94 protein-coding genes, 1 other RNA gene and 7 pseudogenes (2 of these 102 only partly in view) are annotated in these 115,343 nt (G+C 42.4%); 43 read left to right on the forward strand and 59 right to left on the reverse strand.

All coding sequences use genetic code 11. The annotated features are described in order from the left end of the window. Nucleotides 1–649, reverse strand: the 5' end (the start) of a protein-coding gene (locus LRS05_RS08060; protein ID WP_257867848.1) for a T9SS type A sorting domain-containing protein. The gene continues 1,829 nt to the left of window position 1, outside the view; 649 of the gene's 2,478 nt are visible here — the first part of the coding sequence; the start codon lies at nt 647–649; its stop codon lies beyond the left edge, outside the window. 191 nt (nt 650–840) lie between these two features. Here LRS05_RS08060 and LRS05_RS08065 point away from each other — a divergent pair, with 191 nt between their 5' ends. Genes LRS05_RS08065 through LRS05_RS17270 form a run of 5 tightly spaced genes read left to right on the forward strand, consistent with a single transcriptional unit; the run spans nt 841 to nt 4,486 of the window. Next, complete coding sequence (locus LRS05_RS08065; protein ID WP_308224968.1) at nt 841–1,779, forward strand: alpha/beta hydrolase; 939 nt, start codon at nt 841–843, stop codon at nt 1,777–1,779. Beyond that, entirely contained in the window at nt 1,779–2,744 is a 966-nt protein-coding gene (locus tag LRS05_RS08070) for a DUF4861 domain-containing protein (RefSeq protein WP_257867850.1), read from the forward strand. The genes LRS05_RS08065 and LRS05_RS08070 overlap by 1 nt, the downstream gene beginning before the upstream one ends. Before the next feature lie 8 nt (nt 2,745–2,752). After that, nucleotides 2,753–3,754 carry a pectinesterase family protein gene (locus LRS05_RS08075; protein WP_257867851.1) on the forward strand — a complete coding sequence of 334 codons (1,002 nt, stop codon included), beginning with the start codon at nt 2,753–2,755 and terminating at the stop codon, nt 3,752–3,754. Next, nucleotides 3,751–4,104 (forward strand): GDSL-type esterase/lipase family protein, encoded by a 354-nt coding sequence (locus LRS05_RS17265; protein WP_308224859.1) that lies wholly within the window; start codon nt 3,751–3,753, stop codon nt 4,102–4,104. The genes LRS05_RS08075 and LRS05_RS17265 overlap by 4 nt, the downstream gene beginning before the upstream one ends. Then, nucleotides 4,043–4,486, forward strand: coding sequence for a hypothetical protein (locus LRS05_RS17270; RefSeq protein WP_308224861.1), 444 nt, complete (start codon nt 4,043–4,045; stop codon nt 4,484–4,486). Before LRS05_RS17265 ends, LRS05_RS17270 begins: the two co-directional genes overlap by 62 nt. A 142-nt stretch (nt 4,487–4,628) precedes the next feature. On the opposite strand, the gene LRS05_RS08085 is transcribed toward LRS05_RS17270, so the two are convergent. The 9 genes from LRS05_RS08085 to ssrA form a co-directional block, all read right to left on the reverse strand. After that, nucleotides 4,629–6,137, reverse strand: coding sequence for an alpha-glucosidase (locus LRS05_RS08085; RefSeq protein ID WP_257867852.1), 1,509 nt, complete (start codon nt 6,135–6,137; stop codon nt 4,629–4,631). 126 nt (nt 6,138–6,263) lie between these two features. Beyond that, a complete protein-coding gene (locus LRS05_RS08090) occupies nt 6,264–7,979 on the reverse strand; it encodes a hypothetical protein (protein WP_257867853.1) in 1,716 nt (571 codons plus the stop codon). Between the two features lie 16 nt (nt 7,980–7,995). After that, on the reverse strand, nt 7,996–9,288 hold the full coding sequence (locus tag LRS05_RS08095) for an MFS transporter (RefSeq protein ID WP_257867854.1): 1,293 nt from the start codon (nt 9,286–9,288) through the stop codon (nt 7,996–7,998). Further along, nucleotides 9,288–10,325, reverse strand: a complete 1,038-nt coding sequence (locus tag LRS05_RS08100; protein ID WP_257867855.1) for a glycoside hydrolase family 130 protein — start codon at nt 10,323–10,325, stop codon at nt 9,288–9,290. The genes LRS05_RS08095 and LRS05_RS08100 overlap by 1 nt, the downstream gene beginning before the upstream one ends. Nucleotides 10,326–10,428: 103 nt before the next feature. Next, nucleotides 10,429–11,901 carry a RagB/SusD family nutrient uptake outer membrane protein gene (locus tag LRS05_RS08105; RefSeq protein WP_257867856.1) on the reverse strand — a complete coding sequence of 491 codons (1,473 nt, stop codon included), beginning with the start codon at nt 11,899–11,901 and terminating at the stop codon, nt 10,429–10,431. Between the two features lie 11 nt (nt 11,902–11,912). After that, on the reverse strand, nt 11,913–14,996 hold the full coding sequence (locus tag LRS05_RS08110) for a TonB-dependent receptor (RefSeq protein WP_257867857.1): 3,084 nt from the start codon (nt 14,994–14,996) through the stop codon (nt 11,913–11,915). A 181-nt stretch (nt 14,997–15,177) separates the two neighbouring features. Next, nucleotides 15,178–18,885, reverse strand: a complete 3,708-nt coding sequence (locus LRS05_RS08115) for a response regulator (RefSeq protein ID WP_257867858.1) — start codon at nt 18,883–18,885, stop codon at nt 15,178–15,180. Nucleotides 18,886–18,986: 101 nt separating this feature from the next. Next, nucleotides 18,987–19,352: a two-component regulator propeller domain-containing protein gene (locus LRS05_RS08120; protein WP_257867859.1), complete on the reverse strand. Its 366-nt coding sequence runs from the start codon at nt 19,350–19,352 to the stop codon at nt 18,987–18,989. Nucleotides 19,353–19,570: 218 nt separating this feature from the next. Then, nucleotides 19,571–19,967, reverse strand: a transfer-messenger RNA (tmRNA) gene (ssrA, locus tag LRS05_RS08125). Nucleotides 19,968–20,167: 200 nt separating this feature from the next. Between ssrA and LRS05_RS08130 the strand changes: the two genes are divergently transcribed. From LRS05_RS08130 to LRS05_RS08200, 15 genes and pseudogenes are all read left to right on the forward strand, one after another. After that, entirely contained in the window at nt 20,168–21,379 is a 1,212-nt protein-coding gene (locus tag LRS05_RS08130) for an NAD(P)-dependent oxidoreductase (protein WP_257867860.1), read from the forward strand. 54 nt (nt 21,380–21,433) lie between these two features. Continuing rightward, nucleotides 21,434–21,904, forward strand: coding sequence for a hypothetical protein (locus tag LRS05_RS08135; protein ID WP_257867861.1), 471 nt, complete (start codon nt 21,434–21,436; stop codon nt 21,902–21,904). Beyond that, nucleotides 21,790–22,470 carry a two-component regulator propeller domain-containing protein gene (locus LRS05_RS08140; protein WP_257867862.1) on the forward strand — a complete coding sequence of 227 codons (681 nt, stop codon included), beginning with the start codon at nt 21,790–21,792 and terminating at the stop codon, nt 22,468–22,470. Before LRS05_RS08135 ends, LRS05_RS08140 begins: the two co-directional genes overlap by 115 nt. Nucleotides 22,471–22,498: 28 nt before the next feature. Continuing rightward, the gene (locus tag LRS05_RS08145; protein ID WP_257867863.1) at nt 22,499–24,175 is read left to right on the forward strand and encodes a hypothetical protein; all 1,677 of its coding nucleotides are present in this window, start codon (nt 22,499–22,501) and stop codon (nt 24,173–24,175) included. A 244-nt stretch (nt 24,176–24,419) separates the two neighbouring features. Further along, nucleotides 24,420–27,242 (forward strand): SusC/RagA family TonB-linked outer membrane protein, encoded by a 2,823-nt coding sequence (locus tag LRS05_RS08150; protein WP_257867864.1) that lies wholly within the window; start codon nt 24,420–24,422, stop codon nt 27,240–27,242. 22 nt (nt 27,243–27,264) lie between these two features. Beyond that, nucleotides 27,265–28,722: a RagB/SusD family nutrient uptake outer membrane protein gene (locus LRS05_RS08155; RefSeq protein ID WP_257867865.1), complete on the forward strand. Its 1,458-nt coding sequence runs from the start codon at nt 27,265–27,267 to the stop codon at nt 28,720–28,722. Between the two features lie 30 nt (nt 28,723–28,752). Next, a complete protein-coding gene (locus LRS05_RS08160) occupies nt 28,753–29,115 on the forward strand; it encodes a hypothetical protein (RefSeq protein WP_257867866.1) in 363 nt (120 codons plus the stop codon). A 25-nt stretch (nt 29,116–29,140) separates the two neighbouring features. After that, complete coding sequence (locus LRS05_RS08165) at nt 29,141–29,653, forward strand: LamG domain-containing protein (RefSeq protein ID WP_257867867.1); 513 nt, start codon at nt 29,141–29,143, stop codon at nt 29,651–29,653. A 155-nt stretch (nt 29,654–29,808) separates the two neighbouring features. Next, the gene (locus tag LRS05_RS08170) at nt 29,809–31,194 is read left to right on the forward strand and encodes a glucoamylase family protein (RefSeq protein ID WP_257867868.1); all 1,386 of its coding nucleotides are present in this window, start codon (nt 29,809–29,811) and stop codon (nt 31,192–31,194) included. After that, nucleotides 31,194–31,889 (forward strand): prolyl oligopeptidase family serine peptidase, encoded by a 696-nt coding sequence (locus LRS05_RS08175; protein WP_257867869.1) that lies wholly within the window; start codon nt 31,194–31,196, stop codon nt 31,887–31,889. Before LRS05_RS08170 ends, LRS05_RS08175 begins: the two co-directional genes overlap by 1 nt. 30 nt (nt 31,890–31,919) lie before the next feature. Continuing rightward, complete coding sequence (locus LRS05_RS08180; RefSeq protein ID WP_257867870.1) at nt 31,920–34,154, forward strand: glycoside hydrolase family 3 N-terminal domain-containing protein; 2,235 nt, start codon at nt 31,920–31,922, stop codon at nt 34,152–34,154. 293 nt (nt 34,155–34,447) lie between these two features. After that, the gene (locus LRS05_RS08185) at nt 34,448–36,538 is read left to right on the forward strand and encodes a glycoside hydrolase family 97 protein (protein WP_257867871.1); all 2,091 of its coding nucleotides are present in this window, start codon (nt 34,448–34,450) and stop codon (nt 36,536–36,538) included. Next, on the forward strand, nt 36,538–38,298 hold the full coding sequence (locus LRS05_RS08190) for a family 43 glycosylhydrolase (protein ID WP_257867872.1): 1,761 nt from the start codon (nt 36,538–36,540) through the stop codon (nt 38,296–38,298). Before LRS05_RS08185 ends, LRS05_RS08190 begins: the two co-directional genes overlap by 1 nt. A 21-nt stretch (nt 38,299–38,319) precedes the next feature. Next, a pseudogene (locus tag LRS05_RS08195) lies at nt 38,320–39,749 on the forward strand (MFS transporter). A gap of 84 nt (nt 39,750–39,833) precedes the next feature. Next, a complete protein-coding gene (locus LRS05_RS08200; RefSeq protein WP_257867873.1) occupies nt 39,834–40,271 on the forward strand; it encodes a hypothetical protein in 438 nt (145 codons plus the stop codon). A 43-nt stretch (nt 40,272–40,314) separates the two neighbouring features. On the opposite strand, the gene LRS05_RS08205 is transcribed toward LRS05_RS08200, so the two are convergent. From LRS05_RS08205 to LRS05_RS08245, 9 genes and pseudogenes are all read right to left on the reverse strand, one after another. Continuing rightward, nucleotides 40,315–41,025, reverse strand: a complete 711-nt coding sequence (locus tag LRS05_RS08205; protein ID WP_257867874.1) for a YebC/PmpR family DNA-binding transcriptional regulator — start codon at nt 41,023–41,025, stop codon at nt 40,315–40,317. A gap of 63 nt (nt 41,026–41,088) precedes the next feature. Further along, nucleotides 41,089–43,125: a S41 family peptidase gene (locus tag LRS05_RS08210; protein WP_257867875.1), complete on the reverse strand. Its 2,037-nt coding sequence runs from the start codon at nt 43,123–43,125 to the stop codon at nt 41,089–41,091. A gap of 5 nt (nt 43,126–43,130) precedes the next feature. Beyond that, nucleotides 43,131–44,214 (reverse strand): annotated as a pseudogene (gene gcvT, locus LRS05_RS08215) (glycine cleavage system aminomethyltransferase GcvT). A 363-nt stretch (nt 44,215–44,577) separates the two neighbouring features. Beyond that, nucleotides 44,578–45,240, reverse strand: coding sequence for a thiamine diphosphokinase (locus LRS05_RS08220; protein WP_257867876.1), 663 nt, complete (start codon nt 45,238–45,240; stop codon nt 44,578–44,580). A 1-nt stretch (nt 45,241) separates the two neighbouring features. Beyond that, nucleotides 45,242–46,474, reverse strand: coding sequence for a hypothetical protein (locus LRS05_RS08225; RefSeq protein ID WP_257867877.1), 1,233 nt, complete (start codon nt 46,472–46,474; stop codon nt 45,242–45,244). 126 nt (nt 46,475–46,600) lie between these two features. After that, nucleotides 46,601–47,425 carry a DUF4249 domain-containing protein gene (locus tag LRS05_RS08230; RefSeq protein ID WP_257867878.1) on the reverse strand — a complete coding sequence of 275 codons (825 nt, stop codon included), beginning with the start codon at nt 47,423–47,425 and terminating at the stop codon, nt 46,601–46,603. Nucleotides 47,426–47,429: 4 nt separating this feature from the next. After that, the gene (locus tag LRS05_RS08235; RefSeq protein ID WP_257867879.1) at nt 47,430–49,808 is read right to left on the reverse strand and encodes a TonB-dependent receptor; all 2,379 of its coding nucleotides are present in this window, start codon (nt 49,806–49,808) and stop codon (nt 47,430–47,432) included. An 81-nt stretch (nt 49,809–49,889) separates the two neighbouring features. Continuing rightward, entirely contained in the window at nt 49,890–50,444 is a 555-nt protein-coding gene (locus LRS05_RS08240; RefSeq protein WP_257867880.1) for a hypothetical protein, read from the reverse strand. A 43-nt stretch (nt 50,445–50,487) separates the two neighbouring features. Further along, nucleotides 50,488–52,714, reverse strand: a pseudogene (locus LRS05_RS08245) (NADP-dependent isocitrate dehydrogenase). 273 nt (nt 52,715–52,987) lie between these two features. Here LRS05_RS08245 and LRS05_RS08250 point away from each other — a divergent pair. Next, nucleotides 52,988–53,242: a hypothetical protein gene (locus LRS05_RS08250; RefSeq protein WP_257867881.1), complete on the forward strand. Its 255-nt coding sequence runs from the start codon at nt 52,988–52,990 to the stop codon at nt 53,240–53,242. A gap of 52 nt (nt 53,243–53,294) precedes the next feature. On the opposite strand, the gene rplS is transcribed toward LRS05_RS08250, so the two are convergent. From rplS to LRS05_RS08270, 4 genes and pseudogenes are all read right to left on the reverse strand, one after another. Further along, the gene (rplS, locus tag LRS05_RS08255; protein ID WP_257867882.1) at nt 53,295–53,648 is read right to left on the reverse strand and encodes a 50S ribosomal protein L19; all 354 of its coding nucleotides are present in this window, start codon (nt 53,646–53,648) and stop codon (nt 53,295–53,297) included. 148 nt (nt 53,649–53,796) lie between these two features. Beyond that, complete coding sequence (locus LRS05_RS08260; RefSeq protein ID WP_257867883.1) at nt 53,797–54,333, reverse strand: DUF4269 domain-containing protein; 537 nt, start codon at nt 54,331–54,333, stop codon at nt 53,797–53,799. Between the two features lie 2 nt (nt 54,334–54,335). After that, nucleotides 54,336–54,751 (reverse strand): annotated as a pseudogene (locus LRS05_RS08265) (DUF1456 family protein). 122 nt (nt 54,752–54,873) lie between these two features. Then, nucleotides 54,874–55,113 (reverse strand): hypothetical protein, encoded by a 240-nt coding sequence (locus LRS05_RS08270; RefSeq protein WP_257869292.1) that lies wholly within the window; start codon nt 55,111–55,113, stop codon nt 54,874–54,876. On the opposite strand from LRS05_RS08270, the gene LRS05_RS08275 reads away from it, so the two are divergent. Then, entirely contained in the window at nt 55,087–55,410 is a 324-nt protein-coding gene (locus LRS05_RS08275) for a transposase (protein ID WP_257867884.1), read from the forward strand. The two genes, LRS05_RS08270 and LRS05_RS08275, sit on opposite strands and share 27 nt — an antisense overlap. A gap of 103 nt (nt 55,411–55,513) precedes the next feature. Here LRS05_RS08275 and LRS05_RS08280 read toward each other — a convergent pair whose 3' ends face one another. Continuing rightward, the gene (locus LRS05_RS08280) at nt 55,514–56,311 is read right to left on the reverse strand and encodes an alpha/beta hydrolase (protein ID WP_257867885.1); all 798 of its coding nucleotides are present in this window, start codon (nt 56,309–56,311) and stop codon (nt 55,514–55,516) included. Nucleotides 56,312–56,355: 44 nt separating this feature from the next. Between LRS05_RS08280 and LRS05_RS08285 the strand changes: the two genes are divergently transcribed. Continuing rightward, on the forward strand, nt 56,356–56,757 hold the full coding sequence (locus LRS05_RS08285) for a TerB family tellurite resistance protein (RefSeq protein ID WP_257867886.1): 402 nt from the start codon (nt 56,356–56,358) through the stop codon (nt 56,755–56,757). On the opposite strand, the gene LRS05_RS08290 is transcribed toward LRS05_RS08285, so the two are convergent. The 13 genes and pseudogenes from LRS05_RS08290 to LRS05_RS08355 form a co-directional block, all read right to left on the reverse strand. Continuing rightward, nucleotides 56,754–57,515: an alpha/beta hydrolase gene (locus LRS05_RS08290; RefSeq protein WP_257869254.1), complete on the reverse strand. Its 762-nt coding sequence runs from the start codon at nt 57,513–57,515 to the stop codon at nt 56,754–56,756. The two genes, LRS05_RS08285 and LRS05_RS08290, sit on opposite strands and share 4 nt — an antisense overlap. A gap of 40 nt (nt 57,516–57,555) precedes the next feature. Then, nucleotides 57,556–58,899 carry a T9SS type A sorting domain-containing protein gene (locus LRS05_RS08295; protein ID WP_257867887.1) on the reverse strand — a complete coding sequence of 448 codons (1,344 nt, stop codon included), beginning with the start codon at nt 58,897–58,899 and terminating at the stop codon, nt 57,556–57,558. Nucleotides 58,900–59,075: 176 nt separating this feature from the next. After that, entirely contained in the window at nt 59,076–59,258 is a 183-nt protein-coding gene (locus LRS05_RS08300) for a CsbD family protein (protein ID WP_257867888.1), read from the reverse strand. Nucleotides 59,259–59,333: 75 nt separating this feature from the next. Continuing rightward, on the reverse strand, nt 59,334–60,368 hold the full coding sequence (locus LRS05_RS08305; protein ID WP_257867889.1) for a heme A synthase: 1,035 nt from the start codon (nt 60,366–60,368) through the stop codon (nt 59,334–59,336). Between the two features lie 85 nt (nt 60,369–60,453). Next, nucleotides 60,454–61,899, reverse strand: a complete 1,446-nt coding sequence (locus LRS05_RS08310; protein WP_257867890.1) for a CCA tRNA nucleotidyltransferase — start codon at nt 61,897–61,899, stop codon at nt 60,454–60,456. Further along, nucleotides 61,899–62,468 carry an L-threonylcarbamoyladenylate synthase gene (locus tag LRS05_RS08315; RefSeq protein WP_257867891.1) on the reverse strand — a complete coding sequence of 190 codons (570 nt, stop codon included), beginning with the start codon at nt 62,466–62,468 and terminating at the stop codon, nt 61,899–61,901. The genes LRS05_RS08310 and LRS05_RS08315 overlap by 1 nt, the downstream gene beginning before the upstream one ends. Nucleotides 62,469–62,471: 3 nt before the next feature. Beyond that, entirely contained in the window at nt 62,472–63,383 is a 912-nt protein-coding gene (locus LRS05_RS08320) for a glycosyltransferase family 2 protein (RefSeq protein ID WP_257867892.1), read from the reverse strand. A 1-nt stretch (nt 63,384) separates the two neighbouring features. After that, the gene (locus LRS05_RS08325) at nt 63,385–64,482 is read right to left on the reverse strand and encodes a DegT/DnrJ/EryC1/StrS aminotransferase family protein (protein ID WP_257867893.1); all 1,098 of its coding nucleotides are present in this window, start codon (nt 64,480–64,482) and stop codon (nt 63,385–63,387) included. A gap of 5 nt (nt 64,483–64,487) precedes the next feature. Continuing rightward, nucleotides 64,488–65,402, reverse strand: a complete 915-nt coding sequence (locus tag LRS05_RS08330) for a hypothetical protein (RefSeq protein WP_257867894.1) — start codon at nt 65,400–65,402, stop codon at nt 64,488–64,490. A gap of 2 nt (nt 65,403–65,404) precedes the next feature. Next, entirely contained in the window at nt 65,405–66,091 is a 687-nt protein-coding gene (locus tag LRS05_RS08335) for an acetyltransferase (RefSeq protein WP_257867895.1), read from the reverse strand. A gap of 5 nt (nt 66,092–66,096) precedes the next feature. Further along, nucleotides 66,097–67,062 carry a GNAT family N-acetyltransferase gene (locus LRS05_RS08340; RefSeq protein ID WP_257867896.1) on the reverse strand — a complete coding sequence of 322 codons (966 nt, stop codon included), beginning with the start codon at nt 67,060–67,062 and terminating at the stop codon, nt 66,097–66,099. 6 nt (nt 67,063–67,068) lie between these two features. Beyond that, nucleotides 67,069–67,460, reverse strand: a pseudogene (locus LRS05_RS08350) (FdtA/QdtA family cupin domain-containing protein). A gap of 87 nt (nt 67,461–67,547) precedes the next feature. After that, the gene (locus LRS05_RS08355) at nt 67,548–68,462 is read right to left on the reverse strand and encodes a glycosyltransferase family 2 protein (RefSeq protein ID WP_257867899.1); all 915 of its coding nucleotides are present in this window, start codon (nt 68,460–68,462) and stop codon (nt 67,548–67,550) included. 29 nt (nt 68,463–68,491) lie between these two features. On the opposite strand from LRS05_RS08355, the gene LRS05_RS08360 reads away from it, so the two are divergent. Further along, nucleotides 68,492–69,505, forward strand: coding sequence for a hypothetical protein (locus tag LRS05_RS08360; RefSeq protein WP_257867900.1), 1,014 nt, complete (start codon nt 68,492–68,494; stop codon nt 69,503–69,505). On the opposite strand, the gene LRS05_RS08365 is transcribed toward LRS05_RS08360, so the two are convergent. Further along, nucleotides 69,500–70,570 carry a glycosyltransferase family 1 protein gene (locus tag LRS05_RS08365; protein ID WP_257867901.1) on the reverse strand — a complete coding sequence of 357 codons (1,071 nt, stop codon included), beginning with the start codon at nt 70,568–70,570 and terminating at the stop codon, nt 69,500–69,502. The two genes, LRS05_RS08360 and LRS05_RS08365, sit on opposite strands and share 6 nt — an antisense overlap. A gap of 2 nt (nt 70,571–70,572) precedes the next feature. Then, a complete protein-coding gene (locus LRS05_RS08370; protein ID WP_257867902.1) occupies nt 70,573–71,340 on the reverse strand; it encodes a glycosyltransferase family 2 protein in 768 nt (255 codons plus the stop codon). Nucleotides 71,341–71,398: 58 nt separating this feature from the next. On the opposite strand from LRS05_RS08370, the gene LRS05_RS08375 reads away from it, so the two are divergent. Then, on the forward strand, nt 71,399–72,112 hold the full coding sequence (locus LRS05_RS08375; RefSeq protein ID WP_257867903.1) for a polysaccharide deacetylase family protein: 714 nt from the start codon (nt 71,399–71,401) through the stop codon (nt 72,110–72,112). Here the strand turns inward: LRS05_RS08375 and LRS05_RS08380 are convergent. Next, nucleotides 72,104–72,841 carry a glycosyltransferase family 2 protein gene (locus tag LRS05_RS08380; RefSeq protein ID WP_257867904.1) on the reverse strand — a complete coding sequence of 246 codons (738 nt, stop codon included), beginning with the start codon at nt 72,839–72,841 and terminating at the stop codon, nt 72,104–72,106. The two genes, LRS05_RS08375 and LRS05_RS08380, sit on opposite strands and share 9 nt — an antisense overlap. A gap of 56 nt (nt 72,842–72,897) precedes the next feature. Between LRS05_RS08380 and LRS05_RS08385 the strand changes: the two genes are divergently transcribed. Continuing rightward, a complete protein-coding gene (locus tag LRS05_RS08385) occupies nt 72,898–73,725 on the forward strand; it encodes a glycosyltransferase family 2 protein (protein WP_257867905.1) in 828 nt (275 codons plus the stop codon). A gap of 51 nt (nt 73,726–73,776) precedes the next feature. Here LRS05_RS08385 and LRS05_RS08390 read toward each other — a convergent pair whose 3' ends face one another. Both LRS05_RS08390 and LRS05_RS08395 read right to left on the reverse strand, forming a co-directional pair. After that, nucleotides 73,777–74,838 carry a glycosyltransferase family 9 protein gene (locus LRS05_RS08390; protein ID WP_257867906.1) on the reverse strand — a complete coding sequence of 354 codons (1,062 nt, stop codon included), beginning with the start codon at nt 74,836–74,838 and terminating at the stop codon, nt 73,777–73,779. Continuing rightward, nucleotides 74,839–75,447, reverse strand: coding sequence for a trans-aconitate 2-methyltransferase (locus tag LRS05_RS08395; protein WP_257867907.1), 609 nt, complete (start codon nt 75,445–75,447; stop codon nt 74,839–74,841). It lies immediately after the preceding gene. 73 nt (nt 75,448–75,520) lie between these two features. Between LRS05_RS08395 and LRS05_RS08400 the strand changes: the two genes are divergently transcribed. Beyond that, the gene (locus LRS05_RS08400; RefSeq protein ID WP_257867908.1) at nt 75,521–76,282 is read left to right on the forward strand and encodes a lipopolysaccharide kinase InaA family protein; all 762 of its coding nucleotides are present in this window, start codon (nt 75,521–75,523) and stop codon (nt 76,280–76,282) included. Between the two features lie 124 nt (nt 76,283–76,406). Here the strand turns inward: LRS05_RS08400 and LRS05_RS08405 are convergent, their stop codons facing one another. Then, entirely contained in the window at nt 76,407–77,222 is an 816-nt protein-coding gene (locus tag LRS05_RS08405) for a 2,3,4,5-tetrahydropyridine-2,6-dicarboxylate N-succinyltransferase (RefSeq protein WP_257867909.1), read from the reverse strand. A gap of 75 nt (nt 77,223–77,297) precedes the next feature. Here LRS05_RS08405 and LRS05_RS08410 point away from each other — a divergent pair, with 75 nt between their 5' ends. Further along, entirely contained in the window at nt 77,298–78,101 is an 804-nt protein-coding gene (locus tag LRS05_RS08410) for an SDR family oxidoreductase (protein ID WP_257867910.1), read from the forward strand. Nucleotides 78,102–78,142: 41 nt separating this feature from the next. Continuing rightward, nucleotides 78,143–78,799 (forward strand): fructose-6-phosphate aldolase, encoded by a 657-nt coding sequence (gene fsa, locus LRS05_RS08415; protein ID WP_257867911.1) that lies wholly within the window; start codon nt 78,143–78,145, stop codon nt 78,797–78,799. Nucleotides 78,800–78,844: 45 nt separating this feature from the next. Here the strand turns inward: fsa and LRS05_RS08420 are convergent, their stop codons facing one another. Together LRS05_RS08420 and LRS05_RS08425 are read right to left on the reverse strand one after the other, a co-directional pair. Further along, nucleotides 78,845–80,665: a chloride channel protein gene (locus LRS05_RS08420; protein ID WP_257867912.1), complete on the reverse strand. Its 1,821-nt coding sequence runs from the start codon at nt 80,663–80,665 to the stop codon at nt 78,845–78,847. Nucleotides 80,666–80,741: 76 nt separating this feature from the next. Then, nucleotides 80,742–81,325 (reverse strand): annotated as a pseudogene (locus LRS05_RS08425) (ACP phosphodiesterase). An 80-nt stretch (nt 81,326–81,405) separates the two neighbouring features. Between LRS05_RS08425 and glmM the strand changes: the two are divergent. Together glmM and rlmH are read left to right on the forward strand one after the other, a co-directional pair. Next, the gene (glmM, locus tag LRS05_RS08430) at nt 81,406–82,794 is read left to right on the forward strand and encodes a phosphoglucosamine mutase (RefSeq protein WP_257867913.1); all 1,389 of its coding nucleotides are present in this window, start codon (nt 81,406–81,408) and stop codon (nt 82,792–82,794) included. 370 nt (nt 82,795–83,164) lie between these two features. After that, nucleotides 83,165–83,637 (forward strand): annotated as a pseudogene (gene rlmH, locus LRS05_RS08435) (23S rRNA (pseudouridine(1915)-N(3))-methyltransferase RlmH). A gap of 77 nt (nt 83,638–83,714) precedes the next feature. On the opposite strand, the gene folP reads toward rlmH, so the two are convergent. Further along, the gene (folP, locus tag LRS05_RS08440) at nt 83,715–84,545 is read right to left on the reverse strand and encodes a dihydropteroate synthase (RefSeq protein ID WP_257867914.1); all 831 of its coding nucleotides are present in this window, start codon (nt 84,543–84,545) and stop codon (nt 83,715–83,717) included. Nucleotides 84,546–84,629: 84 nt separating this feature from the next. On the opposite strand from folP, the gene LRS05_RS08445 reads away from it, so the two are divergent. The 6 genes from LRS05_RS08445 to LRS05_RS08470 all read left to right on the forward strand — a co-directional run bounded on the left by LRS05_RS08445 (nt 84,630) and on the right by LRS05_RS08470 (nt 93,450). Next, nucleotides 84,630–85,184: a DUF1599 domain-containing protein gene (locus tag LRS05_RS08445; protein WP_257867915.1), complete on the forward strand. Its 555-nt coding sequence runs from the start codon at nt 84,630–84,632 to the stop codon at nt 85,182–85,184. A 3-nt stretch (nt 85,185–85,187) separates the two neighbouring features. Next, nucleotides 85,188–86,288: a BT_3928 family protein gene (locus tag LRS05_RS08450; protein ID WP_257867916.1), complete on the forward strand. Its 1,101-nt coding sequence runs from the start codon at nt 85,188–85,190 to the stop codon at nt 86,286–86,288. A 32-nt stretch (nt 86,289–86,320) separates the two neighbouring features. Continuing rightward, nucleotides 86,321–87,397 carry an ABC transporter permease gene (locus LRS05_RS08455; RefSeq protein WP_257867917.1) on the forward strand — a complete coding sequence of 359 codons (1,077 nt, stop codon included), beginning with the start codon at nt 86,321–86,323 and terminating at the stop codon, nt 87,395–87,397. A 95-nt stretch (nt 87,398–87,492) separates the two neighbouring features. Next, nucleotides 87,493–87,993 carry a TlpA disulfide reductase family protein gene (locus tag LRS05_RS08460; protein WP_257867918.1) on the forward strand — a complete coding sequence of 167 codons (501 nt, stop codon included), beginning with the start codon at nt 87,493–87,495 and terminating at the stop codon, nt 87,991–87,993. After that, nucleotides 87,993–88,745: a triose-phosphate isomerase gene (gene tpiA, locus LRS05_RS08465; RefSeq protein WP_257867919.1), complete on the forward strand. Its 753-nt coding sequence runs from the start codon at nt 87,993–87,995 to the stop codon at nt 88,743–88,745. Before LRS05_RS08460 ends, tpiA begins: the two co-directional genes overlap by 1 nt. 202 nt (nt 88,746–88,947) lie before the next feature. Next, nucleotides 88,948–93,450 (forward strand): choice-of-anchor I family protein, encoded by a 4,503-nt coding sequence (locus LRS05_RS08470; RefSeq protein ID WP_257867920.1) that lies wholly within the window; start codon nt 88,948–88,950, stop codon nt 93,448–93,450. A gap of 86 nt (nt 93,451–93,536) precedes the next feature. On the opposite strand, the gene meaB is transcribed toward LRS05_RS08470, so the two are convergent. Next, complete coding sequence (meaB, locus tag LRS05_RS08475; protein WP_257867921.1) at nt 93,537–94,634, reverse strand: methylmalonyl Co-A mutase-associated GTPase MeaB; 1,098 nt, start codon at nt 94,632–94,634, stop codon at nt 93,537–93,539. A 195-nt stretch (nt 94,635–94,829) separates the two neighbouring features. On the opposite strand from meaB, the gene LRS05_RS08480 reads away from it, so the two are divergent. The 6 genes from LRS05_RS08480 to LRS05_RS08505 all read left to right on the forward strand — a co-directional run bounded on the left by LRS05_RS08480 (nt 94,830) and on the right by LRS05_RS08505 (nt 98,307). Next, on the forward strand, nt 94,830–95,162 hold the full coding sequence (locus tag LRS05_RS08480; protein ID WP_257867922.1) for a helix-turn-helix transcriptional regulator: 333 nt from the start codon (nt 94,830–94,832) through the stop codon (nt 95,160–95,162). After that, nucleotides 95,152–95,451: an SRPBCC domain-containing protein gene (locus LRS05_RS08485; protein ID WP_257867923.1), complete on the forward strand. Its 300-nt coding sequence runs from the start codon at nt 95,152–95,154 to the stop codon at nt 95,449–95,451. The genes LRS05_RS08480 and LRS05_RS08485 overlap by 11 nt, the downstream gene beginning before the upstream one ends. After that, nucleotides 95,402–95,656, forward strand: a complete 255-nt coding sequence (locus LRS05_RS08490) for a hypothetical protein (RefSeq protein WP_257867924.1) — start codon at nt 95,402–95,404, stop codon at nt 95,654–95,656. Before LRS05_RS08485 ends, LRS05_RS08490 begins: the two co-directional genes overlap by 50 nt. Before the next feature lie 3 nt (nt 95,657–95,659). Further along, nucleotides 95,660–96,058: a DUF1801 domain-containing protein gene (locus tag LRS05_RS08495; protein ID WP_257867925.1), complete on the forward strand. Its 399-nt coding sequence runs from the start codon at nt 95,660–95,662 to the stop codon at nt 96,056–96,058. A gap of 120 nt (nt 96,059–96,178) precedes the next feature. Further along, nucleotides 96,179–97,090 (forward strand): AEC family transporter, encoded by a 912-nt coding sequence (locus LRS05_RS08500; protein ID WP_257867926.1) that lies wholly within the window; start codon nt 96,179–96,181, stop codon nt 97,088–97,090. A 5-nt stretch (nt 97,091–97,095) separates the two neighbouring features. Then, nucleotides 97,096–98,307 carry an MFS transporter gene (locus LRS05_RS08505; protein WP_257867927.1) on the forward strand — a complete coding sequence of 404 codons (1,212 nt, stop codon included), beginning with the start codon at nt 97,096–97,098 and terminating at the stop codon, nt 98,305–98,307. Here LRS05_RS08505 and LRS05_RS08510 read toward each other — a convergent pair. The 12 genes from LRS05_RS08510 to LRS05_RS08565 all read right to left on the reverse strand — a co-directional run. Further along, nucleotides 98,304–101,669 carry a T9SS type B sorting domain-containing protein gene (locus LRS05_RS08510; protein ID WP_257867928.1) on the reverse strand — a complete coding sequence of 1,122 codons (3,366 nt, stop codon included), beginning with the start codon at nt 101,667–101,669 and terminating at the stop codon, nt 98,304–98,306. The two genes, LRS05_RS08505 and LRS05_RS08510, sit on opposite strands and share 4 nt — an antisense overlap. A gap of 16 nt (nt 101,670–101,685) precedes the next feature. Further along, nucleotides 101,686–105,402 carry a T9SS type B sorting domain-containing protein gene (locus LRS05_RS08515; RefSeq protein WP_257867929.1) on the reverse strand — a complete coding sequence of 1,239 codons (3,717 nt, stop codon included), beginning with the start codon at nt 105,400–105,402 and terminating at the stop codon, nt 101,686–101,688. A 29-nt stretch (nt 105,403–105,431) separates the two neighbouring features. After that, nucleotides 105,432–107,702, reverse strand: a complete 2,271-nt coding sequence (locus LRS05_RS08520; protein WP_257867930.1) for a T9SS type B sorting domain-containing protein — start codon at nt 107,700–107,702, stop codon at nt 105,432–105,434. A gap of 52 nt (nt 107,703–107,754) precedes the next feature. Then, nucleotides 107,755–108,591 (reverse strand): ABC transporter permease, encoded by an 837-nt coding sequence (locus LRS05_RS08525; protein WP_257867931.1) that lies wholly within the window; start codon nt 108,589–108,591, stop codon nt 107,755–107,757. An 8-nt stretch (nt 108,592–108,599) separates the two neighbouring features. After that, the gene (locus LRS05_RS08530) at nt 108,600–109,505 is read right to left on the reverse strand and encodes an ABC transporter ATP-binding protein (RefSeq protein ID WP_257867932.1); all 906 of its coding nucleotides are present in this window, start codon (nt 109,503–109,505) and stop codon (nt 108,600–108,602) included. Between the two features lie 83 nt (nt 109,506–109,588). After that, complete coding sequence (locus LRS05_RS08535; protein WP_257867933.1) at nt 109,589–109,831, reverse strand: hypothetical protein; 243 nt, start codon at nt 109,829–109,831, stop codon at nt 109,589–109,591. Between the two features lie 8 nt (nt 109,832–109,839). Next, nucleotides 109,840–111,453 carry a hypothetical protein gene (locus tag LRS05_RS08540; protein ID WP_257867934.1) on the reverse strand — a complete coding sequence of 538 codons (1,614 nt, stop codon included), beginning with the start codon at nt 111,451–111,453 and terminating at the stop codon, nt 109,840–109,842. A gap of 151 nt (nt 111,454–111,604) precedes the next feature. Beyond that, nucleotides 111,605–112,663, reverse strand: coding sequence for a nucleoid-associated protein (locus LRS05_RS08545; protein WP_257867935.1), 1,059 nt, complete (start codon nt 112,661–112,663; stop codon nt 111,605–111,607). A 57-nt stretch (nt 112,664–112,720) separates the two neighbouring features. Further along, nucleotides 112,721–113,080, reverse strand: coding sequence for a four helix bundle protein (locus tag LRS05_RS08550; RefSeq protein ID WP_257867936.1), 360 nt, complete (start codon nt 113,078–113,080; stop codon nt 112,721–112,723). 59 nt (nt 113,081–113,139) lie between these two features. Beyond that, nucleotides 113,140–113,673 (reverse strand): plasmid pRiA4b ORF-3 family protein, encoded by a 534-nt coding sequence (locus tag LRS05_RS08555; RefSeq protein WP_257867937.1) that lies wholly within the window; start codon nt 113,671–113,673, stop codon nt 113,140–113,142. Between the two features lie 171 nt (nt 113,674–113,844). Beyond that, nucleotides 113,845–114,438: an HPP family protein gene (locus LRS05_RS08560; protein WP_257867938.1), complete on the reverse strand. Its 594-nt coding sequence runs from the start codon at nt 114,436–114,438 to the stop codon at nt 113,845–113,847. Beyond that, nucleotides 114,438–115,343: the 3' portion of a chloride channel protein gene (locus LRS05_RS08565; protein ID WP_257867939.1), read on the reverse strand. The gene runs 360 nt beyond the window's last position; 906 of the gene's 1,266 nt are visible here — the last part of the coding sequence; its start codon lies off the right edge, out of view; it ends in the stop codon at nt 114,438–114,440. Before LRS05_RS08565 ends, LRS05_RS08560 begins: the two co-directional genes overlap by 1 nt.

Here is a 115,343-nt window from a genome sequence, read left to right on the forward strand (position 1 = left end):
CTACACCTTCAAATGTTATAGACCCGGCAGGGTTATTATTATTTTCAATTACTATATCACCGTTCAGCATATAGGTCAAATCAGTAATGTTCCCTATAAGCCTTACAATAAGCGGCCTGTTATCGTTTCCTTTTTTAAAACCGTCGAGTATTCTTTGCAGGCCAATACACGGATTGGTAGTAGCGCCTGTAACATTTAATGAAACTGTATTTTTAGTGTTTTGCGTAATATAAATTATAACAGCATTTGCTTTAACCGTGCCATCAAGATTGTATCCTCCCGGTACGTTGCCGCCGTGGTGCGCAAAACCTGTACGGTCATGCGGCAGCACCGTTATACTGCCGGATGTTGCTGCAGGGCCTTCAACACCACCGCTTACCGGCACTACTTTTACTGTGTAGCTCCCTGCTTTTAATCCAAGGATGTCTGCACGATAATATGTACCGTAACTGCGGATAAGCTGGTTATCAATAAGCTTATCGGTAAGGCCCTCACCTGTATAATAAACGTTGTAACTGTCAGCGCCAGCAACGGGAGCCCACTTAACATAAAGCGACTCGAGCCAGCCGGTTTGCTGTGTAAAATTTACCTGCGCCTGTATCTGCATACTTACAAGCAAGAAAATCAAATAGAGTAAAAATCTTTTCATGATATATAGGTAATAATTATGTAATCGATTGCACAAATTTAAATTATATTTTTTATCATTCAATATTTTTTAGAAAAATAATTACATACAACATAATAAATATTGATATAATTTATGTTTATTATAATTTTTGAAAAGATTTAATACAGATTGGTAATGTTTAAGTAAGTTTGTGTAATCGATTGCGTATGATGATTTGCAAACTCTTTTTTATAACGATACTTCTTTTACTTTCCTGCATTTGCACTGGGCAAAGTGCTTTAGATACTTCTTACACGATACATAGTACTTATACAAAAGAAATCCGCAAATTTCCTTTCATCACGATAGCTAAGCGGGAAAAAGATAAGTCGATTACAGTCAATAAAAATGTAGTTTATAAACGAATAGGCAACCGCGCACTTCACTTTGATGCATTTTTTAGTAATGGAGGGCCGACTTACCCTGCAGTGATATTAATACACGGAGGTGGATGGAAATCAGGCAGCAAAGAACAAATGAATTTGCTTGCGCAGGAGATAGCGGCAAGGGGATATTCATGCTTTTGTGTGCAATACCGGCTTTCCGGTGAAGCTGTTTATCCGGCAGCCATCCAGGATGTACAGGCAGCAATAAGGTTTATCAAAACCAACGCAGCAATGTTTGGTGCCGACCCTGGCAAAGTAGCAGTTTTAGGCTGTTCATCCGGCGGGCAAATGGCAGCGCTTATCGGTACAGCTAATGCCGGGCACAAATCTGGCGACTATAATTATCCCAATCATAATGTTATAGATGCAATCATAAATATGGATGGCATACTCGCCTTTCACCATCCGGAATCGAAAGAGGGCAAAGTTGCGTCACAGTGGCTTGGCGGAACATATGAGGAAAAGCCTGAGGTGTGGGAGGAAGCATCTGCGCTTACCTATGCCGGTGATAAAACACCGCCGATATTGTTCATAAACACCGACATGCCGCGCTTTCATGCCGGGCGTGATGATATGATTGCTGTACTTAATAAATATAATATTTACAGCGATGTAAAAACCATAAAAAGTTCGCCACATTCGTTTTGGTTCTTTGACCCGTGGTTTGACCAGATAGTGGAGTGGTCGGTACAATTTTTAGATAAAGTATTAAAAGGTAAATAATGAAAACATTAAAGATTATTGCAGCACTCCTGCTGGTATCATACAATGGAGTTCACAGCCAGGAAACAAGTAAAAAGAAACAGGCTAAAACCTATGCTGAAATTTCAGTAAAAGAGGATGGTAAATGGGAAGGGCGCAAATATATAGGCGGCACTTTTAAAAATGTAAACAGCCTAAGGGTTGCTGATGAGCATACCGATCATTCTTTTGACATACGTTATGAAGGCCCGGGGTGGGAGTCAGACAAAGTGGGCTACAGGCTTTATCTGGACTGGCGAAATGCTATTGATATTTTCGGGAAAGTAACTGACACAATGGTGCTGCATAAAGTAGGCCTGGACGGTTTTGAGTCTTACCACCACATGAGCCCCTGGGGTATGGACATACTTAAAGCCGGAAAATCGCTTGGTATTGGCGCAATAGGAAGGTATAATGGCACTGAAGTATTACACTTTAACCAGGTTGATTCAACCTTTGCAAGGGTTGATAACAGCCCGAAATCTTCAGATGTGACAGTACGTTATAAAGGCTGGCAGACGGCAGGGGACAAGATTGATTTTGAATCGAAGCTATCTATAAGCCCTGGGCAGCGTTACACAAAACATACCATAAAGGCTTCTAAAAAAATTGAAGGTATTTGTACAGGCATTGTAAGCTTTAAAGATATTGCTTTGGTAAAGAAAGAAAGCACGAATAAGAAATGGGCCTATATTGCAACGTATGGTATGCAGACGCTTAATAATGATAAACTGGGGATGGCCATTTTTTATGAGACAAATACAGTATCACAGCAGGTAAAAGGCCCGCATGACCACCTGCTTATTTTTAAGCCTGCCACAAAGCCGGTAACATTCTATTTTCTAGGGGCATGGGAAAAAGAAAAAAATGGTATAACTACCGAAACCGAATTTTATAATTACCTTGACACAAAGCTGGCAGAACTAAACAAAGCCGGCAAAATATAAATTAACAAATGAAGTTGAAAGTGACATTGTTTACAATACGGGCTATCATAATGATTGCGTGTGTGTCATTTTCTGCTATTGCACAGGATAAGCCAAAAGCTGATGCGTTTTACAAAATTGTTGCACACGATGGCTCAGGAGACTATACAACCATACAGGCAGCTATTGATGATTCTAAATCATTCCCTCCGCAGCGTATAACCATTTTTATAAAAAACGGCACATACCATGAAAAGGTAAAAGTGCATGAATGGAACCCGGATATTACCCTGATAGGCGAAAGCCGGGAAGGCACAGTCATTACTTACAATGATTATTTTGCGAAAGTAAATACAGGCATTAATAGTACGTTTCATACCTACACAATGCTTGTGGAAGGTGATGGGTTTATTGCCAGAGACCTTACGATTGTAAACGCATCGGGCGATGCAGGGCAGGCGGTGGCATTGTCTGTCCATGCCAATAACGCAATCGTGGTAAACTGTTCCATTCTCGGCAATCAGGATACGCTCTATGTAAGCGGTAACGGTTTCAGGATCTATTTTGAAAATTGCCTCATAACAGGTACAACCGATTTTATATTTGGCAGTGCCACAGCCTATTTTAAGAGCTGTACACTCCATAGCCTCAAGAACTCTTACATCACGGCGGCATCAACCCCGCAGGGCGAAGCATACGGTTTTGTGTTTGATGATTGCCGGCTTACTGCTGAAAGAGGAATTGATGCCGTGTACCTGGGCCGCCCCTGGAGGCCTTACGCCAAAACGGTGTTTATAAATTGTATGATGGATGCGCATATCAAACCCGAAGGCTGGTATAACTGGAATAAACAAGAGGCTGAACGTACTGCTTTTTATGCAGAATATAATTGTTCAGGTACAGGATATAAACCGTCAGATCGGGTAAAATGGTCGTACCAACTCACCAAAAGGCAGGCAAAAGCGTATACTGTCGAAAATTGCCTGGGTGTTGCTATGGCTGCCAGAATCAAACAACTACAACTGAAATGAAAAACTACTTCTTAATATTCATAATGTTGGCGAGTGTGACTGCCATAGCGCAAAAAGTTACTATTTACGGGATAGGCGATTCTACCATGGCTGATAAAAAGAATCCGTCTCAAAACCCTGAGCATGGGTGGCTGCAGGTTTTCCCACAGTTTGTTACGGCAGACGTAAAGGTTGTTAACAAAGCAGTAAATGGGCGCAGCACCAGAAACTTTATTGAAGAGGGGAGGTGGGATTCCATCACCAGAGTTCTGAAAAAGGGTGATTATGTGTTTATACAATTCGGGCATAATGACGCGAAGGCTGATGACCCTAAGCGTTATACCAACCCCCCACACGGCCTATCGCTATAACCTTATGCGGTTTGTAAATGAAACCCGGCAAAGAGGAGCGGTACCTGTGCTATTTTCATCTATTGCACGGCGAAAGTTTAATGAACAGGGCGCATTGGTTAGCTCACATGGCGATTATTCCCTTGAGGTGCGGCTTGTGGCAGCTGAACTTAAAGTTCTTTTTATCGACCTGGAATATTATACTGAGCTTCTTGAGCAGTCATACGGCCCTGAAAAATCGAAAGAGCTGCACCTGCATTTTGCACCCAAAGAGAACCCTTATTACCCTGAAGGTAAAAAAGACGATACGCATTTGAGCATTAAGGGCGCAACCGAAATAGCGAAAATTGCTGCCCGTGAACTTAAAAAAACTATTCCTGCGCTAAGGAAATTTTTGAAGTAAGCCTTATTAAATGTTTATAAAAAATCTTACTTTTTTTAATTGGTTATATCTATCGGATATTCTCCGGGAAGTTAGTTCAGATAGTCAAAATCAAAAAGCCTCCTGTGATGAACAAGAGGCTTTTATTCACAATTCTACCAATTTATTTTACAACGGAATAAATCACATAGTCATTTTGCCCGAGCGCGGCTGTACCCATCAGCACCTTAGCGCTATTGGGGAGATTCAGTTTATGCTCCTTTCCGAAATTGACAACCACCGTTACGTCTCTGCCATCAAGTGTCCGGGTGTAGGATATCACATTATTTTTAAAGGTAAGTTCTTTGTATATGCCATATTGCAGTACAGGCTCACTGTTGCGCAGCGCGATGAGCTTTTTGTATTGATGCAGCAATGATGACTTTGCCGGCAACATCTTTTCAGTATTTATGCTTTTATAATTCCCGCTCACCTTGATCCAGGGCTTTCCTGTTGAAAATCCTGCATATCGGGTGGCATCCCATTGCATAGGGCTGCGCGACTTGTCGCGGTTATGCATGTTTGCTTCTGCAAGCGCCTTTTGTGGAGACAAGCCTTTCTCAATAGCCAGCTTGTAGTGTGTTTTTCCCTGTATGTCTACAATCTCCTCATAAGATTCAGCAATAATATTTTGCATCCCAATCTCTTCGCCATAATAAATAAAAGGCACACCTTTAGCCGTGAGCATTAATGCGGCCAAAGCTTCGGCCCGTTTCAGAGAGCCATTAGCCAGCCTGTCAATCATGCGGGGCATATCATGGCTGCCAAAGAAAAGGGTAGGGTAGCTGGCCATCTCTTTCTCCATACTTTGCAGTTCATTGTATATTCTCTCTGCTGAAAATTCAGGTATGCTGCCGAAATTGAAATTAAAGACCACATCTAGCAAGTCTTCACCCTGGTACTGCTTTAGTATATCAATTTTATCACTGCCTATTTCGCCTACAATGAACTTGTCCGGGTATGCATTTACTGTCGACTTTATCATCCGCATGGCATCTTTCACGCCGGGCTGGTCAATATCATTTTTATGCTGCTGTGCGCCGTCATTTACAGGGTTATCAACAGTAATTCCATCTGTCGTGAGAAAGTTGATTACATCGAGCCTGAAGCCGTCTACGCCCATATCAAGCCAAAAGTGCATTATGTTCTTAACTTCAGCTTTAACCTTTGGATTTTGCCAGTTCAGGTCGGCCATACGCACATCAAATTTGTGGTAATAATATTGGCCGGATTTAGCCTCATATTCCCATGCTGTGCCGCCAAAGAACGACTCCCAGTTATTGGGCTTATCTTTCCAGATGTAATAATCCCGATAAGGATTGTCTTTAGACTTCTGTGCTTCCTTAAACCATTTGCATTCGGTAGAAGTATGGTTCAGCACCATATCCATAATTACTTTTATATCTCTCTTGTGCGCTTCGTTTAAGAAGGTTTTAAAATCGGCCATTGAGCCATATGTAGGGTCAATGGCGTAGTAATCTGCTACATCGTAGCCATTGTCAACTTTTGGCGATTTTAAAAAGGGGGTAAGCCAGATACCTTTAATACCTAACTTTTGCAGATAGTCCAGCTTACCCGTAATACCGTTAAAATCTCCGTATCCGTCACCATTGCTGTCAGCATAGCTGGGCATGTATATTTGATAGAATACGGTTTCTTTCCACCATTTTTTGTCAGGCTGAGTATTTTGAGCCTTCAAAGATATATGAAGCATAAAGCAAATAGCAGAAAGGCAGATTTTAAAGGATTGACTTTTCATTTATTTTCCTTGTGCGTTGTAATCAACCACCACACCGTTTACAGTCATTTTTGAGCCCTTATAGCTTACTTTACCTTTTGCAGGCACCATCACTACAACGGCTGAATGTTTACCCCCGATGTTGATTTTAGTATTGCCCGAAACGTTCCTGGCAATGTATTTACCGGAAACTGTGTCATAAAGGTCTATCTTCTTTTTCCCAACATTAATGCTGATGGCCTTGCCATCATTATGCGGGTTATAGTACAGGAAAGTAGGATAAGCCTTATCACGGAAGAAATCTGTCGCCAGCAGGTCAAGCTGCAAGATGCCTTCAATATCAGTCGTTTTGATGATACTGCCAAAAATGCCCACATGCCCACTGCCGTATACGCTTAGCTGCGACTCAGGCGGGTTTTTGCCGGGTACCCACAACGGGCCATCACCTTGGGCTACAGGGGCTTTCACATGTTTGTAAGTATCCATGTTGGACCGCTCTATGATACCCTCGTAGGCAATTACGCCTTTAGATACCTCATTGGCAATCTGCGGGATAGTTTCGTGCTCGTCAGGCATATGCTGCGGATAAAAGAACTTTGAAGCATTGGCGGCATTCAGCATCCATTTGCCTATGGCGTTGGCATAACTCTGATCATAACGTACCATAGGTACCAGAGGCCAGGCAGCATCATACGTATTCATCAAAAAGCCGTAGCCCCCGTGGTCAACCGTGCTTCCTACAGTGCCCGAAATGTCAAAACCATTCCAGTTGCCCACCAGTACGCCCCAGCCTTCGCGGCATATTGCTGTACCGTCAAAACTCCAGCGCAGCATTTTTGCCGTATCATATTTCTTACCCTGCTCTGCACTTATCCTCGCAGCGAGGTATGCGCCGAAAGGCATCAGCAGTTCATACGTAGGGTTTTGGGAATTTGCCTCAAGAGCCGATAATGCTGATAGTGCCCCTTGAAGATACTTTTCATCCCCAAATTTCTTGTATGCCGAATATAGCACCCATGCATGGCCTGCTGCCGCATCGGGCTGTATGCAAATGTTGTTTTTCATTGGCGTCATCTTCCCGTAATCAAAGTACGAGTAGTCGTAATTGCCTTTCAGTATTTTATCAGCCTCGTAAAATTTATTGGCGATTGTCCTGGCCAGGCTATCAAGTCCGGGCTCGTTTGGGTATTTGTCATAAATCGCATAGAATAAAAGGTTGGGGTACACATCATACCACCAGTCGCGCCCGTAGCCACCACCCAGCAAAGCCACTTCAGGTGCGGTGTTGTTCATCATGATGTTCCAGCCGGTATCTTTATTAAAGTAGTTTTTCAGCATAGCTACATAGTTGCGGCCATCCTGTTTTGTTTTATCAACACCTACAAGTGTGGCACCAAGAGTTGCACCCATGGTTGCCAGCGCTTCATGAAACATGCCTTTATTGGCAGTTCCCTGCCTGACGTCACCCATTGCGGTATAGATACCTACAACATCCTGCGGGAAGTTTTTTTGTGATTTGTCAACCCACACCAATGGCCAGTTTTTGCCTTTCGAGTTAAAATTATACACGGTGGCATCAAAATCTTTAGCCAGTTGGTTGTAATTTATTATACCAAACGGTTTTGGCAGGTCGGGCATTTGATTTACACGCTCAACCGGCTGTTGTTTAACCTGTGCACTTGCATGAAGGGATATAAGCAAAAAAAGCAGTGCACAGGACCTAAAATATTTTTTCATAATGAAATGTTAATTCTTAAACGATGTTGGCCGCGGTTTCTTCTAAAACTTTGGTGTCTTCAATGTCTTCTTTTTCCGGAAAGATGTTATTGCCTTCTGCAATAATTTTTTTACTGATGGAAATAGAGCAAAGCTGCAAAAGTGCAATTATGCCTATTGCGTATCGTAGTGCAAAATCTTCTGACACGGCAAAGTACAACACTAAAAAAGTTCCTGCCCCAAGCAATCTCCCGGCGTAAAGTCCTGATTCATGGTTAAGTATGTATGCAAACTCTCCACGTTTTTCTATTCTTGAAACGATATCTATAACCCGTAGCTGGATAGGAAAGTAGGCAAGGTCCATCAATGGTTTTGCAATAAGCAGCAGCAACAGGAATACAATTACGCTGGTCTGGTCAAACCATAACCCGTTGAGGCAGGCGCCTATAGCAAAAAGGATAAGGCCGGCAGAGAAGGTCTTAACACGATCTGATGGTTTGGAAAACCTGCCTATGAAATAAATAATGATTGCTGCCAGTATTGCACCAATTGACTGTGCATTGCCAAGTGCTCCTTCTTCACCTAAAAGCTTAAATATCAGCATTGCAGGGGCTGTAACTAGAAATCCCTGCGCCAGGCCTTTGAACATTGCCAGCGAGAGTAATTTGTACCATAGCGGGTGAAATTTAAAAAAAATATACTTTTTCTGTACCGGATTTTTAAAATCTCCCCTAAAGCAAACCACTGATGCTAAGAATGTTATAATAAACACAACACCTGTAATGATGAGATAGGCATTGTGTTTATCTGTCTCTCCGTTTTTTGATTGAATGAACCAGCCGATAGCAGCCGGGACAATGATTGCGATGATTGTATATATAAATGTTTCAAGCCCGTAGTAATAGTTGCGGTTATCATCATTCGTCACTGCTACAGCGAGATAGTCACGATTAGACCAGTATAGCCCAAATGATAGCCCCATAATTATACCCGCCACACCGATACCGAACATATCAAGGGTTTTCAGCGACATCATGATGATCATGGAGACACCGCTAAGCATCATGCCAATTGAATATAATGTTTTTATATTCATGTGTTTAAGCAGAAAACCGTTTACCAGAAATGTTATTGGAATACCTGAATAAATAGTAAGCTGGTACAACACTACCTTACTGGTATCATTAGAATTACGCATAATATATGCTGCGACAAATATATCTATGACGGGTAAAACAAGTGCATATACTAAGTTAGTAAGCACCAGTATTTTAAAATTGTGCGACTGACTTTTAAAATGATTAACTTCAGTCCGTAATTTATTCAGCATCAGTTATATTTTAAAAGTGAAAGTATTTCCTTGATAGAGAATTTCGCACCGCATACAAACTCGTCAGCCGCGCCATAATACATAGTTATTGTATCACCATCAGGCTCAACAATATGCCCATTGGTAAATACTACATTACCGAAGAACCCGCTCAACTCGTACTCTGCTGACGGAATCATTATCGGCTCTTCTGTTCTAGCCAATACCTTATACGGATCTTCCAGATCAAGCAGCAGTGCACCGAGACAGTACATATGGTTATCATTGGCGCCATGGTAAATTTCCAGCCAGCCCTTTTCTGTTTTTACAGGTGCTGCGCCGGCGCCAATCCGCTTACTGTCCCACAGGCCTTTGCGTGTAGTGGCAATGCATTTATGGTTACCCCAGTGTACACCATCCGGCGACGAAGCTATCCAAATGTAATTACCGCCAATATCTACACTGCTTGGCCGGTGCAAGGCATAGAAAAGCCCATTTATCTTTTCTTCAAAAATGGCGCAGTCTTTATTATGAGCAGGGAAGATAAGGCCTTTGTTTTCAAAAGTTTTCCAGTCTTTTGTAGTGCGCAGGCCAACTGCCACACCTAAATCAGATACCGAAGTAAATGTAAGGTAGTAAGTATCATTGATTTTAGCCACGCGGCAGTCTTCAATGCCGAACGTTTCGTGACGGCCTTCACCCACTAGTGTACCGTAACCTTCAGGCTCGTAGAAGTTTTTACCATCATCACTACACAAAAGGCGCAGGTGAGAAAGTGTTGTCAGGTAATCACTCCCTTTATAATTAATAACCCTTGCATCATCTGCAATAAGTTCCGGATCTGTTTTTTCAATTTCAATTATATTTATGTTTCCGGTTTCAGTAAGTACCGGAAAGGAAATAGTTGTATCATGCTGTTCCGGCCGTTCGGCTACCCTCACAATAATCCAGGTTTTGTCCTGAAACTCAAACACGCCGGGGTTTAAAAGGCAGGTAATCGTTAAGCCATCCCTGCTTGGTGTAAGGTCTGCAGGAGATAATAGGGGGATTTTGCGCAAAGCGTTTTGCGATGTCTTTCATTCGTAATTTATTGTAGGTTTTATTTGAATTACCCGGGCCCCGCCTTAGCATGGCCCGGGACTAACCCAAACTAACTGTAATTTAATAATCGTTTTGCGTAAGCGTACCCGCAGAAGCATCAATTTCTGATTGTGGAATAGGGTAGAGCATATGCTTAGGCTGGAAGTTTTTACCGTGTGCCTGGAGAACCTGCTGCGCAATGCCCCATCGCTTCAGGTCAAGCAAACGTTGGTTTTCAAACCCGAGCTCAACCCTCCGTTCATGTATAAGCCATGCTTTTACCTGTGCAGGGTCATTGCTAGCAGGCCTGTCCGGTAGCGTACCTGCAGGTGGTATATTACCATTTGCATCAACACCATTACGCGCCCTTTGCCTTATCTGGTTAATTATTGCAATGGCACCTGCCTGGTCTCCCTGCTCGTGGAGCGCTTCAGCCTTCCAAAGCAATACATCAGCATAACGGATGTATATTTTATTATTTGGCGCTTCATCATCGCCAAGGTTAGCGCCATTAAGGCTTCCCAGCATTTTATTTATCCATTTATTAGGAACATTAACACTGTAGAGTAATCTTGGGTCATTTGGCTCGAACTCGTCAATAAAACTTTGAGTTGGTGCAAAGAAGCCCCATCCTAGCGGTGCCATCATACCGTTTCCTCTTTTAGGAACCGCATTTCGCTGATGATCAAAAGCAAACACTACTTCATTATCGGTAAACTCAGTCGTGAAGCTGTCAAAGTAGTTGGCGTTAAGACTATAACCCAAGGCAGCTACCTGGTCAACCAACGGGCCTACGGCAGCCCAGTTTTCAGTATATAATTCCGATTTAGCTAATAGTGCAATAGCAGCCGCTTTAGATACCCTCCATTTTTCACTGTCAGATGAGTATTTGCTGTTTGGCAATAAGTTGATAGCTGTAGTTAAATCTTCCTTAACTTGATCCCAGATTATAGCTTTGTCAACACGTACAGCTACATCAAATGCCTCTTGATAACTCTCTACCGGGCGAACAATTAATGGCACATCACCAAAATTTGTAACCAACGAGAAATATAAGTATGACCTGAGAAATAGAGCCTCGGCCAATATTTGTTCTTTGCGGTCTGTAGAAATACCTGTAACAGCCTCAATATTATCTTTTGTTAGATGCGAAATGGCTACATTCAGCCTTTTAATGCCTTCATAATTATATACCCACAAACCATTAGGGCCCGCATTGCTTGCTGTAAAGGTGAAATTATCTATCTGGTCCATCCATGGCTGGTCACCGTCCGGATTCCACTTCTTTTGCATATCATCTGATGCTATGTCCTGGAGAATATAATCATTTTGGAATACGAGTCCGTTAGTCCAGTCCCAGTTGCCCAAAAGGTTGATGCTGTTTGATAGCATATCATAAGAAGAGCGTACAGAATTTTCTAAAATCGTTATAGTAGGAGTATTATCTGCCTGCTCTTTCGGAATTGCACCTACCGGTGGTTTATCAAGTTCATCCTGGCAACCAACTACGGTAATTATACCCAATAGAAGGCTAATTTTTATAAAATTTTTCATAATCCTTTTTTTTAGAGTTTTATTTTAGCACCAAACATTATTGCTGCTGTCTGTGGATAAGTCCCTTGGTCGACACGATTTGTAGATTCGGGGTCAAGTCCAGTATAATCCGTCCAAGTAAGCAGATTCTGCCCTGACGCATATATACGCAGGTAGTCGATATATGGTAGTGATTTATTGAAAGTATAACCAATTTCGATATTTTTAAGCCTTAAGTAAGAAGCATCTTCCACAAAAACACTATAATATCTCGCTCCTCTTGCAGTATCTTCAAATGTAAGCCTTGGCATAGTATTACTTGTGCCTTCACCTGACCAACTACCGAGTACTGCCGTTGTAGAATTGAATCGGCGTCCGTCATAATCCAGAATTTGTTTTTGGTCATTATACCTATCAACATCTTCAACGCCCTGAAACAGAAACGAAATGTCAAAGTTTTTGTATGATGCATTGAATGCAAGCCCATATGTTATTTTAGGAACAGGGTTACCAATGTAAGTACGGTCATCATCATTTATTTCTCCATCGCCATTGATATCTTTAAATCTGATATCTCCGGGGACAGCACCATTTGCATTCGAATACAGGTGAGCGTCAATCTCTGCTTGATTTTGATAAATACCATCAAATTGCTGGCCAAAGAAAGCATTTAACGGCTGCCCGGTGATGCTCCTTGTACGCCCGCCATCATCCTCTATGAGAGGCACGTTTCCGTGCAGTTTAGTCACTTCATTATCAAGTGTAGCCAGATTAGCATTCACACCATACTTAAATTCGTTATCATTATTCTGAAAATTAAGCCCGAATTCAAATCCTTTATTCACAACAGATCCTGCATTTACATATGTTTCCTCAATAACCCCGACAGACAATCTTGGCAAACGTATTGATAGTAATATATCTTCAGTCTCTTTTCGGAAGTAATCTGCACTAAAATTCAGTTTGTTATCAAAGAACCCAAAGTCAAGACCTACATTGGTTTGCGTTGTTGTTTCCCATTTGAGGTCAGGATTCCCATACCTTATTACCTGCGTGCCCAAAGGAGTGTTTGTTTGCACAAAAGTTAGATAAGCTCCATCAGGAATTTCCTGATTTCCGGATTGCCCCCAGCTAGCTCTAAGCTTAAGGTTTGATAACCATGTTACGTTTTCCATAAACTTCTCATTCGTAGCAATCCAGTTGGCGCCGAATGACGGGAAATACCCCCATTTATTGTTAGGCCCAAATCTTGATGATGCATCTGCCCTAACGGTTGCAGTTACGTTGTATCTGCTATCAAATCCATAATTGACAGAGCCAAAGAAGGAAAGTAAAGTCCAACTTTTGTCATCACTGCCATTTGATGGTGGCGTGTATAGCTCGCCATCCGTACGATTACCACCATAGCCTAAATATCTAAAGGCATCAGAGTCATTGTCAAAACCTGACCTTGCACCAACAATTTCCGAAAATCTATTTTTTATGAATTCGTGACCTACAAGTAAATTTACATCATGAACGTCTCCCAGCGTCTTTATATAGTTAACTGTATTTGACCATGTAAAAGTTACATCCTGCGCGCGGCTTTCAGACAAGCTGTTAGGACGGTTATTGCGGCCTAATCCTAAGCCAAACAATGGGTCGTCAGGGTTGCTGATATTATCATCACCATAATTTTCGTAGAAAGCTTTATTGTGGAAAAACCTCACATCCATACCCAGATTTGTACGTACTTTTAAAGCTTTATTAAGAAATGTGCCTTCAAGGAAAGTATTACCAAATGCCTGGAAAGTTTCCCTTACATCATCAGTAAAATGTACGATGGCGAGAGGGTTTGATGAGAATTCGTACCTTGTAAGGTATCCTACATCTCGTACGGGACCTGTATAAAAAGGTAGGTCTGTATAGGGGTTACGAACACTGTAAGTAGGGTCACTCGGGTCTTTATATACTCCTAATACGGGTGGACGGATAAGGGCATGTCTAATAACGCCAGGCGCATCCCCACTTGATGAAATCCTGTCTTGGCTTTGGAATGTGATTTGCATATTAACACCGGCAGTAAACATTTCATTAAGCTTACTGTTTACGTTGGTACGGAAGTTTACGCGTTTGTATTGGTCATTATCCTCCGTAACCACGCCGTTCATGCCATAGTATCCACCAGATATAAGATAGCTTGTCTTATCATTTGCTCCACTTGCAGTAATTTGTACATTTCTTGATATACCTTGTGTAAATAGTTCATCAAGCCAATCGGTATCGGCAAGGTTGAGGGTCGTCCTGTCAGAAGTATATAAGTTTGGCGTTGTATAAGTGTTATTCCATGATTGTTCCATTACGTTCATATACTGTTCAGCATTTAGCATATCCGGGAGGTTTTGCACATAATGTATACCTGTAAAGAAGTCAACATCAAAGCTTGACTTGCCCTTAGCACCAAGTTTAGTGGTGATAATAACTACACCACCGGCAGCTCTTGAACCATATATGGCTGTAGCAGAAGCATCTTTTAAAACTGTCATAGACTCTACGTCTGCCTGGTTAAGAAACGTAATATCACGTGTTGGAGTGCCATCTACTACATACAATACTCTGTTGTCTCCTATAGTGCCTTCGCCGCGGATGCGTATTACGCTGCCATCTCCGGGCGCACCTGTATTTGCAGCTACAAATACACCTGCTACCTGCCCTTGAAGTGCCTGTGCAACATCAGGTATCCTTGTTTTTTCAAGGTTATTGAGGTTCACCTGAGAAACGGCTCCGGTAATAGAACGTTTGCTTTGGCCTACATAACCTGTTACAACAACTTCACTTAGCTGTTGCGAATCTTCCTGAAGTATAACATTTATTTCTGTCCTGCCGTTTACGGCTACTTCCTGCGATGTAAAACCCATAAAACTGTAAACTAATACAGCATTGGTGTCAACATTGTCAATTGTATATCTTCCGTCTAAATCTGTAACTATACTAGTAGTTGTTCCTTTTACCATTACTGTGGCCTGTGGCAGCGGCCCCGTAGCGTCAGAAACGGTTCCGGTTACAGTTTGGGCATAAAGTGTGCTTCCGGACATAAATGTCAGTATAAGAAGCAGGCATTTAATTAATCTGTTCATGGTTGCTAGGCAGTTTTGTTAAGGGTTAGTAAAATTTTTCTCATTTTGATAATTTAATGTTTTGATGGTTGTTAATTGTTGTTACGAAAACGTTATAAATTTATAAACACTGCATAAAAAGGAGTGTACACTATTTATCCAAAAGTGTACACTGTTTTATAACTTGCTTAAAATTAATGTTTTAAATTTTGCTTGACTTACCTCTGTAATTAAGCTGGTAATTTTTAGGAGTAGTGTTATATACCTTTTTAAACTCTCTGTAAAAGTATGAGCGGTTATTAAATCCTGACTTATAGCATACCTCAGATACGGTCAATTTATTTTTACGTAATAATTCTGCAGCGTGTTTAAGACGGATAGTACGTATAAGATCTCCCGGGGATATTGAGAAGGACTCTTTAATTTTACGATAGAATTGTGAAGAACTTAAACCCAGCTCTTTCTCTAAATACGCTGAATCCAGATTCTCATTTTCTATATTGCTACGAACTAAATCAATTACTGATTTTATAAAAGCCTTTTGATCATTGTTAACGGGAATAGCCGAAAGATTGTCAAGAAGAGTATCCTGTGTAAAATGTTTCAATACCAGCTCTTTTTGTTCCAGTAGCTTTTGTATCCTCACTAGTAAGTGCTTAGGATAAAAAGGTTTCGGAATGTAAGAATCGGCACCGCTCTCAATACCCTCTATTCTGTGTATTACCGAATTTTTAGCAGTAAGCATTATAAATGGTATATGGCAGGTATTAATATCTGTCTTTACTTTTTTACACAGCTCTACGCCATCCATTACCGGCATCATTACATCGCTTACAATAATATCCGGTAAATCTGAATTTATAATTTCTAATGCTTCAGCGCCATTATAGCTACTGATAATGGTGTATTTCTCTGACAGAAGGTCTTTCAGGTAGGCATGTATCTCACTCTCGTCTTCAACAATCAATATTTTTTGCTTATCATTTTCAAGGGCATTAAGTGCCGAAATCTTATCCGGATCAGGGTCAGCTTTATCAGTTTTTTCCTCTAAAATGTTTTTAAGGTGCTGGGAAATAACTACAGGCGTAATTTCGGTATCAATTTCTTTTTCGCTAAAAGCAGCTTTTTCACAAGGGATGAGTACAGTAAATACTGTTTCTACATTAGCCACACTGCTAACCAGTATTTCGCCCCTAAGCACTGTTACCAGCCTTTTTACATATGCCAGGCCAATCCCGGCCCTGAACATTTCGGTATCAGACTGCACCTCGCTGTCAGATAAAAAGAAACGGTCAAATAGCGAGTCCTGCTTTTCCTTTGAGATGCCCACACCTGTGTTCCTTATAGTAATGTTCAATGTTTTGAAGTCCTTCTCTTCAATGCTGCATCTCATCTGTATCTCACCATTGGCCGGAGTATACTTGAATGCATTAGACATAAGGTTGAAAATTATTTTCTCTAGCTTGTCTTTATCATACCATCCTTGCAGTGCGGGTGGTATATCAAGATTATAGTTTATGTTTTTATCCAAAACCCAGTCGTCAAACAATTCGGCAATTTGCTCCAGCAGGTTTACAAGGTCAAAATGCCTTACCGTATTTTCGAGGTAATCATACTCTGCTTTTCTGAATTCCAGTAATTGTTGTGTAAGGAAAAGAAGCCTTGATGCATTTCTCTGAATCATGTTTATGAATTTAAGGTTCTTCCCCTCAAGGGCAACAGTTTCAGAGAGTTTTTGTGCCGGACCTACAATGAGTGTCAATGGTGTTAAAAACTCATGTGCTATGTTTGTAAAAAAGCTTAGCCTGTTTTCATGCAGTTCCTCCTCTTTTTTCCTTATCATGATGTTTTGCCGGAGTGACTGTTGTTTTAAATTATAGCTTCGTATGAATAATAAGAATACCAATGCCAGGGCTAAATACATTACCAGCGCAAGGTTAGACTGCCACCATACAGGTTTTACGGTAATGTTAAGAGCGTGAACAGGTTTGCTCCATATCCCTTCACTGTTACTCCATTTGAGCCATAACGAATATTTCCCTTTGGGTACATTGGTAAATGAGATAACCTGGCGATTGCCTATATTGTTCCAGTCTTTATCAAAACCCTCCAGTTGATAGGCATATTGACACTTTTCAGGATTTGTATAAGTGAGCGCTTTCAGGTGTATATTGAAAAAGTTTTGATTATGTTTTAATGTAAGAGATGGGTATGTTGAAGAGTTATGCGAGATTACGAGTCCCTGGTAGTAAGGCACCGATTGGTTTTGTCCGCTAATTTCATCAATGAGCAGGCTTGGCACTTCAGCAGAGGCATATATATTTTCAGGTAAGAAGTGGTTAAAACCCTTTATTCCGCCCATAAATATACGGCCTGTTTCAGGATCACTGTAATAGGCACCATCAGCAAATTCATTGTTTTGCAGGCCTTCGTATCTTGTATAGTTAGAGAATCTTTGGTGTGCAATCTCAAGATTAGATAACCCGTAATTGGTGCTAATCCACAAGTTAGCGTCTTTTACAGGTACAATGCCATGAATCGTGTTATTGGGTAACCCTTCTTTGTCTGTAAAGCTTTTAAATGTTGCTTTGCCATCATTGTTTATATTCTTAAGCAGGTTAAGCCCGTAGCTGGTGCCTATCCACAGCCTGTTTTTAGAATCAGTAACAAGACACAATATGTCATTACTGGAAAGGCTTTGGGAATTGCCAGTAATATTTTTATATACATTAAAGATGCCTGTAGTTTTATTAAAAAGATTTAGCCCGCCAAGCCTTGTACCTATCCATAGCTCCTTATCATTTTTAGGAATTATTGAATAAATAATGTTGCTGCTAATAGAGTTACTGCCATTTCCTCCGGCAGTATATTTTGAAAAATCTGTCAGCTTTATATTCCCGTTCTCCTTTATTATTTTTAAGGATATCATTCCGTAGCCGTTGGTACCTACCCAAAGTATATCATTATTATCCCGGTAAATAGAGTAAACAGACTTGAAATAACCGCATTTTTCTGCACCATCAACATCTTTCCAGCTTATAAGATTATCACTTTCTGAATCATAAATCGTTAATCCTTCTCCATCGGTACCTATAAATACCAAGTTATCTTTACCTTTTTGCAGGGCATATATCGAATTATTAATTCTGCTATTGTTTTCATTGAAATGTGTATATAAAAGCTTTCTGTCAGGATAAAGGTAGAAATCAACCGGAAGCCTGAATAAGCCACTGCCTTTGGTACCCAACCAGAAACCCGAGGAATCTTTTAGAAATGATCTTACAATTCCGCTATGGAGTTCCGGAATCTGTGTTCTTGATATCAGATTGAATGATTTCTTTTGCGGAAATATCTTTATTAATCCGTCGCCATCAGTTCCTGCCCATAATATATTTTCATTAGGGTGTAATAGTAGTGAAGTTATATTATGGCCTTCAAGATGTTTAAGCCATGGTGTTGATACTTTATCACCATTGCTGTTTATTATGGCATATCCTGATTTACCCAATACTACCAAACCTTCTGGCACATCACCAATAATGGTTGAAACAGATGCTGTAGCCTCATGTACGTTATTCTTATAGGCTGATTGTAAAAAAGTTTTGCCAGAAGTCCCAATAATAAATATTTTATCATCGCCAATTTTACTGAAAGCACGCACGTCATCCCGCAGCTTTTGCACATCTGATATGACTTTGTTGCCCTCACCAGCCATTTTTATCGCTACAGAATATAATGTATTATCATTATATAAAATCAATAGTTTTCCTGAATCCAAAAATTCAAGTTTTTGCACTGATTTATTAGGGAGCTTTTGTGAACTGAAACGGCTGAACTTACCGTTAGCGAAATAACCTATTCCCCAATCCTGTACCGCACAATAAACATTTTTTTTTGTGTCGAAGGCCATGTTAAACTGTGATTCTGTAACAGGAGGCTTATTCTCTGAATTAAAGTAAAAGCGCCTGAACTTATTGGCTTGTTTATTATAGCAATTAATGCCATGCATAGTCAATATCCAGATTTGGCCAGCGTTGTCCTCGCCAATTTTAAGTATAACCTGATTGCTAAGCGAATTTTCATCAGGCTCTGGCCTGAATTTTTAAATTCAGTTCCATCAAAACGGTTAAGTCCATCCCATGTACCTATCCAGATAAGATTTTGCGAATCCTGAAAGATGCAGTTTACAGAACTGTTTGAAAGGCCTGTCGCGTTATCTAACTGTTCTATCGAATATTTTGCATCAGTAACGGGCGGTATTATATTTTGTGTAGAAGTCAGAGTATTATGATACTCAGCAGACAGATTTTCAGGCTTGCCGGTACAGCAGATTAACACTAAAGTTAAAAAAGCCGTGAGTAAAATCTTTGTTTTCAATTCAATATCATGTATTGAATAAATATATAATAAATTTTAAAAGTTAAGAAGTTAATTTGAAATACAATTTTGCACCTGAAACTTTTCATTTTAGAAAGTTCTGCTGAATTTCAACTAAAATAAAAAGCCTGCAAATATCTAAAATTTGCAGGCTTCACAGGTTTTTCAAGACGTTTTGTATGTTTTATAAACTTTAAAAAGTTTATTTTTTTACATCTTGGTGGAGCCGCCGAGAATCGAACTCGGGTCCAAACAGGTAATCAAAGAGCTTTCTACATGCTTAGTTTCCGCTTGGTTTTTCGATGTTGTGCAAGGCCGGAGACTGCCACACAACACTTAGCTCCTTAAGTCTCGAAGCCTCCGCGGAGCGAAGAAACTTCCAGGTCTATTTTTACGGTTCTCCTAATCGAAACGCCACAGACCAGGGCTTTTCAGGAGAATCCCGCCTCCCTGCCTTGCAGGGACGAGGCTTTTCTTACTATAATTCAGAATTAAGCAGCAAGAGCGTAGTTATTTTCGCCGTTTAAAAGTTTTGGGCAATGATATACGGGAACAGCCCAATTTCCCGGCATGCTTACTGTTCAATCAGGCCTGCTGTCAAAACCAGTCGACCCCATTAAAATTGCTATTATACTGTATGCAAATACAATACCAAAAAGCGATTACAAAAGTACACATTTTTATGTAATAATAATTGCCCTCCCGTTTGGTTTATCTTATATTTGGCATCGAATTTTACTTCAAAATTAAAATTTTGTAACAAATTGACTGGGTAAATGTGATAAACAGTCAGTGCATAACAACGCAGATTACTAATGAAATTCGGCATCATAAAAGAAAGAAAATCCCCACCTGACAAACGTGTAGTTTTTACTCCTGCAGAGCTGACGGAATTAAATAATAAATATCCTGAGGCCCGGGTTAAGGTAGAGTCTTCAGATATCAGGATATTTACCGATGCCGAATATGAAGCGAAGGGAATTGAAGTAAACGGGGATATGACAGATTGTGATGTGCTGCTTGGTGTAAAAGAGGTGCCTGTTGATGCCCTTATTCCGGATAGGAAATATTTCTTTTTCTCTCATACCATAAAAAAACAGCCTCATAACCAAAAGTTGCTGCAGGCTATACTTGATAAAAATATTGACCTATTTGACCACGAGACCATTGTTGATGAAAATTATAAAAGGCTTATAGGATTTGGCCGTTATGCCGGCAATGTGGGCACATATAATGGTTTTAGAGCCTTCGGCTTAAAGTTTGAATTGTACAATTTGCCAAAAGCAGAATCTTTACAGGATAAAGAGGCACTTATTGCCAGGCTTAGGAGGTTAATACTGCCGCCGGTAAAGATTGTTCTTACAGGCCGTGGTAAGGTTGGGATGGGAGCCAAAGAAATACTTGATGCAATGAAAATCAAGGAAGTTTCTATAGAAAACTACCTTACTAAAAATTACAGTGAGCCGGTATATGTTCAGATAGATGTGCTTGATTATAACAGGCGCAAAGACGGCCAGGTGCTTACCAATAATGATTTTTATACACATCCATTTGAGTATGTAAGCAATTTTGAGCGCTTCACAAAGGTTTCAGACATATTTATCGCAGGACATTTTTACGGAAATAATGCTCCGGCAATACTTACCCGTGAAATGCTGACCGCCCATGATAACAAAATAAAAGTTGTAGCTGATATTTCCTGCGATGTTGATGGCCCGGTAGCATCAACGCTCAGAGCATCTACAATTGCCGAACCTTTTTACGGCTATCATCCATTTGAAAATAAAGAGGTAGATATTCATCATCCTGCAGCTATAGTGGTTATGGCTGTAGATAACCTGCCTTGTGAACTTCCCCGAGACGCAAGCCAGGGATTTGGTGAAATGTTTATGGAACATGTTATTCCTGCTTTTTTTAATGGCGATAAAGATGGTATTCTTGAGCGTGCCCAAATTACCCGCAGCGGCAGGCTTATGCCTAGGTTTCAGTATCTGGAAGGCTATGTCAAACAAAAAGCTATCCTGTAAAGAATAGAACTGCATATTGATACAATTTCCTATTTTTGAAGGAAATTACATTTCATGGCTTTGAGGGCTATTGCCTTATTTATCGCACTAATAATAATTCCGGCATGTTATGCACAGGAATTACTTCCATTTACCGAAAATTTTACCAAGAGTGAATATCATGGCGATAACCAGGTATGGAATGTTGTGCAGGGTAATGACAATGCCATGTACTTTGCCAATAACCATTACTTTCTGCGCTATAATGGTGTAAAATGGGAGAAATATGCATTGCCAAACAAAACAATTATCCGTTCGGTTTTTGTAGATGAGGATAAAGTTTATTGCGGCTCATATAAAGAGTTTGGTTATTGGAAACGTAAAAACGGGAAGATGGAATACACATCTCTTTCCAAAGGGAAAAATCTTTTTTGGGCAATGCCGATAATGAAGAGATTTGGAAAGTGTTTCGTCATGGTAATATACTTTATTTTCAGTCGTTTAATGAGCTTTATTATGTTAATGGCACAAAAACAGGTAAGATAAAGTTTCCATCACAAATTTCATATTGTTACGTTGTTGATGGAGATATCTATGTTGCATCAGTACGTAATGGCATTTATAAATTTGACGGTAAGAATTTTATACACATATCAAATTGGCCTGAACTTAAAGATAATGTAGTTCACGGAGTTGAAAAGTACGGGGCAGAGACATATATTTTTACTAAATATTCAGGAGTATATCTAGTAAATGGTGAAAAGCTCGTACCATGGCAACACCCCTTAAATTCCAGATTTAAAAATGAAGTTATAGTTACTGCAAGATTTGCGGGCAACACAATGGTTGTAGGTACAGGTTTGCAGGGAGTTTATCTTGTGGATATAAAATCCGGTGCTTTTAAGAATATAAACCGTAGCAACAGCCTTAAAAACAATGCTGTACTTTCAATAGCAATAGATCGGGAAAAAGACCTTTGGCTTGGCCTTGATAATGGCGTTGCTCATATAGAGCTAAACTCGCCGGTTTCTATATTTACGGATAACATTGGAATATTAGGTTCGGTATATTCATTATCTGAAACAGCAGGGGGGATATTTATTTGTAACTAATCACGGCATATTTTCATATAACGGGAAGTTGTCGGCAATACCGCATACACAGGGCCAGGTTTGGGATATATATGAACATAACGGAAATTTTATAATAGGGCATAATGATGGCACATTTGTGTATGATGGGCTAACTGTTAAGAGAGTTAATCCTGTTAATGGTGGCTGGAAATTTCTTAAAAGTAATTATGAAGGAGTTTATTTTCAGGCAAATTATTCAGGTATAGCAGTTTATAAAGATATAAATGATTTAGGCAAATGGACTATTCTTGACAGTATTACAAAACCCATACGTAATATAGCCCAAAATAAACCTGGTGAGCTGTGGGCGGCTGATAATTACCGCAGTTTATACAGGATAAAATATGATAGCAACTTTAAAGTAAAACGTGTTGAAAATATTTCGGCACTAAATAAGATTGAAAGTGATTATGGTGTAAAACTCTTTAATTACCGTAATGAGATTCTGTTTCTTATAAACAATAAATGGTATCATTACAATAATGTAAGTGATAAGCTAGAAGAAAATGCTGTATTCAACAAAGCTTTCAGTAATATTTCAGATATAATTCCGATTGATGAAGCTAATTTTATGGTTATCCGAAACGGATTGTTATATAGTATACTCCAGAAAAATAATGATTTTATATGGAAGCTCGTTCCGGAGAAGTATTATCATGGAAGGCTTATCATGGAAAATACGAGGGTGTATAAATCCGGGAAATCATTACTTATAAACCTGGATGATGGTTTTATGGAATTAAATCCTGATACAGAAAAAGCTACACCTTCAAATATAGAGATTGAAGCTTATTTTAAGGGGAAAAAGATAATAGAAGATACCAAAATAGCCTATAATAATTCACTTGAAATAAATGTAATATCTGGCTACTATGGTTATAATAAGCCTGATTTATATTACAGGCTTAATGATTCCGGGAAGCTTTTGCCAATACAAAATGGATTAATTATACTCAATAATCTTTCGGGTGGTCAGCAGGATTTTGAGGTATATCATTTTAACGGTACAAATTACATTCTTCTCAAAAGTTTTGCTTTCACTGTGGCACTGCCATGGTATTTTTCATGGTATATGATTTTGGCTTACGTACTTATAATAGCGGGTAGCTTTTTCTTATATTACCGCTGGAATAAAGTTCGCTATCTTGAAAAATTACGCTTGAATGAGGAAGAGCTTAAGCACAGGAGGCAAATTCTTGAACTTGAGCTTGAAGCTGAAAGCAAATTGCGGCAGGAGCAATATGAAAAGCATATGCTGGAAATGGAAGTTCAGAATAAAGCATCTGAAGTAGCAGGAAAATCATTATCTATAGCAAAGCACAGTGAAATGATTGAGAGTATACAGGCAGCGCTGGAAAATGAGAATGAAGCGGCTACACTTAAATCAAAAATTAAAAAGATAATAAAGACAAATTCCATCAGCAAAAACGAATGGCAAAGTTTTGAAAAGAATCTTGTTAAAAGCCACGAAGAATTTGTTGAAAGGCTTTCAAAAAAATATCCTTCACTTACACCTAAAGATATTAAGCTAAGCATTTACCTAAAAATGAATTTATCATCAAAAGAGATAGCTCCGTTAATGAATATTTCATTTAGAGGTGTTGAACTACATCGATACAGGCTGCGTAAAAAATTAGCCTTGCCACAAGAAGTCAGCCTTTCGCGGTTTATGACATCTTTATAAATTTATTCAATTTACTGCGACTACTTCATTATTCTGAAGCATCTATTATCTATTTAGAACTCATCACTACTACATCACTATGTTATATTTTGATGTATTTGCTATGTGATTATTGTTTTGATTTACAGGTATTTAAAGGTTTTTTTTGAAAAATTGATGTAGCTTTGGTATGGGTTTAGTTCTTCATCTATAACGTTTTAGTTGATATATTTGGTTTAAAGTTAAACAAACAATAAAACCAAGAATGAGGAAACCTTTACTCAACATTAGCTTATTATTAGTCGCAATGTCAGGTTTTGCACAAATACCGCCAACACCTACGCCTCCAATGACACGACAAGACTCAATTTTTGCTGACTCAATCGCAATGACAAATGAGCTTGAGCAGGTAGTTGTCATAGGGTACGGTACACGCCGTGCCGGTGCCATAACAGGCTCTGTATCTCAGGTAAAAGCAGCTGATATTGTACGCACGCCTGCACAATCAGCCATACAGGCTATACAAGGAAAAGCAGCAGGTGTAAATATTGTTACAAATGACGAACCCGGCGCCAGCCCTACAATAAGGGTGAGGGGATTGGGAACAATAACCGGAGCCAGAGATCCGCTTTATGTTATTGATGGAATTGAAACTTCTACAGCAGCAGGTATTAACCCAAGTGATATTGCAACAATAGATGTATTGAAAGATGCATCTTCGCTCGCAATATATGGACAGAAAGGCTCAAATGGTGTGGTTATTATCACAACTAAAAAGGGTAGAAAAGGCCAGATGAAGGTGTCTTATGATGCATTTTATGGCCAAAAAACAATACAGCGTAAAGTTGAAATGGCTGATTCTTACAGGTTTGCATATTATAATAACTCAGCTTTAGGCTCAACAAGCTATTACAGCTTTGAGCAGCCTTATAACACAGACTGGCTCGATGAAATAACGCAAACAGGTGAAGTAATAAGCCATACGGTGGCGCTTTCCGGAGGAGGAGATACGGGAACATATTACTTTTCAGCATCTAACTACAGGGAAAAAGGTATTTTAGAAGGTACAGATTTTCAGCGTACCAACATTTTACTGAAAAATGATCTTTTCCTGATAAATGATAGGTTGAAGGTAACACCGTTTGTTAACCTTTCTTTAACAAAAGGTGTTGGTAAACCACTTAGCGCATTCACAAATGCATATATGCAGTCGCCAATTGTACCGGTTCGTTTCCCTGATGGAACGTGGGGCGCGCCAATCAGGAATACAGCGGGTATTGCAGATCCTGCCGGAGCCGACAGGTTTAATAACGTTGCAAACCCGGTGGCACAGCTTTATTATGCAAATGGTGAATACAAAAATACCAAACTGATAGGCTCAATTAATGCAGAGCTGAAAGTTTTAGACTATTTAAAGCTTACTTCAAATTTCGGCGCGACCTCAGATTGGTTCAGGTCATATAATTTCACGCCAAACCGTGAGATATGGATTTCACAAAACCCGGGAGCGCCTCTCAGCAATTATCGTGACCCGTACATCAATACGCTATCACAGGAAAGGTCATCAAGCTATCGCTTCAACTGGGATAACTTCCTTACTTTCAATAAAGATTTTAACGAGCACACGGTAACAGCAACTGCAGGCTATTCTTGGACATCAATAGGATATTATGAGGTTTTAAGAGGTACACGAAATGATGTACCTGTACAAAGCAATTACTGGAATCTTGATTTTGCAACATTTACAGGAACGCCTAATGCACCTGTTAACCCCGGAAATGTTGTAAGCGGCTCTGAAGCTACTCCAACAACTTCGCTATCTGCATTTGGCCGTTTAGAGTATGATTACAAAGACAAATACTTACTATCAGCATCATACAGGCGAGAAGGCATTAGCTCTTTCCAGCAGGGCAGGCGCTGGGATGGTTTCCCATCGGTTTCTGCAGGATGGGTTATTTCAAATGAAGATTTCATGAATGATGTAAGTTTCGTGAACAGCCTTAAGATACGCGGCGGTTATGGCGAGGTGGGCAACGGTTATGGCTCCAGGCCTCTTAACCAGCTGCAATTCAGGCCTAACGCCAACTATCCTTTTGGTAACAGCCCTACAATAAATCCGGGTTCTTATGTACCATTCCAGGTTGACCCTAACCTTACCTGGGAAGTTATGAAGGAAATTGACCTTGGTATTGATTTTACAGTGCTTGACAGCAGGCTTTCGGGTACGTTTGATGTATACAGCCGTACGCAGGACAGGTTGATTCTTCCGGTAAGGGTACCTTCAGTAGTGTCTCCCGAAAATGTGTACTTAAATGCCGGTGAGGTTAGTAATAAAGGTTTCGAATTATCATTACGCTGGAGCGATAACATTGGTGAAGACTTCAGGTACTGGATTGGTGGTAACTTCTCATATAACAAAAACGAACTTAAGTCGGTTGATAATGCCTTCTTTGGGCAATACCAGGGTGGTTCGCTTAACAATGGCGAATTAACCAAGCAGGTATTGGTTGGCGAGGCGCTTGGCAGTTTCTATGTTTATGACTATTCATTTGGCAATGACGGCTATTTTGTTTACAGTGCTGAACGTAAGGTTGCAGGCTCATACCTGCCAACGCATACCTATGGCGCAAACATAGGCTTTGAGTGGAAACGCTTTGATTTTGCTGCTGACATTTATGGCGTGGGCGGCAATAAAATTTACAATGGTAAAAAAGCGCTGCGCATGGGAGGTGAGAACGTTGAAAGCGCAATACTTGACGATTTCTGGACGCCTTCAACCCCGAATGCTGAAAACCCGAGGCCATTTAATGACAGGCCGCGTCCGTCAACTTACTACATAGAAGATGGTGCGTTCCTAAGGATAAACAACATTACTCTGGGATACACACTGCCTGAGATGCTTGATGGGCTTGATAAAATTCGCGTATATGCTACAGCAGTAAACCCATTCCTGTTCACTAAATATTCGGGTTACTCGCCTGAGCTTTCCGGGAACAGCAACGGAGACCCGCTGGGGACAGCAGGTATTGAGCTGGATGCTTACCCAACAAACAAAACTTTTGTAATTGGCCTTAACGTAGGGTTTTAAAAAATTGAAAAAGAATATGATTATGAACAAGAATATAAAATATAAATGTATTGCAGGCCTCATGGCAGCTGCACTTCTAGCCGGCTGTAATGATGAGCTTGATGTAGAGCAACGTGACGGTCAAACGGTTAATGATTACCTTAGTAATCCTGCAAATGCTACCAACCTTGTTAATGGCGTTTACAGCAAGCTTCTCGACTTTAATATGTATTCGTTTTCGTGGATTGGTATTACAAGCATAACAAGTGATGATGCAGACAAAGGATCATCGGCCGGCGACACGGGTACTGACAAACACAAAATGGATGCCCTTACATTTTCATCAAGTGATTTATCCTTCAATGAAATTTGGACGGGAAGGTATGAAGGCATATACAGGGCCAACAATGCTATTTTTTATCTTGACCAGCTTCAGATAGATGCTGCACTTAAAAACAGGTTGGTAGCTGAGGCTAAATTTTTAAGGGCGTTGTGGTATTTTGACCTGGTACGTTGCTTTGGTGGTGTGCCGGTAGTTACGGGTAATATTGACCTTAATGATACCGAGACTATCAATGAAATAGTATTTACTAAAAAAACCAAAGCTGAAGTATATGCCCAAATAGAGACGGACCTTATGGAGGCTATACCTGCACTACCGCTTAAATCACAATACAGCGCTGCAGATATGGGCCGGGCTACTAAAGGTGCTGCACAGGCGCTTTTGGCTAAAGCATATCTGTATCAGGAAAAATGGCAGCAGTCATTTGACATGGCCAATGAAGTAATCAATTCGGGACAGTACGGGCTTTTGCCAAATTACGCACATGTTTGGCGTGAAGTTGGGGAAAACGGAGCCGAATCAATTTTTGAAGTGCAGGCAACGGCCAATCTTGGCCTTGTAGATTATACAAACGTACAGGGCCCACGGGGTACACCCGATTTGGGCTGGGGTTTTAATACACCGTCAGAATCGCTTGTAAATTCATATCTGCCTGGAGATGTGCGTAAAGATGCTACTATTTTATTTTCAGGTAGCGTACTTTGGGATGGTTTTGTAACGCCTGCTACATGGACAAATCCGCGATACAATTATAAAGCCTACCAAAGCCAGATAAGTGAAACCTGGATTGGTAAAGGTGTAACAGGCAAAAACCTGAGGATATTAAAATACAGCGATATATTGCTTATACGTGCTGAAGCTGCATTCCGTCTTGGAAATCTTTCCGAAGCGAAAAACAGGCTCGATGAACTTCGTTTGAGGACAGGACTCGGGCCGGTAACTGCTCCCGTAACATTACAAACCATAATTAACGAAAGGCGCTGGGAAATGGCAATGGAACACGAAAGGTGGTTTGACCTGGTGCGTACGGGTACAGCACCTGCAGCAATGGCAGCAAACGGTAAAACATTTATAGTAGGCACACATGAAGTGTTCCCTATACCGGCACCGCAGGTAACTGCAAGCGGCGGAAGGCTGATTCAAAACAATGGATACTAATACTAACTTAATTTTAATTATTTATTTACTATGAAAACAATCAAAATTTATGCTTTTGCACTGATGGCAGCATCAGGTGCAATGTTAACAAGCTGTGGTGACGACGATTCAGGCAGCCCATCACTGCCTCCTATCGGTGGGTACAATAATTCTAATGAGATTGCTACATCTGATCTTGTAGCACACTGGCCGCTTGATGGTAATGGTAACGAAAGGATTACTGGTACTGCACCTAATGGCAGCGCAGGCGTTACTTGGGTTAATGGTACTAAAGGACAAGCTGCTAAACTTACTGCAGGTTATCTCGCATACCCTGAAATGGCTGCTCTAAATTCATTGCCAAGTATCACAATTTCGTTGTGGGCAAAAGCGTCAAATACGGGGTCCTACTGACGGATATCCTACAATGTTCTTCCAGATGAGCAAACCGGGTGACTGGGCAGGCAATATTAACTTTATGGCAGAAACAGGATGGTATGATGCAGCTAAAGATACGCTTGTAGTAAAAGGATATGTCAAAATCAAAAATGCTGATGGCGGTGAAAATAACCAGGATGTAAGAAACTCTCCAAAACCGTCAGCTGAAGATCTTGCCAACGGACACGTAGGTAATGCCAACAGAAATGCAGGTAAACTTACGCACTATGTGCTTACTTGGGATGCTACAAATGCAATGTTCAAAGTTTATGCTAACGGACAAAAGATATCTAATCCGGCATGGGAATCACGTAATGGTGGAAACGCACTTCCTCTTAACTTCTTTACTCCTACAAGGCCTATTATTGGAACTTTCCTTTCTGTTGTAAGCGGCACTGCTGAAACATGGCAAAGGTCAATGACTGGTGAGATTGATGAAGTTCGCGTTTATAAAAAAGCACTTAGCCAGGCTGACATAGGTTTCTTATACGAGCTTGAAAAAGCAGGAAGATAATTTTGCTTCATTTTAATTTTAGGTTCCCGGCAGCAATGCCGGGAATTTAATTCTCAAAAAACATCGTTACCTCAATAACACAGTAAGCCCCCAAATACTGTAAAGCATCTATAAGCATCTATAATAAAAGCATAAAGCATCAATCAAAAAGCATAATGAAAATATTTCCGTTATTAGCCCTCGTTTCATTTTTTATATCGTGTTCATCATGCGATAAAAATGATGATGGCAGCAACACTACAACACCACCTGTTGACCCTCCCGTTGGCGAAATCTTCACAGAAGCCCAGCTGATGGATAAGGTTCAGAAAGACGCATTTAAATACTTTTGGGATTACGCCGAGCCAAACTCTAAACTGGCCCGTGAAAGATACCATGTTGATGACCCCGGTAATGATGCGCAGATAGTAACTACAGGCGGCTCGGGCTTCGGGCTTATGACCCTGCTTGTAGGTATTGAAAGAAATTTTGTAACACGCGAGGCTGCCGTTGCACGCCTGCAGACAGCCCTGACCTTCCTTGAAAATGCCGATCGTTTTCATGGCGCATGGCCTCACTGGATGAATGGCAATACCGGTCGCGTTATACCATTTGGCGCTCCTGACGATGGAGGAGACCTGGTAGAAACATCATTCCTATGCCAGGCGCTCATCTGCGTACGCGAATACTTTAAAGATGGAACTGCCGAAGAACAGGCACTTGCTGCCAAAGCCGACCTGCTTTGGAAAGGCGTAGAATGGAGCTGGTATACCAAAGGCGAAAATGCATTGTACTGGCATTGGTCGCCGAATGTTGGGTGGCAGTTAAACTTCAAGCTTGAAGGCTATAACGAGTGCCTTATAACGTATGTAATGGCGGCATCTTCGCCAACGTATCCTGTGGGTAAAGATGCTTATGACCAGGCATGGGCGCGCAATGGCGCTATCAGGAGTAACGCAACAAGCTGGGGACTTCCGGTAATCCTTAAATATAACGGTACTAATGGTGTAGGCCCAATGTTTTGGTCGCACTATTCGTATCTTGGCCTCGACCCAATGACCCTTAAGGACCAATATGCCGATTATCAGGCACTGGTAGTAAATCATGCGAAAATACAGCACGCTTACTGTGTGGCAAACCCAATCGGCTGGACAGGCTACAGCGATAAAGTTTGGGGGCTTACGGCAAGCTACACCCGCAATAGTGATGGTTCGGTTGGCTACAGTGCTCACGCACCGAATAATGACAGGGGTGTCATAACACCTACGGCTGCGTTGTCATCTTACCCGTATACCCCGGCAGAGTCTTTAAAGCACCTCCGCTTTTTATATGAAGATGCTGCCTGGAAAGATAAGCTTATAGGCCATGCAGGCCCTTATGATGCCTTTAGTATCCATCATAGCTGGTTTACAAAGCGTTATTTGGCTATAGACCAGGGTACCATAGCCCCGATGATAGAAAATCACCGTACAGGGCTTTTATGGGAGCTTTTTATGAATGCTCCCGAAGTGAAGCAGGGGTTGCAGACACTTGGGTTTGAATCAACTAAACACGGAATTTAATGTTACGGATTCTATTCATAGTAATATTTGTTTCTGTACCGTCTTTTGCCCAAAAGGTGAAAGACGGTTCTTTCAAAACCGAAATTGTGCAGAAAAAGCAGCTTAATTACCTGCTGAACATTCCTGCAGATACCAAAGCAAAGAAGCCATTGATAGTGTTTTTGCATGGCTCGGGCGAAAAAGGAAGCGATTTAGAGAAAGTAAAGGTTCACGGGCCTTTTAAGTATTTGAAGACAAACAGTATAGATGCTTATGTGCTTGCTCCGCAATGCCCTGAAGGTGAATACTGGGACAGCGAAACGCTTTACAGGCTGGTACAAAAAGTAGTAAAGGAAAATAGCGTTGACCAAAACCGTATTTACCTTACAGGCCTTAGCATGGGTGGCTGGGGCGCCTGGAACCTGGCTTTTGCCCACCCCGAAATGTTTGCTGCTCTGGTGCCGATTTGCGGATTTGTAGACAGGGTGCCAATGCTGGAAAATTGCAAGATTAAGGATATACCCACGCGTATTTTCCACGGGCTGCTTGATGATGTAGTTGATGTAAGCTACTCAACAACAATATATAAAAAGCTGAAGCCGTGCAGCAAAGACATAAGCCTGACAATTTTTGATGATGCCAACCATGACAGCTGGACGCGCGTGTATGATAACAGCGCTATATATGACTGGATGCTTCAACAGAAAAAACAATAAAACAATACGATACAGAATTATTGATATACAATGAGATATAACAAAACCTTACTATTACTGCTTGCCTGTTCAATGTCGCTTTTCGCGCAAAAGGCAAAAGATAATACAAAGCGCGATCAGTTTATTTCAGGACTGATGGCAAAGATGACCATTGACGAGAAAATAGCGCAAACCGTACAATATACCGCCGATGGTACCGTGACAGGCCCAAAAACAGGCATAAACTACATAGATGAAATTAAACGCGGGAATGTAGGTTCAATCCTTAATGCTACCGGAGTGAAATATACCCGCGAACTACAGAAACTCAACCTGGACAATTCAAGGCTGAAGATTCCGCTCATTTTTGGGCATGACGTAATTCATGGTTTCCGTACAATATTCCCGATAACGTTGGGCGAAGCCGCAAGCTGGGACTTATCTGCAGTTGAGCTTTCGGCACGTGTAGCAGCCCGTGAAGCAGCAGCAGCAGGCGTACACTGGACGTTTGCCCCGATGGTAGATATAAGCCGTGACCCGCGTTGGGGCCGTGTAAGCGAAGGCTCGGGTGAAGATACTTACCTCGGTTCAAAGATGGCGTTTGCGCGTGTCAGGGGCTTCCAGGGACATGATTTAATGTCGACTGATGTGATACTTGCATGTACCAAGCACTTTGCGGCATATGGAGCAGCAGAGGCAGGGCGTGACTATAACACTGTTGATATGAGTGAGCGTGTACTGCGTGAAACATACCTGCCGCCATTTAAAGCCACAGTTGATGCGGGAGTGGGCTCGTTCATGACATCATTTAATGAAATTGCAGGTGTTCCTGCAACAGCAAGCAAGTTCCTTTTGCGCGATATCCTGAAGAAGGAATGGGGTTTTAAAGGCTTCGTTGTAACGGATTATACTGCTATAAATGAGCTTATTCCCCATGGGGTGGCGCGTGATTCGGCTCATGCAGGTGAGCTTGCAATGGTTGCCGGCGTTGATATGGAAATGGTGGGTGGCATCTACATGAAGAACCTGAAGAAACTTTTGGCCGAAAAGCGTGTTACGGAAGCCCAGATTAATGATGCATGCCGCCGTGTGCTTGAAGCGAAATATGACCTTGGGCTATTTACCGACCCATACCGCCAAAGCAGCGAACAGCGTGAAAAAGCGGAACTTACAAAGAAAGAAAACCTTGATGCAGCACTTATGGTTGCTAACAAATCAATGGTGTTGCTGAAGAATAGCAATAATGTGCTGCCGCTTCGCAAAGAACAAAAGGTAGCGTTTGTGGGCCCTTTAGTGAGCGATGAGCACAATATAATAGGCTCATGGGCTGCAACTGGCGACAGGAGCGGATTTGCTGTAAGCGTGCAGGAAGGTGTAAATAAGATAGTTACAGATAAAAATAAGGTCACTTTCGATAAAGGTGTCGAGATTGTTGACAGCCGTCGGGATATGATGCAGGCCGCGCTAAACAATGCCCGCAAAGCCGATGTGATCGTGGCTGTGATGGGTGAGTTTGAGAATATGACGGGGGAGGCCGCAAGCCGTACAAACATTGACCTTCCGGGGATACAGAAAGAGTTTTTGGCAGAACTTAAAAAGCTTGGAAAGCCTGTGGTTCTGGTACTTATGAACGGGCGTCCGCTTACACTAACATGGGAAAATGACAACATGGATGCCATCCTCGAAGCGTGGTATCCCGGTACAATGGGCGGTGATGCCATCGCGCAAACCTTATACGGAATCAACAACCCGTCGGGTAAGCTGCCAATGACTTTCCCGAGAAACATTGGGCAAATCCCGCTTTACTACAACCACAAAAATACGGGCAGGCCTTATTTGGGTCCGTCTGATCCGGAACAAAAATACAAGTCAAGATACATCGATGTGGATAACAGCCCCCTTTATCCCTTCGGCTATGGCCTGAGTTACAGCACGTTCAGCTATTCAAACCTGAAATTATCTTCAGCTAAAATGCAAATGAACGGCAAATTGAAAGTAAGTGTAGATGTTACAAACACGGGTAATTACGATGGTGAAGAAGTTATTCAGTTGTATGTAAGGGATGTAGTTGGGTCAGTAACACGCCCTGTAAAAGAGTTGAAAGGCTTTAAAAAGCTTCTAATCAAAAAAGGCCAGAAGCAAACTGTTGATTTTGAGCTTACAACGGAAGACTTGAAGTTCTATAATATTGATATGAAATTTGTAGCTGAGCCGGGCGATTTTGAAGTTTTTGTTGGCGGAAGCTCTGATGCAATACTGAAAGATAAATTTGAGTTAGTCAAGTAGTTTAATTTTGTTTTGATCTTAAGAGGCTGCCATTTATGGTGGCCTCTTATATTTTAACGAGTAAAGCAGTTAACACTTCTCTAACAAGGGCTGATATTCCTTAAAGCCTTATTACTTATAGGCTTTCAACGGCATTTAATTATTATAGGCTGAAAACCATTTTAAACAAAATTCAGTACAAACCTTTCATAATCTGAAATTGTTGAACTAAATGTTGCAGAACGCCTTTATTTTTGCGGGATTAGCGATTGCAAATATTTCGGCATTGAGTATATTTATGAAATTTTTAAGAAATGAGATTATCCCTGTCTTCCATCCTGCTTTTTTGCTTTTGCATCGCATCGGCACAAAAAGTTTCTTCGCCTTCTAATAAAATTTCGGCTGAATTTAAATTAGCAGGAAACGGCACACCAACCTATTCTGTAACATTCAAAAATAAACCTGTCATTAATGCGAGTAATCTCGGATTTACATTAAAAGACTTGCCGGCGTTTGACAATGGTTTTACAATTACCGGTACATCAAACAAAACCGTAAATGAGTCATGGAGGCCTGTGCTTGGTGAGGTGTCCGTTATCAGGAATAACTATAACGAGTTAACAATAAATCTTCAGCAGAACCAAACGGGCAGGCTTCTCAATATCATCTTCCGCGTGTTTGATGAAGGCGTGGCATTCCGTTACGAATTCCCGAAACAGCCGAACCTGAACTATTTCATCGTTTCTGAGGAAAAAACCCAATTTAATCTTACGGGCGACCATAAAGCTTTTTGGATTCCGGCAGATTTTGACAGCCAGGAATATGTTTATAGCGAAACGAATTTATCTCAGGCCGACAATGACAAACTGAACCTGAACAACGGGATTTCTACAAAATCAATTCCGCAAAGATTTGCTGTGCAGTCGCCACTGATGATGAAAAGCAAAGACGGCCTGTACATCAACATTTTTGAGGCGGCAACCATAAATTACCCGGTGATGCACCTTAAGCTTGACCCTGCGAAATTTACGCTTACATCTCTTTTAGCGCCAAATGCTGTAGGCGATTTAGCTTACCTCCAGGCACCTGCACATACTCCTTGGAGAACTGTTATGGTAAGCGATGACGCGCGTGACATCGTAGCGCAAAAGATGGTGCTGAACCTGAATGAGCCATCAAAAATTGATGATACGTCATGGATTAAGCCAATGAAATACGTGGGTATTTGGTGGGAAATGCATGTGAGCAAATCTACCTGGGACTACAGCGGTACACAGGAGGCTTCGCAAAGCAAGTTCAGCGGGCGCAAACCTCATGGCGCGACTACCGAAAATACTATGCGCTATATCGACTTTGCTAAAAAGCACGGCTTCGACGGTGTTTTGGTGGAAGGCTGGAACACCGGCTGGGAAGACTGGTTCGGCAACTGGAAAGAAGAGGTATTTGACTTTACGTCACCGTATCCTGATTTCGACATAAAAGCGATTAGCAATTACGCCAAAAAGCAGGGAGTAAAGATGATAATGCACCACGAGACATCAGGCTCGGTTGCTAACTATGAGCGCCGCATGGATCGTGCATATAAAGTTATGCAGCAATTTGGCTACCCGGCTGTAAAAACCGGCTATGTAGGTCGTATCATTCCGCGCGGGGAGTTCCATGACGGGCAGGCAATGGTAAACCATTTTAACTATGTGCCGCAACGCGCTGCAGAATATAAGATAATGGTGAACTCGCATGAGTCATCGCGCCCGACAGGCGTGCACCGCACATGGCCAAATTACATCGCGGCGGAAGCGGCACGAGGCAACGAGTTTAACGGATGGAGCAGCGGTAACCCGCCGGCACATGAAACCATACTGCCATTCACACGGCTTCTGGGCGGGCCTATGGACTACACGCCGGGTATCTTCGAAATAAAAATGAATATCTATGACCCTGCCAAGACCGAGCAGGTACATACAACTCTGGCTAAGCAGCTGGCGCTATATGTAACGCTGTACAGCCCGTTGCAAATGGCGGCCGACCTGCCTGAAAATTATGAGAAATATCCCGATGCCTTCCAGTTTATAAAAGATGTGGCAGCTGACTGGGATGATACCAAGGTGCTTGAAGCCGAGCCGGGCGATTACCTGACGATTGCCCGTAAAGAAAAAGGTAAAGAAAACTGGTTTCTGGGCGCAATTACAGATGAAAACGTGCGGCAGGCAACGGTATCGCTTGACTTCCTAACACCGGGCAAAAAATACAAGGCCGTAATTTACCAGGACGGTAAGAATGCGCATTGGGAAAAGAACCCAAAAAGCTACGAGATAAAAACACAGACAGTTACATCAAAGTCAAAACTCAAGCTTAACCTGGCCGCGGGCGGTGGTACAGCCATAAGCTTTATGCCGGTAAACTAATGGAGAGACTGTTTGCAATTATACTATTTGTTTTGTCTGCGCAATACGCTATTGCACAGCAGCAAACCTATTGCAACCCCATTAATATTGATTACGGGTATTGCCCTATACCCGCTTTTGTGCAGAATGGCAAGCACAGGGCTACTGCCGATCCGGTAATTACCTTCTTCAAAAACAAATACTATTTGTTTTCAACCAACCAGTGGGGGTATTGGCACAGCGGTAACATGCTTGACTGGACATTCGTTCCGCGCAAGTTCCTTCGTCCCGAGCATAAAGTATATGATGAGCTTTGTGCGCCGTCATTATCGTTTGTAAATGATACGCTGTTGGTTGTAGGGTCAACACACGGTAAGGATTTTCCGATATGGATGAGTACCAAACCTGAAGGCGACAACTGGAAAGAGCTGGTGCATAAGTTTGAAGCCGGTGCCTGGGACCCGCAGATATTCTGGGATAAAGAAAAAGATGAAGTGTACTTGTATTATGGTTCGAGCAACATGTACCCATTGTATGGCGTGAAGCTGAACCGGAAGACTTTTCAGCCGGAAGGTGAAGTTATTCCGGTTCTGGCGCTGAATGACGATGAACACGGTTGGGAACGTTTTGGGGAACACAACGATAACACCTTTTTGCAGCCTTTTACCGAAGGCGCATTTATGACGAAGCACAACGGTAAATACTACCTGCAATATGGCGCACCGGGTACCGAGTTCAGCGGGTATGCCGATGGCGTATACGTGGGCGACAATCCGCTGGGGCCGTTTACTTACCAGCCGCATAATCCTTTCTCGTATAAGCCCGGAGGCTTCGCAAGAGGGGCAGGGCATGGTGCAACTTACCAGGATGCTAACAATGCATACTGGCATGTATCTACAGTAGTGCTTTCGGTAAAAAATAATTTTGAGAGAAGGCTGGGTATATGGCCCGCGGGCTTTGATGCTGACGGGATCATGTACAGCAACACAGCGTATGGTGATTACCCAACGTATCTTCCTTTGGCTAAAAAGGAACACACCGGTTTAAATTCTTTCAGAGGCTGGATGCTGCTGAACTATAACAAGCCAATACAGGTTTCAAGTACATTAGGCGGATTCAATGCTAATTATGCCAATGATGAAGATATAAAGACGTATTGGTCAGCAAAGACGGCCAACAAAGGTGAATATATTATTACAGATTTAGGCGAAATAAGCACTGTAAACGCCGTGCAGATAAACTATGCCGACCAGGATGTAGATATCATGGGAAAGCCCGACACCACAACAGGGCACAAGTACATCCTCTACACATCAAACGATGGGAAGAAATGGAATGTGCTTGTTGATAAAAGCAAAAGCACAAAAGATGTCCCGCACGAATATATTGAACTGCAAAAAGCTGCACAGGCGCGATACATAAAACTTGAGAATATTGCAATGCCGACCGGTAAATTCGCTATTAGCGGGCTGCGTGTGTTTGGCTTGGGTAAAGGGCCTAATCCCGGTATGGTGAAGAACTTTGTCCCACTCCGTGCCGAACCTAAAAAGAAAGGCGAGCGCCGCAGTGTATGGTTCAAATGGCAGCAGGAGCCCAATGCTGATGGGTATGTAATTTACTTCGGGAAGTCGCCTGATAAGATGTACGGTTCCATTATGGTATACGGAAAGAATGAATATTACTTTAACGGTCTCGACAGGAGCGATGCATATTACTTCCAGATAGAAGCATTCAATAACAACGGTATAGGGCCAAAAACAGAAATCAAAAAATCAGAATAACTAAATAACCAAATTCAAACTATGAGTATAGAGCAGATTAAAACACGCTGGGGCCAGTTTATCCCCCTCGTAACCGTATTTTTCTTCTGGGGGTTTGTTGCCGCGAGTAACGACATCCTTATCCCTGTTTTCAAAAAAGCATTTGATTTAACGCAGGGGCAAAGCCAGCTCGTTTCGGTAGCGTTCTATATTGCTTATACCGTAGGTTCGTTATTATATATAGGTGCCTCACTTCTTGGAGGGAAAGACCTGGTGAGCAAGCTCGGTTATAAGAATTCATTGGCGTTGGGCCTTATCATTTCTGCGTTGGGCACGCTATTGTTCTATCCTGCGGCAAACACCGGTTCTTTCACGCTTATGCTTTCCGGATTGTTTATTGTGGGGCTAGGCTTCTCATTACAACAAACGGTTGCCAACCCACTGGCTATAGCACTTGGCCCTGTTAGTACAGGTTCGCAAAGGCTTACACTTGCAGGCGGTATCAATAACTTTGGTACGACTATAGGCCCGCTTATCGTTAGTTATGCAATATTCGGCCCTGCGGCTGAAACTACAGAAGCAAGCATTGAGAGCGTAAAGATTCCTTACCTTGTGCTTGGCGCCGCGTTTGTGCTTGTAGCGATTTTACTGAAGATGTCATCATTGCCAAACCATCCGCCGTTGGAGGAGAATGTAGTGGAAGATACTGCAACAGGTAAATCAGCGCTGCAATACCCACAGCTTGTAATGGGCATGATAGCTATCTTTCTTTATGTAGGTGTAGAAGTTTCAACGGCAAGCAACCTGCCGGCATATCTGGAAAATGACCTTGGCTTTGCCACAAGCGCCGTAGCACCCTATATATCATTATACTGGGCCAGCCTTATGATTGGCCGTTGGGGCGGGGCGGTAGAGGCCTTTACCAACAGCAGGAGCTCTCAGATGATATTTAAGTTTGTTGCCCCGTACCTTGCTTTTGGAGTTTTCCTTTTGGTGAATTATCTGGGCAATCATGACCTTGCACCGTTCTACGTGTATGCGGCTATAATTTTAATACTGATTGGGGCCGATATTGCCAGTAAAGGCAACCCGGCAAATATGCTCTTAATATTCTCTGTATTGGGTATTACTGCTTTGGCAATAGGCATGGCTACTGATGGTATGGTGAGCGTTTATGCTATAACGAGTGTTGGCCTTTTCTGTAGTACGCTGTGGCCTTGTATCTTTACCTTGGCGGTAAGCGGACTTGGAAAAAAACTTCCCAAGGCAGTAATTTCCTTATCATGATGATTATGGGGGGCGGCATTGTAAGCCTTGTGCAGGGCCTTGTTGCAGATGCTACATCAATCAAGGCAAGCTATGTTGTAGGCGTTGTTTGTTTTGCCTATCTGGCGTTCTATGCCTGGAGGGTTAAGGGTATACTCATAAACCAGGGAATCAATTTTGACAAAAAAGTGGGTGGCGGACATTAATGCTGTCTTCATAAAATTAAAACCGGTGTAAACAACGCCGGTTTTTTTATGGATTTTTGTACCTTAGTTTTAAAATTATAACCAATGAGAAGAATACAAATAGTAACTATGGCACTGGCTTCAGCAGCTATTATGTCATGTAACGAAAAGAAAACCGAAACAACCCCAGAAACAGCCACTACAACTGCTATTGAAAGCACTACTGAAAAACACATTGATACCGCGAGTGCAGCGGTAGCCACGGGCCACCCTAATGCAGCTCCTGAAACCGTAGCACAGGATGCTCCTGTTGTTGCAAAAGTGCGTGGTACAGTAACAGCCGTACAAAATGGTAAAGATGGGTATACTGCTACAATTAAAGATGATTCAGGGAAGCTATACTACGCTACAATAAGTAAAGTAAATATGGATCCTGCGGTATACAGGACATCTGAAGTTGGTGACAGGATTGTTGTAAAAGGTCAATCATGGAAATCGGGTGATGAACTGCACATCAAGGTTGAGATAATGGATAAAGAATAAAAAAGGCTGTCAATTGACAGCCTTTTTTATTATAGAGCGACAACTATTCCTGCATTGTATGGTATACGTTCATCACATCGTCATCTTCCTCAATTTTCTCAAGAAGCTTTTCCACATCAGCAACCTGCTCAGGTGTTAGTTCTTTCGTTACCTGCGGAATCCTTTCAAAACCTGAAGATAATATCTCAATGTTACGATTTTCAAGTTCTTTCTGTATAGCGCCAAAGCTTTCAAACGGTGCGTACATCACAATCCCGTCTTCATCTTTAAATATTTCTTCCACACCAAAGTCAATCATTTCAAGCTCCAGTTCTTCAACATCCTGACCATCACTTGGAATGCGGAAATTACAGGTATGGTCAAACATAAATTCAACTGAGCCCTGCGTACTAAGTGTTCCGTTACACTTATTGAAATAACTGCGAATGTTTGCTACCGTACGGTTATTATTATCGGTTGCTGTTTCAATAAGTATAGCGATACCGTGTGGCGCATAGCCTTCAAAAAGTACTTCTTTAAAGTTGGCGGTTTCTTTGTCTGAAGCTTTCTTTATAGCCCTCTCAACATTGTCTTTAGGCATGTTGGCAGCTTTCGCGTTCTGCATTACAGCGCGCAGCCTTGAGTTGCTCTCCGGGTTCGGGCCGCCTTCTTTTACAGCCATCACTATATCTTTGCCAATTCTTGTAAACGTCTTGGCCATGGCCGACCAACGTTTCATTTTTCTGGCTTTCCTAAATTCAAACGCTCTTCCCATAATAGATTTATTTGCAGCACAAAAATAAACTTATTCGTTGTTTCTGCAAAAAAGTTGTAAGGTTTAGTTATTACCCATATTGTACAAATCTGAGGCGATATTGAGCGCTTCTTTTATATACGGGTTTGTCTTAATAGCTTTGATTTTTTCGGCATTGCTGTTTGCGGCAAAATTATCCTTACCTCCAGATGCGTTTGCATAGGTAACATTAACGGCAATGTCTCGGTCTTTCTCTGTAGCTGCGGTGATGTCTTTCCAGATGCTGTCCATAGAGTGCACATCGTCAAATACAGTATCAAATGTAAGCGGCAATGCAGGTTTATCGCTATTGTAAAGTTTATCAACTTTACTATTAATAGAATTTATCATTAAAAAGTCGGTGTTTGCCGCTATCCTGTTTTTGCTTAGGCCGGCAGCCTGGCTTATAGGCTCTTTTGGCAATCTTTTAAAGGTAACATCCAGTGATATACTATCATTGGCCAGCGCCATTGGCATTGAGCTTTCACGTGGCATCAGCTTCTCAAAAAATGACGGCATCTCTACATCAGGCACAATGCCTGTATATTGGCTGCTTCGGCCTGTAACGCGGTAAAACTTGTCGATAGTAAGCTTTACAAAATCTTCTTTACTGCCTTTAAGCTGAAGTATAGTCTGCATGCTGGCCTTGCCAAGCGTAGTGCTGCCTGCAATTACGGCACGGTTATAATCCTGCATTACACCCGCAAAAAACTCACTTGCCGAAGCCGATTGCCCATTAACCAGCACAACCATCGGGCCGAGGTAAAGTGTGCCGCGGTCGTCATCATTTATCACCACATAATCCTGCTGTTTATCGCTTATCACTGCCACGGGGCCATAGTCTATAAACATACCGGCCATACGGATTACTTCTTCCATGCTGCCACCGCCGTTAAACTGCAGGTCTATAATCAGCCCTTTGATTTTTGACTTCTTGAGCAGTTTAAGCTCACGCGCCACATCATCGGCAGAGCCCCGCCCGAATGCGTTGTCTACAGCGGTGTAGAAACTTGGTATTTTAATGTAGCCAATGTTTTGCTCACCACCTAAAATGTAGCTGTACACCTTGTGATCTTCGGCGTTCATTTTCATTTTTCGCAAGGCAACAGTATACACATTCCCGTCTTTTTTACGGAAGGTCATTGCTACATCTTTGTAAGTATCAGATAGTACTATACTTGTTATGGCTTCAAGAGATGAGCAGCTTACCGTGTACTCTTTTCCGCCGGTTGCAAGCTTCAGCAGCTGGTCTCCCTTATCTACTTTACCGCTGTTGTAAGCGGGCCCACCGGGTACAATATCCTCTACTATAATATTATCTTTTTCATCCTGGCTTACATATAATCCGAGCGAATAATTTTCGCTTGAAATACTCGACATGAATGACGATTTCTCATTGTAGTTGAAATAAGTAGAGTGCGGGTCGAAATATGAGCTGAAAGTTGAGAAGAATTTATTGTAAATGCTGTTATCAAACCCCTCATTAGGATTTAGCAGGCTGTTAACACGGCAAAGGAATGCTTCAGAGACTTTCTTTTTAGATTCTGCAACCAGTTTATCAAAGTGTGTTTTAAGAGAATCCCGGTCACGGCTTTGCATGGCAATTTCTTCCAGCACATCATACACCATTTTCTTGCGAATGAAGCGCTTAATCTTCTGCGGGTCGGTATGGTACGGAAATGTTTTGCGGGAATAGAAAATCGTGTCCTGCGTGTTCAGCTCCAGCTTACCTGAAATAAGCTCTTCAGTGAAGGCTTTATTCCGTTCCAGAGCTTTTTTGTATGCAGAGATAAAATCAGTAAAAAAGCCGCAGTTTCCCTGGGTTATATAATCGTCTATCTTATATTTGTGAACAGCGAGAGCATCATACTCATTTTTTAAGAATAGGGTATGGTTATCATCAAGCTGCTCCATAACCGAGTTGAATACAAATGCCGAAAGGCTGTCATTTACCGGTTTTGGCTTATAGTGCTTTTCCTGGAGCAGCGTGTTGATCTTGCCAAATACATCGCACGCCCTGTCATGGTTTTGTGCGGCCACCGTTATGGTAAGCAAACAGGCCAGTGCGATATATTTTTTCATAGCTTCTATTTTTTATAGAAAGGCAGCTTCACCACTTTTGCAGGGATATCTTTATTCCTGATGCGGATAAAGATGTCACTATCAGGCGCGGCAAATGCTACAGGCACATAGCCCAGGCCAATACCCTTATTGAGCGATGGCGACATAGTACCTGATGTTACAAAGCCTATAACATTACCTTCTGTATTTGTTATTTCATAGTCATGGCGCGGTATCCCCCCTGTCTGTAAGCTCAAAGCCTACCAGTTTACGGGTAACGCCGTTTTCTTTTTGTTGTTTCAGCGCCTCGCTGTTGGTAAAATCTTTGGTGAATTTCGTAATCCAGCCAAGACCAGCCTCAAGCGGCGACGTGGTATCATTAATGTCATTGCCATACAGGCAGAATCCCATTTCAAGCCTTAGCGTATCGCGGGCTGCAAGGCCAATTGGTTTAATACCGTATGGTGCACCTGCTTCAAACACTTTATCCCATATTTGCTGAATTTCGCTGTTCTTAGCATAAATTTCAAAACCGCCACTGCCTGTGTAGCCCGTAGCCGAAATGATAACATGCTCGATTCCCGCAAAATCGGCAACCTCAAAATGGTAATATTTTATGGCCGCAAGGTCTATAGATGTAAGCGGCTGCATGGCCTCCATAGCCATTGGGCCCTGTATTGCAAGTAACGAGTAATCTTCTGAAATGTTTCGCATTACAGCCCCAACATCATTTTTAGATGATATCCAGTTCCAGTCTTTTTCTATATTCGAAGCATTTACCACCAAAAGGTATTGCTCGTCTTTAAGCATATAAATTATAAGGTCATCTACAATTCCGCCGTTATCATTAGGCATACAGCTGTATTGCGCTTTACCAACTGTAAGAACCGATGCATCATTGGTAGTAACCTTTTGTATCAGCGCCAGTGCATTCGGGCCTTCTATCAAAAACTCACCCATGTGTGATACGTCAAACACGCCAACGCCTTTGCGGACTGTCTCGTGTTCTATATTCACGCCTTCATATTGTACAGGCATATTATAGCCCGCAAACGGCACCATTTTAGCCCCAAGAGCCTCGTGCACATGCGTTAACGCAGTATTTTTCATCAAAAAAGTTTGTTATTGGTTTGCTGTTGCTAAATTATCGAAAAAAGTGTAGTCAAGGAGAGGTTTTATGTAAGAATTAAGAAAGTCAGTCAAAAGTCGAAAGCCACAAAGTCAAAAGCCACAAGTAAAAAGCCAGCTTCACTCTTATCGCTAACCTGCAAGGTTTTCAAAACCTATTAAGTTTACTATGAAAACTTTGCGGCTTAGCGCCTTTGCGAGACTTTGTGATTCTCTGTGTAGCTTTGTGGAATAATTAGTGCCATTAGTGAAATTCGTGGCAAGTGAACACACCCCTAACCCCAGCTTCACTCAAACGCGAAACCCGCAACTTTATAACTTTCAACATTTAAACTTTTAACTGAATTAGTCATGGCATTCCATCAGTAATAAATCGCCGTAGGTATGCCTGATAGTTACAATGCCGTCTGCTTCAGCCTCGTTACTGCTTCCGGTGCGGTAGCCTATTGTGAGAGATTCGTTGTCGAGCGGATACTTCAGGTTTTGCGTTGTGATACCACTTACCGTACCGACTGGAATTAATGATATCACAGAACCTGCGGTGTACCACTTTTCAAACTTCCGCGGAAGCAGGAATACCTTACTGTAGTCATCGAGTATAACTATCTTGAGCCTATCGCGGTAGCGAGCAATATTGGTCAGGTTGGTAATGGTATGGTCTGCCCGGCGGCCTGTTGCCCATATTACATTAGCAGCGGGTATTTTCCTTTCAATTAAGTAATCAAAAGCTTTCTCAAGGTCTGTTTTATCCTGGTCAGGCGTATGTACAATTTCCAGCGGATACTGCTTGTTACGGTAGTGTTCAGCATCAAAGCCTCGGTCAAAATCACCCAACAGAACATCGGCCTTGATACTCAGTTCCAATACACGTTCAATGGCGCTGTCAAGCACCACAACAAGCGGAGACCATTCCAGCAGCTGCCCCATAAGTTCACTACTGCAGGCAGCGCCGTTTGCAATAATAAGCGCAGGTTCCTGGTCGTCACGTACTATGTGGTGGGATGACATTTTAGCGTTTTTGTTGTTTAATTATCTTGTTATCAACATCAAGAAAAATATCAGTAAAAGTGATAGTTTCATTCTCTTCTCCTTTATTCTCGATAGTTTCGCTGGTAATTATAAGGTTTGACCGGTTGAAAACACCATTGGGTGCAATTCTCACTCCCTTTTGATTGTAATATCCCGTTTTTTGTTCGTTGAGCAGGTTTTGAGCCCTATTTTTCCAACTTGTCATAAAAAACAAACCACCTTTTACTTGCTCAATATAGTCTTTACCCATTGGCAAAATTATGTCGCCTTTATAATTTACCAGTCCGTATTCCCGCTTATCATTATAAATGATTAATACTCCGAAGTGGTCAAACTCTTCCTCAATGTAATATCTTTCGGGGAATTTTTTTATTTTTCGGAAACGTTTATTAATAACGGTCATTTTTCCGTTTTTGCGATTATAGGCAAAAGCATATTTTTTATAAAATGCTGAAATAGGGCGATACCCTTTTACAACTTCGTTATTTGAAATGTACCCGCTTTCGCCGCTTTTATCCCTGTATATATAAATTGAATCTTCTGTATCCAGATCATCTACATCTAGGAATTGCTCAGGAACCGGGCGCATGCTTTTGTCCAGCCCGAAGTAATAAAATCCTTTATTAATATTCCTGACAAGAATATTAGTGTCCCAAATTCGTACAATGCTGTCACGGGTTGTGAAAAATTCCCGATTATCTTTAATGACTACGAATATACGACTACCATTATCCTGCCTCGAAAGTACAGTTCCTCCCTCTACAAAAAATTGCTCATCATAAATAAAATCTGTAATCGGTATACAACCATCAAACGCAGCATACTTGCCGTTTTTTGTAATGATTCGTGCGTTATGTTTAGGTGTATCAAGCTCACCAAGAGCCTGCATAACCTGGATAACATTAAAAATCTTTGTATCTATGCATTTTATAACATCACCCGATGACTGCCGCGTGCAAACAATAATATCGCAGTTCTGAACCTTTATTTCAGCCGCATTAAAATATTCGTTGTATAAGATACCTTTTTGATTGCTAAAAGTATTTCCCTTTGGTGTGTGTACTAGATAAATATCATTAACCAACTCCTGTAATCTTGTAATCTGTGCTGAAGTAATTTGCGGCAAAGCCATTATGGAGATAATAACTATCGACCTAATTAGTTTTAGCCGTGCAGGTTCCTGGTCGTCGCGAACAATGTGGTGGGATGACATTTTGGTTTAGTTGAAAGTTAGAAAGTTGTAAAGTTAGAAAGATAGCTGCAAGCTACAAGAGTCTTCAATAAAAAAGCCACCTTTTCAGGCAGCTTTTGTTTTCAATCCGAAGTTCCCCCTTTGGGGTTAGGGGGCTATAGTATACGTCAAATCACTTACTTCACCAAGCCTGAAATATCCCAGGGCATAATTATCTTCATTGGTCTGGTTCACCATGTTGCTGCGCAGTGTAGTTGGCGGCGACTGGAACGGCCCTGAGCCTGCACCGCCTTCAGCCATCGAAATAAGTATTTGCATGTAATTGTAGTAGCGCTGTGAGATGCCGTAGAGCCTCATCCGCAATTGCTGACCCGGCGCAAGGTCTTCATCACTGAAAATACCAAACATCTGGTTGCCCTGGAAAAATTTGTCTTCAATTACGTCATAATCCGGGTAGGGCAGCCCTGCCCAGTCAAACCTGTACATATACCAGTTATCGGTTGCGCCGTTGTCAGGGTAAAAAAAGCGCACTTCCACATCTTCGTTAAGGAAACCGCCCTCATTATCCTGTACAATTTCTTCAATATCAGGGGTTGGGTACAGCATTTCCGTAGCGCGGTAGGTCTGCCCCTCAGATATTACAGTAAGCGTATAGTTTTCGCCAATAACAGGTATAAAATTTGTGCAGTTGTAGTTGCCGGTGCCCGGTTGCTCTATAAAATCGAAAACGGTTCCGGCGCTGTTTGTTATATATACGGTAGCGCCAGACACTACCGGTATTTGGGGATTGTAATAACCTGTAGTTGTTGTTAGCCTGATTGTCTGTTCATTACCTGTTGTGCCTTTCACCCAGTTTATAGAAGCATCAATAACCAGGCGGGGCGCAGCTGTTTCCAGGTCAACTTCAACTACTTCCTCGCAGGAAGCGGTTAAAAATAATATCGGGAATAATAACAAGAATATCTTTTTCATAGCATTAAAATCTGAAGTTATACGTTACACTCGGGATGATTCCGAAAATCGACAGCCTCTTGGCCTCATTTGCGCCTGTATCTTCGTTTTGTGTGAATGTAAAAGACGCCGCATTCTGGCGGTTGTAAAGGTTATAGATGCTAAACACCCATTCACCCTGCCAGCCTGTTTTCTTTTCGGGTTTTGGCGTGTACGTTGCTGAAACATCAAGGTGGTGGTAGGCCGGGAGCCTGTCTTCATTACGCGGACCGAAATTTGGGATGTTCAGGTCACCGTAACGATAATACCCGTTAGGGAAGGTTGCTGTCAACCCTGACTGTAATGCGAATATCGCCCCAAATGACCATTTATCGGTGTACTGGTATGTGCTTGTTATTGAGAGATTATGTGTTTTGTCATAACCCGCTCTGTACCAGTCACCATTATTTATACCTGTTTCTCCCGGTGCCCTGCCTGGTGTCTGCTGCTCAGTGCGTGACAGCGTATAAGCTACCCAGCCGCTTAGCTTTCCTGTATTTTTACGTACAAGTACTTCAAGCCCGTATGACCTTGCTTTTCCGGGCAATACCACCTGCTCAATAGCCTCATTGGCAATAAGGTCGGCACCGTCAATATAATCCAGCTTATCTTTTATTTTTTTATAAAATACTTCGGTCTCAAGCGTGTACGCATCATCTTTAAAGTTCCTGAAATATCCGGCCGCAAACTGGTCAAGCTTCTGCGGTTTCAGGAAGTTATCACTCGGGGCCCAAACATCAAGCGGGGTAGGCGATGAGGTGTTGGTAATAAGGTGGAGGTACTGCACCATGCGGTTGTACCCGAACTTAATAGACTGGTTTTCGTCAAGCGTGAATGACACTGCTGCCCTGGGCTCCAGGTTATTCAAATCGGCAATGGTCTCACCTCTGCCGTAATGGCGCGTACCTGTTGGCGTTGCTTTTTCGTATATTTTTAATTCGTTGTTGAAAGCGACCGCATTGTTATTGGCATATGTGTTCAGGTTTTGTGAACCCAGCCTGTAAAACATACTGTAACGCAGGCCGTAACTTACTGTAAGGTAATCTGTAAGCGTTTGTTCAGCATCTAAGTACAGTGCAGGTTCCACAGCATATTTATGTTCAAGCTCATCACGGTTTACGGCTGAATTTTCACCGCTAGGGGTGATTGTACCAGGATTGAAATCGTAATATATAGCATTAAGGCCGTAGTTAAGTTTCAGGTTTTCAGTAAGGTAGTGCTTAAAGTCGTACTTAAAATTGAAATTCTTAATCCCGCTGTCCCAGGTAAAGCCAATAAAATCAAGCTCTAAGCCGTAATAATAGTCACTGTAAATCATTGACATATTGCTAAATAGCCTGTCATTAAATAAATGATTCCAACGCAGGTTCAGCACGGCATTGCCATAGATATTGTTGAAGCTTTCATTGATGTTGAACAGGTCGCGCCCAAAGTAACCGGAGAGGTAGAGCTTGTTTTTATCATCAAGCGTATAACTTAATTTGGTGTTCAGGTCATAAAAGTAGGCAGAGTTTTCATTATCGCTCAGCTTTAAAAACAGGTGCGCGTATGACGCACGGCCACCAATAAGGAAGGAGGACTTCTCTTTTACGATAGGTCCTTCGGCTAGCAAACGGCTGGAAATTAGCCCAATACCTCCGGTCATGTGAAACTCATTGCTGTTACCTTCTTTCTGGTAAATATCAAGTACAGATGATAATCTTCCGCCGAAACGCGCCGGGATACCGCCTTTGTAAAGCTTCATGTCTTTTATAGCATCAGAGTTGAAAACCGAGAAAAACCCAAACAGGTGCGACGAGTTAAAGATCATGGCTTCATCGAGCAAAATAAGGTTTTGGTCGGCTGAGCCCCCGCGTACGTTGAAGCCCGAAGCTCCTTCGCCGGCATTGGTAACACCGGGCAGGGTGAGAATAGACTTCAATACGTCTACTTCGCCCAAAACCACCGGCATCTTCTTGATTTCCTGAACGGTAAGTTTAGCAACACTCATTTCGGGGCGCCGGATTTCAGCACGCTGGCGATTACTTTCAACCACAACTTCTTCAAGCATTTGCGATTCGGGCTGCATGCTAAAATCCCTACGGATGTTGCGGTCAAGCACTACCGTCTCTTCAATATTGCCGAAGCCTATACTGCTGATTTGTAAGGTGTAAGTGCCTTCAGGAAGTGAGATGGAGTAGAAGCCGTACTCATTAACCGTAAATGCCTTTTGAAGTTCTTTAATGTAAACTGTTGAGCCAATGAGTGTTTCATTGCTCGAAGCGTCACGCAGTGTGCCGCTGATCGTGAATTTTTGCTGTGCATAGCCCACAGAAAAAATTAGTAACAGGAACAAGATGAACCTGCTTTTTCTTTTTGATAGCATTGATTGATTTATTGGTTTGAATTGGTAAACGTTTAAGAGTAATTAAAATTGTTTGTTAACACAGATTTAACAAAGGGATTTTTACAATTTAGGCAGAAAATAAAAATCTAGCGATATATTCTTATTCTCTTTCATCTTCTCAAACTGAATTTTGTCCATAGGCCCAAATATTGAATCGGTATGTTTATCGATGATATAATAATTTGACTCTAAATGAAACATTTTTTGATAATAAGAAGATTCCTGAAAAAGGCTATCGGCTATCGAACTAATTTTTTCAACGCTGGCACACCTCAAATTTAAATTATCCATAGCTATCGCCTTATCGCCAACTGTTATTTTTGAAAGATACCTCCACATCTTTAAATCATCTTTAATATTTTGTTTTACCAATGCCTTGTTAGGGCGTTGCAGCACAATTATATAGTCTGAAGAAGATTCGCAGTCAATCACATCTGCATATATCAGGACTTTATTATAAGTATTCTGCTGTGTAGACTTATAAATGATTGAGCCGTAAGGGTAGCCTATGTCAATAGCTTCGTAGTCAGGCAGGTAGTAATAGTCACCTCCCAAATCACCTTCGTGGCAGCTAATCATGATAAATAATATAAGTATGGCGATGCTAAATTTCATACCAAAAAAAAAAGCCGCCCCATCAGGACGGCTCAAGTTATAATTAATTCAATTTCGCCAATATACTATTAAAAGTTTCGCTTGGCCTCATCGCTTTGTCTGTCAGCTTTTGGTCAGGGTGGTAATAGCCGCCAATATCCTGTGGCTTGCCTTGTGCCGCTATTAGCTCAGCATCAATCTTAGCCTCGTTTTCCGTCAGCGCTGCCGCGATTGGCTCGAATTTCGCTTTCAGTTCGGCATCTTTGTTTTGTGCGGCAAGCGCCTGAGCCCAATAGAGTGCCAGGTAAAAATGCGAACCGCGGTTGTCTATCTGCCCAACTTTACGTGCAGGCGACTTATCATTTTCAAGGAATTTCTCGTTGGCAGCATCAAGCGTTTCGCTCAGTACAAGCGCTTTTGCATTACCCATGGTCTGGCCCAGATGCTCGAGCGACACACCAAGCGCCAGAAACTCACCGAGCGAATCCCAACGCAGGTAACCTTCCTGAGTAAACTGCTCCACGTGTTTAGGGGCAGAACCTCCGGCACCGGTTTCAAATAATCCGCCGCCATTCATAAGCGGAACTATCGACAGCATTTTTGCCGATGTACCCAGTTCAAGAATAGGGAAGAGGTCTGTCAGGTAATCGCGCAGTACATTTCCGGTAACTGATATTGTGTCTTCCCCACGGATGATGCGTTCAAGGGTAAATTCAGTCGCCGCAATAGGGTCAAGTATGCGTATATCAAGCCCGTTTGTATCGTGGTCTTTTAGGTACATCTCAACTTTCGCGATTAGCTCACGGTCGTGCGCACGCTTATCGTCAAGCCAGAAAACAGCCGGTGTAGCGCTCAGCCTTGCCCTGTTTACGGCAAGCTTCACCCAGTCCTGTATGGGGGCATCTTTGGTCTGGCACATCCTGAAGATGTCTCCGGCCTCAACCTGCTGCTCCATATAAACTTCGCCGGTGTTATTGTCAATAACTTTCACAACGCCATCAGCTGCTGCCTGGAAGGTCTTGTCATGGCTTCCGTACTCTTCCGCCTTCTGTGCCATAAGGCCTACGTTTGGTACGCTGCCCATAGTGGCAGGGTTAAAGGCGCCATGCTCTTTGCAGAAATTAATTGTAGCAGTGTACAAGCCTGCATACGTCCTGTCCGGGATCATGGCTTTTGTATCCTGCTGCTGGTCTTTTGCATCCCACATCTGGCCTGATGTACGTATCATTGCCGGCATAGAGGCATCTACAATTACATCGCTTGGCACATGCAGGTTGGTAATGCCGTTATCACTGTTCACCATAGCAATTGCCGGGCCTTCAGCATATACTTTTTCAATGGCGGCCTTAACTTCAGCCTCCTGCGGGTGGCCTGCAATCTTGGCAAAAACATCGCCAAGGCCATTGCGTGTATCTACGCCTAATTCTTTAAATAGAGAAGCATATTTTTCAAATACATCTGCAAAGAAAACTTCTACAATTGCCCCGAAAATAATCGGGTCGCTCACCTTCATCATCGTAGCTTTCATGTGCAGCGAGAACAATACGCCCTGTACCCTGGCATCAGCTATTTCTTTGGCAGCAAATGCTTTCAGTTTTTTAAGGCTGAGGGCAGCGCTGTCAATAATCTCACCGGCTTTAAGCGGCGTGCTGGCTTTAAGTACGGTAACAGTACCGTCATTGCCTGTAAATTCAATCTTTACATCAGTGGCTTCTTTTACAGTAAGCGACTTTTCACTTCCGTAGAAATCACCTTCAGGCATGCTGGCAACATGTGTTTTACTGCCGCTGCTCCAGGCTCCCATAGAGTGGGGGGTGTGCCTTTGCATAGTTTTTCACAGCGCGTGGTGCACGGCGGTCAGAGTTGCCTTCGCGAAGCACCGGGTTCACAGCTGAACCAAGTACCTTGGCATATTTTGCTTTTATGTTTTTTTCTTCTTCTGTTGAAGCATTTTCCGGATAGTCAGGAATATTGTACCCCTGGGCCTGAAGTTCTTTTATGGCTTCTTTTAATTGCGGAACGGACGCTGAAATATTCGGCAGCTTTATAATGTTGGCTTCAGGCGTAGTGGCTAGCTGGCCCAGTTCGCTAAGGGCATCGCCAATTTTTTGCCCTTCAGTAAGATTTTCAGGGAAATTAGCCAGTATGCGGCCCGCAAGTGAAATGTCTCTCGTTTCCAGATTGATGCCAGCAGGTGCTGCAAAAGCTTGTACAATCGGTAGGAATGAATGTGTGGCCAGCATTGGGGCCTCGTCTGTTATCGTGTAAAAAATAGTTGACTTATTAGCCATTTAGCGTAGTTTTTCGGCGCTCTGCGCGTGGCAGGGCGGCAGTTTGTATATTTAGTCTGTTTGATGGTGCCGAAGCAGGGCAAATATAGAAAATTCTGTACTAAAAGGCTGCCGATAATCCTGTAAAAAAACGTTGTAGTTGTTGCTTAATCTGCAATTTGCAGAAAGAAATTTTATCGAATGATTAAGACTTGTTTAATATGTAAAGTTTTCCGTAAAATTCTGCAACACTCACATTCAGCTTTGAGGTTACATTTGAAAAAACTTTACCTTATGGAACTAACAGCGGAAAATATGCTTTACGGCCTTAGTTATTACTGCGACAGCGAAGCTTCAGAAATTATAGAAGGCTTTGAGCGATATAACAGGCAAAGGGTGCTTATGCTTGCAAAGAAATTCTTTACGCTAAATGAAATAGTTCCCAATCATCATAATATGTTCCGGTTTGAGCAAACTTTGCGCACCAGGGTTCCGCACAGTGTGGCCAGTGAAGATGCTGTGCTTGATTTTATAAAAAAGTGCTGGTAAATAAAAAATCCCCCCGAATATCGGAGGGATTTTTGTATAGTGAATGAGGTTATTACCTTCTTCTTTCTTTGATTTTCGCTTTTTTACCTGTAAGGTCGCGGAAGTAGAATATACGTGCCCTGCGAACTTTACCTCTCTGGTTAACTTCAATTTTTTGAAGTGCAGGCATGTTTACAGGGAAGATACGCTCAACACCCACAGAACCTGACATTTTACGGATAGTGAAAGTTTCAGTGATACCTGCACCCCTCTTCTGGATAACTACACCTTTGAAGAACTGGGTACGTGTTTTTTCACCTTCCTTAATTTCGTAGTACACAGTAATTGTGTCACCTGAATTGAACTCAGGGAAATCTTTTTTTGCAACGAATTCGTCCTGAACGAATTTTACTAAATCAGTTGTCATGATTTTAAATTTAAAAATTTGATTCAAAGCAACATTCACGGTTATCGCCAGAGGTTGGTCCAAATGTGGGCGCAAAGATAAAAATTAATTTGAAATGTGCAAATGCAACAATGCAAAGTTATAGATTATTCTGCTAACAATCTGTTTGTTAGGTAATTTTTAGTGTTTTGCCATATTCCGGCAAGGCTTCATACGGGTTTCCTTCCAGGCCCAGCAATTGTGCAAAGGCGGGCTCAGTTTTATATCCCTGCTTTTTCAGGCTGATGATTTCATTGCGGAAAGTTTCGCCCTCAAGCAGTAATATAGCATCTTCAACAATCATATGCCTGTAGCCGTTTTGCCGGTGCACCGGCAGGTTTTGCCCGAATATTTCTACCTCAAAACCTTCGCAGAAAAAATTGGCGATAACAGTCGGGATGGAATCAATTTCCGTTTGGCGGACTTCAAATCGTTTTAATGAACTGAAATTTACCTGAAGATCCTTAACAAACTCCTCAGCGTTGGTTATGTAACACAATACATCCAAGTCACTTTCTTCAATATCAATTTCAAGCGGTATTGTCCCTGCAAGTATAGGTTTATACTTTTCAAGATATGGGAAAACATAGTTTGTAAGTGCAGCATATGCTTTACGCTGCCGATGATTACCGTCCTTCAGGTAATCAGGTGTATCAAACTTGTGCAAGCTTATTTTTTGTTTTTCCCGTTCTTGAACTGTACTTTCTCTACAATCGGTTCCTGTTTCTTCGGTTTGAAATTGGTGTTTTTTACCGGGCTCTTTTTACCGCAGTAGTTTTTAGTGGTGCGGGCTTTGCATCTTTAGCAGGCGCTTTCTTAATTGCTGTACTGTTGGCCTTAATAACATCCATTGCATTTTTAGGGTTTTCCTTCGTGCCCCTCAGGTGGATAACCAGCCCGTTCAAAAAGTTACGCAGCACCTGGTCGCCGCATTCCATATAATTGGGATGGTCAGCATTTCTGAAGAATGCCCCAAGCTCGGCCTTTGAAATGCGGAAATCTACCAGCTGGAGGATATCTACAATCTGGTCATCGCGCAGTTGCAGCGCCACCCTTAGCTTCTTGAATATATCGTTGTTGTTCATGTTCAAAATTTTGAGTAAAGGTAAGGATTATATTTGGCTAAAGCCGATTCCCGATATTTGGCACACCCCTTGGCTGAAGCCAGGGGCAAATGATGAGCTTCACTCCTTTGCCCTTGATTAACTCAATTGAGATTCTCGGGCTCAACTAAATACAAATTCCTGGTTAAGCTTCCTGTTGACATCACTTGCTTTAACCAGGGATTATAAATATGGATATCCCATTTTTTTGTAAATTCCCTACTATCATCAATTGCCCCTGGCTTTAGCCAGGGGATAAATATTGCCCGAGTATAGGCTTTAGCCAAATATTCATATTTTAGCATCAAATCAAATTTATGCCTTTCATCAACATTTATCTTCATATAGTCTTTTCAACCAAAAACAGATATCCATATCTTAAAACTCCCGAAGTCCGGCGACAGGTATGGAAACATATTTTTGAGAATGCTCGGAGCAAGGGCATTTTTATAGACCAAATTAACGGCTACTCAGACCATTGCCACATACTACTCTCGTTAGGTTCAGAACAAACATTAGCCAAAGTTGTACAGCTAATTAAAGGAGAAAGTTCGCACTGGATTAACAAAAACAAATCTGTGGCAATGAAGAGTTTGAGTGGCAGAATGATTATTTTGCAGTTTCAGTGTCCGCATCTGTAATAGATAGAGTCCGACAATATATTGCAAGGCAGGAAGAACACCACAAGACAAAAACTTTTGCTGAAGAATATGATGAGTTTATAAAACAGTTCAAAGCGACAGTTTAATCCTTTATCAGCCATAAATATGCTTCTGCAAATGCTTTGCGCCATAGCTTTTCATTATGTTTGCCTCCTTTAATGATTTTAAGTTCCATCTTCGGCGGATTGTTTTTATCCTGTAGCAGCTTTTGCATTTTCAGCAGGTCCGGCACCATATCTTCGCTCTCGCTCTCGCCCGCCATAAAATAAATCTTCCTTTTTATTTTCGGAGTGCTTTCCGTCAGTTTATAAATATCATCAGTAAACCAGAAAGATGGTGAGAACACCCCCGCCATGCCAAAAACGTCAGGGTATTTCAGTAGTGCGTAGTAAGACGTCAGCCCGCCAAGTGAGCTACCCCAAATGATTGTGTTTTTCCTGTTTCCCTTTGTCCTGTAATTTTTGTCTATATATGGTTTTACAGTCTTTACAATGAAGTCCAGGTATACATCTGCACCGCCGCCTCCATATTTTGGGTGTGGGTAGGGAGTGAGCTCATCAATGCGTTTATCGCCGCCGTGCTCTATGCCTACAACAATAACATCGGCGTTCAGGCTGTCAAGCACACGGTCGGCATCCCACTCACCAAAAGCTGATGTTTTCGCATCAAAAAGATTCTGCCCGTCGTGCATATAAATTACAGGATATGATTTCCCTGAAGCTGCGTAGTCATGCGGGAGGTACAGCCATATTTTCTTGTCTTTGCCCAGTTGAGGAGAGTTCAGTGTGAGAGATGACACGTTTTTAGAAATGGTATTTTCCTGTGACCGTAGGGCAAATACTGTAAGCAATGCCGTTAAGATTGTAAAAAGCCGTATCATGTTTTTCAGCAGAAAATAATATATTAGCTAAAAATAGTAAATCTATGGGCAGCTACGAAGAAAAACTGAGCTTACTAAGCGAGATGATATCTTTTGCAATGATTGACGGGCAAGTGCACGAGCGCGAGTTCCAGTTCCTCTCTATCGTGGCATCTCAGCTTAAAGTTGAGAAAGATATCTTTCTGAGCCTGTTTGACCATAAAGCAGAAAAGGTTATCCCGAAAAGCGAGCATCAGCGCATACTGCAGTTTTACAGGCTGGCGCTGCTTATGCATGCCGATGGCGTGTTGCACGACAATGAACAGGTAGCCATACGCGAAATGGGCGTAAACATGGGGCTGAGCCCATTTGCCATGAAAAGTGTGCTTACAGAAATGGAACGCTCACCAACCGGCCTGATAGATCCTGAAATGCTGCTGGCGCTTTTCAGGGCGCAGCATAACTAATCACCCAAAAGCCACAGGTAAGCATCTTTAAACTGGGTGCGCCAAAGCTTTTCGTTGTGGTGGCCGTTATGCACAATTTTTTTATGTATTTGCTTTGGGTCGTCAACTCTGCCCATCACCAGCTCCTCCATTTTCTCAAGGTCCGGAATCATTGCCTGACTCTCGTGATCACCGGCCATAAAGTATACGCGTCCGTCAATCTTCTCAACCCTCTCAATCAGGCGGTAAATATCATCGCTAAACCAGAATGATGGCGAAAACACTCCCGCGTTTCCGAACACTTCAGGATGTTTGAGTAGTGCATAAAATGAAATCAATCCGCCAACCGAGCTACCGAAAATGGTCGTATTTTCTTTATTTGTAAGCGTTTTAAAGTTTTCATCCACATATGGTTTCAGGGTATTGATGATAAAATCAAGATAATCATCGGCATGGCCGCCGCCATGAGTGTCGTTGGGGTAGGGCGTCATCTCATCAATGCGGTGCTTGTCGCCTCCATGCTCAATGCCAACAATTATGGCTTCGCTGTGCAGGTCGTTCAGCTTTTCTTCAAGGTGCCACTCCCGTTTCAGTGATTCGGCATGGTCAAAAACATTCTGCCCGTCGTGCATATAAATCACCGGGAATCTTTCTTTCTCATCATAATTATGAGGCAGGTATACCCAAATGGTTTTTTCGCGGCCGAGCTGCGGCGCTTCAATGATGAATTCAGTTACAGCTCCCTTATCTTTTGCGTTAGATTTCTTAGGGCTGAAAATACTGTTTTCAGTACGATTGGCTTACCTGTTTAATGAAAATTTATGACTTAATAAATTTAAGGTTTGTAACGGCCTTGCCATTATTAGCCACAACCATGTAAGAACCGGCCTGCAAACCATCAACCCTTATGGCTCCGTCATTTATTTCTTGCGTTGATGCTGATAAGACTTTTTGCCCCAGCATATTATAAACGCTAACAGATTGTAAAGAACTGCCTGCTGAAATGTATAGAAATTCTCCGGCAGGGTTTGGGTAGATGCTCAGTTTTTGGGTGGTTTTATCACTATGTGACAATACTGTATTATTGTTGTGCACAGCCACAATCCCGTTACCGGTAGTCCAAATCACTTCATTGTCACCGTCACCATCCAGGTCATCAGCATATACGGCGGTAGGTATTACCCCGCCTGTATTTACATAAATATCCTGTTTTGCAGCAAATGTTCCGTCACCGTTGCTCTTATACCACGATACTGTACCAAATTGATTATCCTGCGTAAGTATATCGTCATAATTATCACCGTCAAGATCGGCACAGTGGTAAGATTTTGCACCCTGGCCTGCTGAAGTGATGATGCTGGCAGTAAAGTTGGGAGAGGCTGAATTTTTCCACCCTTTCATACTAACAGCTTTAAAAGTTATATCATCAAGCCCGTCATTATTAAAATCGCCCGCACCCATTAACATGGTTACAGTATCATTAACGCCGTCAACTCTGGTAAACTGTGCATTTCCGTTATTCAGGTATATTTCAAACCCGCCTGTAGCAATTGCAAAATCTTTAAAACTGTCATTGTTGAAATCACCCAGTATCAAATCATAAAATTCGGTTTCATCATCGGGGAGTATTACATTTTCTCCCGCTGAAAAGCTGCCTCCGCCCATATTGGTAAAAAGCAATATGTTATTATGGTTCAGCAAAATTATATCAGCTTTTCCGTCACCGTTGAAATCATGTGCCAGGACCCGGCCCAAAACAAAAGTAAGCCCCGACTTTATAAGCGTTTTTTGCTGGTACGATCCATTAATATTTGCGTGCCATGAAATTGTTTGTTGTGAACCTGCCTCTACAACTACAATGTCAGGCGTACCATCTCCGTTAAAATCGGCCATGTCCATTGTTTTTAAACTTTGCCAGGTATCGGCAACATTACCTACAACCAAAAAATTCAGGTTTCCGTTATTACTATAAACCCTTATCTTACTTGTAATGTCATTGCCTACAATAATATCTTTTGTGCCGTTTGCATCAAAATCACCTGTTTTTATGTATTGGCTTATAGAATTAGCGCTGCCGGCTGCATCAATAAACTGTGGCTGGCCAAACTGGCAAATAGCCGAGAGGGGTACCAATAAGACTGGCAATAAGTAAATTTTTCCCATAATAGCTTTTTTTGAGTAAATGTATTAATTTTTTAAACTCATTGGTGCTATTATGTTAAATTTCAGACAGGTTGTGTTTAATATTAAAGGGTGGGTATAAAAAAAACTGTTCGGCAAACACAGTGTGCTCACAGAACAGTTTCGGGAATGTGGTTAAAATTTCCTGAAGGAATGGGCTATTGGAATAACGAAAGTATTTCTTTCTTCGCTTTGCCCAGCTTCTGTTCAAGACGGCCCCACATTTCGTCGTCTTTGCCTTCCTCATAAGTCAGATCATCATCTGTAAGTTCGGCATATCTCTGTTTTAGTTTTCCTTTGAATTCGTCCCAGCCTCCCTGGATTTCTGTTGAATTTGGCATGACTTAGTGTTTTTGTTTATTGTAAAATTACACCGCATTTTGCCAAATAGTTGGTAAAGGAATTATAAAGGTTTGCTAAAAGTTTTCTGAATCTAATTGTTTCCTTCTGCTTTCCAGTATCATATAAAACTGTACCCCAAACAGCAATGATGCCGCCACAAGGTGCGTACTTTGCATCCCGAACGGAAAATCAGCATAATACATTGCAATACCTGATGCAATCTCTATTAGTAATAGCACCATGACCCAGCCTGTTTTGGCAAAGCCAAGTCCGAGTCTTTTGTTACGGAGGTATAGGTAAAGATTAGAAAAGAATAACACAAAAGAAAATGTCCGGTGGAAATAGAACGTTACCAGCGGATTATCAAGTATTAGGTGCATGTTTTCGTAGCCAAGCATTTTTACGCGCTCATCTACAAACTGGCGCACCTGCGTACCCAGAACCACCTGTATCAGTGTTAGAAATAATGCAGCCCAAAGCATAATTTTAAACATTTTGTCATGTTTAAATGCTACTTTAGTCGGTTTTGCCAAATGCAGAATGTATAAGATAATCGCAACGATTATAAGGGCTACTACCATATGGGTGGTAATTTTAACCGGACTGAGTACACTGTCAACCACGGTTTTGCCAAGCCATGCCTGGAAACCCATAAGAAATACTGTAAGCCATGACAACAGTATGATGCTGCTCTTCGTCCGCCAGAATTTAAAAGATGCCACAGCCATTATAAAAACGGCAAGGCCCGCCAATGCTCCCACAAGCCTGTTAACGTATTCTACCCATGTATGTACGGGGTTAAACTCGGCATAGTCATGCTTAGTGTATTCCTGCCAATTGGCTGCATCATATTGTGTCCCGGTAGTAAAGGTTTCTTTTGCTACCCACAATTTTTCATCTTTGATGATAACCTGCCCTTTCTCAAAGGTATGGTTGGGAGTCCACATCAACTCTTTAATATCGGTAGGGGGAATGTAATACCCAAAACACCTCGGCCAGTCAGGACAGCCCATTCCGCTGCCTGTCATACGTACAAGGGCTCCTGCCACAATAACCAGATAAACCAGTACAAGAGCAACCTTCGTAATCTTTGTAAAATTGATTTTCATTGTGTTTGTTTTGCTCCTGCAAGGTTTAAAACCTTGTAGGTGTATAATTTAAAACCTACAAGGTCTCAAAAACCTTGCAGGTTTACTACTTAGTTATTTCAAGTCCCAATTTCTTAGCCCGCATCATCATAAAATCGTGTGCTGCCTGATATTCATTCGGAATTTCCCCTTCCAAAATTGCCTCCTTAATTGCCTCCTTCAATATCCCTATCTCCCGCGATGGCTTAAGGTTGAAGATCTCCATAATCTCTTCTCCTGTAATCGGCGGCTGGAAGTTGCGCACATGGTCGCGCTCTTCAACTTCCACTATTTTTTGGCGTACAATTTTAAAGTTGTTATGGTACTTCCTGAACTTGGTGGCGTTTTTGGTGGTAATGTCGGCCTCGCAAAGCGTCATCAGGTTTTCTACATCTTCCCCCGCGTCAAATATCAGGCGGCGTACGGCAGAATCGGTTACTTCATCCTGAGCAAGAACAATAGGCCTTGAGCTCAGCATCACCATTTTAGAGACGAACTTCAGTTTTTGGTTCAGCGGCATGTGCAGCCTTTCAAACAGTTTCTTTACCATTTTGCTGCCTACAAACTCATGACCATGAAATGTCCAGCCCACTTTTTTACTGAATTTTTTAGTAGGCGCCTTGCCAATATCATGCAACAATGCCGCCCATCTCAGCCACACGTCATTGGTGTTAGGGGCAATGTTATCCACCACTTCAAGCGTGTGGTAAAAATTATCTTTATGTGTTTGGCCTTCCACTTCCTGCACGCCCTGCAGCGCCGTAAGCTCAGGTAAGATTATGTGCAGTAATCCTGTGTCATGCAGCAGTTTAAAGCCCACAGAAGGCACAGGAGCCATCAATATCTTATTGAGTTCATCAACTATACGCTCACCCGAAATAATGCTTATACGCTCTTTATTTCGAGTGATGGCTTTAAGTGATTCTTTTTCAATCGTGAAATTTAGCTGCGTTGCAAAGCGTATAGCGCGCATCATCCTGAGCGGATCGTCACTATACGTAATATCCGGGTCAAGGGGTGTACGTATTATTTTATTCTGAAGGTCTTCCACGCCATTAAACGGGTCAACCAACGTCCCGAAATCATCTTCATTCAGCGACAGCGCCAGTGCATTTATGGTGAAATCGCGCCTGTTCTGGTCGTCTTCCAGCGTACCGGTTTCTACATGCGGCTTACGGCTTTCCCATTGGTATGATTCCTTTCTCGCGCCAACAAACTCTACGTCAATCTTACTGCCGTCTGCTTCATCAAAATGCAGCATGGCTGTACCGTAATTTTTGAATACCTGAACTTTGGGTTTTTTTGGTAGGAGGGAAGATACTTTCTGCGCCAAATCTATCCCGCTGCCAACGGCAACAATGTCAATATCTTTCTTAAGTCCGCGGTCAAGAAGAAAATCTCTCACATAACCGCCAATGACATAACTCTTAACATCGAGCTGTGCGGCGGCCTGCGATGTGATGCTGAAAACAGGGTGTTGTAGGGCTTCTTTATATGAAGGATTGTCTTTCATTAAGGTCGTATCACTTTTACCTGCAAATCATTCCCGATCTTGATGATGGTACTTGGTTTTGCGGCAATTTTATCGTGATGCAAATTTACAACATAGTCTACGCCGTCCAAAATATGATGGTCAATTTCTTTGAATGAACTTGGTGTAGGCATACCGCTTATATTAGCCGAAGTTGAGACCAACGGTTTCTTCATACGCTCCATCAATTTGTAGCAAAAAGGTTCTTTTACAAGGCGCATACCCAGTGTTTTATCCGGAGCGATGAGGTTTGGCGCTACATTACGCGGATTGTCAAGAACTAACGTTGTGGGCTTATCGCTAAGGTCGAGAATTTGCCAGGCCACTTCAGGTATATTATTGAAAACGTTATGCACCATGCGGTCGCCGTTCATGAGTACTATCATACTCTTGGTTTCCTCACGCTGCTTCAGCTCATAAATTTTTTTAACGGCATCAGGATTGGTGGCATCACAGCCAATGCCCCAAACGGTATCAGTAGGGTAGAGTATGATCCCTCCGTTCTTTATGGCCTCAAATGCGTTGTGTACTTCTTCATTAATGTTATCCATGGCTTACTTCTTTAGCGACCAATATGACGCAATTATCTTATTTATTGGAAACGGATATTTAAGCGCTGCGTACTTTTGTTTGTTTTCAGCGTATTCCTGCAGCTCGGCTTTACTTTTATCCTGAATTTTTTCCAGCTCGCGTATCCTGCTTTTGTATTGCCTCAGCCAATATTTTTTGCTCAATACCTTGTCGCTGTTGATATGGTCAATAAATTTGTTGATGACAACAGCATAGTCTTTATGCATCACTTCTTTATTGTTTGAAAGGCTGGTCAACATCACCCTGTAGTAAAACAGCGGCTCGTTAAGAAATGCCATTTTGTGCCCGTTGTAAGCCAGGCGCAGGCAGATATCCCAGTCTTCCATCATGATGTTCTCATCAAATTTCAGGTCAGAAAGTATTTTGCGACTCGTCATAAAACCAATAGCATACAGGAAGTTGCCTGTTATGGCTTCATTAAAGTAGTTAGCGAGATTGATTGCTTTTTTCTTATTGCGGGGGTCGTATAAGGCAACAGTTTCACCAGTATCCTGAAGGTATTTGTAACCATCGGTAAATACAACATCGGCACCTGTCTGTAACATGAAGTCAATCTTCTTCTGCATGTTATCCTCAGTATACCAGTCGTCACCCGAAAGGAAAGTAATGTAGTCCGTTTCTGCACGGTCAACCAGTATATTCAGATTCTGCGAAACATTTTTGTTAACATCGTTTTTGTAACCGCGATACTTAATTCCTGAAGTTTTAAAATACTCATCAGCAATTTCAAAAGTGCGGTCGGTTGAGTTGTTATCAAGAAAAACTACTTCAAAATCCTTATATGTCTGGGCAGCAATACTTTCGCATGCCTGCAAAATGTACTTTTCGTGGTTCATGGCAAGCAGCGCCAGCGTTACAGAAATTTTGCCTGCCATTTTAGTATTTATTTACAGTATCAATAACATATTGTACTTCATTATTGGTCATCACAGGGCTTATAGGCAGACTGAGCACCTCATTATGAATTTTCTCTGTAATCGGTAAGCTCAGATGGCTATACTCACTGTAAGCCTCCTGCTTATGTGGCGGGGTTGGGTAATGTATCTGGGTATGTATATTGTTGCTAGTCAGGTAATTTTGAAGTCCGTCACGATTATCAGTCCGCACAACAAACAAATGCCATACATGTTCATCACCCGGGTTTTCAGGAAGGATTAATTTTGAATTGGCAATACCCGTAATGTAAGCCGCAGCAATTTCTCTCCTGCGTTGATTTTCAGTATCAATGTATTTCAGCTTTACGTCCAGCGCTGCAGCCTGCAATTCATCAAGCCTTGAATTAAGACCCTTGTATTTGTTAGTATATTTTACTTCTGAACCGTAGTTGGCGATGGCCCGTACAGCTTTAGCCAGTGCATCATCATTTGTAGTTACTGCACCGCCGTCTCCTAGCGCACCTAAATTCTTGCCCGGATAAAAACTATAACCCGCTGCATCGCCAAGGTTTCCCGTCTTTATGCCGTTCCATACCGCCCCGATTGCCTGTGCATTGTCCTCAATTATTTTCAAATTGCGTTGTTGCGCAATTTTTTTCAAATCCTCAGAAAATACCACACGCCCGTAAAGGTGTACAATCATTATAGCTTTTGTACGGTTCGTGATTGCAGCTTCTATTGCTGAAATATCAATATTATATGTGCTGATGTCCGGCTCAACAAAAACCGGCTTCAGCCCATTATCAGTTATTGCAAGTACAGAAGCAATATAGGTATTGGCAGGCACAATAACTTCATCACCTTCCTGCATAATACCTAATTCTATATAGGCTTTAAGTATAAGCCTCAGTGCGTCAAGGCCGTTAGCTACGCCTATTGCATGTTTGGTACCTATGTAAGCAGAAAGATTTTGCTCAAAGGTTTTAGTTTCATTGCCCAGTAGATACCAGCCGCTGCGGAAGGTTTTTAAAAGTCGTTCTTCTATCTCCTGCTGATGCTGCATATTTATCTTATGCAGGTCTAAAAATTTTACTTCCATAAATCTTAGCTTTCCATTATAGCATAGCCCACGCCGCTAGCGCCCATACCGTTTCCGGAATAAAATACATATTTTTTGCCTTTGGCCTCAACAGGCACCGGGTAACATACGGTTTCAGAATCCCAGCCTTCAGCTGAAAGTTCAAGCGTGAACTTATCATCTTTTCGCACCCAGTTTACACCATCTGCAGATTCTGCATAGCCCGCCCTGTATTCTTTTGCGAGGTTATCGCGTGTGTAAAACATCTTGTAAATGCCATCTTCCTTAAATACAGTAGGCCTGCCTATGCGGTATTCCGTACCTTCATTCTTAACACAGCTTATCCGCATGTCATTAGATATATTTATCCCGTCTTCAGACTCAGTATACATTATATCATATTTCGGGTAAGGTATGCCATTGATATATTCCCAGCCTTCGCCCTGGCTATACCATATTTTGTACTTGCCATCTTCCTTAATCACGGTATGTATAGCTCTGATGTATCGCTCATTGTCATACCTGTCAAGTATCGGCGTCACCAGTTTACGTTGGAATGTATTACCTCCGTCAGTGCTTTCGGCCAGTCCGGAGAACGCTAGGAATTTTGCTTTTTTAATAGCCTGGAAACCTACATAGTACATACGTATTGCATCTCCATCACGAATTATAGAACCCAGTATCACGCCATTATCATCAAACATGCCTCCTTCGCCTATGTCAAGCACAGGCTTATCTGAAACTGCCAGAATTTCTGAAGGGTTTGATGCCGAAACATCAATATACCCAATACGGCTGGCTCCGGTAGCATCACGAAATCCGCCATATACGCGTATTACATCATCATTCAGCAAAAATGGGGTAGGAGTGATGAAGGTATTATCCCTCCAATCGTCGAGCTTTACGGGGTTGTATATCAGTCCTTTTTTTGTAAACTTCATGATTATATTTCTTCTGCAGATACATTAAACGCTTCGTAGCTTGTTTTTGCGGCAGGTTTTGCCGGTGACCCTATCATTAGGCTGGCATCTTCAGTGTTTTTCACAATCAGCGCACCGCTGCCCACAATATTGTCTTTACCAAGCTTTATGTTGTCATTAAAGGTGCTGTTAACTCCGAGGAATGAATATTCACCGATTTCGCAAAAACCTGAAATCACTACGTGTGACGAAAGATATACATGGTCTTTTATCACTGTACGGTGCCCAACGTGGTTACCCGACCATAAAATTACATTATTGCCAACTTTTACATGGTGCTGTAAAACGTTATTTTCAAAGATGAAAACATTTTCACCCAGCTGTACGTTGCGCCATACAAAAGCCCTTGAACTTACATAAGTTGCACAGGTATACCCTTTTGCCTTAGCCTGGTTATACATGTTTGCCCGTGCCCGGTTCAGTTTTACGTAAGATATAGCAACATAAACTTCATATTCTGAAGGTGAGAATTTTTCCTCAAGTGTTTCAAACTCATACACTGGAAGCCCGTAGAATTCAGGCTCCTTTAAATATTGCCTGCTTACGCTGAAGCCAACAACTTCATAAGCAGAATCATACGTGAAATATTCACAGGCAATTTCAGCCGTTTCGCCGGTACCTATTATGATTAGTTTTTTTGTCTTTTCCATTAATCTTAAAGTTCTATATGCATGGTTTCGCGCAATACGCCACGCCCGCCAAAGCTTTCTTTAAAGTGTGTAAGCCCTTCATTGATAAACATTCCCTGCTTATCATTCCCGGTACCAAGGTTAAAATAATTATAGCCCTGCGTTTTACCCCATTCAATTATATAATCGGTTACAGCATTAACGCAGCGGTGTTCCTGGTAGGCATTGTCCTGGGCAATATATTGTGCATGCAGCGCATTTTTAAATACAAAAAGCACACATCCGCCAATAAGTTTATCATTGAGATATGCCCCTATAAGTTTGATGTTGTCTTTGCCAACGGCATCCCGAAGTGCAACTATCTGCCCAGCTGTATGCACCGGAGCTTTACCAAATTTAGACTGTAAGTTTTCCGTGAGCATGTCCCAAAAGCCTTTAAAGTCTTCTGATTCTTTTACGGTAATTGTCTTCCAGGCTTTTATGGTATTGTATTTTGTGCCTTTGTCAAACTCCTTTTTAATTTCTTCAAGTGAGGGGCGAAGGTCAATATAGGTTTCAACCTCACGGTATTTTATTTTGAAGCCGCAGCGCCACATTGCATAGTCGCTTTCATCACTTATAGTATCATATAAGATGCGGAAAGGGTTGCGAATTATGATTTCGTTAACATTTTTAGTGCGCGCGAAATCAAGTGTTGCGTTTACCATTTCAACAGCATCTGTCATTCCCATTTTTCGTGAAATGATATAACCGCCATAAGTGCTGCGCAAATGCGAGTTCAGTATAATTTTCTCGTCAGTTTTATATAGTACAGCCGGCAGCACAGCTGCAAGCTTACCTTTACGATAAAAGAGGAGTGAAGCATCATCTGCGGCGTTTTGGATGTTCTGATCGTAAAAAGCCCGTGTGTGAAGGAAATTACCATTAATGGCAGAGTTCACAAACGCTTCCCATTCATCCCTGTGGCTCTCGGTGTATTGTACTACTTCCAAGGCATGTTATTTAAAATCAGCATAATTCCTTATGTAATCTTTCTCATCATACTCCATGCTGGCAATACACATTTGCACCGCGTTGTGGGTATACTTCATTTGCCTCCAGCACATTTTTGGTATAAAAAGGCCTTTGTCGGGCGAGTCAAGTACCCATTCTTTTTATAGCCGTCTGTAAACTCGGTAGTGATGATAATCTTGCCTGAAACAGCTACAAGTATCTGCTCCAGCTCATAGTGCGAGTGCATGCCCCTTTCAACACTTTCAGGAGTAAAATAGGTCCAGTAAATACGTTTGGGTGTAAATGGCAGGTTTTCTTTTTCGGCAATAGATATGTAGCCTATAGACGGTTCGCCAATTTTAGGGAAATGTATTATGTGGGGTCTCTGCTGCTCCATGCGGCTGGTTATATTATAAGTTCAGGAAATGCACCTGCAATGCAAATTTACATTATTTTTATTAAGCGCGGCTTCGTCAACAAACCATTACCCATGCCGGTAGCTTTGCTTCTGTTTTAGCGACTCATCAAGGCACACGCTACGGAAGACTATCCCAAGTGAGTCCCATTTCTTAGGCTTTATCAAAAACGTAAAGAAAAGATAGTATTTTATGGCAAGATATTTCAGGTAAGGGTAATTCTTTTTAATGATGTACAGGTAAGATATAAGCCCTTCGCGGTCTATAGGCCTGTTTTTTGCAGAGCTGCCCCCCTGGTAGTGCACAATTTTCGTCTGCGGAAGCAAAAATGTTGTGTAACCTTTTTGGCGCAGGCGGTGGCTTATATCCATCTCTTCAAAATAGAGGAAGATATTGGTGTCAAAACCGCCAATTTCACCAAAAATCGATGATTTAAAAAACATAAAGGCACCGTTTATAAAGTGCGGCTCAATAACATCTGTATGCTCTTTTTTACGTTTTGGGTGTGTTTCGGCATAGTTTTTCTCCAGAAAGCTGCGCCCAAATAAAAGCTTACGTAAGCCTTTGTTATGGTCAAATGACGGTACAAACTTACCATGCTGGTCATAGTTCTGTGCACTGGTTACCCCAGCTTTTGGGTTATTCCTATGAAACTCAACATGCATTCCAATGCAATCGTTCATCAAAAGCGTATCATTGTTCAGAAACAGCAAATATTCGCCTGAAGCAAACTGGGCACCGAACATATTACCGCCCCCAAACCCGGTATTTATCCTGCTGCTAACCAGTGTAATATTCTCTCTCAAAGGCAGGCCTGCCTCGAGAGCTGCAAATTCTTCCTGCTTTGAATTGTTATCTACAACTATGATTTCCAACGATATTGACGGACTTGTCTTTTCAAGCACAGAGGCTATACAGTCTAAAGTATAGGCTGATGAATTGTAATTGATGATGATTACCGATACATCTTTCGTGTACTTCATGAAGAGATATTTTGCACAAATATAATTACATGCTCCAACTATTACCGATGTATCTTCAGAATTTTGATATTTTTGGAGAAATTATACAACTCTATATGCAGGATAAAAAGATTCTCATTATTGCCCCGTATGCCTTTGGTTACACAAACCATATGCTTACTGCACTGCACAAAAAAGGACATACTAATGCGAAGATTGTTTATCTTGATTTTCCCTCTTTTGCTTATAAAAACTCAATGCATAAAGCCGCTAACTTCCTTAGTAAGGTTTTTAGCGGAAAGAATTTGAAGAAAGAATTTGTTCGCGACAGGATAAAGAATACGCTCGCTGAAGCCGGCGTGCAGGATTTTATCTTTATGATACGCCCCGATATGCTTGATGATGCATTGCTGGAACAGATTAAAAAAAGTACCAGAAGGCTTGTTGCTTATTATTATGACAGTACGCGCCGTTTTACACGCAAGAATGAGGTAGCCCATTTTTTTGATAAGGTTTATACGTATGACAGGCTCGATGCAGAAAACCACGGCTATGAATTTCTTACCAATTATATTTTTAAGGAAAGTGAAGATGCCGGATATGACTATCAGTTTTTCAATATTTCAACGTATGATTACCGTTATCCGTTGCTTGAAAAGCTCGGAAATTATCTAAAAGAGCGAAACTACAGCTACCTCATAGAGATTTACACGCCCGATGATATTACAAGTGACAGCGTACAGATTATCCACAAACAAAAATCTGTTGCCGAGGTTGAAGGGCTTATAAAACGCTCTAAAATAATTGTTGAGATACAACGCACCGAGCAGCTAGGTCTTTCTTTCAGGATATTTGAAGCCCTGGGATACCGAAAAAAGCTTATCACTACCAATAAAGATATCGTGAACTACGATTTTTACAATCCGCAGAACATTTTGGTGATAGATGAAAACAACATAGAAATACCTGAAGATTTCGTTACATCGCTGTACATAGAACCTGATAAGACTGTACTTGACAAGTATAGGATTGATAATTGGGTGGAACGCGTGTTTGAACTATAACACTAACTTTCTGTAAACCGAAAGGTATGTGGCGGCGCTTTTATCCCACGAGAAAAAGTCGGCACGATCTTTAAGCAGGGCTGTACGCATTTCTTTGTCAGCATTGAAATTATCCATGCATTTGTGAAAATGTTCACGCATGTATTCCGGGTCAAAATTATCCCAGTAATAAGCAGCGTCTCCGCCAATTTCAGGCAATGATGTGTGGCTTGACAAAAACACAGGCTTACCGAATTTCATGGCTTCGATAGGCGGCAGGCCAAAACCTTCGCGTATGCTGGGGAAAGCAAAGGCAAGGCAGTGCTGCATATAATACTGCTTGCCGGCATCATCAACCTTCCCTGTCAGGAAAACCCTTTTACTCAAATTGTTTTTAGCAATATGTTCTTTTATAACAGCGCCGTAGTCATGGCTGTTGTTGCCCGAAATAATAAGGTTTATACCTTCCGGCATTACGGCAATCATCTGCACCAGCGATAAAAAATTTTTCCTTTCATGAAATTCGCCAATGGAATAGATGAAAGGGACATCAACCGGCGCATTTGGCGGGTACGCTGATGTATCAACAAGATGCGTTATCGGGTTGCCATTGTAAATAATATACTCCGGCACATTTGGTATGCTGAAATAGCTGTGTGCCTGTTTCTTTGCAAATTCCGAGATGTACGTTATAGCGGTTGAGCGTTCCAGTTTTCCCCTGAACCTTTTTGCATGCGCTTCGCGGTCTTCTCCTGTACATTCTTCCATGAAGTTCACGTCGTGAACCGTAAGCAGGTAATTTTTGGCTTTAAATGGCTCAATTTTGGTATTCTGGTTAAGCGAATGCCAAAGGTCATGCTTTTTCCTTATCCTGAAAAGCGGGTAGCGCTGCAGCGATTTGTATTGGTGGTACTTGAATGTATCGCCAAAAACCGCTTCAAGCTCATATGGTTTTTTAGCGTTAAGCCAAATATCCAGCCCGGATAAATCATTGTTTTGCAGGCCTTTTATAAGCTCATAATTAAATGTACCCAATCCGCCGGCGCGGTTGTTTATGTTATGCGATTCAAGGAATATGGTTTTCATGTTCAGGCGATTTTCCTGTACTTCATCCACAATTGCAGGTAGCGCTTAAATACAGAAAATGAGTGCACATAGGCCAATATAAAACCTTCCTTGCCGTCAAGTATGCCCATCCTGAAAAAATACTGCCAGCAAAACCTGTAAAACGGCCTGAAGAAAAAATGGTAGGCATTCGGCCTGCGCTTCTTATTGTATAGGTTTTCGGCCTGCAGCTTGCTGTACATTGTAAGTTTGCCGTTGTAGTTATCAAAGCTTTTATAGCTGTAATGGTCAACTTTTTCACTCAATTTCCCCACAACGCCCCTGGCCTGTATTGTTTCGTGCACAAGCCCGCTGTAAGCACAGTGGTTCTTGTTAAAAAGTCGTATCACCCTATCTGTCTGCCAGCCGCCGAAATGTATTTTTTTGCCCATAAAGTGGAATTTCCGCTTTACAAAATAAGCTATCTCGTTACTGTTGTTGGCCAATACTGTTTTTATTTCCTGCTCGAGTTTTGGTGTTACAACCTCATCAAGGTCAAAAAAAAGTATCCAGTCATTCTTGGCCTGCTGTATTGCAAAATTGCGCTGGTCGCTGAAATTGAGAAATTCCTTCTGCATAAACTTTACATTCAGCTCTCGGGCAATCTGTTCGGTAGCATCGGTACTGTAAGAGTCAACTATAATGATCTCATCGGCAAAAGAAAGGCTCTCTACATAACGCCTGATGTTGTCTTCTTCATTATATGTTATGGCGAGCGCAGATATTTTTGGCGCCGGACTGTTTTCAGTCATAGAAAAAATGATATATTGGCAAATATAATAATATACATTTACCCAACTAAAAAAAACGATGGCAAAGCTACCTGTTTTAATGTACCACAATGTCACTCCAAATGAAAAAGAAGGAGCCGGGCTCACAATTTCTGCACGGCTGCTGGAGGAACATTTAAGATACATTCATGATTCAGGCTACACGACTTTGCATCTTGATCAAATCAATACTATAAACAGCCTGCCAGCAAAAACCCTACTTATAACTTTTGATGATGTTGCTGAAAGCCAGCTGGAATATGCTGTGCCTTTGCTTGAAAAATACGGGCTCAGGGCTGTGTTCTTCATCCCTTTTAAATATGTTGGCGGCAATGACGACTGGAATGACGGCTCAGTGAAAATAATGAGCCTGGAGCAGCTTAAGAGCATTAATCCGGATGTTGTGCAGTTTGCATGGCATTCTTACAGGCACGGGCATTACAAAGCCATGAGCGAAGCTGAGGTTATCGAAGATCTGGATAACTGCCAACGTTTTATTGATGAATCAGGGCTGGAAGTATATCCCGCAATTGCATACCCGTTCGGGAGCTATCCTAAAAAAGGTGAAGCCAATGCAGGATTTAAGGAAATACTGCAAAGTAGAGGCCTTAAGATGGGTTTCCGCATTGGCAACCGTGTAAACAGGTTTCCGCTGAAAGATAAATTTGAAATTCAGCGCATAGATATAAAAGGGGAGGATACGCTCTTTAAGTTCCGCCTGAAACTGAAGTTCGGGAAACTGCGGTTATTTTAGCCCACGCTGTATCAGCATCATTTTTACATAGCGCGAAAGCACACCGTAGGCATTCATACTTGCAAGCGCCAGCCCCGGCACACCGTCAAGAAATCCTTTTTTGATGATGTATGCATGGAAGAAGCGGTACATGGGCTTAAAGATGAGGTGCAGGTAAGTAACCTTTTTGCCTTTGCGAACCGACATTTGCGCCTGGAACCAAGCATAAGAGTCTTTCTTGGCCAATAAATGGAAAAGGCCCTTATAGGTGTAATGAATCATGAAGTTGCGCAATGCCCCTGCTTTACCCTCAAAATTCAGCTTTTCATGCACATCACCCGTAAATTGTATGTTTTCGTTCTTTACAAGTCGAATCACGCGATCAACTTTGTGGTACAAAAAACGGTTCATGTAAAAATGCGGGAAGGGTATGGTATAGCCGTTATATTTAGGATTTTTAAGCACCTCCTGTATTTCGTGCTTCAGCTTTTCGGTAACACGCTCGTCAGCGTCTATAAATAATATCCAATCGCCTTTGGCAGCAGTTAGCGCAAAGTTTTTTTGTGCAGAGAAATTGTCAAATTTCCGCTCAATAACCTTGCAGCCCATGTTTTGTGCTTTTTCCCTGGTATTGTCTGTACTGTAGGAATCTATAACAATTATCTCATTGGCAAATGATACCGACCTTATGGCGTCTTCAATATATGTTTCCTCATTATAGGCGGGTATAATTACCGAAAGGCTGTTCATTCGCAATTTTGTTGTTACAGGCAAATCTAACAAAAAAATAAATTTATCTTTGCCCCATGCAAAACAATATTTCTGTAATTATAAGCACTTATAATTCTCCTGCATGGCTTCAGAAAGTGCTGTGGGGGTATAACACGCAAACATACAGGAACTTTGAAATGGTTATTGCCGATGATGGCTCGCGCAGCGACACCTTCACGCTTATTGAGGAAATGCAGAAAGAAGTGTTTTACCCCATAATACATGTATGGCATGAAGACAACGGTTTCCAGAAATCTCAGATACTAAATAAAGCCATACTTGCCTGCACAACAGATTATATATTGATGAGTGATGGTGACTGCATACCTCGCCCTGATTTTATAGAGCAGCATATAAAGTTCAGGGAAGAAGGTTATTTCCTTTCGGGCGGTTACCATAAGCTGCCACTTGAACTTTCCCAAAATATCACCAAAGATGATATTTACTCCGGCAGATGCTTTGATGTTGCCTGGCTTAAAAAAAACGGCATGCAAACATCTTTCAAGAATAATAAAGTTGACGCAACGGGCCTTGTAAGCGATGTACTCAATAAGCTTACACCCACAAACCCAAGCTGGAACGGGCATAACTCATCAGGCTGGAAAAAAGATATTGTTGCCATAAACGGTTTTGACGAGCGGATGCAGTATGGGGGGCAAGACCGTGAACTGGGCGAACGCCTTGTTAACTATGGCATTGTGCCTAAGCAAATACGCTACAGTACCGTATGCCTGCACCTTGACCATGCCCGTGGATATGCCACACCTGAATCAATCAACAAGAACAGGAATATACGCAAGGCAACCCGCGATGAGAAGAAAAAGTGGACAGATTACGGGATTGTGAAGGGTAATGCTGGTTAGTTGTTGATTCGTTAATTTGTTCAACCTTCAGACTTTCCAACTTTCGACTAATTATAAATTTTCTTTTAAAAACTTATCAAGCTGTGGTAATATAATTTCAGGGGAAAGCTGCAGGTATAATTCACGCGGATTTTTCTCAATTTCCTTACGCTTTTCATAGGTATAGCTGTCAAATAAATCAGGTTTAAAATCAAGAAGGTGAACGCTGGTATGCATCTTGCCGTCTTCAAAACTTGCCCAATGCGATTTACTTACATAGGGTGAAAATATTGTAAATGTAGGTTTGCCCAATGCCTTTGCAATATGTACAGTGCCGCCTTCATTCGCTACCAGCGCATCACACTGGTACATAAGTTTTATAAAGTCTCGTATTGTTGGGGCATAAATATCAAGTATGATATTTTCTTTATGCCTGCACATTTCAAATATCTTAAGCGCTTCCTCTTTCTGGTGGGGTGAATAGTTAAAAAGCAGGTAGGCATCAAATTTTTCAGCAATGTAATCGGCTATTTCGGCCACATATTCATAGGGCATAGATTTCTGCGGCGTACTGCCCAGTACTCCCAGCACGATAACTTTTTTGTCCTTGTACCTGCCAAGCCAGTCTTCCTGTTTTTCTGCTTCCGAAAGCCATATTTTCGGCGCATAATCTACAGGTTCAAAGTCGCCGGCCGCTTGCAGCAGCCGCACCCTGTCTTCGATTGCTTTACCCGCAATATGGGATGATTCTTTAAGGATTTCAGCAGGATGGGTGTAGTAGCCCCAGTTACCCAGTTTTTTACGGCTTTTGTTGCCAATGGTCATATTCGCACCCGAGAACTTGCATATAAGCCTGCTCTGGGTTTTAGAGTAGGGGTCAAAAATGATATCATAGTTTTGCGCCCTTATCTGCAAGATAGTTTCCAGGAGCACAGGCAGTTTCTTAAGCTCTTTTTCTTTTACCGAAATGAACTTGTCAATGTTGGGGTTATGCATAACCACGCCTTCAGTAAAGTCATACGCCATGAGATGTATCTCACTGTCAGGATATTTCCTCTTGAAGTTATTGGCAATTACCGAAGCGATAAGCACATCGCCTATGCGTTTATTCTGGATGATAAGGACTTTCTTCATTTATGATGCGGGCTCATCATTGTTTTCACTACCTTTTTTGCAGTAAACACCAATTTGCCAATACCTTAGTTCTTCTTCGGTGCGTACCGTTACAAAATTAATCTTTTCAAGCCTTTGGTTGAATAACTCCCACAAATGCGGCGCCTCCCTGTAAATAGATGATATGATTATGCCGTCATCCTCAAGATGGTCAATCATTTTCTCAAGCACTTTTACACGCTCTTTTTCATGCACGTAATAAAAAACCTCATTAAAAATGATTACGTCAAATTTTCGCTCAGGCGTAAAAGTATGGATGTCTTTACACTGGAATTCTGCATTGGGAAATTCCTTGGCTTTGGCTTTCTCAATAGAAACCTTTGAAAAATCTATCCCTAAAAAATAGTTATACATATAATGTGCCGGGAGCTTCTCGTTCAATACACCTTCACCGCTGCCAAGGTCAAGTATTGAAGGATTTTCTTTACCTAAAATAGTTAGATAGCCTATTATGGTAGAGTAGCGTGAAAGCTCTTTGCTGGTTTTCATGCTGTCCCAGCGTCCCTTTGCGTATTGTTTGTCCCAGCGAAGCTTGCGCCTCCAGTTATGAAATTTATCAAGAGTATTCAATGCTGTAGTGGTTTAGTGGTTAATTGTCTGTGCAATGTAGTACAATTTTTCTAAATTTGGGCAAATTTTACATATGCCGGTACATATCTGTGTTAACCCTTTATATGATTCAAAAAAAGAGCAGCTGCTGCAATTGGCAGATAATTTTGAGCAAGAAGGCAAGATACTGGTAAAAGGTTCGCGCAACATTATCAAGACCAACTATCTTGAAGGCGATAAGGTTAACATAAAGTATTTTAAGAAGCCTAACTTTTTCAATGCAATAGTCTATTCGCTCATCCGCCCGTCAAAGGCAAGGCGTTCTTTTGAGTATGCGCAATACCTTTTGAAGAACGGCATACTCACGCCCCAACCGTTGGCTTATATCGAAGAAAAATCAGGCGCAGGGCTGGGGGAGAGCTACTACATTTGCAGGCATATTGATTATGATTTTACGTTTCGCGAACTGATTCACGACCCGCTTTTCCCGAACCGGAAAGCTATACTGGAGCAGTTTACGGAGTTTACTTATAAGATGCACGAAGCACGCATAAACTTCCTAGACCATTCACCGGGCAATACGCTGATTGTAGACAAAGGTGATGGGAATTATGATTTCTACCTTATCGACCTGAACCGTATGAAGTTTGAAGATATGGGTATTGAAGCCCGTATGGACAACTTTAAAAAGCTATGGCCCTCGCGCACCATGGTGAAGATTATCGCTGCAAAGTATGCTGAGCTGACAGGTAAAAGCTACGAAGAGCTCCACGCCATTCTGCTGAAAAGCACACTCGATTTCAAGCGAAAAATCACGAAGAAGAAATATTTGAAGAGAAAGCTGAAGAAAAAATAATTACGAATTACGAATTACGAATTACGAATTACGAATTACGAATTACGAATTACGAATTACGAATTACGAATTACGAATTTCAGCGTTAAACATCTACTCGTAATTCGTAATTTAAAATTCGTAATTAAACAGCTACATCATACTCTCTCAACGCATTGTTAAGCGAAGTCTTTAAATCTGTTGATGGTTTGCGCTGGCCTATTATAAGGGCGCACGGCACCTGGTATTCGCCTGCTGCGAATTTCTTGGTATAGCTGCCCGGTATCACAACGCTACGTGGCGGCACGGCACCTTTCATTTCAACCGGAGTATCGCCTGTAACATCAATAATTTTTGTGGAAGCCGTAAGGCAAACGTTTGCCCCAAGCACGGCCTCAGCGCCTACACGAACGCCTTCAACCACAATGCAGCGTGAGCCTATAAATGCGCCGTCTTCTATAATAACCGGTGCGGCCTGCAAAGGTTCGAGCACACCGCCAATACCTACACCACCGCTCAGGTGTACGTTCTTGCCAATCTGTGCGCAGCTGCCTACGGTAGCCCAGGTGTCTACCATTGTGCCCTCGTCAACGTAAGCGCCAATGTTTACATAGCTTGGCATCAATATCACACCTGATGAGATGTATGCTCCATGCCTTGCCACGGCATTCGGTACCACGCGTATCCCCTTCTCGGCATAGTTGCGTTTCAGCGGCATCTTGTCATGGTATTCAAAGATCCCCGCCTCAAGTGTTTCCATTTTCTGGATAGGGAAGTACATAACCACGGCCTTCTTCGCCCACTCATTAACCTGCCAGCCATCGGCTGCTGGTTCAGCTACGCGCAGTTTACCTGCATCAAGCATTTCTATTACTTCGCGTATGGCATTCGTTGTATTTTCTTCTTTAAGCAAGTCGCGGTTTTCCCAGGCCTGCTCTATAATAGTTTGTAGATTGCTCATGGTAAAATTTGGTTTCGGCAAAGATAGCAAACAAACAGTATCGCAATTAATTTCAAACTTGATTACTTTTGCCCTATGAACAAAGTAGTGCTTATTACAGGCGGCTCATCAGGTATTGGTAAAGCCATAGGTGAATATCTTTCAGCAAAAGGTTTTACGGTATACGGTACCAGCCGCAACCCTGAAAATTACAGCAACAGCAAATTCCCGCTCGTGGCTTTAGATGTCAGGGATCCGCAGCAAGTCGCTTTAGCCATTGGTCATGTCATTGAAAAAGAAGGCAGGATTGATGTATTGGTAAACAACGCAGGCGTGGGCATTACAGGCCCGCTTGAGGAGATCCCTGCATCAGAAATAAAGAACAATTTCGAAACCAACCTTTTCGGGCCGATTGAAACCATGAAAGCCGCGCTTCCGCAGATGAGAAAGCAGGGCAGCGGGCTTATCATCAACATAACATCTATTGCCGGTTACATGGGGCTGCCGTACCGTAGCGTGTACTCTGCTTCAAAAGGAGCGTTGGAACTTATCACTGAAGGTTTACGCATGGAGGTGAAGCAATTCGGCATACATATCACCAACATTGCACCGGGCGATTTTGCAACCAATATTGCCGCCGGGCGTTACCACGCGCCGCTAGTAAAGGGTTCAGCTTATGAAAAGGCATACAGCAGTACGCTCGAAACGATGAATACGCACGTGGACAGCGGCAGCAACCCGCAGCAAATGGCTGAAGCGGTATATAAAGTTATACAAAACCCAAATCCAAAAGTGCATTATAAAGTCGGCGCGTTTTTGCAAAAATTCTCAATTGTACTAAAGCGGGCGTTACCTGATAAAATGTATGAAAAGATGCTCATGAACCATTATAAATTGTAGTTTTGCGCAAAATTCTGAACACAACTTAATAACATATACACATGAAATTTTTTATTGATACAGCAAATCTTGCCCAGATTAAAGAAGCCCAGGAACTTGGCGTACTTGATGGCGTAACAACCAACCCGTCGCTTATGGCTAAAGAGAGTATTACAGGCAAGAACAACATCCTGAAGCATTATGTTGACATCTGCAACATTGTAGAAGGTGACGTAAGCGCTGAGGTGAACGCCGTTGACCTTGAGGGCATGATTCGCGAGGGCGAGGAGCTTGCCGACCTGCACGAGCAGATTGTGGTAAAGCTGCCAATGACAAAAGAAGGCGTAAAGGCTTGCAAATACTTTACCGATAAAGGAATTAAAACCAATGTAACACTTGTATTTTCGGCAGGGCAGGCGTTGCTTGCCGCTAAAGCTGGCGCTACCTATGTATCACCATTCATAGGCCGTCTCGATGATGTATCTACCGATGGCCTTAACCTTATACAGGAGATACGAGAGATATATGACAATTACGGTTTTGAGACCGAAATTCTTGCAGCATCGGTACGCCACACTATGCATATTGTAAATTGTGCCAAGATAGGCGCTGATATTATGACCGGGCCGCTTTCAGCTATCACAGGCCTGCTTAAGCACCCGCTTACCGACCTGGGCCTTGCGCAGTTCCTGGCTGATTATGAGAAAGGTAACAAGTAATTGTTCCATAAGATATATTTGAGCTGGGCAGTTGTCCGGCTTTTTTTATTCAATTACCATATTGCGCAGCGTTTTACGGTAAGCCTCAAGCACATCGCATTTATGTAATATGCCATAAAATCGCTTATCACGCACCACAGGCAGGTACTGAGCGCCTGATGCTTCAAATTTATCCATGATGTCTTCCAGCGGTTCTTCAATGGCAACGGTTTGTGCAGGCTGGTGCATTATTTCTTCAAGTGTGCTGTATTTTACCTTGAAGGAACTGAAAACAATATGCCGGGCCGACTCAAAATCTACTATCCCCACGAGCCTCCCGCGGTCATCTGTAACCGGGAAAACCTGCTGTTTGGTATCAGTCAGCAGCCTCACGAGGTCTTCCGGCTTATCAGTTGGCTTAATCGTCTGCAGGTTGGTCTCTATAATATCCAAAAGGTCGATACTGTGCAGAATGTTTTTGTCTTTGTCGGTCGTGAAAACATCACCCCTGTCGGCCAGGTGCTTCACATCCATGCTATAATTCTCAAATTGTTTAGATACGGCAAAACTTATTGACGATACAATCATAAGCGGTACCATAAGGTTATACCCGCCCGTTATTTCGCCGATAAGGAAGATAGCTGTAAGCGGCGCATGAAAAAGTCCGCTCAGTATTCCTGCCATGCCCACGATGGTAAAGTTACCTACAGGAATGTCTTTATCGAGTCCGCTCAAAGCTATAAGTTTCGCTACGAAAAAGCCTAGGTAAGACCCTACAAAAAGTGATGGCGCAAAGTTGCCGCCGTTACCGCCCGATGCCAGTGTAAGCCCGGTTGCAAAAGCTTTAATCATCATAGTGGCGCCTACAAACAGCAGCACTACCCAGCCATTTTCGCGGAACTGCTCCAGCAGTGTATTATCTAGCAATGTTGAGGCATTCCCGTTAGAGAGTACTTTTATACTTTCATAACCTTCACCAAACAGCGTTGGGAACAGGAATATCAGCAGCGCCAGCGGTATAGCCCCGTACAATGCTTTGCGGTAGCCTTTTGATTTAAGGTTTTTAAAATGCTCTTCAACTTTGCGGAATTTACGCGCATGGTATACCGAAACAAGCCCCGCAAGAATACCCAGGGCAATATAATACACTACATTGCCGTACTCGAAGGATTGCTGCTGCTTAAATGACAGCAAAACCTCTTCACCAAGCACCACGCCAGAAACAAGAGCGCCCGTTGCCGCCGATATCATGATGGGGATAAACGCGGTGATGGTAACATCGGTCAGTACAACTTCAATGGCAAACAATACTCCCGCAATAGGCGCGTTGAATGCTGCACCAATACCCGCCGCTACGCCGCAGGCCAGCATCAGTATACGGTCTTTTTGGGAAAGCTTGTATTTCTGCGCGAAGTTAGACCCGAATGCTGCTCCCGTTATAGTTATGGGAGACTCAAGTCCCGCCGAACCACCCATACCCACGGTAAGTGAGCTTGTGATTATTTGTGAATACATCTGCTTTACAGGCATAATGCCGCCTCGTTTTGCCACAGCATAGAGTATACGCGAGCTGCCTTTTTCAATTTTTCCGTCAAGCACACGTTTCACCACAAGCACGGTAAGTAAAATACCCGCAATAGGCAGTATACTGTTTACATAAGGTAACTTTAAAAGTGTGCTTATATAATTGGCAAACAGGAAAACATAGTGCGCAAAAGATTTAAGTACAATCACGGCAAATGCCGTAGATATGGCCACCAATACACACGATAGGTAGATGAAATGCCTTTCCGACAGCAGGCTTTTCAGCAGGAATAGCATTGACTCGAGCCTGCGGAAATTGTTCCTGAAGAATAAACGGATACGCGCTGTAAAGCGATTGGGCATTTTGTATTGGTGATTTAAAAATGAAATGCTAATTTACTTCAAGATAAAAACCCTCGCAAATAAACACGTTGCCTATTTACATTTCCCCAAGCTTTTCTTTCGCGAAAGCCTGCAGCGCCTCAAAGAAAATTGTAAATTCTTCTTCAAATTCAGCATAAAACTCCCGCAGCTCGTTTACAGAACGCCCCATGCCTGATTTATTCTTGGTACGGTTGTCCATCTGTACCAATATTCGCGAAATGCCTTCAACGCTTTGGTAGCTCGTGAGCCAGTCGTGCTCAATCATATAGGGTATTATACCTTTTGTACGCTCGGTAAGTATGCCATAGTTGGTATGTAATGAACGGTAAAAATCCTGCGCGAAATCAGCCAGAGGCTTTTGGTGGTAACTTTGCCAGTTCTTCGCCAGGAAATGGTCATAAAAAATATCAACTATTACACCCGCATAGTGGTGATAGTTAGGGTGCAGGCGTTTTGTACTTTGGCGGAAAACCGGGTGCGCATCAGTAAAGCTGTCGATAGCGCGGTGCAGCAATATTCCTTTTTTACAAGAGGCGGGAACTCTTCCGGCTTGTGCCCATGTATGGTATCGCCCATAAAGTTGCCGATCTTCACCAGTTCATCATCGCCGGAAAGGTATATATGCGCTAAGAAATTCATAACCCTAAAATAGCTATTAGTTTTAACATGATGAAATGTAAAATATTATATTTGTTGCAACCAAAAACATTGAGTAACTAATGACACTAATCAAATCTATTTCAGGCATCAGGGGCACCATTGGCGGCAAGCCGGGTGACAACCTTACGCCGGTTGATGCCGTAAAATTTGCCTCGGCTTACGGTACATGGCTTAAAGGCTATGCCAACAAAGAAAAACTTACCGTGGTGATAGGGCGCGATGCGCGTATCTCCGGGCCTATGATACACAACCTTGTAGTGAACACGCTTATAGGTCTTGGCATTGATGTGGTAGATCTTGGCCTTTCTACAACCCCTACGGTTGAGGTGGCCGTGCCACTTGAGCAGGCTGATGGTGGCATCATCCTCACCGCAAGCCATAACCCAAAGCAATGGAATGCGCTAAAACTGTTGAACGAAAAGGGCGAATTCCTGAGTGGGGCAGAGGGTGCAAAAATTCTGGAGATAGCTGAAAAGGAAGCGTTTAATTTTGCCGATGTGGACAGCCTGGGCGAAGTGACATCAAACGACGCATTTATGGATATACATATTGACGAGGTGTTGGAGCTTCCGCTTGTTGATGCCGACCTCGTGAAGAAAGCAGGCTTTAAAGTGGTGGTTGACGGTGTGAACTCTTCGGGCGGCATCATCATCCCGAAACTTCTGGAACAGATGGGCGTTGAGGTAGTGAAACTGTACTGCGAACCAAACGGCCATTTCCCGCATAACCCCGAGCCGCTAAAGGAACACCTGGGCGATATCTGCGAACTCGTAGTGAAAGAAAAGGCACATTTTGGCATTGTTGTTGACCCGGATGTTGACAGGCTGGCTTTCATAAGCGATGACGGCGAAATGTTTGGTGAAGAATATACGCTGGTGGCAGTGGCTGACTATGTATTGAGCAAAACGCCGGGCAATACGGTGAGCAATATGTCGTCTTCGCGTGCACTTCGCGATATTACCCAAAAGCACGGCGGCAGCTACCAGGCCAGTGCGGTGGGCGAGGTAAATGTGGTGGAACTTATGAAGAAGACTAACGCAATTATTGGCGGCGAAGGCAACGGCGGCATTATTTACCCTGAGCTGCACTACGGGCGCGACTCACTTGTAGGCGTGGCGCTGTTCTTAACCTACCTTGCCGGGCAAAACATGACGGTGAGCCAGCTGCGTGCATCTTACCCGCAATATTACATGAGCAAAAACAAGATTGAGCTTACCCCGCAGATTGATGTTGACGCGATACTTGAAGGGATGGCCGATAAATATAAAAATGAAGAAATCTCGACTATTGACGGCGTAAAAATTGACTTTGCCGAAGAGTGGGTGCACCTGCGCAAGTCGAACACCGAGCCTATCATCCGTATATATACCGAGGCGCAGACCCAGGAAAAAGCCGATGCGCTTGCGGTACGCATTATTGATGAAATAAAAGCCGTGGCAGGAATTTAGTTTCAGTTGAAGTCACAGTCACAGTCACAGTTTAGAATGTCCGGTTGCTTCAGGCCGGGCATTTTTTATTTGAGATCAATTAGTCAAACATCGAACGAACAATAAGCCGCAAGTTTATGATTATTTTCTAATAAATGAAAATAATTTTAAAAAATAAATTTTTGAATGCATGTTAAGAGGTTGTTAATGGCTACCCTTTGATAAATTTGAAAGTACAGATTAATTGAAAGTATTGCCTTACAGATTTGAGTTGTTTAAGATAAATTTAAGAAAAACACTTTTTCGTGTTAATAGATGTTAACCTCCTGCATTATTCTTACAGATTCGAAACCTCTATCTTTGTAACTTTGCAACTCTGCAATTTCTAAAAATGAATATAAAACTCCTCGCCATTGGTAAAACTGACAATAAAGCATTGCAATCAATGATTGACGATTATATGAAAAGACTGTCGTTTTACGTTCGGTTTGAAATGATGGAATTGCCTGATATTAAGAACGTTAAGAGCTTAAGCGAAAGTCAGCAAAAGGATAAAGAGGGTGAGCTGATTTTGTCGAAACTTACGCCGACCGACCAGCTGATTTTACTTGATGAAAACGGCAAAAATTTCAGCAGTGTAGGCTTCTCGCAAGAGTTGCAAAAAAGATGAACAGCGGCGTTAAAACACTGGTGTTTGTGATAGGCGGGCCGTACGGTTTCAGCGATGCTGTCTACTCAAAAGCCCAAGGCAAAATTTCACTTTCTGCCATGACATTTTCCCACCAGATGGTCCGCTTGTTTTTTATCGAGCAGGTGTACCGTGCTTTTACAATTTTAAAAGGCGAGCCTTATCATCATCAATAGGTTAGGCCCTAGTTCTCAGCCACAAGCCACAAGCTGTTAGCTACCACATTTTAGATGCGAGTGAAGTTTGCTTTTGGCTAGTGGCTTTTGGCTAAATTCTTTAGAATGCTAACGCTTTCTTTCGCTTCCCTCACATCATGAACCCTTAATATTTTCGCGCTTTTTGAGAGAGCTATGGTATTTAAAACCGTAGTGCCATTCAGCGCTTCCTTAGGGCTGGTTTCCAGTAGTTTATATATCATCGACTTTCTTGAAATTCCGGCCAGGAGCGGCAGCCCCGTTATGCTGAACAGCTCCAGGTTTTGCATTACGAAATAGTTCTGTTCCAGCGTTTTGGCGAACCCAAACCCCGGGTCGATTATGATATCATTTATACCTGCTGCCCTGGCGGCCTCAATCCGCTGGCTGAAGTAAAAAAGCATCTCTTTAATTATATCATTGTACTGAGTTAACTTACTCATTGTCTGAGGTGTACCACGCATGTGCATCATGATGTACGGCACCTTCAACCGGCCAACGGTTGTGAGCATTTCTGCATCAAGCAGTCCTGCAGATATGTCGTTAATGATTGCCACACCGCTGTTTATGCAGGATTCGGCCACTTTTGCTCTGAAGGTATCTATGGAAATCATAGTTTCAGGGAAATGTTGCAAAACCAATTCCACCACCGGGATAATGCGCTGCAGTTCTTCATCTTCGCTTACAAAATCTGCGTTGGGCTTACTTGAATATGCCCCGATATCTATGAAGTCGGCGCCGTCAGCCAGCATCTTTTCCACTTGCGTAAGCAACTGGTCTTCATCACGATACTTTCCACCGTCAAAAAAAGAGTCAGGCGTACAGTTTAAGATGCCCATTACTTTGGGTTCGTTCAGATCTACCAGCTTTCCTTTACAGTTAATAAACATGTTCAGTTCTTTTTAGCGATTGCCTTTGTATAGCAGGCTTTTTTGCCTAATTTTGAAAAATTCAATACAAATATACCACTAAAAATGGGTTATAGTCCCGAGACTACTTCTGCTGAATATGACAAAGTAATTGCCGTTTGCAGGCAGTTGTTTATCAATAAGATGGCCGATTACGGCAGTGCCTGGCGCATATTAAGGCTGCCCTCACTCACCGACCAGATTTTCATAAAAGCCCAGCGTATACGCAGCCTTCAGGAAAATGCTGTACGAAAGGTAGATGAAGATGAGACAGGCGAGTTCATCGGTATAATTAACTACTCGATAATGGCGCTGATTGCCATAGATTTAGGTGTTGCCGACCAGCCTGACCTTGACGTTGCAGAAGCCACGAGGCTGTATGACGAAAAAGTCAACATCACGAAAACGCTAATGGAAAACAAAAACCATGACTATGGCGAGGCATGGCGCGATATGCGGGTGAGTTCGCTTACCGACCTTATTTTGCAGAAGCTCTTACGCGTAAAACAAATTGAAGACAATCAAGGCAAAACTCTTGTAAGTGAAGGCATTGACGCCAACTACCAGGATATGATAAACTACTCGGTTTTCGCATTGATATTAATGAAAAAATTCCAATAAAATATGAAGATCCTTACGCAAATATGCCGTGTTCTTGTAGGTGTACTTTTTATAATTTCAGGCCTTATCAAGCTGAATGACCCTGTAGGTTTTTCTTTCAAGCTGGAGGAATATTTCAGTGCCAATGTGCTGAACCTTACATTTTTAATTCCGTATGCTTTAGCAATGGCAGTTGCAATCGTGATATTTGAAGTATTGCTTGGCGTGATGCTTTTAGTAGGCTTTAAACGCAAATTTACGGTATGGAGCCTGCTTATCATGATAGTGTTCTTTACCTTCCTTACGCTTTATTCCGCCGTTACGGGTAAGGTTACAGACTGCGGCTGTTTCGGGGATGCGCTGCACTTAACGCCTTGGGAATCATTCACTAAAGACGTTATACTGCTGGTGCTGATACTCGTAATTTTCATAAACAGGAGATACATCAAAAAGATATTCAAAAAGCCTGTGGTTTACACCATTGTTGCTGCAGCTTTTGTATTCTGCTGCTTCCTTGCGTACCATGTACTGAATCACCTGCCAGTTATTGATTTCAGGGCGTATAAAGTTGGAACTGTTATCCGCGAAGGCATGGCAGTACCAGAAGGCGCCCCGAAAAGCGAGTATGCTATAACGTTTGTTTACAAAGTAAATGGGGTGGAGAAGGAGTTTACCGACAAGGAGCTTGACAAAATACCTGCTGATGCGGAATATGTTGACCGTAAAGAAGTTATGATTAAAGAAGGCTATGTACCGCCTATACACGATTTTGTACTGGATTTCAATGGTGAAGACATGACAGAGGCCGTGCTTAGCGAGCCTAAAATAATACTTGTGATATCGTATTTTCTTGAAAAAGCTAATGATAAAGGCCTTGCCAAAATACAGAAGTTTGCCGACGAAGCTAAAGCCAAAGGCTATAAAGTGATAGGGCTTACAGCAAGTGGCAGCGACGTGATTGAAGCTAAAAAGAAACAGCACGGCATCACTCTTGATTACTACACCTGCGACGCTACCACGCTGAAAACCATTGAACGCGCCGATCCAAGCATTGTCGTGCTGCGCAATGGTGTTGTAGCCCAGAAAGCACATTGGAATGATTTGGAGTTTTTGCAACTGAAGTAATTTGTTTAAGGTTTCAGGTTTAAAGTTTCAGGTTGATCAGATATTTTACATACAAACTAGGTTATGCGCTGCTTACGCTCTTTGGGGTAGTGACGGTAATATTCCTGCTGTTTACGGTGTTACCGGGCGACCCTGCGCGTATGATGCTCGACCAGAACGAGAACTCTGAGCAGCTGGCTATCATTAAGAAAAAATATGGGTTTGACCAGCCGGTTTCAAAGCAGTATTTGTATTATTTAAACGATCTGTCGCCTGTGTCTTTCCACAGCACGGATGCTGACAGTTACACTTACCTCACCGAAGGTAAATATACTGCTTTACAGTTGTTTACTGTTGGAAGGGTTACCACTGTTATAAAAACACCTTACCTGCGGGAGAGCTTCCAGAAAAGCGGAAAAAAGGTCACACAGGTTATTGGCGATACGCTGCCGAATACCATTGTTTTAGCCATCTTTGCCATCATCATTGCTATCATAATCGGGATTGCGCTGGGGGTGGTTTCGGCATTGTATAAAGACACCTGGATTGACCGCACCATTGCCCTGGTCAGCACGCTGGGCATGAGCCTGCCGTCGTTCTTCGCGGCTATATTATTTGCCTGGGTTTTCGGGTTTTTGCTGCACCGCTATACCGGTCTTGACATGACAGGCAGCCTTTATGAAGTTGATGATTTCGGTGAAGGCTCATACATCAAATGGAAAAACCTGATATTACCGTCAATTGTTTTGGGAATCAGGCCATTGGGCGTGGTGATACAGCTTATGCGAAACTCACTGCTTGAAGTTATGGGCCAGGATTATATACGCACCGCACGTGCCAAAGGCCTCAGCGAAGTTAAAATCATACGCCGCCACGCACTTAAAAATGCCTTAAACCCTGTGGTTACAGCTATTTCCGGGTGGTTTGCCTCAATGCTTGCAGGTGCAGTTTTCGTGGAATACATCTTCGGTTGGAACGGCCTCGGCAAAGAAGTAGTTGATGCCCTCAACACGCTTGACCTTCCGGTAATCATGGGTTCTGTACTGGTTATCGCTACAACATTCGTCATCATCAATATTATGGTAGACCTTATCTACGCGTATCTCGACCCAAGGATAAGGCTGGAGTAGTAGTTCACGAAAACGTTGCATTGAATTTAAATTAGCCTTCTTACAAAACTTCATTGATTTTCCTTTAAATTTGGTACACTTTTAAAATTTCAAACATGAAAAAATTATTTCTGCTGCCATTATTGCTGGTAGCGTTTATATCGTGCTCACAAGCGCAGCAAACTGAGTTTTCACCTGAAGTTCTTGCCGATGTAATGACATCGGTAGATGGCGAAGAACTGACTTTTAAAAATATACTTGACAAATACAAAGGCAAGACCGTTGTGATAGACGTTTGGGCGTCTTGGTGCCCTGACTGTATCAAAGGCATGCCAAAGGTGCAGGCACTGCAGCAGCAGTTCCCTAAGGCGGTTTTTGTGTTTCTTTCATATGATAAAACAGACGAGTCTTGGAAGAAAGGCATTGAGAAATACCGTGTGGTTGGCGAACATTACCACATAGGCCCGAACATGAAAAAAGGCGCTTTCTCTGAAGGTATAAAGCTTGACTGGATTCCGCGCTACATGGTAGTTGATAAAACCGGGAAAATAGCCCTGTTTAAAGCCATTGAGGCAGATGATGCCAAACTTATTGAGACACTAAAAAAACTTAAATAATGAGAAAAAAGATTGTTGCCGGCAACTGGAAAATGAACAATGATGCCGCACAGGCAGAAGCGCTTATAGATGCGATAATCAATAAAAAGCCTGATACTTCAACAAAAGTTGTCATAGCTCCGCCGTTTGTATCGCTTCAGGCTGCAGTAGCGCAAACGAGAGGCACGAATATAATTGTAGCGGCACAGAATATGCACCAGGCAGAGAACGGCGCTTACACAGGCGAAATCTCAGTCAACATGCTGAAGGGCATCAATGTGAATACCGTTATCCTTGGCCATAGTGAGCGCAGGGCTTATTTTGGCGAGACGAATGCATTGCTGGCCGAAAAAGTAAATACCGCGCTTAACCATAACCTTACCGTAATCTTCTGCTTTGGCGAAGAATTGGCCGACAGGCAGACAGGCTCGCATTTTGAGGTGGTCGAGCGCCAGCTGCGAGAAGGCCTGTTCCATATTTCTGAGAGTGACTGGAGTAACATTGTGTTGGCGTATGAACCGGTTTGGGCTATAGGCACAGGTGAGACTGCATCACCCGAGCAGGCACAGGAAATGCATGAATTTATCAGGACATTGCTTCGCAACAACATTGGCAGCAAGATTGCAGAAGACACTTCTATACTCTACGGCGGAAGCGTAAAGCCTGACAATGCATCTGAAATTTTCTCAAAACCTGACGTTGACGGTGGCCTCATAGGTGGCGCCTCGCTTAAGGCAGATGATTTTGTAGGAATCATCAAAGGGATGGCATAATTGCTGGAATTCAGAGTTATACAGATTGAAAGCGTTCTTAACAGGGCGCTTTTTTTGTTATGTAAATATTAAGTTGTCATCAAAATCTTTACACTGCGGCAATTATTTAATAAACAAAAGAGCCTTTTACTTTTACTGCGCTTAATACCCAGGTAACATAGCTGTGTGAATTTTACCGGAATTATTAAAACCAATTCTTACAATGACACACAACTACAAAAAAGTCTTTTTGCCGCTGCTATTGCTCACGGCATTTATGGCACAGACGCAGACATTGCTGCACTCCTGGAATTTCAACAGCTTGCCCACGGGTACCATAACTACCGCCGTGGCAGCAGATTACTCACTTCCGTCAGGCACAACATCAATCACTTATACCGGTACTGGCGCCGGTTATATTGACCGTGTTGACGGCGACCTGCTAAATGCAGAAACCGGCGTAGTGGCAGGTTTTGCCCTCCGCCCGAGAAACCCCTCTAACACGCGCGAACTGCTTATAGCTTTCCCGGCCACAGGGTATAAAAACCTGGTAATGACATTTGCCACTACAAAAACAGCCCAGGGCGCTACAGAGCAAACGTATTCATATAGCCTTGACGGCGGCGCTACATACAGCACAACAGGCCTGCCTGTAACTTCTTATAATCCTGTAACAGATGTATATAACCTGGTAACCCTTGATTTCTCTGCAATTGAAGGGATTGACAACAATCCGAACATAATAGTAAAGATAAATTTTGGTGGTACAACTGCTGCCGGATCTAGCGGAAACAACCGTTTTGACAACATTGCAATTAAAGGAAACCTTATACCTGCAGAACAGCTGGTGCACTACTGGAATTTCAATTCGCTGCCTGCAGGTACAATTACAACTGCAATTGCGGCAGATGAGTCTTTGCTGAACCCTGCAAACACTTCAATAACCTATCCCGGTACAGGCGCAGGCTATGTTGACAGGGTTGACGGTGACCTGCTGAACATACAAAACGGAGCTGTGGCAGGATATGCGCTTCGCCCGAGAAACCCTTCAAACACGCGTGAACTGCTTATTGCATTCCCGACAACAGGTTATGAGGATATCAAAGTAAGCTTTGCAACCACAAAAACAGCACAGGGCGCAACGGAGCAAACCTATTCATACAGTATTGACGGCGGTACTACATTTATAACTGCCGGATTACCGGTTACATCTTACAATCCTGTTACAGATGTTTACAACCTTGTAACCCTAGATCTTTCGTCAATAACTGCTGTTGACAACCTTGGCAGCCTGATCATCAAGGTAAATTTTGGCGGTGCAACGGCTGCAGGCACCAGCGGCAACAACAGGTTTGACAATATTACAGTACACGGCAGGCCAACAGGGAATACAGCGGATATTACACCTCCGTCAGTAGCTTTCAGCCCGGCAAATAATGCAGTCAATGTTCCGGTAAATAGTGCTATCACAATCACCATCGATGAGCCCGTAAGGCTTTTGGATGATTCAGCTATTGACAATACAAATATTGACGCCATTGTAGAATTTCGCCTAGGCGGCCCGACAGGTACACCTTTGGCTTTTGATGCTACATTTACAAACAACATTATTACAATCATACCGCAGCCAAATGTAGATTTAACCAATAACCAGGAATATTATATAGCCCTGCTTGGTAATACAATCGAAGATTTGAGCGGTAATGCCATTACAACAACTAAATCTTCAACATTCAAGACAATTGCTCTGCAAACGCCTCTTACCGCAGGAGACATAATTCCGGTGGCTTACAGGATGAATGCTACAGGAGCTGATGATGCCATTGCGCTTCTTACGCTTGTTGATATCGCACCGGGTACATTTTTTAATGTTACCGATGCCAAGTATACAACCAATGCACAGGCACAATGCGCAGGCGGGCTTACCTGGACAGCAACAACATGTGTACCTGCAGGCACGGTTATCGTGATCCAAAATGACGTTCCTTCGGCAAGTACAGGTACTGTTTCAGGAGCAAGTTTCGGGCTGAGCTCAGGTGGAGACCAGGCAATTGTTTATACCGGAACACCTTCAGGACCAAATTATATTACAGCGCTTACATCAAACGGATGGGCAGCCACAAACACAGAGTGCGGCGGAAGTTTATCAATGCTTCCGGTTGGGCTTGTTGATGGTGTTTCTTCAGCAAACCTTAGTACAGCGCCGGGTAGTATAGCCGGTAATGCCGTAAACGCATTTTATGATGGCCCTATGACTGGTACACCTGCCATTATAAGGGCAGAGGTGCTTAACCCTGCCAACTGGGTAGCCGTTGCCGGTAGCACTGCGCCGCAAACATGGCCTGTATGGATGTTCCCTGGTTCGCCAACGGTACAGTCGGCTACAGTTACAAACAGCACTACCATCACCCTTACTTTTAATAACCAGCTCGATGCAGTATCTGCCGTAACACTTACCAATTATACAGGTGTTGAGGGGCTTGCATCAGCAGCACTTAATGGTAATACAATAACACTTTCATACAGCACGCCATTTGCTTCAGGAAACAACTATATGCTTACAGTTAACGGCGTGACTGATGCCAACGGCCTGCAGATGGCTTGCGCTTATACGTTTAGCTTCAGCTATAATACAACCATTAAATTTGATACTGACTTTATAGTGGTTAGTGAAAATGCAGGTACACTCTCGCTTAACCTTACACTTGCAAACCCTGCAACAGGCTCGGTTGACCTTGTACTTAAGGGGGCGCCTTTCAGTACTGCTGATGCCGGAGACTTTACCTACACCACGCAGACGCTACAGTTTACAGGCACAAGCTCACTTACGCAGACAATTAACATCCCAATCATCGACGATGCTGTAGCAGAACAACAGGCAGAATATTTCGTGCTTAGTCTTGAGAATCCTGTAGGACTTACTATCACTGGCGAAACTCTGGCAACTATTTATATTAAAGATAATGATGTGCAGGCGCCGCAACCAAGCCAAAGCATACAGCTTGACTACGTAGTCAGTTTTGACCCATCTGGCGCCGGTTCAAGTACATGCGAAATTGTGGTGCACGATCCTGCCAGCCAAAGGCTTTTTACTACCAGCGCAGTCGCGGGTTATCTTGATATTATTAACTTCGCAAATCCTGCCGCACCTGTAGTGATTAACTCAATCAATATGAACCCTTACGGCGGCGTTACCAGCGTTGCAGTTAAAAATGGTATTGTAGCCGTAGCTTCTCCAAACGCACAAGAGCACCTTGACGGTTCTGTGGTATTCCTGAATACAGACGGCGTGTTCCAGAAACAGGTAACAGTGGGGGCGCTGCCTGATAATATCTCTTTCACTCCTGACGGAACAAAAGTGCTTACGGCTAATGAAGGGCAGCCAAACAGCGATTACACTATTGATCCTGAAGGTTCTGTAAGCATCATTGATATTTCAGGGGGTATTTCTTCACTTACACAGGCTAACGTAACTACGCTGGGCTTCCAGGCTTATAATGAGCCAACTGCAGAGGCAGCGCTAATTGCTTCAGGGGTGCGTAAACTGAAACTTACCAGCACAATGTCTCAGGACTTTGAGCCGGAGTACATTACTGTTAGTGCCGACTCACAAAAGGCTTGGGTAACGCTACAGGAAAATAATGCAATTGCTGAAATAAACCTTGCAACTAATACAATCACATCTGTTTGGGCGCTTGGCACAAAAGACATGAGCATCCCGGGCAACGGATTTGACATCAGCGATAACAACAACCAGGTGCTTATTGCCAACTGGCCTATAAAAGCATACTATATTCCGGATGCAGTAGCTTCATACAATGTAGGCGGTACAAATTACATAGTTACTGCAAATGAGGGCGATGAAAAAGAATACACAGGTTTTGTAGAAAGGACAACTGTAGGTACAGGCAGCTATCTTCTTGATGCTGTGAGCTATCCTCAGGCAGTTATGCTTAAAAAATCACACAATGCTGGCAGGTTCCGTGTGAGTAACCTGAATGGTAATACTGATGCCGATGCAGAATTTGAACAGATTTATGCAGTAGGTACACGTTCATTCTCAATCTTCAATGCAGATACAAAACAACTTGTTTATGACAGCGGCGATGACTTTGAAATGTATACTTCAATGGAACCATCTATTAATGCATTGTTTAACTCTGACAGCGAAAGCAACAGCTTTAAAAACCGCAGCCGTGCCAAAGGGCCTGAACCGGAAGGCGTTGCTATTGCAGAAATTGCAGGAAGGACGTTCGCTTTTGTAAGCCTTGAGCGAGTGGGTGGTGTTATGGTGTATGATGTAACCGACCCTACTGCCCCAGTTTTTGTTGATTATAAAAACAGCAGAAGCGTATCCGCTTACACAGGAGATCACGGTCCTGAAGGTATCACTTTCATTAACAGCGCGCAAAGCCCTGACGGTAAAAATTATGTTATCGTAGCCAACGAAATTAGCGGTACACTTACCATTTTTGAAGTTGATACTACAAATCTGGGTACTGGCAGCTTCACTGCTGAAACAAAGACTTTCAATGTGTTCCCGAACCCTAACGTTGACGGTATAGCCTACTTTAACCGTGCTGCCGATATTGAGGTGTATGACTTCAGCGGTAAGCTGGTGCATTCTGCAAAGCAGGCGCTTACACTGAATACAAGCATGATGGCATCAGGTATTTACCTGATAAAGACATCTGAAGGTATTGTGAAAAAGCTTATAGTAAAATAAGTTAGTATAGCTTTCAATTTAAAAATCCTGCTCTTTAGGGCAGGATTTTTTATTTCAATCTTAAGGAGTAAGTATTATGATGCAATCTATTGCTTACCCTTTCCGAAATATTTCTCCAGTAATTTCTTCGCTGCAGTAAACGGCGATGCCTCATTATTTATTACTGCTTCCTTTTGCTTCTTTAAAAGCGAAGCAATATCCTTACGTGCATAAAAATTTGCTTTCAGCTGTTCCTCAATAGTTTCTGTAAGCCAGGTTTCATTCTGCCTGGCGCGGCGTTCTTCGAAATATCGGTTGTTCTTCGACATTTCAAAATAATCAAGCATCATATCCCAAATTTCCGGGATACCATCACGCGTTACTGCACTGCAGGTGGTAACCTTTGGCTGCCAGCCTGATGCTTTGGGTGGAAAAAGATGCAGTGCTCGGTTAAATTCCGTTTTGGCCAGTTTCGCTTTTTTAATATTGTCGCCGTCGGCCTTATTGATTACGATCAGGTCGGCCATCTCCATAATGCCGCGTTTAATACCCTGTAGTTCGTCACCTGCTCCGGCAATCTTAAGCAAGAGGAAAAAGTCTGTCATACCATGCACAGCCGTTTCGCTTTGGCCGACACCGACAGTTTCAATTATAATGGTATCATAACCCGCAGCCTCACAAAGAATAATAGCCTCACGGGTTTTTCGCGCCACGCCGCCAAGTGTATCGCCTGATGCTGAAGGGCGTATATAGGCGTTTTCATCTTTCACCAGTTCTTCCATGCGGGTTTTGTCGCCCAATATGCTGCCGTGTGAGAGTGAACTGCTCGGGTCAACAGCCAGCACAGCAACCTTTCTGTCCAGGTGTGTAAGATGCTTCCCGAAAGCCTCTATAAAAGTGCTCTTGCCAACACCTGGTACGCCGGTAATACCTATGCGCACGCTGTTATTAGCATGCGCCAGGCAGGCATTTATAACCGCCGAAGCCTTGTCCAAGTGTGTAGGATTGTCACTTTCCACAAGGGTAATGGCACGGCTAAGTGCGGCACGGTCATGTTTCAGTATGCCGTCAATAAGCTCCTGCGCAGATGGCTGTTTACGTCGAAGCTCAACAATATGATTAAATGACTCGTTACTGATATTTTCGGGCTGCTGCACACCGTCACGTTCTTGCAGTGCAGATTTATGATGATTCTCGTTTTCCACGGGAGGTAATATTGTATCCGTAAAAATAGGGTTTTAAAAGAAGACAGGCAAAGAGAAGTGTGATTAAGGTAGTATGAAAATCAGGTTTTCCATTACGACTCAAGGGCTATGTGGGTTTAACATAATCTAAAATCATAAATTTATTTGCGCAACCAAATAATTTCTTATATATTTGCAACTATATGATTGCATATTATGGAAACAAGACGTGACATATTTCAGGCGGTGGCAGATCCGACAAGAAGGGCTATAATATTGCTCATAGCCACACAAGCGATGACACCCAACGCTATAGCTGAACATTTTGACACAACAAGACAGGCGGTATCAAAACACCTGCGCATACTGGCTGAATGTGAACTGGTTACGCAAAAGCAGCAGGGCAGGGAGATATACTATTCGCTACAGATTGAGAAAATGAAACAAATTGATCAATGGCTCGAGCAGTTCCGAAAGATTTGGGAAACGCGCTTCAATCAGTTTGACGACTTATTATCAACCATAAAAACCAACAACCATGAAAAATGACCTTTTATTTGATTTTAATGTAAATAAGGAGAACAAAACAATTATCATAACCCGCGAATTTGCTGCCGGCGTTGCATTGGTATGGAAGGCGTGGACAACCCCGGAACTACTCGACCAATGGTGGGGCCCGCAGCCATGGAGAGCCGAAACAAAATCCATGGATTTTACGGAAGGTGGGTACTGGCTATATGCGATGGTGGGACCCAGAGGGCCAAAGGCACTACGCCAAGTCAACATTTATGAAAATTTTGCCGGAAGAATTATTCTCTGCGAAAGTTGCTTTCACTGACGAGAATGGTACCGTAAATAACGATTTCCCTGAAGGAATGTGGGAAAATGCATTCAAGGGTACAGGCGACGTTACAACCGTAACTGTTACCAAAACATTTGACAGCCTTGAAGACCTGGAACAGAATATTGCGATGGGCTTTAAAGAAGGCTTTACTGTCGGCCTTAACCAACTTGATGAATTGTTGCTAACGCTAAATAAGTAAGCTATGGAGATTTCAGCAGACATCATAAATTACAATCATTCGCAAATGGCAGACGACAAAGCTATTTGCGAATTGCTTGCAAAAGAAATCACGACGCAACTTCCCGAAGCTGAAAATAAGGTATGGCACGGCCACCCCGTTTGGTTTCTGGATGGTAACCCAATAGTGGGCTACAGCAAACAAAAGAAAGGATTGCGCCTGATGTTTTGGAGCGGTAAGGACTTTAACGAACCGAGCCTGAATATTATAGGCGAAAAATTTAAAGATGCTTCAATTTTTTACAATTCCGTTGGTGAAGTCATCATCGCCGACTTACACCGGTGGCTTGAAAAGTCACGCGACATACAGTGGGATTATAAAAACATCGTAAAACGTAAAGGTGTTTTGGAAAGGTTGAAATAAAGTAAGCTAATTCCCCTCTTCATGAGGGGGTGTCCGTACTACGGGATGTCTAAAACAGGAGTAAGTAACTTTAAACCTGAAACTTTAAACTGAAACTGTTTTCGGCTTACCTTTGCACCCGTGGATTCCATCATTCTCATATTTATATGTATGCTTGCCGGAGTAGCAGCTCAAAGGGTAAAAGCATTCCCGCCTAATTCACATACTGCACTTAACCAGTTTGTCATCCACATATCGCTGCCGGGGCTGGCGCTGTACTATATCCCAAAAATTGCTATCAATTCCTCGCTGCTGTACCCGCTGGGTGTATCATGGATAAGCTTTGCCCTGTCATTCGCATTTTTTGCCGGATTGGGTAAAATCTTCAACTGGCCAAGAAAACTTACTGGCTGCCTTATTTTAACAGGTGGGCTCGGCAATACATCATTCGTTGGGTTCCCTATAATCGAAGCGCTTTATGGCAAGGCCGGGCTTGAAACGGCTATAATTGTTGACCAGCCCGGCACGTTTGTCGTGATGGCGACACTCGGTATTGTTGTGGCTGCTGCCTACAGCAAAGGTGCGGTAGGAGGGAGTGCCATCATCCGGAAGATAATTTTCTTCCCCCCGTTTGTGGCTTTCTTTATTGGGCTGATGATGAACGTTGCCGGGTATGATTTTATAGAAGATGTTGATTTAGTATTCCAAAGACTTGGCAGTACAGTCACACCTGTGGCACTCGTGGCAGTAGGCATGCAACTGAAAATAGATCCAAAAAGCAAACACTATAAATTCCTCGCGACAGGGCTGTTTTTTAAGCTTATGATAATGCCCGCGTTCTTCGCATTGCTCTATAAAATTATATTGAAAGGTGATGGGCTTATGATTGATGTTTCGGTGGTAGAATCAGCCATGGCACCGATGATAACAGCAGCCATACTCGCTGCCAGCCACGGACTCAAACCCCGCCTTGCCGGTATGATGATAGGAGTGGGCATACCGCTTTCGTTTATCACCGTTGCCTTTTGGTATTATATCGTAAATCTTCTTTAATTAAAATGACCTACACATCTTCAGATAAAGACAATCACAAAGAACTTACACAAAAAACAGTATATTCAATACTCTTCGCCATTAGTTTCGGGCATTTGCTTAATGATTTGCTACAAGCAGTAATACCGGCGGCATACCCAATTTTAAAGGATAAATATGCGCTTACTTTCACTCAGGTAGGCCTAATTACATTCTCCTACCAAATGGCGGCCTCTATATTGCAACCGTTTGTTGGTTTTTATACCGATAAGCACCCGAAGCCTTACTCACAGTTGGTAGGCATGTGCTTTACTGCATCAGGAATTATCCTGTTAAGCTATGCATCATCATTTCACATAATTTTACTTTCGGTAATATTGGTCGGTATAGGTTCGTCGATTTTCCATCCGGAAGCATCACGGGTTTCCTATCTGGCATCCGGCGGTAAGCGCGGGCTTGCCCAATCCATATTCCAGATAGGAGGGAACACAGGTACGGCAATAGGGCCGCTGCTTGTAGCCTGGATTGTAGTACCCAATGGCCAGCAGCATATTATATGGTTTGTCGCGGCGGCAATGCTTGCAATAATTGTATTAAGTTATATTGCCCGCTGGTATCAAAACCACCTGAACCTTGCTGCAAAAAAGAAAATCGTGTTGGAAAACCTACCGAACCTTTCACAAACACGGGTTGTAATTTCTGTGATAATATTGCTTGTGCTTATATTTTCCAAGTACTTCTACATTGCAAGCATATCAAGCTATTTTACTTTTTACCTGATAGAAAAGTTCAGTCTCTCTGTAGCCGATGCGCAGTTTCACCTGTTTCTTTTCCTGCTGTCGGTAGCCGCAGGTACACTGCTTGGTGGTCCGTTAGGTGATAAGTTCGGGCGGAAGTATGTAATATGGTTTTCTGTACTGGGCGCAGCTCCTTTTACGCTGATGCTCCCGTATGCAGACCTTTTCTGGACAACGGTGCTGTCAATAATCATCGGTACTATAATGTCTTCCGCATTCCCTGCCATTCTGGTGTATGCACAGGAATTGCTTCCGAAAAAACTCGGTATGGTCTCCGGTTTATTTTACGGATTTGCATTTGGCATGGGCGGGCTTGGGTCTGCCCTCCTTGGTAACCTTGCCGACCACACCGGCATTGAGTATGTATACCATATCTGCGCTTATCTTCCCCTTATTGGTATAATCGCTTACTTCCTGCCAAACCTGAAGAAAAGTGTTTAACGCAATAACGAGAAATGCCCTTTTACAGTCCGGCCATCATCAAGCTGTACAACATACCAGTAGTCGGTTGCAGGTAATTTACGCCCGTCATAAAATCCATCCCATCCTTCACCTCTCGGATTTACATCAGCCAGCAGTTTGCCAAAACGGTCAAACACATATATTTTGCTGTTTTTGTAAAATAGCGCGTTCACGCCAATGATGTTCCAGGTATCGTTTACACCATCAGCATTTGGGGTGAAAAATTTAGGCACTGCGAGCACCGTGATATCTTTATGCACCACGCCGCAACCCTGGTCATCATACACATACACTGTATGGAAACCAGCGGTAACATTCTCAAATACATTACTGGCCTGGTAGGGCCCATTTGGTGCATCAATGCTGTACAGGTAAGTGGTGGTAACAGGATTGTTTGGTTCAGCATAAACAGTCACTACATTATTATCACGAAGATCGAGTATCTCAACATCTGTGATTTTGGCAATATCGCTTGCCGATACTGTAATTGTACGTGTGCGGCTACAGCCGGCAGCATTGCTAATGTCAGTTACAACAACTGTGTAAATGCCGGGCTGGGTTACTTGTATTGTTGGTGTATTTTCAAGGGTGCTCCATAAAAAAGAGAAGCCGCTTGTACTGCCCTGCAACCCTGAGGTAAGCGTTATTGGAGTTATCCTGTTAAGGCATACAACGCCTTCGCCAGTTGTATCAATATCAGGCAGCCGTCGCGCCACAAGCTTTATCTGCTGTATGGCCACACACGCATTGTTGTTTTCAATACGGGCATATACAATTTGATTATTGGTAGTGTTTATATAAGAAGCCTGTAAGGCATTCTGTTCAGCCAGCGCATCATTCTCATTAAGATAATAAGCAACAGTGTTAGTTCCTGTAGCAACGCCTGCATCATTTAGGTTAAACTGAGTGATCCCATCTGTACCGTTGCTGTCATTATCACATTCTTCAATGGTAACCATAGGCGCCGGCGAAAAATTCACCTGAAGCGTAACGGGTGCCAGGCGGTAACAATCGGTTTGTATATTTTCTACACGTGCAGTAATTACCTGGGGATTTGAAGTATTGGTGTACAAACCTGTGATTTCGCCTGTGCCCGACTGCGCACTAACAGCCGAATCAAAATAACGTACAGTTAGTCCCGCTGTGCCACCTGTAAGCTGTGCATTTGCCTGTGCCAGGTTAAACTGCGTAATGCCATCGGGAGCAACACCCAAATCGCACTGCACTAATGTAGCAGGGCCTGCCACTACAGGCAATGGAGCAACATTAATGGTGACGGGCACTATGTTGAAGCATATAGGTGTGCTTATATTTGTTATACGCGCATGTATAATTTGCTGGTTTGGTGTAGTGTTATAAAATTGTGGGGGGAGCGGGTTTTGTGGCACCACAGCATCACTGACTGTGGCATAATATTGAACACTAAACTGAGTATTGCCCTGTAAAATCTGTTGGGTTACAGTGTTCAGGTTTGTCACTGCCTGCCCGTTGGTATCATCTCCATCTACCGCGTCGTCACAGGTATTTACTGTTTGCGGACCAGCCGCAGGAGATTGTGATAACACAATGGTAAATGATGTTGTGGCATAACACTTTGAGTTAGCTTTATTGCTAATACGCGCAAAAATGGTTTCTGTAGGCAGAATATTTAAATATGCCGTAGCGTTAAGCGGGGCAGTGTCAGTATCTGCGTTAGCTTGTGATGAGTAAAACTTCACATCAAAATCTGCAGCGCTTTGCGTGCCGAGTATTGCGGGGGTATTTGCTGATAAATCAAAACTTTCACTGCCATTATTGTCTAAATCACATAGTGTTATTTGTGGCGCAATATTAGCTACAGGCACAACAGAAATAGTTATAGGCGTTGTAATAACTGTTGTTTCACCATCTTTAGTTATTGTGGCAGTAACATTATATGTGCCTGCTGCTGTAAATGTATGCTGGGGCCTTGTAGCTGTTGATGTTGGGGTACTATCATCAAAATCCCATACCACACTGTCAAACGCTCCGGTAGCATCTAGCTCAAGAGCGGTTGTCTGGCCCAGGCAGGTGTTGGTTGCAATAATTTTAGCCGAAAATAAAGACGTTATAAATGGAGGAAGGCCAAACAAAGTTTGTTTTCCCGGTGGCCCTCCTACAGGCTGCCCTGCATTTATGTAAAGACAATTTGTACCATCTTCCTCAGGCTGTTCTATAACATCAAGTGCAGTGCCACTCAGAATAGATTTATAGATTTTACCATTTGGCCCCAATTGTAATGCACCTGACTGATTAACACCCACAAAACCTACCTGTATACCGGATGCTGAAATATCCGGCGCCAATAAATTATATTGCCAAACTCCATTAAATAATCCGCCATTACTGTAAGACACATATAACTTTTTTACCTCACGTGAAAATTCGATGCCATAAGGTGTTGCATTATCACTTACTTTGACAGGGTTTGAAACCACTCCTGTTGCAGCATCAAAATCATAAACGTATACAACGCCATTTGCTTCTGTTCCACCGGTAATGCTGCCTATCTGGTTGTGTGCTATTGCAATTTTCTTGCCATCAGGTGATGCCTTAAGGTATCCTATAGAATTGCGCCTGTAGCCGGAAGTTGGTATAAGCGGGATAATATTGGTTATTACAGGTGTAACGTTTACTCCTGTAGCATCTACCTTAAAAGCGTAAAAATTATCTACAAAATGTGTTATTACCCAAAAGCCGCTGCCATCTGCGGTTTTCACAGCAGTAATTTTTTCAGAGCATTTATATTTTATTTCTTCTGCATCTAACGGATTATATGTTTGAAGATGTACATTTCGAGTAACCACATCCCCCAATCCTCCGGCTGCAGACAAATCCACTATAGAATAATTAAAGCCATTATTAAAACCGTCATCGGCCTGCGGTACGGCATCTCCTATTGCATTTGAATAAGAGCCGGTATATTGGTTGGGATAAACAGAGGCATTTATATGATGTGGTTCATCTACCGTAAAAATGTAGTATATGTTAGGGTCACCTTTTTTAGGAACTATGATTCCCGATTGTGTGCTTGACGGGTCGCCCATAAGGCCGTTTATGGGATAGTTTGCGTTAGGCATCTTAGTACCGTTTTTGCGCCAAACATTCCGTCCGTCAGTATAAAATAATAAATTCCCATTGGCATCGCTTATACTTGCACAACCTTCATTAGTATCCATCCTGCTGTCATCCAGGAGCGATACACTTCCATCATCATTAAACTTTATTCCGGCTCTGTTGCCAAAGTACCAGTTGTTCGCTTCTCCCTGAGCAAAAACAGGAATCGAAAAAAGCAGAAGCAATATTATGGAGAATTTTTTCATAGCTTAAATTTATGGCTTATCGAATTAACGAGAAATGGCTTTTTATTGTCCGGCCATCTTCAAGTTCCAGCACAAACCAGTAATCTGTGGCAGGCAGGCGGTTGCCGTTATAAGTTCCGTCCCAGCCGGCGTGCATACCGTTATAACCTGTAATAAGCTTACCGTATCTGTCAAAGATGTAAATTTTTGACTTAGGGAAGCGAGATATAAACGGTATATGCCAGGTATCATTGTGCCCGTCATGGTTTGGTGAAAAGAATTTGGGGTAATTTAGTACCACAACCTCTTTATCTATAGTTTTGCATTGGTTTAATGAACGGATATATACCCTGTATAACCCTGCTTTCAAATCAGTAAACATAGGGCTCTCCTGATAGTTTTCCCCATCAAGTGAGTACATGTAGTTTTCAGGATTGGAGATATTTACAGTAATTGAATTTTGGTCAAACGTGAAATCACTGACAGTAAATGTAACCTCAATATCAGGTAATTCCAAGATATTTAGTGTAAAAGATTTAATGTCGTGCCCCCAGCATCCGCCAACGTTATCAAGCCGTGCCCAAATGGTTTGCGGTGTATAGGGCTGGCTGTTTTGGTATATGGTCGGCAACCGGTTTACCCTGTTATTTGCATTTGCCTCGGTAAGGTAATAGCTCACGGTTGTACTGGTCTGCCCGTTTTTCATGGCAGCATCATTTTGAGATAGATTGAAAACATTATACCCGGTTTCATTCTCATCACAAAGGTAGAGGTCATCTGGCTCGCCCGCATCAAGAAGTTCTGTTACTGTTACCGTAAAAGGCTGCATAGCACTGCAACCGATAACAGGATTTGTAAACCTGATATATATTGTCTGCGGGTTAACAGTATTACGGAAAGCTGATGAATTTAAGATGGCATTACTTCCGGATACTGCATCTGGTTGAGTTGTATGGAAACTCACATTTACATTCTGGCTACCTTTTAGCATATTTACATGCTTATTGAGGTTGAAAATGTAAGATTGGTCATCAGTTGTATCGGCATCACACTCCTCAAGATTAATGTTGATGTTTTGGGGATTGTTGAATACAGGAAGTGGATTAACCGTTAAATTAAACTGCTCTGTGCTATAACAACCTGTAGCAGCATGTTCAATACGCATATAAACCGTTTGCGGATTCTGAGTGTTTGTAAACAATGACGGAATAACGATCGCGTTTGTACCTGAATTTGCATCCTGTAGTGAAGTATGGTAGCTAAGTATTGTACCTGCCTGCCCGCCAACCAGCATTGCCTGATGAACCGTCAAATCAAACTGTGCCAGACCATCTGCCGTAGCATCATCACAAGTTTCCAGGTCGAGGTTTACATTAAGCGGATTGTTAAACACAGGCGGCAGTATTACATTCAGGGTAAAACTACTTGTATTATGGCAGCCTGTAGCAGTGTCTGTAAGCCGCATGTAAATGATTTGCGGGTTGGCAACATTTGTATATGCCGGAGGGTTTGCGATGGCATTTGTACCTGCTTCCGCATCACTTTGTGCGGTATGATAGGTAATTATTTTGCCTGCCAGCCGTGTGGTTAGCATTTGGTTATGTGTAGTAAGGTTAAAAACCGCAGTGCCATTACTGTTTCCACTTTGGTCACACTCTGTGAGGTTTATATCAAGATTTTGCGGGTTGCTGAATTGTGGCAAAGGGTTTACAGTGAGAGTAAAACTGCTTGTCCTATAACATCCTGTCACAGTATCTCCAATCCTAACGTAAATGGTTTGCGGGCTTGCCAGACTGAGGTAATTGGCCGGATTTACAATGTTGGCTGTACCAGATTCTGCATCGGTACTTGTAGTATGGTAGGTGATGATAACGTTTGGCTGGCTTCCTTTCAGCATCGTTTCATGCTGGGTTAGGTCAAACAGGTGCCGGCCATCTACAAGACCATCATCGTCACACGCCATTAAGTTGAGTGAAATATTCTGCGGATTGTTAAATACAGGCGCCGGTATGGCTGTGACCATAAACGGAAGCAGGCTGTAGCAACCTGTAACTGTATTTTCAAGACGCATATAAAGCATTTGCGGATTTGATGTATTAGTATATGCAGCCGGATTCGGTAGCGCGTTTAAATCCCACATAGCCTCCCAGTTTTCACGATAATATTTTATAACGTGGTTGGGCCTGCTATTAATAAGCATGGCTGCATGTGTTGTAAGGTTAAAAGTGGCTACACCTTCAAAACTGCCGTTATCACAGGCTTGAAGATTAAGCGGCAGGTTTTGTGGATTGTTATAGACAGGAGGGAGAATAATATCTACATTAAAGCTGCTGATGCTATAGCAGCCTGTCTGGGTATTTTCCAGTCGCATGTATATGGTCTCAGACTGCATTGAATTCTCGTACCAAAAGGGGTTGCTTATCTCATTGGCATCACCAATTGCATCGCCTAAGGTTTTATAGTATTTAATGAAGAGATTAAAATCTCCGCCTGTAAGCAACACCCAATGTTCTGTAAGGTCAAAATTTGTAATTCCGTCAGCTATACCGTCCTGGTCGCAGATTTTTAAGTCAAGTGAGATGTTGTCGGGATTATTGAATAAAGGTAGCGGATGAACCTCTATAGTAAATGGCTGAACATTGTAACATCCTGTAGCAGAATCGTCAAGGCGGATATAAAATGTCTGTGGATTGGTTGTATTTATATATGGTGATGTAACTGTGATAGGATTGGTTTGTGCATATGCGTTTGCCTGATTTTCATAATATTTAACACTCACCGTAGGGCGGTTGCCTAAAAATACAGCCTCATGCTGTGCGAGGTCAAAAACATGTTTTTGGTCTATCACCCCGTCATCATCACAGGCATGCAAATTCAAGTCGATAGGCTGAGGGTTTTCAAAATCAGGGCGGCCCGTATCAACAACAAACGTTTGTATTTCATAACAGCCGGTTATGGTATTGGTCATCCGCATGTGTATAATTTGCGGGTCGGCGATAGTTGTATAAGCTTCAGGATTAGAGATAGGGTTATCACCGGTAATGGCATCGCCACTATCAAGGTGGTAAGTGAGTGCAACATCGGTTTGCGGGCCAATTAGCATAGTGCGGTGTACTGTAAGGTCATACAAAAAATGGCCATCAGTTTGCCCGTCTGTATCGCACACACCCATATCAAGCGAAATATTCAGCGGGTTGTCAAAATATGGCGCATCAAAAAAAGTGGCAGTTCCTGTCCATTGAATTGAAAAATTGGCATCGCCATGCGGGCGGTCTACAATAAGGTAATATTCTTCACCTGCAAGCACATCCATTTGTTTGATAAACTGGTTGCCAAGATGGTTGGGGCCTTCGTGATTATCAAGCTCTGTGGCATTCATACCCGTAAGGTTATCGGTACCGCCTGAAGTAAAGGGGTTGGTAGTGCTGCACCGTATTGGCGCCCCGAGATTTCCGCAGCTTCTGTTAGGCCCGAATATCCAGAAATCGTAATCCACAAAAATATCAGTGCTTTCGGGTGTCAGGATAAAACCAAGCGTGCCGCCGTCTTTTATCTTTAATTTAAACCATATGCTGTTATTCTCGAAGCTGTGACAGGGATTGTTAGGATTAAGTTCCTGTACTCCGAAACCTGTAGCATGCAGGCCGGTGTAGTTCATGCTGCCGCATACGGTTATTGCATCCGCACAATCATTCTGTGCAGCGGACTTAAAGCTGGTATATAGCAATAGCAATATGGCTGCGAAATACTTCACGGCGCAATTTTTTCATAAAAGTATTAAATTTATCTTAATAAAGCGAAGTGTCCTTTGATAATTCTTCCGTTAGGCAACTGAATTACAAACCAATAGTCAGTTGCCGGAAGAGGGCTTCCGTTCAGCTTGCCATCCCAGCCTAAAGAATTTCCGCGGAAGCCTGTTATGAGCTTTCCATATCTGTCAAAGATTTTAATATCAATATTTGGCTGGAAATTCATCAGTGGTATGCGCCAGTAATCGTTAACACCGTCTCCGTTCGGGGTAAAGAACTTTGGATAATCTAAAATGTACGCAGTTGTTTTATATGGAGGGCCGCACCCGTTTATATCTCGTATAAAGATGGTGTATTCTCCTGCTGCCAATCTATTAAAGTAATTGTCAGCCTGGTAAGTAATTCCATCCAAAGAATACTCATAGTTGCCACTGCCCTGTGGTAGTACAGTGATAGAATTATTATTACCTGCAAATTCGTTTACTTCAATATCTGCACCTGTTGCTGCGCCCGAAGCAGAAACATTATATGTTTTTGTACCAACGCAGCCATTGGCATTTTCAAGTGATACCGTATATGTTCCCGGCGTAGTTACAGTAAGTGACTGCCCAGGTGTTGGCGGAGTGGTGCTCCACTGGTAATTATAATATCCTGCAGGTGCTGTGAGCGTAATAGACGGCGTACCAGTACAGAGTATAGCGGATTCATCCTGCAAGGTACCTCCAAAGGTAAATACATTTAGCTGCAAGGTTGCTATACCGTAGCAGTCAGCTGCGCTGTAAATCCTGGCATACACATTCTGGTTGTTAGCAGTGGTATTAGTAAAAGCTGCCGGGTTTGCTATTGCATTGGTTTCAGCCAGGGCATCATCATAGCTTGTATAATATTTTAGTTGCAGCCCTGCAGGAAGCCCTGCCAGTATCTGTGTATTTCTTTGGGTTAAATCAAATTCAGTAAAGCCATCTTCAGGGCCAACAACATCACATTCTTCAAGAGGCTGCGGGTTGCTTACAGTATTATTTGATGTAGATAGCGTTACTGTTGCAATGCCATAACACCCGGACTGGTTTTCGAGCCGTACATATATGTTTTGATTAGGAGCCGTGTTGGCAAATGGCGCATTCGGATTTAGGGAGTTTAAAGATGTTGCCGCATCAGCCGCAGAAAGATAATAAGTAGTGGCAAGATTAGGGCTGCCATTAACAGCTACTACACCCACCTGGTTGAGGTTGTAGAGCGTAAGGCCATCATTATTATCGTCGCATTGCAGCAAAGTGTAAGTACCTGCGGGTACGGCGGGATTATATTCCACTTTTATTTTGTCTCCCCCGGTACAACCCGGAGCCAGCACAATTTCAACTTCATAATCACCGGGTTGCGTAATCGTGTAGGTAGGAGTCGTGGCCACCTGCCCGCCGTTGCGTAACCATTTATAAGTAGCGCCTGGCACAGGTACAGTTGCATCTAATGGCAGGTTTTCGCCCTGGCATAATGCATTACCTGTCGCAATGAGCCTGTCGGGGCCAAGGTTGGTTACAGAGCTAAAACTGCCACCACCAAGAAATATAGCCGAATCATATAGTCCGTTACCCTGGTCTGCAACTACAAGCTTTATGTGATATGTGGTACCCGGTGTTACAGTAGCCTGTGCTGTAAGTATCACAGTTTGCCCATTAAAGTTGATAGGCGAATTTACAGGGTTAAATTGGTCAAAATACTGCTGATTTGCGGCGGGGCAAACACCTTGTCCGCGAACGGTGTTAACCTTTACCGGTATGTTTGTACCGGGTATTACTGCAAGGTTCTGATAAGGGCTACTGCTGCCTGCTTCCTTAAGCAAAAAAGCAAAGCCATCGGTATAATTGCATTGGTTTTGCGAGTTGATGCTTGTAAGGTACTGCTCTGATGCAAAAATATAATCAAAACTGATTGATGATGTATATGGCACAAAATCAAACTCAAGAACAGTGGCATTCACTGTTCCGCTAACACTTATTGCTGCTTCAAGGTCGGCATCGCCATTCCAGCCCGCACCGCCCTCACTCAGCAATGAACTGTTCGGGCCGGGAGCACTTGCTGCATAGCCGGTGCTAAGCACAATACCGTTCTGGAAAGGAAACCCTGAGCCGTTTGCCGTAAAGTAGCCAAAACTTGGGCCGCCCGAACTGCCAGACCAGCCATTTACTGTAATATTTGAAACTTGCGCACAGCCGCCTGAAACGAGCGCGTCTACAAGCTGCTGTGCGGTATAGTTGTCATTTACCTGAATAGATTGTGCCCATGCACTATTTACAAGAAATAACAATAAAATAATTATATGGTAGCATAAGCCTTTATTCATAGCGCCTGCAAAGATACTACAAGTCGCGCTTTTTTACTATACGGTAAGATGTTAAGATAAATATTAATGTCCATATTATTACTATAAGTACGCTGTACCAATGCACTCCGTAGTCCTTAATACTTACCGTGCCATTTGCCATTTCAAGAGCCCGTACAGTTTCAAATCGTGTAAAAGGTTCTTTTATAAGGTTTGCCATAGCGTCAAGCGGGAAGAACTGCATGATGTTGTCTGTAATCGCGCCGTCTTTAATAATTTTCCAACGCAGTACAAGGAAAATAATACCTTCGGCAATCCACCATACAAGTACAAAACCAAGAGCAAAGGCTGAGCGCTTTACCAGCACGCCTGCAAAAAGGCAGAAAGAGAAGAATGCCACCAGCTTCAGGAAGTAGGCAAATATGTATACAATATCTGTAAATACTATAGATGTTTCGGTATATGATGAAAAGCTATAGCCCAATATCAGCGTAAGGAAAAACATGAATATCGCTGAAAATGCGGCGAAAACAACAACTGTAATAAACTTAGAGAATATAAACTCTTTTTTGCTAAGGCCATCAATAAGGTTTTGCTTTAGCGTGCCGTAAGTATATTCATTGGCCATCATTGAAACAATTACAATGGCGAGGAAGAACTTAAGGAAAGCGGCAATCCAGGTGTTGAAATGCCAGATGTACGGGAAATTGAAAATACCCTGGTCTGCCAGGCGAAAATCTATCCCAATGATTTTAAAGTTGACTGATGCCAGCAAGGCTATAAAAGAAAGTAATATGAAGTAGGCAAGAATGAGTACACGCGCTGCACGGTTACCCCACAGTTTGCTGAACTCTATTGATAAAAGACGTTTCATTGTAATTGTTAGTTTTGTGTTTGTTTACCGGTTAATTGCAGGAATTGCTCTTCAAGGCTGTTTGTGCGTTTTACCAGATGCTCAAGGCAAACGCCATAGCTGAATAGGTAGCGGTTTAGCTCGCCGGGTTCCAGCGGCTGGTTGGTGTATACAACAAGTTTGTCTTCAGCAACTTCAATCTTTTCTACTGCCGGATGCTGTTCCATAACGCGTTTCAGCTCAAAATTATCTGTAGCTGAAAGTTCAAAGAAACCTTCTGTTGAAAGCATTCCCTTAACCGTACCTGTGTACAGCACCACCCCTTTTTGCAATACCACTACGTGGCTGCATACTTTCTCCACTTCATCAAGAAGGTGTGATGCCAAAAGGATTGTGGTACCCGTTGCAGCAATGTCACGTATTATCTCTCGTATCTGATGTATACCCTGCGGGTCCAGCCCGTTGGTAGGCTCATCGAGGATAAGAATTTCCGGATTGTTCAACAGGGCAGAAGCTATCGCAAGGCGCTGCTTCATACCTAATGAAAATGTACGGAACTTACTGTCCTTACGCTCATACAGCTTTACGAGCTTAAGCTTTTCTTCAACATTACTGTAGGGTGTGCCCTTAATTTTGCAAACAAGCTTCAGGTTCTGTTCTGCTGTCATGTAAGGGTAAAAGTTTGGGCGCTCAATAATTGCGCCTACTTTTTTAAGCGACTCATGCGTGTCCATTTTACCGCCAAACCAGCTGTAACTGCCGGATGTTTTGTTTACTACGTTCAAGATGATACCCAGCGTGGTTGATTTACCGCTGCCATTTGGGCCGAGAATGCCGTAAACGTTGCCTTTCTTAATTTCGAAAGAAACGTTGTTTACCGCATGAACCTTACCGAATTTTTTGTCAAGGTTACTTATTGATAATATGGTTTCCAAAATGTAATTGTATTGGTTGTTATAGTTATGACGACCAAGTTACACGTTTGTTACCGCAATGTGTTAAGAAAAGCAAAATTTTGCTATTGATACAGCACCTGCATAGGTTTACCTACCTGGTAATCGGGCAGGCGGATGTCATTATTTTTAAAGCTGTTGGTGCGGAAGATATCTTCACCAGACCCCGGCATGGATGGGTAAAATGCCAGCGAAAACTGAAATGCATTGAAAACCAGGTAGTCATTGTATATGAGTACTCCCAGGCCAATTTTAGAATATACCTTACTTTCCCAAAGTTTTACCTGCTCATCGCCGATAACCCCCATAGTGTAGCTTATAAATGGGTTGAGGCGGAAACCGAATAAATTCCAAGGAGAATAAGACTGTGTTTGAAGCGTAAGCAATACCTTTTTGTGCCTAGTAATGAGCGGCTGTCAAAACCGGTAATGCCGTTTTCGCCATTAATGTTAAGCAAGTCGGCTTCGGTTGCCAGGCGTTTGTCGCCCATTACTATAACAGGTTTTATAAAATGCCTGAAACGCCAGCTTCCCCAGTTTTTTATGTTAGTAAAGTAAAGTCCTTCAAGGCGTAGTGCAGTCTGATCTGTACGATCTTTATAAAAGTAAGAACCCAGCTCAAAATTGGTGCTGAAATAACCCCATTTATAAAGGTTACCAAATGCATATCTCCCCCCGAAATAAATACGCCGCTCTCCGTTTTTGTCTTGTATGCCACTTGTAAGAGAGTATACCTTACCAATCGGGATATCTTCTACAATATCATAATTAAACAGGAATTTATCCTGAACGAACTTCCGTGAGGTAAGACCAACGCTTGCTAAATATAACTTTTCATTGCTAAAAAAATTGATTGTATCATAAGCCGGCAACGGCCTTTCGCTGTATTTGCGGTTAAAGTATCGTGCCGTTGTAACCAGATTGGTTGTACGTTCTTCTTCGCTGTCTCCTTCATAAATCTTGAATGAGTACCCTGCCCAGTAATCTTGTGCGGTAGATTTAAAGTTCTGGATTGCTCTTATACCATCGGCATCAGGCAATGAATCTTTTATAAAATGTTCTTCAAAATAAATACCGCCGGCCCATTTGGTATATGCCGAAAAGAAGTCACGGTCAAAACCTATGCTTTTTAGTGAATTATCAAATTCCCACAATTGGTAGCGTACAGTGCCATTTATATACGTATTCATAATATTAGGCACCCTGTACGTGGTAAGATATTCTGTTTTACCGGTGTTAAATCGCTTATCGAAATCATTTCGCCATTCATGCCCCAAGCCTAAAAAGTTGCGTTCGGTAAGCTCGATTGACGTGCCGCTGCCCGATGCCGAGCCGTTAGGTGTAAGGCTCCATGAGTCAAGCACCCGGATGTATATATCAACGGAATCTTTACTTGTTTCAACTCGTTGCGGCTGTATAGCAACGCGGCGCACGTAGCGCTGGCTTCGTATTAATCGTTCAGAATCTTTTACCAGTAGTGAATCCAAAGGCTCATTACGTTTAAAGAGCAATAGGTTTTTTATGGTAAGCTCTTTAGTCTTTAAATGGATGCCATTACCAAAACGTTCCAGCCAGTTATCGGCATGTTTGGTAGTATCGTTTACAGAATAGCCGAACGGGTCAAGGGTCTCTACGCGGATACGGCGTACAATTTTGCCCTGGTATCTTTCATAAGTATTTTGTAATTCAGGGGTTTTTCTCTTGGTTATTTTACGGGTTTTTGCAGGCTCTTTTTCTTTTACCGGCCTGAATATGAGTTTATGCACAAATTTTGTAAACTTCCTGCGCTTTGAGTAGTTCTCAAGGTTTTTGTACATTTTGTCACGCTTAAGCCGTATGCTGTCCGGCTGTTGTTCCACAGGCTTTTCCTGTGCATGACAGGGCAATGCCAACAGCAGTAACAGCAATACAAAACTGAAATTTGCGCGCATTTTTCCGTTCCCTGAAATGTTGAAATTTTTTCTAAATATAAAGAGAAATAGTGCTTACATACGTGTAGGGCTTGTATGTTTACCATACATTTAACAACAAAAAAAGGGAAACGTAAAGTTTCCCCAGTGTAAATATCTTGCAAATAAGAAGTTAACTCTTCTGCTCTTTGTTGAAATAAACCAGATAATAATACATTTGTTTTTCTTCGTCCCAGCCTTTTTCTATGAATTTCTCGGCGCTTTCAGGATTTATGAAATCAAGCTTTATCTGTACATTGGTATCAAGCTGTATGGTGTTTTTCATTTTTCTGCGCGCATCGCTCACGGCAGCGTTGGCAATAGGGAAGGTAGTTACATCTTCAATACTGTATTTCGGCGCTTTTTCAGCCTTATAGTTCTTAAATTCAGGAATAAGATCAGGGTTGTCCAGAACATCATTGAGGAATTTCGTTTCTTCAAACTCATCGTTCTTCGCAAAATAGTTCACAGAACGGTTCATGAACATAACCTCTTCCTTCTTGTCTTCAGCCGGAAGCACCACTTCTTTAGCAAAGTCCTGGCAGAATTTCAGGTACTTCTTTGTAATAAAGTTCTCATCCTGAAATGCGTCAACTGAAAGGAAATGTTCAAGCCAGTAGCGCGCATCGTAGCGGTTACTGTCAATCGTCAGTATCTTATAACCTTCTTCTTTTTTATAATTGAATATAAGGCATCCTTTATCAAGCTTATTCAGGTTAATGCCCTGCTGCAAAAGGATTTCAAGGTTACTGCCCTTTTCTTCAAACTGAAGGAAATCTGTCTTGATTTCGCTTTTGAAGATACCAACGGCATCAACGGCATTATTGTCAATAGTCAGGTTTGTAAAGTAAGCTACATACACCTCGCCATTTTTAATATGGGGGTGGTTGCTCTGCTCAAACAAGTGTTTGGTTATCTTTTTAGATACTTCATGAACACTTCCGGGGTTGGCAAATATCTCGGTAGCAAGGGTGTACATATCATTGTAGTCCAGATGTACATCATGTGCAAATTGGTAATAATTTTCTTCTTTGTCGCGAAAAGGCTTAAAAAAATACTCCTTCAATAACGGAGTTATTTCGTCATTAAGCGCATACGGCTGTTCAGATAAAAATATAGCCTCATTACGGCTTTTGTTGCCCACTCGGTGCACAGACAGACTCTCAACGTGAGTATTAAATAGGTTTATCATTTTTAGATAGCTTCTAAGCTGCTAAGCTACTGGGCTGCTTAGCTGTATTGTAAGTCATTAGTTTTTAGATCGTACTTTTTTATTTAAAGATGACAACATAATTTCAACTTCGCGGGATTGATCAAATAAGTTATTGAATAATTCCTGATTAAGGTAACCAATATTATACGCTATTTCCAGTTGAGTTTGTAATTCAAATAAGGAGCCGATAGTAATATTAAGGAATCTGGATAATTCAGTATCACTATTTCTACCATAACCCTCTGCAATGTTGCTGGGAATTGATATAGATGAACGCCTAATCTGGGATGTCAGGCCAAAAGATTCTTCGCGTGGCAAGTGTTGTGTAGCTTGATAAACATTAGTAACTAACGTCATTGCCTTTTGCCAAACTATAAGATTTCTAAAGTTACTCATATATATCATTGAGGGAAGCTACTCAATAGCTAAGAAGCTTAGCCGCTTGGGTGCTTTTTCTAATTCCAGTTTCGTTCATCAAAACCAAGGTCCTCAAAGTTATGGTCATCGTCAAACATATCCAGGTCTTCATCGTCATAATCATCATCAAAATCATCGCCGAACATGTCATCATTACTGCCAAATTCTTTTTCAGGCGCTTCGGCAGGCATTTCACCGTGAGAGAACAAAAGCTCGGGGTAACTTGCACCACTTTCAGGCTCTTCTATGGCAGCAAGTTCAACGAAGAACGTCCACATATTCAGGAAGTCATATACATATATAATCTTTGTCCTGTCAAGGTCAAGAAGGCTCTCAAGGGTGTGCCCCGCCATGCTGGTTTTATCATCCTCGCCAGTATCAAACAGCGGAATTTCGTCTTCCTGAATCCACTCATCATCACATGTGTAGAATGAGGCTATCTCAAGGCCGTCAAACCCAAACGCATTCACGATCGCGTTGTGCAGGTCTTCAAGGCTGTCTGTGCTTAGTATGGCAATATCCCTGAAAACATCTTCTTCTGCATCAAGTATCACCCTGAATTTATAAACCATAACTGTATTTTTTTTTAGAGTTTCCAAAGGTAAACTTTAAATTTAGAATTTAGGTTTTGGATTTTCCGAATTTTGGATATAGACAGGCTTATTCATCCTGCGCAACCGACCGGCAGGTAGTAATCAGGTTTTTTCATATTTAAGTGATTTCAGATTGAAACCTAAAGATAATCACTTTCTGCTGAACCTGAACATGGCTGCATATTTTTTGCGCACGGCAGCCGTTGGATATTGCCTGTAAGATGTTGTATTATTGAAGATTAGCGCAGTGCAAAGCAATATTATCGCACCTGATAAAACCGGATGCACAACGTACATAAACCCAAGTGCCTTAATTTCAGGAGAACCTGTAACTGCTATGAGCGCTGTTGCTCCGCCGGGTGGGTGCAGGGTTTTTGTTATCTGCATAACTATTATAGATAGTGACACTGCCAAAGGCGCCGCAATCCATGTGTAATCCGGCAGCAACATTTGTACCGAAACACCTATGATAGCGGAGTTTACATGTCCGCCAACGAGATTACGCGGTTGCGCAAGCGGGCTTTCAATAACACCATAAACCAATACGCACGAGGCCCCGAAAGAACCTATCAGGAATACCATATCATGCTGCGGGAAAGCATTATATTGCAGGTAAGATATAATGCCAAGACCAATAAAAGACCCGATAAATGCCCAAAAATGCTCTTTTTTATTGATGAGCGTTTCGCGATATAGCACATACCTCGTTTGCCTGTATGTACGGCGGATGGCTTTTCTTGGCATCAGACTTTGCTTTTAAAGGTATAAACGGTATATGGGCAGACTGCTTTAGCTGTGTATTTTGCTATTAGGCAGGCAATTAATACAGGCACAAACAGAGTATAGTCATTAACTAGGCCGCAAGCCAGGAATAGCGCTGTATACGGGGCATGTATGCTTGCACTCAACATAGCGCCCATGCCAATCAGCATGAAATTGAGCGGGATAACGCCAATGTGAAAAACAGTGTTGAGCACCAGTGCGGTAAACAGACCCAGAAATGCGCCAATGAAAATGGCCGGAGCAAAAACGCCACCATCACCACCTGCGGATAGTGTTATAGATGTGGCTAATGGTTTGAACACCAGTACACCCAAAAGTGTAACCACAAGCGGAACGCTAAGTACGGCCTTGTTTGCTGTGAGTATGTTTAGCTTTATTGCATGGTACCCATCACCGTAAAGCTGTGGCAATAAAAGTAATAAAGCGCTGATAATGACTGCGCCAAGCAATATTTTGTGGTGCTGTGATGTAAATTTTGCAAATTGCGCTTTGCAAAAAATCACGCAGCGCGTAAGGTAAACGGAATGTAGCCCCGCCAAAACGCCAAGCAGCGCGAAATAGGGTAGGGCATACAGGTGCCATCCTTGTATTTTCATTGCAAAAAGTGGCGGCTCTCCCAACACCAATACAAATGTCCAAGCCACTGCTGCTGCAGGGATGTTGGTGTAAAAGAAAAGCTTTGACGGTTTCCTGCAAATCACCTCATAAGCAAAGAGTAATCCTGCCAGTGGCGTGTTGAAAAGCGCTGTAATGCCGGCAGTTACGCCCGCGCATATCAGTTCTTTTTTGTGCTGGCGAAAGATTTTTTCCTTCTCCTGCGCCAAAGAGCCTATGGCTGCGGTTGAGACAACAGTCGAGACTTCTAT

This window comes from Flavobacterium sp. J372, from assembly GCF_024699965.1.
In the GTDB taxonomy this organism is placed as follows: domain Bacteria; phylum Bacteroidota; class Bacteroidia; order Flavobacteriales; family Flavobacteriaceae; genus Flavobacterium.

Bases quoted from the DNA above. Each gene is read 5' to 3' on its own strand.
- LRS05_RS08065 (WP_308224968.1), top strand. From the start codon at position 841: ATGATTTGCAAACTCTTTTTTATAACGATACTTCTTTTACTTTCCTGC.
- LRS05_RS08070 (WP_257867850.1), top strand. From the start codon at position 1,779: ATGAAAACATTAAAGATTATTGCAGCACTCCTGCTGGTATCATACAAT.
- LRS05_RS08075 (WP_257867851.1), top strand. From the start codon at position 2,753: ATGAAGTTGAAAGTGACATTGTTTACAATACGGGCTATCATAATGATT.
- LRS05_RS17265 (WP_308224859.1), top strand. From the start codon at position 3,751: ATGAAAAACTACTTCTTAATATTCATAATGTTGGCGAGTGTGACTGCC.
- LRS05_RS17270 (WP_308224861.1), top strand. From the start codon at position 4,043: ATGACGCGAAGGCTGATGACCCTAAGCGTTATACCAACCCCCCACACG.
- LRS05_RS08085 (WP_257867852.1), bottom strand. From the start codon at position 6,137: ATGCCCAGCTATGCTGACAGCAATGGTGACGGATACGGAGATTTTAAC.
- LRS05_RS08090 (WP_257867853.1), bottom strand. From the start codon at position 7,979: ATGAAAAAATATTTTAGGTCCTGTGCACTGCTTTTTTTGCTTATATCC.
- LRS05_RS08095 (WP_257867854.1), bottom strand. From the start codon at position 9,288: ATGCTGAATAAATTACGGACTGAAGTTAATCATTTTAAAAGTCAGTCG.
- LRS05_RS08105 (WP_257867856.1), bottom strand. From the start codon at position 11,901: ATGAAAAATTTTATAAAAATTAGCCTTCTATTGGGTATAATTACCGTA.
- LRS05_RS08110 (WP_257867857.1), bottom strand. From the start codon at position 14,996: ATGAACAGATTAATTAAATGCCTGCTTCTTATACTGACATTTATGTCC.
- LRS05_RS08115 (WP_257867858.1), bottom strand. From the start codon at position 18,885: ATGGCCTTCGACACAAAAAAAAATGTTTATTGTGCGGTACAGGATTGG.
- LRS05_RS08130 (WP_257867860.1), top strand. From the start codon at position 20,168: ATGAAATTCGGCATCATAAAAGAAAGAAAATCCCCACCTGACAAACGT.
- LRS05_RS08135 (WP_257867861.1), top strand. From the start codon at position 21,434: ATGGCTTTGAGGGCTATTGCCTTATTTATCGCACTAATAATAATTCCG.
- LRS05_RS08150 (WP_257867864.1), top strand. From the start codon at position 24,420: ATGAGGAAACCTTTACTCAACATTAGCTTATTATTAGTCGCAATGTCA.
- LRS05_RS08155 (WP_257867865.1), top strand. From the start codon at position 27,265: ATGAACAAGAATATAAAATATAAATGTATTGCAGGCCTCATGGCAGCT.
- LRS05_RS08160 (WP_257867866.1), top strand. From the start codon at position 28,753: ATGAAAACAATCAAAATTTATGCTTTTGCACTGATGGCAGCATCAGGT.
- LRS05_RS08165 (WP_257867867.1), top strand. From the start codon at position 29,141: ATGAGCAAACCGGGTGACTGGGCAGGCAATATTAACTTTATGGCAGAA.
- LRS05_RS08170 (WP_257867868.1), top strand. From the start codon at position 29,809: ATGAAAATATTTCCGTTATTAGCCCTCGTTTCATTTTTTATATCGTGT.
- LRS05_RS08175 (WP_257867869.1), top strand. From the start codon at position 31,194: ATGTTACGGATTCTATTCATAGTAATATTTGTTTCTGTACCGTCTTTT.
- LRS05_RS08180 (WP_257867870.1), top strand. From the start codon at position 31,920: ATGAGATATAACAAAACCTTACTATTACTGCTTGCCTGTTCAATGTCG.
- LRS05_RS08185 (WP_257867871.1), top strand. From the start codon at position 34,448: ATGAGATTATCCCTGTCTTCCATCCTGCTTTTTTGCTTTTGCATCGCA.
- LRS05_RS08190 (WP_257867872.1), top strand. From the start codon at position 36,538: ATGGAGAGACTGTTTGCAATTATACTATTTGTTTTGTCTGCGCAATAC.
- LRS05_RS08200 (WP_257867873.1), top strand. From the start codon at position 39,834: ATGAGAAGAATACAAATAGTAACTATGGCACTGGCTTCAGCAGCTATT.
- LRS05_RS08205 (WP_257867874.1), bottom strand. From the start codon at position 41,025: ATGGGAAGAGCGTTTGAATTTAGGAAAGCCAGAAAAATGAAACGTTGG.
- LRS05_RS08210 (WP_257867875.1), bottom strand. From the start codon at position 43,125: ATGAAAAAATATATCGCACTGGCCTGTTTGCTTACCATAACGGTGGCC.
- LRS05_RS08220 (WP_257867876.1), bottom strand. From the start codon at position 45,240: ATGTCATCCCACCACATAGTACGTGACGACCAGGAACCTGCGCTTATT.
- LRS05_RS08225 (WP_257867877.1), bottom strand. From the start codon at position 46,474: ATGTCATCCCACCACATTGTTCGCGACGACCAGGAACCTGCACGGCTA.
- LRS05_RS08230 (WP_257867878.1), bottom strand. From the start codon at position 47,425: ATGAAAAAGATATTCTTGTTATTATTCCCGATATTATTTTTAACCGCT.
- LRS05_RS08235 (WP_257867879.1), bottom strand. From the start codon at position 49,808: ATGCTATCAAAAAGAAAAAGCAGGTTCATCTTGTTCCTGTTACTAATT.
- LRS05_RS08240 (WP_257867880.1), bottom strand. From the start codon at position 50,444: ATGAAATTTAGCATCGCCATACTTATATTATTTATCATGATTAGCTGC.
- LRS05_RS08250 (WP_257867881.1), top strand. From the start codon at position 52,988: ATGGAACTAACAGCGGAAAATATGCTTTACGGCCTTAGTTATTACTGC.
- rplS (WP_257867882.1), bottom strand. From the start codon at position 53,648: ATGACAACTGATTTAGTAAAATTCGTTCAGGACGAATTCGTTGCAAAA.
- LRS05_RS08275 (WP_257867884.1), top strand. From the start codon at position 55,087: ATGCCTTTCATCAACATTTATCTTCATATAGTCTTTTCAACCAAAAAC.
- LRS05_RS08270 (WP_257869292.1), bottom strand. From the start codon at position 55,113: ATGAAGATAAATGTTGATGAAAGGCATAAATTTGATTTGATGCTAAAA.
- LRS05_RS08280 (WP_257867885.1), bottom strand. From the start codon at position 56,311: ATGATACGGCTTTTTACAATCTTAACGGCATTGCTTACAGTATTTGCC.
- LRS05_RS08285 (WP_257867886.1), top strand. From the start codon at position 56,356: ATGGGCAGCTACGAAGAAAAACTGAGCTTACTAAGCGAGATGATATCT.
- LRS05_RS08295 (WP_257867887.1), bottom strand. From the start codon at position 58,899: ATGGGAAAAATTTACTTATTGCCAGTCTTATTGGTACCCCTCTCGGCT.
- LRS05_RS08300 (WP_257867888.1), bottom strand. From the start codon at position 59,258: ATGCCAAATTCAACAGAAATCCAGGGAGGCTGGGACGAATTCAAAGGA.
- LRS05_RS08305 (WP_257867889.1), bottom strand. From the start codon at position 60,368: ATGAAAATCAATTTTACAAAGATTACGAAGGTTGCTCTTGTACTGGTT.
- LRS05_RS08310 (WP_257867890.1), bottom strand. From the start codon at position 61,899: ATGAAAGACAATCCTTCATATAAAGAAGCCCTACAACACCCTGTTTTC.
- LRS05_RS08315 (WP_257867891.1), bottom strand. From the start codon at position 62,468: ATGGATAACATTAATGAAGAAGTACACAACGCATTTGAGGCCATAAAG.
- LRS05_RS08320 (WP_257867892.1), bottom strand. From the start codon at position 63,383: ATGGCAGGCAAAATTTCTGTAACGCTGGCGCTGCTTGCCATGAACCAC.
- LRS05_RS08325 (WP_257867893.1), bottom strand. From the start codon at position 64,482: ATGGAAGTAAAATTTTTAGACCTGCATAAGATAAATATGCAGCATCAG.
- LRS05_RS08330 (WP_257867894.1), bottom strand. From the start codon at position 65,402: ATGAAGTTTACAAAAAAAGGACTGATATACAACCCCGTAAAGCTCGAC.
- LRS05_RS08335 (WP_257867895.1), bottom strand. From the start codon at position 66,091: ATGGAAAAGACAAAAAAACTAATCATAATAGGTACCGGCGAAACGGCT.
- LRS05_RS08355 (WP_257867899.1), bottom strand. From the start codon at position 68,462: ATGAAGTACACGAAAGATGTATCGGTAATCATCATCAATTACAATTCA.
- LRS05_RS08360 (WP_257867900.1), top strand. From the start codon at position 68,492: ATGCTCCAACTATTACCGATGTATCTTCAGAATTTTGATATTTTTGGA.
- LRS05_RS08365 (WP_257867901.1), bottom strand. From the start codon at position 70,570: ATGAAAACCATATTCCTTGAATCGCATAACATAAACAACCGCGCCGGC.
- LRS05_RS08370 (WP_257867902.1), bottom strand. From the start codon at position 71,340: ATGACTGAAAACAGTCCGGCGCCAAAAATATCTGCGCTCGCCATAACA.
- LRS05_RS08375 (WP_257867903.1), top strand. From the start codon at position 71,399: ATGGCAAAGCTACCTGTTTTAATGTACCACAATGTCACTCCAAATGAA.
- LRS05_RS08380 (WP_257867904.1), bottom strand. From the start codon at position 72,841: ATGAACAGCCTTTCGGTAATTATACCCGCCTATAATGAGGAAACATAT.
- LRS05_RS08385 (WP_257867905.1), top strand. From the start codon at position 72,898: ATGCAAAACAATATTTCTGTAATTATAAGCACTTATAATTCTCCTGCA.
- LRS05_RS08390 (WP_257867906.1), bottom strand. From the start codon at position 74,838: ATGAAGAAAGTCCTTATCATCCAGAATAAACGCATAGGCGATGTGCTT.
- LRS05_RS08400 (WP_257867908.1), top strand. From the start codon at position 75,521: ATGCCGGTACATATCTGTGTTAACCCTTTATATGATTCAAAAAAAGAG.
- LRS05_RS08405 (WP_257867909.1), bottom strand. From the start codon at position 77,222: ATGAGCAATCTACAAACTATTATAGAGCAGGCCTGGGAAAACCGCGAC.
- LRS05_RS08410 (WP_257867910.1), top strand. From the start codon at position 77,298: ATGAACAAAGTAGTGCTTATTACAGGCGGCTCATCAGGTATTGGTAAA.
- fsa (WP_257867911.1), top strand. From the start codon at position 78,143: ATGAAATTTTTTATTGATACAGCAAATCTTGCCCAGATTAAAGAAGCC.
- LRS05_RS08420 (WP_257867912.1), bottom strand. From the start codon at position 80,665: ATGCCCAATCGCTTTACAGCGCGTATCCGTTTATTCTTCAGGAACAAT.
- glmM (WP_257867913.1), top strand. From the start codon at position 81,406: ATGACACTAATCAAATCTATTTCAGGCATCAGGGGCACCATTGGCGGC.
- folP (WP_257867914.1), bottom strand. From the start codon at position 84,545: ATGTTTATTAACTGTAAAGGAAAGCTGGTAGATCTGAACGAACCCAAA.
- LRS05_RS08445 (WP_257867915.1), top strand. From the start codon at position 84,630: ATGGGTTATAGTCCCGAGACTACTTCTGCTGAATATGACAAAGTAATT.
- LRS05_RS08450 (WP_257867916.1), top strand. From the start codon at position 85,188: ATGAAGATCCTTACGCAAATATGCCGTGTTCTTGTAGGTGTACTTTTT.
- LRS05_RS08460 (WP_257867918.1), top strand. From the start codon at position 87,493: ATGAAAAAATTATTTCTGCTGCCATTATTGCTGGTAGCGTTTATATCG.
- tpiA (WP_257867919.1), top strand. From the start codon at position 87,993: ATGAGAAAAAAGATTGTTGCCGGCAACTGGAAAATGAACAATGATGCC.
- LRS05_RS08470 (WP_257867920.1), top strand. From the start codon at position 88,948: ATGACACACAACTACAAAAAAGTCTTTTTGCCGCTGCTATTGCTCACG.
- LRS05_RS08480 (WP_257867922.1), top strand. From the start codon at position 94,830: ATGGAAACAAGACGTGACATATTTCAGGCGGTGGCAGATCCGACAAGA.
- LRS05_RS08485 (WP_257867923.1), top strand. From the start codon at position 95,152: ATGAAAAATGACCTTTTATTTGATTTTAATGTAAATAAGGAGAACAAA.
- LRS05_RS08490 (WP_257867924.1), top strand. From the start codon at position 95,402: ATGAAAATTTTGCCGGAAGAATTATTCTCTGCGAAAGTTGCTTTCACT.
- LRS05_RS08495 (WP_257867925.1), top strand. From the start codon at position 95,660: ATGGAGATTTCAGCAGACATCATAAATTACAATCATTCGCAAATGGCA.
- LRS05_RS08505 (WP_257867927.1), top strand. From the start codon at position 97,096: ATGACCTACACATCTTCAGATAAAGACAATCACAAAGAACTTACACAA.
- LRS05_RS08510 (WP_257867928.1), bottom strand. From the start codon at position 101,669: ATGAAAAAATTCTCCATAATATTGCTTCTGCTTTTTTCGATTCCTGTT.
- LRS05_RS08525 (WP_257867931.1), bottom strand. From the start codon at position 108,591: ATGAAACGTCTTTTATCAATAGAGTTCAGCAAACTGTGGGGTAACCGT.
- LRS05_RS08535 (WP_257867933.1), bottom strand. From the start codon at position 109,831: ATGGGGGTTATCGGCGATGAGCAGGTAAAACTTTGGGAAAGTAAGGTA.
- LRS05_RS08540 (WP_257867934.1), bottom strand. From the start codon at position 111,453: ATGCGCGCAAATTTCAGTTTTGTATTGCTGTTACTGCTGTTGGCATTG.
- LRS05_RS08545 (WP_257867935.1), bottom strand. From the start codon at position 112,663: ATGATAAACCTATTTAATACTCACGTTGAGAGTCTGTCTGTGCACCGA.
- LRS05_RS08550 (WP_257867936.1), bottom strand. From the start codon at position 113,080: ATGAGTAACTTTAGAAATCTTATAGTTTGGCAAAAGGCAATGACGTTA.
- LRS05_RS08555 (WP_257867937.1), bottom strand. From the start codon at position 113,673: ATGGTTTATAAATTCAGGGTGATACTTGATGCAGAAGAAGATGTTTTC.
- LRS05_RS08560 (WP_257867938.1), bottom strand. From the start codon at position 114,438: ATGCCAAGAAAAGCCATCCGCCGTACATACAGGCAAACGAGGTATGTG.